Raw genomic sequence first — 114,661 nt, forward strand, 5'->3', positions numbered from 1 at the left:
TGCGTGCGGTGGCGTCGGCGGATGTGGGCCACATCGTCAACCCCGATGGCGTGAGCAACCAAATCGAAGGCGGTTTGATTCAGTCGCTGAGCTGGTCGCTCAAAGAAGAAGTCAAGTTCGACGACACCAAGGTGCTCTCGAGCGACTGGGCCAGCTACCCCATCCTGACCTTCTCGGAAGTGCCGCCCGTCGAGGTGGTGTTGATCGACCGCCCAGGCGCGCCGTTCTTAGGCACGGGCGAGGCTTCGCAAGGACCGACAGGTGCAGCCTTGGCCAATGCCGTGTTCGATGCCACAGGCGTGCGCTTTCGGCGCTTGCCGCTCACACCAGACCGGGTCAAAGCGGGTTTGTCAAAGGCTTGATGTCACGGGGGGCTTGAGCCTCCTGTGATGCTGCGTTGTCTCAAGGCTTGTCAGTGCGCAAGCCCGCGGCTTTGGCCACCGCACGCCACTGCACCAACTCGTGCGACAGCGTGCGGCCAAACTCTTCGGGGGAACCGCTGATGGCCTCTGCCCCTTCATGCATCAAACGCGTGCGCACAGGCTCATGTGCGGCCACTTCGTGGATGGTTTGGTTGAGCTTGTCCAACACTGCTTTGGGTGTTTTGGCAGGTGCCAGCACCCCCCACCAGGTTGAAATGTCAAAGTCTTTGTAGCCGGACTCGACCATGGTCGGTGTGTTGGGAAACAAAGGTGAGCGCTTGGCACTGGTCACCGCCAGCAACTCCACCCGTTGGTCACGCACATAGGGCAGGATGGTGGGCACCGTGGCAAAGAACAACTGCACGCGACCGGCCAGCAAGTCGATGGTGGCTGGCCCACTGCCTTTGTAGGGAATATGCGTCAAGTTCAAGCCACTGTGCTGGCGAAACAACTCACCGGACAAATGGTTGATGCTGCCATTGCCCGCCGAGCAAAAGTCCACGCCTTGGGGCATGGTGGCCACAGTGGTTTTCAACTGCGCCATAGTTTTGACCCCCAGCGACTTGCTGGTCACCACCAGCAAAGGGCCGCGACCGATCATGGCGATCGGCGCGAAGTCTTTCTCGATCTGGTAATTGCCCGAAGCCTCAGACGCGGCATTCGTGACAAAAGTCGAGGTAGCAAACAGCAAGGTGTAGCCATCGGCGGCGCTCTTGGCCACGGCATTGGCACCAAGCGCGCCACCGCCACCGCCTTTGTTGTCCACCACCACAGGCTGACCTAATTTTTCGGACAAGGACTTGGCCATGTCACGTGCAATGCTGTCGGTGCCCCCGCCAGGGGCAAAGGGGACCACCAAGGTGATGGCGCGCGAGGGATAGCTTTGCGCATGGAGGGCTGGCAGCATCAACAGCGCAAGCAAACCCACCCAACCAGAGCGACGAATAAAACAGTGCATGTGAGTGATCTGAGGTGTGTGTAAGCATGCAGTATTCCTTATGGTGTGAGTACCCTCTGTCACGCAGCCGACGAGAAGCTGAGTGCATCAAGCACATCATGTGATCAATCGCAAAGCGTTTTGGCATCAGCTCTTGGCTGTTCTCGGTCAGCGTGAATTCAGTTTGTTGGCCTATCCGATGCGCTCAACGAGGTACAAACTTTGAAGCATGTTTGGGAAATCAACTTTGATCCCGAAACCAATGTGGTGGATGTGTGTGTTCGCACGAGCTGAGAACGCCGCTGGCCATCTTGCGTGGTAATTCTGAGCAACTGATTGCAGCGCTGCCCAGAAGTTCAGAGGCTCAAGTACGTGCCTCTCGCATACGCGTCAAGTTGATGGCCTGGCAATCAGCATTGCGATAATAGGCATCTGTGCCATCGGTGGTGTTTTCTTTTGTTGACACGCTGCGTGGCTTGCCCACTTGAACCATCAATCCTTGAGTATTTTTTGCCAGTAGAACCCAAAACAATGCTGAGTCGTCACCGCCTCAGCGTGGCGCCCATGATGGATTGGACCGATCGGCATTGCCGCTACTTCCACCGTTTGCTGACCCAACACACCTTGCTGTACACCGAAATGGTGACCACGGGCGCGCTGCGCCACGGCGATGTGCAGCGTCATTTGCGCTTCAACGCCGAAGAGCATGCGGTGGCGCTGCAACTCGGTGGCAGTGATCCGGTTGATTTGGCCCATGCCGCCAAATTGGGCGAACAGTGGGGCTATGACGAAATCAACCTCAACTGTGGCTGCCCCAGCGACCGAGTGCAGCGTGGTGCCTTTGGCGCCTGTTTGATGAACGAACCCGCCTTGGTGGCCGATGGCGTGAAAGCCATGCTGGATGTGGTCAATGTGCCGGTGACGGTCAAACACCGCATCGGCATTGACAAAATAGAAAGCTATGACTTTGTGCGCGATTTTGTTGGGCAAGTCAGCAACGCGGGTTGTCGCGTGTTCATCGTTCACGCACGCAATGCGTGGTTGCAAGGCTTGAGCCCCAAAGAGAACCGTGAAATTCCGCCGCTGCGCTACGAGCTGGCGTATCAACTCAAACAAGACTTTCCTGCGCTGACGATTGCTGTCAATGGCGGCATCACCACCAATGCGCAAATTGCCGACCACCTGCAACATGCCGATGGCGTGATGGTGGGGCGCGAGGCCTACTACAACCCTTGGCTGCTCAGCAGCTGGGACGCTGAGTTTTTTGGTGCGGCTGCGACACCACTGAGCCGCGAAGCGGTGGAAGAAGCCATGGTGCGCTACATGGCGCGCGCGTACGCGGAGGATGGATGTCCCTGGTATGCCATTGCCCGTCACATGCTGGGGCTCTACCACGGCGAGCGAGGAGGGCGCTTGTGGCGTCAGGTCTGGAGCAATCACAAACTCAAACCTTTGCCACCCCATGAGGTCATGCAGCTGGCGCGTGAAGCGCTGGCACGTGGTGCAGAAAAGCCCGCCCATGCCGACTGAAGCACAACGTGCGCAGACCAAGCTGCGTATCGCCCTGGTGTTGGTGTGGCTCATGCCCTTGCTGTGGACGGTCAACTTGGTGGTGGCGCGCCAGGCCCCTGGGGTGGTGACCCCCCATGTGTTGGCGCTGGGACGGTGGACCTTGGCCGGTGTGATCTTGGCCTGGTGGTCGCGTCAAGAGCTGTGGCGCATGCGGCGTGAAGTGATCAAAGCCTGGCCGCAAAGCTTGGTGCTGGGGGCGTGTGGCATGTGGATTTGCGGTGCCTGGGTTTACATCGCGGCACAGAGCACGGGCGCGATGAACATTTCACTGATTTATGCCGCCTCGCCGGTGTTGATTGCCGTCGGCTCGGTGTTGTGGTTGGGCGAGCGGTTCTCTGTGTGGCAGGCGCTCGGGGTGGCGCTGTCTTTGTCAGGCGTGGTGCATGTGGTGGTGCGCGGCGAGTGGACCCACTTGGCCCAACTGCATTTTGTGGTGGGGGATCTGTGGGTCGTGTGTTCGGCGTTCGCTTGGGCCGCGTTTTCGTTGCTGCAAAAAAAGTGGCACAGCCCGCTGGGGTCGATGGCTCGTCTGGCCACCATGTGCGCAGGTGGCGTGGTGGTGATCTTGCCGTTTGCGGTGTATGAACTGTTTGCCACCGATGCCCCTGCCTTGGGCCAGCAGGCCTTGATGCAGATGCTGGCTACAGCCTTGATACCTGGCGTGGCCGCCTATTGGATTTATGGCTGGACCCTCAAGGTCTTGGGGGCCAGTCGGGTGGCTGTCATGCTTTATGCCGGTCCCTTGTATGCCGCTGTGGTGGCCTGGGGCGTGTTGGGTGAATCCTTGGGCTGGTACCACTTGGCAGGCGGGCTGTTGATCTTGTCCGGTGTGGGCCTGGTCATGGTCACCAAGTCATCAGAAAATAACCATTCCTCCGCGCTGCGTTAACGGCGTGGTCTGTGCCGCTTTAACTGGCGGCTTCCAGACCATTTTCGAAATGGGCTTTCATGTGCTGCACGCTGGCTGTCGCGTCGCGCGCCAGCAGCGCGTCCAACAAGGCTTGGTGTTCGCTCAATGACTCTTCAATGCGCCCACTTTTGAGCAGCGAGTTGTGGCGGTTGAGCTTCATCACCTTGCGCAAGTCGGCCACCATTTGGTCGCGCCAGCGGTTGTCGGCGATCTCTAACAAGCGCATGTGAAAACGCTCATTGACTTCAAAAAAACGTTCGGTGTCATGCACGCAAGCCACCAACTCTTGGTGCAAGGACTTCAAGTCCTGTAGTTGTGCGTCACTGGCGTTTTGGGCCACTACGCCAGCGGCATCTGATTCCAGCAAGGCCAGCAGGTGGTAGACGTCGCGCTGGTCTTTGTCGTTCACCTCGGTCACATAAGCGCCGCGGCGTACCTTCATCGTCACCAAGCCCTCAGCGGCCAACACCTTCAGGGCTTCGCGCATGGGGGTGCGGCTGATGCCGTATTCCTCGGCCAGGCGCATCTCGTCAATCCAGCTGCCGGGCGCGAGTTCGCTTGAAAAAATGCGCTGACGCAAGAGTTCAGCCACTTCTTCGTACAGGGCGCGTGGGGTGAGGGTGACGGCAGACATGGGGTGAAATTGTAAGCTCAGATAATATTTTGCATCAATAATTATGAATGATATGATGCCCCGGATTCGAAAAACCGGGGGTCAACCCTCCCTTCACGAGTGACTTGCCATGAGCCAAAAGCCGACCGAATTCAACGCCTCCAACCTCCAAGCCTGGGCCAAATCGGCCGCCAAATCGGCCCCAGGCGGTGATCTCAATGCCTTGAATTGGAAGACCCCAGACGGCATCAGCGTCAAGCCGCTGTACACCGCCGAAGACACCCAGCACCTGCCGTATGCCAACACCTTGCCCGGGTTTGAGCCGTTTTTGCGTGGCCCCCAAGCCACCATGTATGCCGTACGACCCTGGACGATTCGCCAATATGCAGGTTTTTCGACCGCCGAAGAGTCCAATGCGTTCTACCGCAAAGCGTTGGCCGCAGGCGGGCAGGGTGTGTCGGTGGCGTTTGACTTGGCGACCCACCGTGGCTACGACTCCGACCACCCCCGTGTGACCGGTGACGTGGGCAAAGCCGGGGTGGCGATTGACTCGGTCGAGGACATGAAGATCTTGTTCAACGAGATCCCCCTCGACAAAGTGTCGGTCTCGATGACCATGAACGGTGCCGTGCTGCCCGTGTTGGCCGGCTATGTGGTGGCCGCCGAAGAGCAGGGCGTGAGCCAAGACAAGCTGTCGGGCACGATTCAAAACGACATCCTCAAAGAGTTCATGGTGCGCAACACCTACATCTACCCGCCCGAGCCGTCGATGAAGATCATTGGCGACATCATTGGCTACACCGCGCAGCACATGCCCAAGTTCAACTCGATCTCGATCTCGGGTTACCACATGCAAGAGGCGGGGGCCAACCAGGCACTGGAGTTGGCCTTTACCCTGGCCGACGGCAAAGAGTATGTGAAGACGGCGATGGCTTCGGGCCTGGACGTGGATGCGTTTGCGCCGCGCCTGTCGTTCTTCTGGGCCGTGGGCATGAACTTCTATTTGGAGATTGCCAAAATGCGCGCCGCCCGCTTGCTGTGGTGCCGCATCATGAAGGGCTTTGACGCGCAAAACCCCAAGAGCTTGATGCTGCGCACCCATAGCCAAACCTCGGGCTGGTCGCTGACCGAGCAAGACCCCTACAACAACGTGGTGCGCACCACCATCGAGGCCATGGCCGCCGTGTTTGGTGGCACGCAAAGCTTGCACACCAACAGTTTTGACGAAGCCATTGCCTTGCCCACCGAGTTTTCGTCGCGCATTGCCCGCAACACCCAGTTGATCATTCAAGAAGAGACCCACATCACGAACGTGATCGACCCCTGGGCTGGCAGCTACATGATGGAATCGTTGACCCAAGAGATGGCCGACAAAGCCTGGGCCATCATCGAAGAAGTCGAAACCATGGGCGGCATGACCAAGGCGGTCGACAGCGGCTGGGCCAAGCTCAAGATCGAAGCAGCAGCGGCCGAAAAACAAGCCCGCATCGACTCGGGCAAAGACGTGATCGTGGGTGTCAACAAATACAAGCTGGCCAAAGAAGACCCGATCGACACCTTGGACATCGACAACGTGCGCGTGCGCGATGGCCAGATTGAACGCTTGAAGCACATCAAAGCCACGCGTGACAGTGCCGGGGTGCAAGCCGCGCTTGACGCGCTCACGGCTGCGGCTGAATCGGGCCAAGGCAACTTGCTGGACCTGACCATCCAAGCCATGCGCTTGCGTGCCACGGTGGGCGAGGTGAGCGATGCGCTAGAAAAAGTGTTTGGCCGCCACCGCGCCGACACGCAAAAGGTGACGGGTGTGTACGCTGCGGCCTATGACTCGGCCTCTACCGAAGGAGACACCATGGCCTATTGGAATGCGCTCAAGGCTGAGATTGCCGCGTTCGCTGACCAACAGGGCCGCCGTCCGCGCGTGATGATTGCCAAGCTGGGCCAAGACGGTCACGACCGTGGCGCCAAAGTGGTGGCCACCGCGTATGCCGATTTGGGCTTTGATGTGGACATGGGCCCGCTGTTTCAAACCCCTGAAGAGTGCGCCCGCCAAGCGATTGAAAACGATGTGCATGCCGTGGGCGTGTCCACCCTGGCGGCGGGCCACAAGACGCTGGTGCCCGCCATCATTGCCGAGCTCAAAAAACAAGGCGCCGACGACATCATCGTCTTCGTCGGTGGTGTGATTCCACGCCAAGACTACGAACTCTTGTACGAACAAGGCGTCAAAGGCATTTACGGCCCGGGTACGCCCATTCCGGTTAGTGCCAAAGACGTGTTGGAGCAAATCAAAAAGGCCTTGGGCTAACGCTGCGCCAACGGACACCAAGGCAAGGTATGACACCTGAGCAATTGCTTGACGGGCTGCTGCACGGCAACGCTGCGGTGCAGCGCCGCGCCATGGCCAAGGCCATCACGCTGCTCGAATCCACCCGCACCGACCACCGCGTGTTGGCCGACGCTTTGCTGACCGCCCTGCTGCCGCACACTGGCCAGTCGTTCAGGCTGGGCATCAGTGGGGTGCCGGGCGTGGGCAAGTCCACCTTCATCGAAGCCTTGGGTTTGTATTTGATTGCCCAGGGCCACCGTGTGGCCGTGCTGGCGGTGGACCCATCGTCCAGCGTGTCGGGGGGCTCTATCTTGGGTGACAAAACCCGCATGGAGCACTTGAGCGTGCACCCGCAGGCCTACATCCGCCCCAGCCCATCGAGCGGCACCTTGGGCGGCGTGGCTGAGAAAACCCGCGAGTCTATGTTGGTGTGCGAAGCCGCAGGCTATGACGTGGTGATTGTTGAGACCGTGGGTGTGGGCCAAAGCGAAACCGCCGTGGCCAACATGACCGACATGTTTTGTTTGCTGCAACTGCCCAATGCAGGCGACGATTTGCAAGCCATCAAAAAAGGCGTGATGGAGATCGCGGATTTGGTGGTCATCAACAAGGCTGACATAGACGCCATCGCCGCCACCCGTGCGCAATTGCAAATCACCAGTGCTTTGCAATTGCTGGGCATGCATGCCTCGTCGGGCCACCTACACGGCGACGACAGCGTGTGGCATCCCAAGGTGCTGCAAATCAGCGCCTTGCACAACCAGGGCGTGGATGCGTTCTGGGCTGCTGTCAGCGAATTCAAGGGCTTGCAAACACACAATGGCCGCTTTGAGACGCGCCGCCAGAGTCAAGCGCTGTCGTGGATGTGGGAGCGCATCGACGCCGGTTTGAAACAAACTTTTCGGTCGCAGCCGCGCGTGCAAGCGCTGCTGCCCGAACTCAGCCAACAAGTGGCGGCGGGGCAGTTGGCTGCTTCGACCGCTGCGAGACAACTGCTCAGCGCCTACCAAGCGCAGAGCTGAAACCCATCTTCCTTGAAAGCGAGTGCAACCATGCAAGACATCCTTGAACAACTGGAACAAAAGCGTGCTGCGGCGCGTTTGGGCGGCGGCCAAAAGCGCATCGATGCGCAACACGCCAAAGGCAAACTGACCGCACGTGAGCGCATTGAGGTGTTGCTTGACGAAGGCACCTTCGAAGAGTGGGACATGTTTGTTGAGCACCGCTGCACCGACTTTGGCATGGAAGGCAACAAAATTCCGGGCGATGGGGTGGTCACAGGCTACGGCATGATCAACGGCCGCTTGGTGTTTGTGTTCAGCCAAGACTTCACCGTGTATGGCGGCGCTTTGTCGGAAACCCACGCAGAAAAGATTTGCAAGATCATGGACCAAGCCATGAAAGTGGGCGCACCCGTGATTGGCTTGAACGATTCAGGTGGCGCCCGCATTCAAGAAGGTGTGGCCAGCTTGGGCGGTTATGCCGACGTGTTTCAGCGCAACGTGATGGCCAGCGGCGTGGTGCCGCAAATCAGCATGATCATGGGACCCTCTGCCGGTGGTGCGGTGTATTCGCCAGCGCTGACCGACTTCATCTTCATGGTCAAAGACACCTCGTACATGTTTGTCACGGGCCCCGAAGTGGTCAAGACCGTGACGCACGAAGAAGTGACCGCCGAAGAGCTGGGCGGCGCATTGACCCACACCACCAAGAGCGGTGTGGCCGATATGGCGTTTGAAAACGACGTCGAAGCTTTGCTGATGCTGCGCCGTCTCTACAACTACCTGCCGCTCAACAACAAAGAGAAAGCGCCGGTGCGCCACAACGGGGACCCGACCGACCGCATGGATGTGAGCTTGGACACCTTGGTGCCCGAGAACCCCAACAAGCCCTACGACATGAAAGAGCTGATTGTCAAAACCGTGGACGATGGCGACTTCTTCGAGCTGCAACCTGACTACGCGAAAAACATCTTGATCGGCTTTGCCCGCATGGCTGGTCAAACCGTCGGCATTGTGGCCAACCAACCTTTGGTGTTGGCTGGCTGCTTGGACATCAAGAGCTCCATCAAAGCCGCGCGCTTTGTGCGCTTTTGCGATGCCTTCAACATCCCCGTGATCACCTTTGTGGATGTACCCGGCTTCATGCCAGGCACCAGCCAGGAGTTTGGCGGCATCATCAAACACGGTGCCAAGTTGCTCTACGCCTATGCCGAGTGCACCGTGCCCAAGATCACCGTGATCACCCGCAAGGCCTATGGCGGTGCCTATGACGTGATGGCGTCCAAGCACCTGCGTGGTGACGTGAACTTTGCCTGGCCCAATGCCGAGATTGCGGTGATGGGGGCCAAGGGCGCGGTGGAGATCATCTTCCGCGAAGACAAGGGCGACCCGGAAAAGCTGGCTGCCAAAGAAGCCGAGTACAAGGTCCGTTTTGCCAACCCGTTTGTGGCGGGTGCGCGTGGCTTCATTGACGATGTGATTCAACCGCATGAAACCCGCAAGCGCATTTGCCGCTCGTTGGTGATGCTCAAAGACAAGCAGATCGACAACCCGTGGCGCAAGCACGGCAACATTCCGCTTTGAGTTGGCTTATGAGGAACACTGAGTTGAAACGTCGGTTAGGGAGGGCGAGTTGCCTGAGCGCTTTGCTCCGTGTCCCCCGGCCTTCGGCCTCCTCCTTTACCTGCGCAAAGCGCCCAGGCAACTCGCTTCGTGCGACAGAGTTTGCGGTCGCGGGTAGCCCGAGCACTTTGCTCCGTGTCCTCCGGCCTTGGGCCTCCTCCTTTACCTGCGCAAAGCGCCCAGGCAACTCGCTTCGTGCGACAGAGTTTGCGGTCGCGGGTAGCCTGAGCGCTTTGCTCCGTGTCCCCCGGCCTTCGGCCTCCTCCTTTACCTACGCAAAGCGCTCAGGCTACCCGCTTGATGCAGCGCTTTTTATTGCGGTAGGGGAGACGGGTAGCCCCTTGTCTGTGACGGACTTTGCTGGCGCGCAAGCGGGCAGTCCGAGCGCTGTGACGCACTTCGCAGACGCGCAAGCGGGTAGCCCGCATTCTGTGGAGCACTTCGCAGCCATGGGTGCGGTGTGTCCGCCGCAGCGAAGTGAAGGAGGAGCCCGAAGGGCGGGGGACATGAGCGGAGGCGGATACGCCGCGCCCGTGGCGAGCTCAGCAACTCACGGCATGCCCAAAGCGAGCACAGCAAAAAATTGAACTGATACCCGAATAAGGAATACACATGTTTACCAAAATTCTGATTGCCAACCGCGGCGAAATCGCTTGCCGTGTCATCGCCACCGCCCACAAAATGGGCATCAAAACCGTGGCCGTGTACTCCGAAGCCGATAAAGAAGCACGCCATGTGCAACTCGCCGATGAGGCGGTGTTACTGGGCCCCGCACCTTCGCGTGAGTCTTACCTTGTGGCCGAGAAAATCATTGCAGCGGCCAAAGCCACTGGCGCGCAGGCCATTCACCCTGGCTACGGTTTCTTGAGCGAGAACACCGATTTCGCCAAACGATGCGAAGAAGAGGGCATTGCCTTCATCGGTCCCAAGGCGCATTCCATTGCCGCCATGGGCGACAAGATCGCTTCCAAAAAGCTGGCGCTCGAAGCCAAGGTCAACACCATTCCCGGCTACAACGACGCCATCGACACCGCTGAGCAAGCGGTGGAGATTGCCAAAGGCATTGGCTACCCCGTGATGATCAAAGCCTCGGCAGGCGGCGGCGGCAAAGGCCTGCGCGTGGCCTTCAACGACAAAGAAGCCTTCGAAGGTTTCACCTCGTGTCGCAACGAAGCGCGCAACAGTTTTGGCGATGACCGCGTGTTCATTGAGAAGTACGTGCTCGAACCCCGCCACATCGAAATTCAGGTGCTGGGCGACAGCCACGGCAACGTGATTTATTTGAACGAGCGTGAGTGCTCCATCCAGCGTCGCCACCAAAAGGTGATCGAAGAAGCGCCGTCGCCTTTCATCAGCGACGCCACCCGCAAAGCCATGGGCGAACAAGCGGTGGCGTTGGCCAAGGCGGTGAAGTACCAATCGGCAGGCACGGTGGAGTTTGTGGTCGGCAAAGATCAAGACTTTTACTTTCTTGAAATGAACACCCGCCTGCAAGTGGAGCACCCGGTGACCGAAGCCATCACGGGCTTGGACTTGGTGGAACTGATGATTCGCGTGGCCGCAGGCGAGAAGCTGCCGCTCACGCAAGCCGATGTGAAGCGCAATGGCTGGGCCATCGAGTGCCGCATCAACGCCGAAGACCCGTTCCGCAACTTCTTGCCCTCGACCGGGCGCTTGGTGCGCTTTCAAACACCGGCACAAACCATGTTCCAGGGCAACACGGCCAACTTGTTTGGCGTGCGGGTGGACACTGGGGTGCAAGACGGTGGTGAGATTCCGATGTTCTACGACTCGATGATCGCCAAGCTCATCGTGCACGGCAAAGACCGTAACGAAGCGATTGCCAAGATGCGCGAAGCCTTGAACGGTTTTGTCATTCGTGGCATCAGCTCCAACATTCCGTTCCAAGCGGCTTTGCTGGCGCACCCCAAGTTTGTTTCGGGCGACTTCAACACGGGCTTCATTGCCGAGCAATACGCCCACGGGTTCCGCGCCGAAGACGTGCCGCACGACGCCCCCGACTTCTTGGTGGCGCTGGCCGCCTTTGTGCGCCGCAAGTCGCGCGAACGTGCCGCCAACCTGAGCGGTCAGTTGCCGGGCTATGACGTCAAAATTGGCCAGGACTACACCGTGGTGGTGCTGGGGGCGCAAGGCCACAACAGCTACAAGGCTGTGCATGTGGACGAGTTCCGTGGCCAAAGCGGTGTGGCCACCATCCAGGTGGGCACCAAGTCATATGCCATCGAAAGTCACTCGCGTTTGAACGATGTGCGCATTGAGGGCACGGTCAACGGTCAGCCCTTCACCGCGCAGGTGGAGCGGGGCACCTTGAAAAACCCACTGGTGCTGCAAGTGCAGCACAACGGGACCCGCATCGATGCCTTGGTGATGTCGCCGCGCATGGCCGAGTTGCACCAACTCATGCCGTACAAAGCACCGCCCGATTTGAGCCGCTATGTGTTGTCGCCCATGCCCGGCTTGCTGGTGGATGTGGCTGTCAAGCCCGGCCAAAAAGTGCAAGCCGGTGAACGCGTGGCCGTGATCGAAGCCATGAAGATGGAGAACGTGTTGTTCGCCACCCAAGATGGTGTGATCAAGAGCGTGGTGGCCAACAAAGGCGAGTCACTCACGGTGGATCAGATGATTGTGGAGTTTGAGTGATGTCTGAAACAACACGCCCCTTCAAAGTGCTGGGTATCCAGCAAATCGCCATCGGTGGCCCCGACAAAGGCCGCTTGCAAAAACTCTGGGTTGACATGTTTGGCTTGGAGGTGACGGGCACTTTCAAAAGCGAACGCGAAAACGTGGACGAAGACATTTGCGCCATGGGCGTGGGGCCTTTCAAGGTCGAAGTCGATTTGATGCAGCCTTTGGACCCAGACAAAAAGCCAGCGGTGCACACCACACCCTTGAACCATGTGGGCTTGTGGATCGACAAACTGCCCGAGGCCGTGGCCTGGCTCAGCGCCCAAGGCGTGCGTTTTGCGCCGGGCGGTATCCGCCAAGGTGCGGCGGGGTTTGACATCACCTTCCTTCACCCCAAGGCCAACGACGAGTTCCCCATTGGTGGTGAGGGCGTGTTGATTGAATTGGTGCAAGCGCCCCCTGAGGTGGTGAGCGCCTTCAGTAAACTGGCCGCTTCTTAAACCGAAGGGGCCTGCATGGCGGTGTTGACGTGTTTTGACGAGTATTCAGATTTTGTAAAACTCAGGCGTGACATCCACGCCCATCCCGAGTTGGGGTACGACGAAAACCGCACCAGCGCCATCGTGGCCGAGCGTTTGCGCAGCTGGGGGCTGGAGGTGCACACGGGCATCGCCCACACCGGGGTCGTGGGCGTCTTACACGGGCGCGAGGGGCCACACAGCATTGGCTTGCGCGCCGACTTGGACGCGCTGCCCCTGCAAGAAGACAACCACTTTCCCCACCGCTCGCAGCACGACGGGCGCATGCACGCCTGCGGTCACGACGGCCACACCACCATGCTGCTGGCGGCCGCCTGGCAGCTGTCGCAACGCCGTGACTTTGCCGGCACGGTGAACTTCATCTTTCAGCCTGCCGAAGAAATGGGCAAGGCGGGCGCCAAGAAGATGATCGATGAAGGCTTGTTTGAGCGCTTTCCTTGTGAGGCGGTGTTTGCCTTGCACAACTTCTCTTTGGGTGCCAAGGCTGGATCGTTTGCACTGAACCACGGCGCTTTGATGGCGTCGAGCAACACTTGGCGCGTCACGCTGCGCGGGCGTGGCACCCATGCCTCCATGCCGCACACCGGTACCGACCCGGTGGCAGCCACCATCAACTTGGCGCAGCAGTTGCAAACCTTGGTGCCCCGGGTGATCGACTCGCGTGAGCGGGTGCTGCTGGCGGTCACGCAAATTCAGGGCTCTGGCGCGCCCAATGTGATTCCTGATGTGGCCTGGGTGGGCGGCACGGTGCGCACGTTCTCCGTTGAAGCCTTGGATGTGCTGGAGGCCGCATTGCGCCGCACCGCAGAACACACAGCATTGGCCCATGGTTGCCAAGCCGAGGTGAGCTTTGTGCGGGCCTCGCCCCCCGTGGTGAACCATGCGTTTGAAGCCCAGTTTGCCGCCGAGGTGATGCGCGAGATCGTGGGTGTGCAGGACGTGAACGACGCCTTCGAGCCCGTGCTGACCGCCGAAGACTTTGCCCATATGCTGCGCGCCAAGCCCGGTTGCTATGCCTTCATTGGCAACGGCGATGGCGGCCACCGCATGCCCGACCATGGGCCCGGTGCCTGCGTGATCCACAACACCTCGTTTGACTTCAACGACGCCATCATTCCGGTGGGTGCAAGCTATTTTGTGCGCTTGGTGGAGCGTTGGCTGGCACGCCCCTGAATGGTTTGATGTCTCATCTGGCGAGGTGCGGGCCAACGCATTTGCGGCGACTGAGATTCGGTTTTTATTTGATGCAACAAGGATGTTTATGTCTTCTTCACACACACTGCGCCGCCTGACTCTGGCGCTGGCATTGGGCGCTTGCTCCCTGGGTTCCGCTTGGGCGCAACGCGTGGTGCATTTGGTGGTGCCCTTCGGACCCGGTGCGGTGCAAGACACCTTGGCACGCACCTTCAACAACGAGCTGGGCCAAGCCCTGGGTGCCACGGTGCTGGTGGAAAACCGCGCGGGTGCAGGCGGCACGGTGGGCACGGCGCAAGTGGCCCATGCAGCAGCGGATGGCAACACCTTGGTGCTGGCTGCTGCCAGCCACAACCTGGCTGGGCATTTGTATGCCAAGTTGCCCTATGACCCCGTGAAAGACTTTGTGGGCGTGGCCTTGTTGGGCTATTCGGGCTACGTGGTGGCTGCGCCTGCCAACATGGGCGTGAACAACATGGCCGAGTATGTGCGCGCCTTGAAGGCCAAGCCGGGTCAGTTCAACTACGCCTCGGCGGGCAACGGCAGCGCCACGCATTTGGGCATGGCCTCGTTCCTGGCCAAAGCAGGTGCCAGCATGCAGCACATTCCGATGAAGTCCACGGGCGACGCAGTCAACGAAGTGCTGGCCGGTCGCGTGCAAGGTGTGACGTCGGCCACCATCGGTGTGGCGGGGTTCCGCCAAGACCCGCGCATCAAGTTGCTGGCCTACACCGGCAGCCAGCGCTCCAAGTTCATGCCTGAGTTGCCTACGGTGGCCGAGGCGGGTTTGCCAGGATTCAAATTCGATTCCTGGTTTGGCTTGTTGGCCCCAGCAGCCACACCCAAAGCCGAGGTGGACCGCATCAACGCGGCCATGGCCAAGGTATTGGCTGACCCTGTGGTGCAAGAGCGCTTCACCAAGTTGGGGGTTGAGCCGGGAGCCATGTCGTCGGACGAGTTCCAGCGTGTGCTGCGTGCGGACTGGGACACGGCGGGTCAAATTGTGAAGGCCTCGGGCGCACGCATCGAGTGAAGCGAGCAGGCGGCAAGCGCCTGTTCCCATGTGTGAAACGACCCCAACAGGGGCCGTTCAACTTTGCGCGCGTGCTTTGGCTTTGGCCAAGGCGGCTTCGATGATGGCGCGCTTGCGGTCCACTTCAGGCGCGCTGCCAGCGCCCTCGGCACCGTGGGTGTGGGCAGGTAAGTCGGCTAATTTTTTGAGCGCTTTGGCTTGCAGCCGTTGCGCGTTTTCTTGTGTCTCGCGGGCACTGCGTTGCTGGTGCCAGTCGTAGCGCGCGCGTGCCTGAGTGGCTTGTTCGGGTGACCAAGCGGCCCATCCGGTGCGTTGCGGATCAACGGGTTCGAGTTGGATGCAGTCCACAGGGCACACGGGGATGCACAACTCGCAGCCCGTGCAATAGGCCTCAATCACGGTGTGCATGCGTTTGTTGGCGCCCAAGATGGCGTCTGTCGGGCAGGCGGCGATGCAAAGCGTGCAACCAATGCACCAGTCCTCGTCGATGACGGCCATTTGGCGTGGGCCTTCCACGCCGTGTTCAGCGTTCAATGGAAGCTCGGCTTGGCCCAGGATGGCGGCCAAGCGCTGCACACCTTCCTGGCCCCCAGGAGGGCACTGGTTCATGCGGGCCTCACCCTCGGCGATTGCTTGGGCGTAGCTTTTGCAGTCGGGGTAGCCGCAGCGCGTGCACTGTGTCTGTGGCAGGGCGTCGTTGAGACGTTGAATCAGACTCACTTTTTCGCGCGCACAGCTTTCTTGGCCGCAGGCTTGGCTGCAACAGAGGTTGGCGCCGAGCGGGCAGACACTTTTTTCACAGCCACTGGGGTAGCTTGGGCAGCCGCAGCGACTGCTTTTTTGGCCGCAGGGCGCGTGACTTTTGGCTTTGCGGCTGTGCTGGCTTTGACGGCTTTTTGAGCCACGGACGCTTTTTGATGTTCCAAGATGAAGCTCTTGACGTGTGGGTACACCACCTCGCGCCAGCGGCGTCCGCTGAAGATGCCGTAATGACCAGCACCTGGCACCTCCAAGTGGTGGTGCTCTTGGCGCACGATGCCCGTGCACAAGTCGTGCGCGGCCACGGTTTGACCCGAACCCGAGATGTCATCCAACTCACCTTCCACCGTGAGCAGCGCGGTGCCTCGGATGTCTTGTGGACGAACCAGCTCTAGCTGTCCCTTTTCAGATTTCACTTGCCAAGTGCCACGCACCAGCTTGAACTCTTGAAACACGGTGTTGATAGTTTCCAGGTAGTAATCGGCGTCCATGTCGAGCACGGCGTTGTACTCGTCGTAGAACTGGCGGTGCGACTCGGCGCTGGAGTTGTCGCCCTTGATCAGGTCTTTGAAGTAGTCGTAATGGCTCTTCAAATGGCGATCCGGGTTCATGGCTACAAAGCCGGTGTGCTGCAAAAAGCCTGGGTAGACGCGACGGCCAGCACCTGGAAAGTTATCAGGCACGCGGTAGATCACATTGTTTTCAAACCAGCTGAAGCTCTTGTTCATGGCCAGGTTGTTGACCGCCGTGGGGGATTTTGTAGCGTCAATAGGGCCGCCCATCATGGTCATGGTCAGCGGTGTTTTTTCACCACGGCTGGCCATCAAGGACACAGCTGCCAACACCGGCACGGTAGGTTGACACACACTCATGATGTGACAGTTGCCGTAATGGCCTTGCAAGTAGCGGATGAACTCTTGAACGTAATTGACGTAATCGTCGAGGTGGAACTCGCCGTCGCTCAGCGGCACCAGACGGGCGTTTTTCCAATCGGTGATGTAGACCTTGTGGTCTTTGAGCATGGTCTTGACGGTGTCGCGCAACAAGGTGGCGTAGTGACCCGACAAGGGCGCAACGATCAGCACCACAGGTTGGCCTTTGAGGCTGGTCAGGGTGTGTGCATCGTCGGTGTAGCGTTTGAAGCGGCGCAGTTCACAAAACGGCTTGTCCACTTCAATGCGTTCATGGATGGCCACGTCCACACCGTCCACCTTGACCGATTGGATGCCGAACTGGGGCTTTTCGTAGTCTTTGCCCAAGCGGTAGAGCAAGTCGTAACCCGCAGAAATGCGTTGACCCAGTTGGTTCTGACCCAATGGAGAGAGTGGGTTGCTGTAGAGCTTGGAGGCAGCCTGCGCAAAGTCTGCGAATGGCTCCATCAAGGTGCGCTGGGTTTCGAAGATTTGGTAAAGCATGGGGGGATCTCAAATATGTTGCAGTGCAATATAACAGCTGAAGATAGGGTGAAAATGGAGTCTGTCCTCCAATCGACAAAGCCTTTATTTTTGTCTTAAACAAGCCATGACAACACCTCACGCCACACCACAGATGCCCGTTCTTTTTGTCGGTCACGGAAGTCCCATGAATGTGATCGAAGACAGCCCGTTTCGCCGTGAGTGGCAGCGCATTGGCCCTCAGTTTGGCACCCGTTGGCCCAAGCCCAAACTGATACTTTGTATTTCAGCCCACTGGATCACCCAGGGTTGGTGGCTCACAGGCATGGCACACCCCAAAACCATTCACGACTTTGGTGGCTTTCCGCAAGAACTGTTTGAACAGCAATACCCCGCACCTGGCGCGCCAGAGTGGGCGGCGCACACTGCGCAATTGCTGCGTCAACCGGCCAGCGGTGAAGCTGTGGGTCTGGATTTGGACCAATGGGGTTTGGACCATGGTTGTTGGGGTGTTTTGAAGCCCATGTTTCCTGAGGCAGATATTCCTGTGGTTCAACTGAGCATCGACTACCACCGCCCCATGGCTGAGCACTATGCGTTGGGCCAACAATTGCGCAGCCTCAGGCATCAGGGTGTGTTGGTGATGGCCAGTGGCAACACGGTGCACAACCTGCGCACCATGCAGCGCTCAGCCGCCGACAACCAAGCCTACGATTGGGCGATTGCGTTTGACCAATGGGTGGCGGATCAAATCAGGGCCGGCCACAACGAGGCCTTAGTGGACTTTCAAGCGCAGGGGAACATCGCGCAGATGTCTCACCCCAGCTACGACCACTACTTGCCTTTGCTGTATGCCGCAGGCGCGGCAGAGCCAGGGGACAGCGTGGAATTTTTCAACGAGGGTTACCAGCTGGCATCGATCGCGATGCGCTCAGTCATTTGGGACTGAGCGCTTTGGCTTACATCACCTTGGCGATGCAGGCGCAAACGTAGTCGATGTTCTTGCTATTGAGCGCTGCCACGCACATGCGGCCGGTGTCGGTGCCGTAGACACCGAACTCGTTGCGCAGACGCACCATTTGGTCTTTGGACAGGCCTGAGTAGCTGAACATGCCGATTTGGGTGGTGATGAAGCTCATGTCTTGCTTCACACCAGCAGCTTTCAAACCGTCGACCAGCTTTTGGCGCATGGCTTTGATGCGCACGCGCATCTCACCCAGTTCTTTTTCCCACAAGGCTCGCAACTCGGGGTTGCCTAACACGGCCGCTACCACGGCACCGCCGTGGATGGGTGGGTTGGAGTAGTTGGTGCGAATGACGATTTTGAGTTGGCTCAACACGCGGCCTGCTTCTTCTTTGTCGGCGCACAGAACGCTCAAAGCGCCCACGCGTTCGCCGTACAAGCTGAAGCTTTTGGAGAATGAGGTGGAGACAAAAAAGCACAGACCTGCAGCGACAAATTTTTGAATCACTGCGCCGTCTTCGGCGATGCCGTGGCCAAAACCTTGATAGGCCATGTCGAGAAAGGCGGTCAGATTTTTGGCTTTGACCACGCTCACCACTTGGTCCCACTGGGCGGGGGTGATGTCGTAGCCGGTGGGGTTGTGGCAGCACGCGTGCAACACCACGATGGTGCCAGGCGCGGCGGCGTTGAGCGACGCCAGCATGCCCTCAAAGTTCACGCCGCGCTTGGCGGCGTCGTAGTAGGCATACGTCTCAACCTTGAAGCCCGCGTTGGTGAACAAGGCGCGGTGGTTTTCCCAGCTGGGGTCCGAAATCAACACGGTGGCGTTGGGGCTGAGGTGCTTCAAAAAGTCAGCGCCAATTTTCAAGCCACCGGTGCCGCCAATGCCTTGCACCGTGGCCACACGGCCAGACGTGACGGGCTCGGAGTCGGCGCCAAACACCAGGCCTTTGACGGCGCTGTCGTAGGCGGCAATGCCGTCGATGGGCAGGTAGCCACGCGCAGTGGGCTTGGCCATCATGGTTTTTTCGGCTTGTTGCACGCAGTCCAGCAGGGGCAGTTTGCCGTTGTCGTCAAAGTACACGCCCACGCCGAGGTTGACTTTGTTGGGGTTGGTGTCGGCGGCAAATTGCTCGTTCAAACCCAAGATAGGGTCGCGGGGTGCCATTTCGACAGCGGTAAACATTGACATCGTCAGTCCTTGATCACAGATAAACAGAAGGGGTTTGGGGCAGAACGCGCAGTCTGCGGTAGGCTAGTGCGCTTGGCCTGAATTTTAAGGGCCAGCTTGATTGTTTTTTTGCCAAGTTATGCCCACACCCTTTGAAGTTGTCTCTGATGCCACTGTTTTACCCGCCACGGGGCAGATGGTGCGCTACCCCGGCTCACCGTTTGAGCTGTACCAGCCGTACCCGCCTGCGGGCGATCAACCGACGGCGATCACCGAGTTGATCGATGGCATCAACGACGGCGAGGTGTTTCAAACCTTGCTCGGGGTGACGGGCTCGGGCAAGACCTACACCATGGCCAACGTGATCGCCCAATTGGGACGACCGGCCATTATTTTTGCGCCCAACAAAACCTTGGCAGCGCAGCTCTACAGCGAGTTTCGTGAGTTTTTTCCCAACAACGCGGTGGAGTATTTCGTCAGCTACTACGACTACTACCAGCCCGAGGCCTATGTGCCACAGCGTGATTTGTTCATTGAGAAAGACAGTGCCATCAACGAGCACATCGAACAAATGCGTTTGAGTTGCACCAAGAGCATCTTGGAGCGCCGTGATGTGATTGTGGTGGCCACGGTGTCGGCCATCTACGGTATTGGCGAGCCCGAGAGCTACCACCAGATGATCATGACGCTGCGTGCTGGTGACAAGGTGGGCCAACGCGATGCGATTGCTCAGTTGGTGCGCATGCAGTACGAGCGCAACGACCACGACTTCGCGCGTGGCAAGTTCCGTGTGCGGGGCGACACGATCGATGTGTTCCCCGCTGAACACTCGGAGTTGGCGATTCGCATTGAGTTGTTTGACGACGAGATCGAGAGCTTGCAGTTGTTTGATCCGCTGACCGGACGCATTCGGCAAAAAATCCCGCGTTTCACGATTTACCCATCGAGCCATTACGTGACCCCGCGTGACCGGGTGCTGGCAGCGGTCGAGACCATCAAGGTGGAGTTGGCGCAGCGCCTGAAAGAACTGGTCGGCATGAACAAGTTGGTGGAGGCGCAACGCCTGGAGCAACGCACCCGGTTTGACTTGGAAATGCTGTCTGAGGTAGGCCACTGCAAAGGCATTGAGAACTACACCCGTCATTTATCGGGCGCAGCCCCCGGTGCGCCACCCAGCACCTTGACCGATTACATGCCCAAAGACGCGCTGATGTTTTTGGACGAAAGCCACGTGATGATTGGTCAACTCGGGGGCATGTACAACGGCGACCGGGCACGCAAAACCACCTTGGTGGAGTACGGGTTTCGCTTGCCCAGCGCCTTGGACAACCGTCCCCTGAAGCTGGAAGAGTTTGAAAAACGCATGCGCCAAGTGGTGTTTGTGTCGGCCACACCTGCTGATTACGAGAAGACCCACGCAGGCCGTGTGGTGGAGCAACTGGTACGTCCGACGGGTTTGGTCGACCCCTTGGTCGAAGTGCGACCCGCCACGCACCAAGTGGACGATGTGCTGCAAGAAATTCGCATCCGCGTCGACTTGAAAGAGCGTGTCTTGATCACCACGCTGACCAAGCGAATGGCTGAGCAGCTCACCGATTACTTGACCGACAACGGCGTCAAAGTGCGCTACTTGCACAGCGACATTGACACGGTGGAACGCGTGGAAATTCTGCGAGATCTGCGTCTGGGCACTTTTGATGTGCTGGTGGGCATCAACTTGTTGCGTGAAGGCATTGACTTGCCCGAGGTGTCTTTGGTGGCGATTTTGGACGCCGACAAGGAGGGCTTTTTGCGCTCAGAGCGTAGCTTGATTCAGACCATTGGCCGGGCGGCTCGTAACCTGAGTGGCAAAGCCATTTTGTACGCTGACCGCATGACTGAGTCGATGAAAAAAGCGATTGGCGAAACCGAGCGTCGCCGAGTCAAGCAGATTGCGCACAACGAAGCCCATGGCATCACGCCACGCGGGGTGTTCAAGCAAGTACGCGATTTGATCGATGGCGTTTACAGCGAAAAAGCGGGCAAAGAGGCGCAGGCCCGAGAGATTCAAAAGGCGAAGGTCGAGGACATGAGCGAGCGCGATGTGGCCAAAGAGATCAAGCGATTGGAAAAGCTCATGATGGAGCACGCACGCAACTTGGAGTTCGAAAATGCGGCTCGTGTGCGCGACCAGTTGGCCTCGTTGCGCGAGCAGGCTTTTGGTGGTGCAGGTCACGACAATGTGGTGGTGTTGGCGCAAAAGGCCTGATGGCCGCGATGTTAGGGTTTACGCCTGACTTTTGTCGTCGACAGATCGGCAGGGGAGCAGAGTACCTGAGCAAATCAATGGGGTTTATGGTATAGTTGACTCTATTAGTCGACAAAGGCCTCACCCCTGAAAGGAGCTTGCCATGCGTCTCACCACCAAAGGTCGTTTTGCTGTGACCGCCATGATTGATTTGGCCTTGCGCCAAAACAACGGGCCCGTCACCTTGGCGGCCATCAGCCAGCGCCAACAAATTTCGCTGTCTTACCTGGAGCAGCTGTTTGGCAAGCTGCGTCGCCATGATCTGGTCGAGTCCACCCGCGGCCCTGGCGGTGGTTATTCGCTAGGTCGCAAGGCGGCGGACATCACCGTGGCCGACATCATCGTGTCGGTGGACGAGCCGATCGATGCCACCCACTGCGGCGGCAAAGAAAACTGCTTGGGCGAAACAGGCCGCTGCATGACCCACGAGTTGTGGGCATCGTTGAACCAGCGCATGGTCGAGTTTTTAGACTCCGTCACCTTGCAAAAACTGGTCGACGAACAATTGGCCAAGGGCGTGGAAATTGAAAACAAACCTGCGATCCGCCGTGCCATCTCCAGCATGCCTGTCGTGAAGCCTATCCGTGTGAACGCCCCCAATTCGGTGTTTGCCTTGGGCAACGCCTTCGCCAAAAGCTAACCCCTTTTTTTCAGAGCTCGTATCCACATGACGCCTCATTTCCCGATTTATCTCGACTACGCTTCAACCAACCCCGTTGACCCACGCGTGGTCGACGCAATGATTCCATGGTTGCGTGAGAGCTTTGGCAACCCCGCATCCCGCAGCCACGCTTGGGGCTGGGCGGCCGAAGAAGCTGTTGAAAAAGCCCGCGCTGATGTGGCTGCCTTGATTGGTGCTGACCCACGCGAAATTGTGTGGACGTCGGGTGCCACCGAGTCCAACAACCTGGCCTTGAAAGGTGCTGCACACTTTTACAAGTCCAAGGGCAAGCACTTGATCACCGTCAAGACCGAGCACAAGGCGGTGCTGGACACCATGCGCGAGTTGGAGCGTCAAGGCTTTGAGGTGAGCTACCTCGACGTGCAAGAAGACGGCATGTTGAACATGGACGTGCTCAAGGCGGCCATTCGCCCAGACACGATTTTGATCAGTGTCATGCACGTCAACAACGAAATCGGTGTGATCCAAGACATCACGGCGATTGGCCAGTTGTGTCGCGAAAAAGGCATCATCTTCCACGTTGATGCGGCGCAATCCACGGGCAAGGTAGAGATCGACATGCAGACCTTGCCGGTCGATTTGATGAGCTTGGCCTCACACAAAACTTATGGCCCCAAAGGCATTGGTGCCTTGTACGTGCGTCGTAAACCACGTGTGCGTTTGGAAGCCCAGATGCACGGGGGTGGTCATGAGCGCGGCATGCGCAGCGGCACCTTGCCCACGCACCAGTGTGTGGGTATGGGAGAAGCCTTCCGTTTGGCCAAACTTGAAATGGCGCAAGACGTGGCCAAGGCCCGTGCCTTGCAAAAACGCTTGCTCGACGGTTTGACTGACATGGAGCAAGTGTTTGTCAACGGCAACCTCGAACACCGCGTGCCCCACAACCTCAACATCAGCTTCAACTATGTGGAAGGTGAGTCACTCATCATGGGCATCAAAGGTTTGGCGGTCTCATCAGGCTCTGCCTGCACCTCGGCCAGCTTGGAACCCAGCTATGTGCTGCGTGCCTTGGGCCGCAGCGACGAGTTGGCCCACAGCAGTTTGCGCATGACGATTGGCCGCTTCTCCACCGAAGAAGAAATCGATTACGCCATTGCCACCATCCGTGAGAACGTGGGTAAGTTGCGCGACTTGAGCCCCTTGTGGGACATGTACAAAGACGGCATTGACATCAGCACCATCCAATGGGCTGCGCATTAAACAATAGACGGGAGTTACACCATGGCATACAGCGAAAAGGTCATTGACCACTATGAAAACCCCCGCAACGTGGGCTCGTTTGACAAGGGCGACGAATCTGTGGGCACCGGCATGGTCGGTGCACCAGCTTGCGGCGACGTGATGAAGTTGCAAATCAAGGTCAACCCGGTTACCGGTGTGATCGAAGATGCACGTTTCAAAACTTATGGCTGTGGCTCAGCCATTGCGTCTAGCTCGTTGGTGACTGAATGGGTCAAGGGCAAAACCCTGGACCAAGCGGCTGCTTTGAAAAACAGCGAGATCGCTGAAGAGCTCGCACTGCCGCCCGTGAAAATTCACTGCTCCATCTTGGCTGAAGACGCCATCAAGGCCGCCGTGGATGACTACAAAAAGAAACACGCCCACTGATTCACTGAGAACCAAGATGTCCGTCACTTTGACAGAAGCCGCTGCACGGCACGTCACTCGTTACTTGGCCAAACGTGGCAAAGGCGTTGGCGTCCGTTTAGGCGTCAAAACCACCGGTTGCTCTGGCTTGGCCTACAAGCTGGAGTACGTGGACGAATCCTCGCCGGAGGACGTGATTTTTGAAGACCACGGCGTCAAGGTGTTGGTCGATCCCAAAAGCTTGGCCTACATCGATGGCACGCAGTTGGACTTTGTGCGCGAAGGCTTGAACGAAGGTTTCAAGTTCATCAATCCGAATGAACGCGACCGCTGCGGCTGCGGTGAGTCGTTCCGGATCTGACGTGAGCGCCTCAGACCTGCCGCTGTCTGTGCAGCTGGCCGTCAACGACTTTGTGCTGTTTGATCTTCCGCAACGCTTTGCCCAAACCCGTGCAGAGCTCGACACCCGTTGGAAAGATTTACAGCGCGAAGCGCATCCCGATAAATTTTCTGCTCAGGGCACAGCGGCGCAACGCGTGGCCATGCAATGGTCGGTGCGCATCAATGAGGCGTACCAGCGCCTGAAAGATCCACTGCGCCGTGCTGCCTACTTGTGTGAGTTAGGCGGTGCGCCTATCCAAGCGGAAAACAATACCGCCATGCCCACCGCTTTTTTGATGCAGCAAATGAGCTGGCGTGAAGCTTTGGATGAGGCCACTGACCTGGCGACTTTGGAGACCCTGCACGACGAAGTCAAGCTTGCCCACCAAGAGGGCCTGAGCCGTTGTGAACACTGCATTGATGTGATCCATGATTTACCTCAGGCTGCACAAGAGGTGAGGGCGCTGATGTTCATTGAGCGCTTTGCCAAAGACATTGAACAGCGGCTCGATGCACTCGATGCCCGATAAGACAAACCAAGCCTAAAAGCGACAATACACACCATGGCTTTGTTACAAATTTCAGAACCCGGTCAGGCCCCCGATCCACACCAGCGGCGAATTGCGGTGGGCATTGACCTGGGCACCACTCACTCGTTGGTTGCCAGCGTGCGCCATGGCGTGGCCGAGTGCCTGCCCGACAGCGAGGGCGAGGTGATCTTGCCCTCCGCGGTGCGTTACCTAGAGGGCGATGGCCGTCAAATTGGCCGTGTGGCCTTGCTCGCGCAAGCCGATGACCCACAAAACACCTTGGTGTCGGTCAAACGATTCATGGGTCGGGGTGTGGCCGATATTGCCAACCGCGACAAACTGCCTTACCAATTTGTCGACAAGCCAGGCATGCTGGCTATTCATACCCGTGCCGGTGATAAATCCCCTGTCGAGGTGAGTGCTGAAATTCTGGCCACCTTGCGTTTCCGTGCTGAAGACACTTTCAACGACGACCTGTATGGTGCCGTGATCACCGTGCCTGCGTACTTTGACGATGCGCAGCGCCAAGCCACCAAAGACGCAGCGCAATTGGCAGGCTTGAATGTGCTGCGTTTGATCAATGAGCCCACAGCGGCCGCCATTGCTTATGGCTTGGACCAAGCCAGCGAAGGTGTGTATGCCGTGTACGACTTGGGCGGCGGCACGTTTGATATTTCGATTCTGCGTCTCACCCGTGGGGTGTTTGAGGTGCTCGCGACGGGCGGTGATTCCGCTTTGGGCGGGGATGACTATGACCGCGCCTTGGCTGACCATGTGCAAACAGCCACAGGCTGTCGTATTGACACACCCGCCGACAAAGCGCGTGTGATGGTGGCTGCACGCGCTTGCAAAGAGGCCTTGTCGTCCAGCATGTCCGTCACGTTTGCCGTGTCACTGTCTAGCGGTGATGTGACGCACACGGTGTCGCGTGCTGAATTCGAAGGAGCCACGGCTGCGCTCACACAACGTACCCTGGCGGCGGTGCGCAAAGCTTTGCGCGATGCCAAGCTCAGCAAAGACGATGTGCAAGGCGTGGTCATGGTGGGTGGTTCAACCCGGATGCCACAAATTCAGTCGGCGGTCGAGGCCTTGCTGGGGCGTGTGCCCTTGAACAACCTGAACCCAGATGAAGTTGTTGCCTTGGGTGCTGCCATTCAGGCGAACCAATTGGCTGGGAACAACCCGGACGGAGAGCTGTTGTTGCTGGATGTGATTCCCTTGTCCCTGGGAATCGAGACCATGGGTGGTTTGGTCGAGCGCATCGTGCCGCGCAACCAAACCATTCCTACCGCCATGGCGCAAGACTTCACCACGTACCAAGATGGTCAAACTGCGCTGGCCTTGCATGTGGTGCAAGGTGAGCGCGATCTGGTGACCGATTGCCGCAGTTTGGCCCGTTTTGAGTTGCGCGGAATCCCACCCATGGCCGCTGGCGCTGCACGCATCCGTGTGACCTTCACGGTCGATGCTGACGGTTTGCTCAGCGTGGCAGCCCGCGAACAAATGAGTGGCGTGGAGGCGAGTATCACCGTCAAGCCAAGCTATGGCTTGTCGGACGATCAAATTGCCCACATGCTGCAAGATAGTTTCAAAACGGCTGAACAAGACATCCAAGCACGTGCCTTGGTGGAAGCTCGGGTCGATGCCGATCGCATGTGGCTGGCTACCCAAAGTGCGTTGCAAGCCGATGGTGACTTGTTGTCATCAGAGTCACGCGCGAACATTGAAGCGTTGATGGCAGCGACCCTGGCGGCTAAACAGTTGCCGGACGCTGCCGCCATTGAAGCTGCCACTGAAGCACTGGCCAAGGGTACCGAGGCCTTTGCCGCACAACGTATGAACCGTGGAATCCAGCATGCCTTGGCTGGTCAAAACATCGAGACTTTGTAATGCCTGTTATCAAAATTTTGCCCCATGCCGAACTTTGCCCACAGGGTACCGAGATCCAGGTGGCTTCGGGCAGCACCATTTGCGAAGCCTTGTTGGAAAACGACATCCACATTGAACATGCCTGCGACATGAGCTGCGCCTGCACCACCTGCCACGTGGTGGTGCGTGAGGGGTTCAACTCGCTCAACGACTTGGAAGAGACCGAAGAAGACTTGCTTGATCGCGCCTGGGGCTTGGAGCCTAATTCGCGCTTGAGTTGTCAAGCCATCGTGGCGCAAAAAAATCTGGTGATTGAAATTCCAAAATACACCATCAACCACGCCAAAGAAAACCACTGACCATGCGTCAAATTTTTCTAGACACCGAAACCACCGGCCTGTCGGCAGAGGCTGGTGATCGAATCATTGAAATTGGTTGTGTCGAGCTCGTCAATCGCAAGCTTACAGGCAACAACTTGCATTTTTATTTGAACCCAGAGCGAGACAGCCACGAAGACGCACTCAAGGTGCACGGCATCAGCAATGAGTTCTTGCGCGACAAACCCAAATTTGTTGAAGTGGCTCAGCAGTTGGTCGATTACCTGCAAGACGCCGAAGTGCTGATTCACAACGCACCATTTGATGTGAGCTTCCTCAACAAAGAGCTGGGGCAAGTGGGACACAAACCGTTCACAAGCTATGTGAGCAGCATCACCGACACGTTGGTGATGGCCAAGGAAATGTTCCCAGGTAAACGTAACTCACTGGATTCATTGTGCGATCGCTTGGAAGTGGACAACTCTGGACGTACTTTGCACGGAGCCTTGCTCGATGCCGAACTGTTGGCCGACGTCTACATCAACATGACGCGTGGGCAAGATGCCTTGTTGATGGAGGCGGAGAGCACCGATGACCAAAGCCGTACCACCGAATATGTGGACCTGAGTGGCTTTGAGCTGCCCGTGATCACAGCGTCTGAACAAGAGCGCTTACAACATAGCGAGGTGCTCGTTCAATTGGATAAGTCGAGCGGTGGACAAACTGTTTGGCGAAAATTCGAAAATCTTGTGGCATAATATTGATCTTTCCAGAGATGGAATAGGGCGGTTAGCTCAGGGGTAGAGCACTGCATTCACACTGCAGGGGTCACAAGTTCGAAACTTGTACTGCCCACCAAAACACCCATGAAACAAAGCACCTAGAGGAAACTCTCGGTGCTTTTTTCTTTACATCACCTACTGTGCCAATTCGCGCAATTGGCAATCGGAGCAGAGATGAAAAAAATCGGAATGATCGGTATCGGCATGATGGGCCATGGCATTGCCTCCAACCTGCTCAAGCATGGTCAAAGCTTGTCTGTGCTGGAGCATCCGGGTAATCAGCCCCTTGATACGTTACGAGCTCATGGAGCTCAAACATTCAAAACGCCGAAAGAGTTGGCTGCACATTCCGATCTGGTGATCTTGTGTGTCACGGGCACGCCTCAAGTCGAGGCGGTGTTGATGGGTGAAGACGGTGTGTTGAAAGGGATGCAGCCTGGAACCATCGTCATTGATTGCTCTACGGCAGTACCGTCTTCTACTGAAAAAGTCGCTGAGTTGGTGATGGCCAGTGGCGGTAAATTTTTAGATGCACCCATGACCCGAACTCCCAAGGAGGCAGCGGAAGGTCGGTTGAACTTACTGGTGGGTGGGGATGTGGCCTTGTTTGAAGAGTGCAAGCACATCTTGTCGTGTTTTGCAGAGAATATTGTGCATGTGGGGGCCATCGGGGCAGGTCACCGTATGAAACTGTTGCACAACTATGTCTCGCTGGGCTCCGTGACCTTGCTGGCTGAAGCTGCCGCATGTGCTGAGCTTGCGGGTGTCAACGCACAAACATTTGTGGATGTGTTGGCGATGGGGGGAGGTTGGGGCGCCGCCTTGGAGCGCTTGAAACCATTTTTAGTTTCAGGAGATCCCTCGGGTTTGCGTTTTACTTTGGCGAATGCACTCAAGGATTTGAGTTACTACAACGCCATGGCGCAGGACACGCAAGCCGATCACACGGTGGCTGACGCCGTCAAGCGCACGCTGGAGATAGCTTGCACACAAGGCGATCCGCAATCGCTGATGCCGCAGATCATTCCCTTGTTCGTGCAACGAAAATCGAACGCATCTTGACGTAGGCCGTTATCGAGGGGTAGAGAATTCTTTGTGCGGTAGCGGCCAATTGATTGTGGGAATCTGGTTGAGTCCAGGTTCTGCGTACAGATTACCTTGAAACCAATGAACGCCCGCTGACTCCAGCCATTGCCAGTCTTCCTGGTTTTCGATACCTTCGGCGATTACCCGTATACCAAGGCAGATACAAAACTCGACGATGGCGCGTACGATAGCTTGGCGCGGGCCGTTTGCTGCGACGCCTTGAATAATTTTTTTGTCTATTTTCAATATGTCTGGCTGAAATTCCGCCAACAAAGATAGCCCCGCATAGCCTGCACCGAAATCATCAATAGCGATTTGGATGCCTGATGCGCGCAGTTGGCGCACCATATTTTGAAACAGCAGGGGATTGGCGATGGCCTCTTCCTCAGTCAGTTCCACGATCAACTGCTCGGGTTTGATGCCGCAGGTCCGTATTTGTTTGATCAAGAAACTTACCGCTTCAGGCGCATTCGTCAGCGATTTAGGTAAGAGGTTAACGGCGAGTCGGCAGCGGACCCCCAGTTGTGCCGCACGCTGGATGGCATCTGCTTTTGACTCAAGATCAAAGCGGTGAACATCTGCGGTTGATACACCATTGAGAAAGTCCATTGCCAGCTCTCCTGTGGGTCCTCTGATCAGAGCCTCAAAAGCAACCACCTCTCCAGAGCTCGTCTCTACGATGGGCTGAAAAGCAAACGATATGGGTATGGGTGTTGTGGATGTCGTACTCTGACTTTGAGTGATGGGGGGCGAGAAATCATGTGTACGCCAAGGAGGCGGGGTATGCGTTGGCGTTGACCTCCAACGGCCTTGAATAAATGCATCAAGAATTCGACTCGTGCGGTCATCAAAGTTTAAATACGCGGCGATCAGATCCGAAGGCACGGCTTTGACTGGCAGTCCATTTCCCGAATATTTTGAAGCCGGTACCCATTGCATGGACCATTGGTCGAACCGTCTCAGATGGATGGGGTGAACAGAGACGAGCACCACCTCTGTGTGTCTGTCATCACTTTGAATGCGGGCGAATAATCGTTCAACCTCACGGGTTGGTCCTTCTAGCACCTGCATAAAGTATTTGTCCGCGTACAACAAAATGCCTGTGATGTTTAAGCTCTTGTTATTGAGTTGGGAGGTTGAAACGATTTTCTCTAACTCAACGTCGCTGAGATCGGTGAGTGCATGACTGCGGTAAATGAGTTGAGACAGCATAGGAACAACCTGTGGTGAAAGTCGTGGACATCACCTAAGTTGATGTAATTACTTTGTGCGCAATGCTGATGTTGTTTTTTCCGCTATTTTTTGCTTCATACATGGCCATGTCGGCATTGCTCATCAGGTCAGCTTCGTTGTCACCGTGGTCTGGAAACAAGGCAATGCCAATGCTGGCACTTGTTGAGAGATGGGCCCCTTCGAAAAGGATAGGGCTACTGATGGCATGTCGAATTTTCTCTGCCACTTGGAGCACATCTGCTTCTGATTCGATGTTTGGCAGGATCACTACAAATTCATCTCCACCGATTCGACCCAGCGTATCTGACTTACGAATGCACGAACGCATTCTGGATGCAACTTCTTTCAGAGCAAAGTCTCCTGCGTTATGGCTGTGTGAGTCATTGATCGTTTTCAAATTATCCAGATCAATGAACATCACAGCGAACTTTGTTTTTTGTTGCTTGGCATTTTCTAAAGAAACAACCAGTCGATCCGCAATCAAAATGCGATTAGGGAGTTCTGTCAGAACATCATGATGTGCCATGAAACTGACCCGCGCATTTTTTCGATAAATATGCAAAAACAACAAAATGCCAACAATCAAGGTTACCAGTGTGAAACCCGTAGTGATTAAGACGCCACTCAAACTTTTATACCAGTTGGCCAAATACAGGTCTTTGGACATGATGCTGCCAACGACAAATGGATAACCCGAGACGGCACGAAAAGATACCATGCGCTCTGCGGGTTGATTTCTCGAATAAACCGACGGTGCGTCAGTCAGAATCACACCGCCCCGTTTGGTTGAATTTAACGATGACTGTATCAATTGGTTTGTGTTGATCGTGCCAATTGCATGGTTCACGAACGGCCAACGTGTCAGCAGCATATTGTCATCTCTGAACAGCGAAATCGATGAGCCTTCGCCCAGGTTGATGCCTACTTGCTCATAGAGCGATGAGAAAATTTCGACTGACACGCCAACAAGAACAAGCCCTAAAAATTGTCCATGGCTGTTATTGACTCTGCGGGCCAGATAGAACACCCATTTCCCATTGCCTTTGTTTTGGACGGGGGCACTGAAATAAGTTTTCTCGTAATTGTTTTTGCTTAGAAATATAAAGTAATCCCTGTCCGACAAATCAATATTTGGGGGCGGGTAAGCGCGTGAAAAATTGATGACTTTTCCATGGCTGTCTACAAATGTTGAGACATCGATGATGGCGTTAGATTTGGTTTTGGCGAGTAATAGTTCAAATTGTTCTTTTTTACTTGCAAACTCAACGAATGCTTTCTCGGATTCAATCTTGGAAAGCTCAACAATGTCGAGTACGCTTTCTAGCGCCGCGTTTGCTGAAAATATGGTTTGGGAAGCATGTTCAGACAAGATGAAAGTCAGATTCGCCAACTCATCTGATTTGTCTTTGATGGTGTTCTCGCGCAACAGATAAGTCGTCAAAAATGCATTGATCAAGAAAATAATTGCCAATGCAACGCCCGCAGTTACAACCAAACGCGAGGTTCGTTGTATGTTTGAACTTGATTCAAAACTCGGGTCTATCATGGGCGTTTTTTGCCTCGTACTTGGAGTAAGTATTAAAATAATTGTAGCTATAAATATAGTATATTTGTCAACAATATCATAAATATGATAGTTTAATTTTGTTGCTTTTGAGGCTTGATGGATCGGTTAAAAGTGTTCATTCTGAAATACATATTTGACACGTCTAGCAATAATTTCAAAAGGAGAAGGAAATGCTGACTACCGGACAGTTTCTTGTGCATCAAGCACGTTCTACTTGGCATGTATCACCAGATCAAACCGTTAAACAGGCCCTTGTTTTAATGGCTGAAAAAAACATAGGTGCGGTTTTGGTGCTTTCTCAAGGGGCGCTGGTGGGCATTTTTTCTGAGCGGGACTACGCGCGAAAAGTAACCTTGTTTGGTAAATCAAGCGATACAACACAGGTGCGAGATGTCATGACAGCTGATGTGATCACGATCGATGCATCACAAAAAATGGACAAATGCATGCAAATCATGACAGACCGTCACATTCGCCATTTGCCAGTTCTTAAAGATGGTCAACTGATCGGTGTGATCTCAATCGGTGATGTGGTCCGTGAAATGATGGCGCATCAAAAATATCTGATTGATCAGCTTGAGTCGTACATACGCGGCTGAACTAAAACGCATCTCAAGGAGGTTCTTTTGTCTCAACGTTTGAAGAATTCTGTAGCCATCGTCACAGGTGCAAGCCGAGGCATTGGTCGTTCAATTGCGCAAGCCTACGCTAGGGAGGGGGCATTGCTTTGTTTGGTGGCAAGAGACAAACTTTCCCTTGAGCAATTGGCAGACGAGTTGGCGTTGCCTGCAAACCGCATCATGACCCTGGCCTTGGACGTCACTGACCGAGCTGCATCGTTCAACGCGGTGCATCAGGTGGAGGCCAGATTCGGCCATGTTGATATCTTGGTCAACAACGCCGGTGTTTACAAATCCAAATCTTTTCTGAACTACACCCCCGACGACTTTCAAGACATGTTGGATGTCAATTTGTTTGGTGTGATTCACTTCACCCAAGCTTGCTTGCCGGGCATGCAGGCACGCCAGCACGGGCGCATCATCAACATGGCTTCAACCGCTGGCAAATGGGGGTCGCGCAATCAAAGCGCGTACAACATCAGCAAACACGCTGTGGTGGGTTTGACGCGGTGTGTTGCGCTGGAGGCCAGCTCTTACAACGTCACTGTCAACGCCATCTGTCCTGGTTTTGTCCAGACAGATATGTTGGAGGAACTCAAGGCGCAAGCCGCGCAAAGTGCGGGAGCTTCCGCTGAAGAGTTTGTCAAAGCCGCACTGGCGCGTGTGCCTTTGGGGCGAATGATGACGACGCAAGAGATTGCTGGCATGGCGGTTTATTTGGGATCGTCTGAATCCAGCGGCATGACGGGGCAGTCTATTCACATCGATGGGGGGATGGTGTTTTGAGTTCGATTGAATTCTTTCAAGCTCCATCAACAGTTTTTTTGCATCCATAAATTTACACCTTGACTTAAAATCGCCATTGCACGCAAGCCTTGTGTGCAATGGGAGCATGCGATGGGGATATCACACACGGATGAAGGATTGGTCACACGCGCGGAGTTGGATGCCCTCTTTAGCGAAGAAGAAACTGCATCTGATGTAGAGCTGATGTCTGCGCGTGCAGCCAGCCATTTGCCCTCGGCCGTCGACACGTGGTTCAAGTTTCGAAACTTGTTTCTCTTATCTGTGGTTTTCTCATACTGCATCAAGTTGCTTTTCTTCTCACACGTTGCAGTCTCAAACTATCAGTCTCACATGAGCGATGAGACATTCGTTCGGTACTTCCAGTATCGAGCGCTCTTTGTGATTGCCATCACCGTGTTCTATCTTTACAGCTATCTCAGAAATTGGTTTTTTGAAAAAGTGTCACTCGTCTTTGTTGGCGTTGGCGCAACGGCGCTGGCGATGGACTATTTCAATGCCTACGTTTATTTGAGCGAGAACCCGACGCAGTGGATGCGGGATTGATTGCGTTGCGCTTGGGCGCTATTTTTTGTTTGTTGATGAATGCGATGAACGCGCGCAGAGCACCCGCGATGCCTCGCTATCTGTGGTCTTGATAAAAAATTGGCAATTTCTTGCCAATCTAAATGAAAGTGGTTATCATTTGGGTGTCGGATTCACCAACGATGGACACAACACCCTATGTTTCAAGCACTGCTCATTTGTTTTCGTGAAGGTTTAGAAGCCTTCTTAGTGATTGCCATCGTCACGTTGTACTTGCGTAAAGCCAACAATTTGGCCCTGCTGGGGGCTGTGCGTTGGGGTATGGCCATTGCCGTCATCGGTTGTGCGGGGCTTGGCGTTGTGCTGTCCCGCATCGGGGCTATGTCATCTGCATGGGCTGGTGTGATGGCGTTGATCGCTGCCGTTGCTGTGACTTGGTGCGTGGTCCACATGACCCAGGCAGGCAAAGGCATGGGCCAGCAAATCACCCATCGATTGAACGAAGTGTCTGATTTGCAAGGCCCCACAGCCTGGTGGTCACTTTTCGGCTTTACGATCTTTATGGTCAGCCGTGAGGGCATTGAAACCGCCACCATGATTGCTTCTTTGGCGGCGAATGCCGATGCAGCGGACATGACAGTTGGGTCCGTGATTGGTGTGTTGCTTGCAGGGGTCGTTAGCTTGATGTGGGTCAAGTTTGGTCACAAGGTGAATTTGGGCCGGTTTTTTCGCGTGACCTCATGGTTCATGATGGTCTTTGCGATTCAGTTGGTGGTGTATGCCCTGCATGAATTCACGGAGGCAGGCATGGTGCCCGGTATTGACAATCCACTTTGGCACGCCATGACCGAAGACATTGCAGAAGGTTGGATTGCGCAAATTCTCTCCATTGCCTTGGTTGTGATTCCCACGACTTGGTTGATCGGCGCTCATTTAGCTGATCAACGCATGCTCAAGCATCGTTCGATGGTTTGAGCTAGGTTTTTTTAACTCCATTTTCTTTTTTTGAATAGGCCGTGTTTCACGGTGCAGGATGAAGCTCGCCCTTTTATTTGTGACGTGCATGGTTTGTCTCAGCTTGTCCGCTTGCGGTGGTGGCCAGAGTTCCAATGCGTCGATGAGTTCTGTCGCTTTGATAGGGCAAGAAATTTTTAAAGATGTTTCCTTGTCGGGCTCGGGGCAGATGTCGTGTGCCACTTGCCACGATCCTGATTTGGGTCACGCGTCGCCTTTCACCACGTCTGTGGCGTTCGGTGGTGTCAACTTGGACATGCCTGGCTTGAGATTGCCTCCTGCCATTCGTTACTTGCGTTTCAACACCGCTTTCTACATCGCGTCTGATGGCACACCAACGGGTGGTTTTTTTTGGGATGGACGGGCCAACTCTCTGGCCGAGCAGGCACGCGGCCCATTCTTGAATGACCATGAAATGGCCAACGCCAGCGTGAGTGATGTGGTACGGAAAATTGAAGCAGCGTCCTATGCTCCCAAGTTCAGGGCAGTATTCGGTGCGGATATCTTCAGCAACCCCGATGCCGCATTTGATCGTGTGGTGCAAGCGCTGGCGCGTTATCAGCAAGAAGACACAGATTTCGCGCCTTTTTCTAGCAAGTTTGATGCGGTCAATGCGGGTCGCGCATCTTTCACCGACCAAGAGTTGCGCGGTCTGGCCTGGTTTATCCGTTCAGACAAAGGCAATTGCGCCGCCTGCCATCCGAGCACTAAACCCGACAACGCACCAGCTGCTTTGTTCACAGATTTCAGTTACGACAGTTTGGGCGTTCCGCGCAACAGTGCGATTGTGAGCAACAACGATGTAGCGTTCTTTGACAAGGGCCTGTGCGGACCCGTGCGTACCAATCTGAGCACACGCACTGACTTGTGTGGTGCCTTCAAAGTGCCCAGCTTGCGTAATGTGGCTTTGCGAAAGCATTTCTTTCACAACGGCAAGTTCGACAACTTGCGTGAAGCGATTGAGTTTTACGTGACGCGTGATACCCAGCCACAACTTTGGTATCCCCAAGACCCTCAAGGCAACCTTGTCGTTTACAACGATTTGCCGAGCTTGCTGCGTGGCAATGTCAATGTGACAGAGGCGCCCTACAACCGCACGCGCGGCCAAACTGCCGCATTGAACACCCAAGAAATTGACGATTTGTTGGTCTTCTTGTCCACTTTGACCGATGGTTTTTTCTCTCCTTGAGACGCTTAAAGGCTTATCCATGTACTCCCTGACCTCGCGAATTTTCCCGATTTCTTGCATCGCCGCTGCCGCCTTGGCACTGTGCGGTCCAGCTCAGGCTCAGACCACCTCAGAACTGGTGCAAGAGCTGCGTCAATTGCGTGACGAGTTGCGTGCCGTTCGCGCTGAATTGGATGTAGTCAAGCGACAACAAAACTCCGCTTCTGTGCAAACAGCAGCTGTTGTCGTGCAAGCCCCTGGCGCACAAGTTGTGCCGATCTCTAGTGCAACCACCCAACCAATGACATCAACCACGATGGTGGCTGGCGATGCATCGCCCAGCGGGGTCAGCTTGTTTGGCTACGGCGAACTCAGCATGAGTCGCCCCCGTGGCAATGCTGCTGGTGCGGTCGCCACGGCAAGACGCGGTGTGTTGGGCTTTGCTTATCGCTTCAACGATCGCACCCGCATGGCGGCCGAATTGGAAATTGAAAATGCGGTGGTATCTGCCAGTGACCAAGGTGAAGTTGCGTTTGAGCAGCTCTACATTGAGCACGACATCGACGAACGTTTGAGTGCCAAGGTTGGCCTCTTTCTCTTGCCTGTTGGCTACATGAACGAAACGCATGAGCCCACACGTTATTACGGCGTCCACCGCAACTTGGTGGAGACAGCCATCATCCCCAGCACGTGGCGTGAGTTGGGCGTTGGCTTGCGTGGTACCCATGCCTCGGGGATCCGTTGGGATGCCGGTGTGGTCACCGGCTTTGACCTGACCAAGTGGTCTAGCGACAGCAGCGAAACCAAAGCTTCGCCTTTGGGGGCCATTCACCAAGAAGGTCAGCAGGCCAAAGCTGCTACCTTGGCCACTTATGGTGCGCTCAACTACGACGGTATTCCAGGCGTCAACTTCGGGGGTAGTTTGTACAACGGAGGTGCTGGGCAGAAGCAAGCAGACTTCGCCTCACCCAGCGCCAGTGTGACCTTGGCAGAAGTCCATGCGCGCTGGCAACCAGGCAAATGGGACGTGTCCACCCTGGCTGCTTCAGGGCGCTTTCATGATGTGGAGGCTTTCAACGCCACGGCCACAGGCATCAGCAACCCTGTGCCCAGTCAGTTCAGAGGCTGGTATGGACAAGCTGCCTACCGGCTCTGGAAGCAGGGTGACTACAGCCTTGTACCTTTTGTGCGTTACGAAAAACTCAACACAGCACTTGCTTATGCGGGCGTACCCACTGGTTTAGCGCCCAGCATTGACCCTGATACCCGCGTCTGGACCTTGGGTGCCAGCTATTACTTGCACCCTCAGGTAGTGCTCAAGATTGACACCCAGCGCTACCTTAACAACAGCGCGCTGGACAAACTCAATATGGGCGTGGGTTTCCACTTCTGACATGCGTCGTTCTCAGATTTCTCGACGCCAAGTGTTGCAACACGTTGCCAAGGCAAGCCTAGGAAGTTTGGGCTTGTCGGCAGCCTCTTCATTTGCGGCCGAATTCATGACCTTGGAGCAGGCGCGTTTGTTGGTCTTGCCGCAAGCTCACGTGTTCTCATTGCGACCGATTGCATTCAACGATGCGACGCTCAGTGCCATCGCTCAAGCCAGCCAGACCCGCATACCGCGCGGTTTCAATCCGCAGTGTTGGCAGGGTGTGGCTTCTGATGCCGTGTGTGGATGGGTCATGGCAGACCGAGTGATCGGCAAATACGACATCATCGATTACGTTGTCGGGTTCAACCTTGTGGGGGCAGTTAGCGGCATGGAAGTCACTGCCTACCGTGAGTCACATGGCGCCGAGATCCGCAATGCGGCATGGCGTCAGCAGTTTTCAGGTCGTAAAGGGCCAGCTCAATTGCGTTTTGGTGACGATATTCGCAACATCTCAGGCGCCACGCTGTCGTGCCAGCATGTGACCGAGGGCGTGCAGCGCTTGAGCGCATTGGCCGCTCTGTTGACAGCGACGAAAACCGGGGCTTGATGTGCTGTGGCAACGTGCGCGTCCACTGTTGGGTACCTTGGTGTCCATCTACGTCCGCACACCCGAAGTGACATCGCTCGTGGATGCCGATGTCCGTGTGGCCATGGAGGCCGCCTTTGACGTCATAGCGCACATTGGGCGAGTGATGAGCGCGCACCAACCAGAGTCTGACTTGGCGCGCTTGAGCCGAGCCACGCCGGCGTCGAATCTGACATTGGATCCGCATACAGTGGCCGTGCTGACCTGTGCACAACATTGGCAACGTGTCTCAGGCGGTGCATTCGATCCGTCAACGGCTGCTGTGCGTTTGTTGCAGAAGGGTTGGCGTCCTGGCTTGTCCATGACCACGCCTTCTTCAGGCGTTGGGTTGCAAGCATTGCGTGTGTTGTCTGCCACCTCCGTGCGTGTTGACCATGCGCTCTGTCTGGATCTGGGGGGAATTGCCAAAGGCTATGCCGTCGATCAGGCGGTGGCTGTTCTCACGCAACATGGCATCACCTCGGCGCTGGTCAATGCAGGTGGGGACATGCGTGCCATAGGCCCCCACGTATGGCGCTTAGACGTGCGCCATGCCGATCGGTCTGTGCGTGATCGCCAGATGTGTGGTTTACGCGGGTTGTGTCACGCGGCAGTGGCAACCTCTGTGGCGGGTGTGAATAACCCAGAGTTTGTGGCATCCATTGCGTCGATGCGCAGATCGACAGCCTGGCAGAGTGCCACCGTGCAGGCACACGACTGTTTGACGGCAGATGTGTTGACCAAGTGGGCCTTGCAATCTTCCCGTGTGTGCCCATCCTTGACAACCAATTTGCGCAAACACGGTGCGCGCATGTGGAGAAGCCTATGAAGCGTTCGAAACATATGTCTGGCTGGAGCCCTGCCACGTGGCGTTGGATGGTCGCGGCGGTTGTGCTGATGTGGGCAAGTGGTGTGCTTTTGTACCTATGGCCTGCAGAGTCCGTGATGGAGATGCGTGATTGGCAAGTGCATCTGCGTCATGCTTCGGTGGTGTTGCATGGTGTTTTAACCTGGTTGCTGTGCGTGTTGTGTGGTCGAGGCTTGTGGCCTCATTTACGCGTCATGTGGCAGCGCCGTGAGCAACGTGCGCACTGGATATGGGGTGTGCTCAGTTTTGTGGGACTGAGCTTTGTGGCCGGAGCCGGGGTGTTATTGCTCTATGGCAGCCCAAGTCTTCACGACACTGTGTCAGCGGCCCACTGGTGGGTGGGTGTTGCGTTGCCTTTGCTGATGTTGGCGCATGTGTGGCGTCGTTTCATCCCCACACGCGCCTGATGTTCAGTGCCCCGCACACCAGCGGTAAAAAGCTCTTTTCGCCACTTCTACAACGCACAGATACATCAGCACCATCGCTGCCAAGATGCCATAGAAAAATGCGGGCGGCGCCACAAATCCCAAATGTGTGCCCAGCGTTGTGAATGGCAAAGCAACGGCGATCAGAACTACTGCCAACGATGTCAGCGTCAGCAGCGGGTGTGCCCTGCTTTTGAAAGGGTTACCTCGGGTTCGGATCACAAAAATGACCAGCACTTGCGTGCACAGCGACTCCACAAACCAACCCGTTTGAAACAACGCTTCCTCCGCGTGCAACACTTCTAACAGCACATAAAACGTCAGAAAGTCAAAGGCTGAACTGATGGGGCCAATTACCAGCATGAAGTTGCGGATGAAATCCAAGTTCAACACACGGGGGCGGGCTGTTTCTTGTGCGTCGACCTGATCCAGGGGGATTGGAATTTCTGACACGTCGTACAAAATGTTGTTCAACAGAATCTGCGTTGGCAACATCGGCAAAAACGGCAAAAACAGAGCGGCGCCTGCCATGCTGAACATGTTGCCGAAATTCGAGCTGGTGCCCATCATGATGTATTTCATGATGTTGCCAAATGTGCGTCGCCCCTCTAGCACGCCGGCGTGCAACACATTCAGGTCTTGCTTGAGCAAGATCATGTCCGCTGCGGCCTTGGCCACATCAACCGCCGAATCCACAGACAAGCCCACATCCGCCGCATGCAGTGAGGGAGCGTCGTTGATACCGTCGCCCATGTAACCCACCACGTGTCCACTGGCTTTCAGCGCCAAAATCACCCGTTGCTTTTGCCCCGGATTCACGCGACAAAATAAATTGGCTGTTAGCACCCGACGCTGTAGCGTGGGATTGTCGAGCTGTTCAATTTCTTTGCCTGTCAGCACGCCGATGACTGGCAGACCCAATTGCGCGCACACATGTCGTGTCACCAAGTCGCTATCGCCGGTGACCACCTTGATGGCAACGCCCACACGCTGCAGCTCCGCCAAAGCATGGGCTGCGCTCGCTTTGGGTGGGTCAAGGAATGCGGCAAACCCTGCCAGCACCAAGTCTGATTCGTCGTTCACCACCGCATGGGCGTGATCGCGAGGGACTTCACGCCAAGCAATCCCCAGCACACGCAGCCCCTCTGCTTCCAGCGCGTGATAGCGAGCTTGAATTTCTTGCATGGCTGCATCACGCATGGGTTGACGTGTTTGTGTGACAGGGTCCTCAAACTGGGTGCACACGCGCACCATGTCTTCTGCCGCGCCTTTGACCACCAACCAGCGTTTGCTGCCATCGTCAATCAACACAGATACACAGCGACGCTCAAAGTCGAAAGGAATTTCATCCACCTTGTGCCAAGGCGTGACATCTATGTGATCACACGCCAGGATCGCTTCATCTAAGGGGCTCTTGAGACCTGTTTCAAAAAAGCTGTTCAAGTAGGCCAAGGTCAAGACATGCTGGCTGTCATCGCCTTGCACGTTGATGTGGCGTTCCAGACGAATTTTGGCTTCGGTCAACGTACCAGTTTTGTCTGTACACAGCACATCCATCGAGCCCAAGTCCTGTATAGCAGTTTGTCGCTTCACAATCATTTGCAGCTTGGCCAGACGGATGGCACCACGCGACAAAGTGACCGACACGACCATCGGCAATAACTCTGGCGTCAGCCCGACAGCCAATGCCACTGCAAACAAAAAAGACTCCAGCCACGGTTTGTGAAACCAAGCATTGACGAGCAAAACAAACAACACCATCACCACCGTCAGCCACATGATCAGCATGCCAAAGCGTCGCGTGCCATGTTCAAACGAAGAGGCTTGCGCAGGTTTTTGGATACTGTCTGAAATTTCCCCCATGGCCGTTGCGGCCCCAGTTCTCATCACCCTGACTTTGGCGCTTCCACCGACGACCGAGGTCCCCATGAACACCGCATGGGTGGCCTCTTGCAGATCACCCGCCGGGGTGCTCAGCAAGCCAGCATGTTTCTCAACTGGAAATGCCTCACCCGTGAGCAGCGATTGGTTGACAAAAAAATCACGGGCTTCCAATACCAACGCGTCCGCTGGAATGAGATCTCCCGCATGCAAGGTACACAGGTCTCCTGGCACCACTTCTCGCACAGGGATATCGACTTCTTGTCCATCACGCCATACCTTGGCACGCACAGACACCGATTGCCGCAATTTGTCAGCCGCAGCATTGGCACGAAACTCCTGCACAAAATCCAAGGTCACACTCAACATCACAATCACACTGATGATGGCAAAGTTCGTGACCTCTCCGGTCATGGCCGATACCGAACTCGCCAACAGCAAAACCACAACCAACGGATTTTTAAATCGAGACAAGAACTGACGCAGCAAGGTGTGGTGATCATCGGGATGAAAAACATTGGGACCAAACTTCGCCAACTGCGCTGCGCTTTGTGCATTCGTCAGTCCTTGTGCGGGTGTGTCTGTTTCAGCCGTGCTCTGGATGGCAGACCACCATGGGTCTGATGCCTGCTGTGTGTGTCGAGCATTTCTGGCGTGTGTCATGGCTTGAGCTTAACCAGTACGACCTTGCTGATGCACTTCAAAATTTTTCATCTGTGTCGAAATCAGCCTGATTTTTCTCATACAATGCTGTCTTGCATTTCATACTGCACGCGGGAATAGCTCAGTTGGTAGAGCGCAACCTTGCCAAGGTTGAGGTCGCGAGTTCGAGCCTCGTTTCCCGCTCCAATACAAAAGCCCCTGAAACTTGAAGTTTCAGGGGCTTTTTTCATGGCTTTTTTACTTGGGCAGTTTGCCGCCGCTCTTCATGCATTCATCCATGGTTTTGAACTCTGTGAATTTCTTTGTGCGTTCGTAATGTGGGCTGCTCTTGTCGTGACAGAGCCCTGATTCAGACTTCTTCACGGGATCGGCAGCAGCGCTTGGTGCACCGGCAGGTGCTTTGCCTCCACTCTTCATGCACTCGTCCATCGATGCGAAGGCTGTGAACTTTTTGGTGTTGCCATATGACGGACTGGATTTGTCATGACAAATTCCGGCGTCTGATTTTTTCACAGCAGCTTCAGTTGGGGCCGCTTCTTTTTTGTCGGCCGCGTAGGTCGTTGCCATGCATGTGCCCAGCAGCAATGCGGCAAACAGTCGAGAAATTTGGTGATTCATGAGGATTTCCTTTTTGTGCTTAAGCAGTAGTGATGGGTGCTTACTTTACCGAGCTCTGTGTAGGTCTTCTATCATTGCTAACGATTGGTAGTTAAGCATTCTTTTCTAAAACACCAAGAGGTGCTGTTGCCTGTCAGAGGTAAAATCAAAGCTTAGCTTGACAAGCCAACCAAGACACCGCCCGAGTGGTGAAATAGGTAGACACAAGAGACTTAAAATCTCTCGCTTTCCGCAAGGGGCGTACCGGTTCGATTCCGGTCTCGGGCACCATTCAATAGGCACCAAAGAAGGAGTTTCGTCATGGCACGTTACAACGCCGCGTATGAAATTCATGTGCACGGTCAGGTACCTTTGCGTGCCGATGTTGGGTTTGATCAGTTGCAAGACGCGTTGCGCCCGCTATGGAAATACGCTGGGGCTTTGTCACTCGAAGACGGCGCTGTCAGTGCCTACCCTGAAGAGCCAGGCATTCGCTTTGACGCACATGAGCATTGGCTACAGATGTGTTGGACCGTGCCTGGTGATGACGACTTTCGTCAAAGTTTGGACGAAATGTGCATGAGCTTGAACGAGCTCACGTCTGCAGGAGCCGCCATTGAAGTGACCTTCTACGACAACCAGTTTGACGACGACGAAGGCCCTTCAGGAGAAGACGCCAAAGATGACTTCGTCATGCTGTTTGTTGGGCCCACCCCGGCTGACATCATGCAAGCCCAGCGTGACATGTTGGTCAACGATGTGATTCACCTGATGGAGCGTCACTTTGATGGCTCTGAATTGGGCGGTGTGGTGCAGGAGATCGACAAGTTGTTCTCCGAGCGCTTTGACAACTTGGTCAACTCGCTGGATCTGGGCAAACCGCCCCGCGGCAATGGCGGCGGGCATGGTGGCTCAGGCCATGGTGGACGTAAGCCGCGTCATCTTCACTGAAACACAAGCACCCACACAAAAAAACGGCCTCTGATCAGAGGCCGTTTTGATTTGGGCGAAAAATTCTTTACCCAGCCGTCACGCCAATGCCTTTGAACTCGCCGGTGGCAATGCGTTTTTCCCATTCAGCAGGGCCCGTGATGTGCGCGCTGGTGCCCCCTGCATCCACCGCCACAGTGACAGGCATATCCACCACATCAAACTCGTAAATCGCTTCCATGCCGAGGTCGGCAAAGCCCACCACTTCAGCGTGTTTGATGGCCTTGGATACCAAGTAGGCAGCGCCGCCTACGGCCATCAAGTAAGCCGACTTGTGCTTCTTGATGGCTTCAATGGCAGTGGGGCCACGCTCAGCCTTGCCCACCATCGAGATCAGGCCGGTTTGCGCCAGCATCATCTCGGTGAACTTGTCCATGCGGGTGGCTGTGGTGGGGCCTGCGGGGCCCACCGCTTCATCGCCGACTGGATCCACCGGGCCCACGTAATAGATCACGCGGTTGGTGAAGTCCACAGGCAGCTTCTCGCCTTTGGCCAACATGTCTTGAATACGCTTGTGAGCCGCGTCGCGACCGGTCAACATCTTGCCGTTGAGCAGCAAGGTCTGGCCGGGTTTCCAGCTGGCCACTTCGTCTTTGGTCAAGGTGTTGAGGTCCACACGCTTGCTCTTTTGTGTGTCGGGTGTCCAGTTCACGTTGGGCCACAGATCCAGCGAGGGCGGGGTGAGGTACACCGGGCCCGATCCATCCATCACAAAGTGTGCGTGGCGCGTGGCGGCACAGTTGGGAATCATGGCAATCGGCTTGCTGGCCGCGTGGGTGGGATACATCTTGATCTTCACATCCAGCACGGTGGTCAAGCCACCCAAGCCTTGCGCACCAATGCCCAGTGCGTTGACCTTGTGGTAGAGCTCCAAGCGCAATTCGTCGACTTGGCTGAGCTTGTCGCCTTTGCTGGACCTCTCCAACAACTGGTACATGTCCAGGTCGTCCATCAGGCTTTCTTTGGCCATCAGCACCGCTTTTTCAGCGGTGCCGCCAATGCCAATGCCCAGCATGCCGGGTGGGCACCAACCCGCGCCCATGGTCGGCACGGTTTTGAGCACCCAGTCGACCACGCTGTCGCTGGGATTGAGCATGTACATCTTGGATTTGTTTTCGCTGCCGCCACCCTTGGCCGCCACGGTCACGTCGACCTTGTTGCCGGGGACCAGCTCGGTGAAGATCACGGCCGGTGTGTTGTCTTTGGTGTTCTTGCGGGCGAACTGAGGGTCGGCCACGACCGACGCACGCAGCATGTTGTCGGGGTGGTTGTAGCCACGACGCACGCCTTCGTTGATGGCGTCGTCCACGCTGCCGCTGAAACCTTCCCAGCGCACATCCATGCCGATCTTCAAGAACACGTTGACGATGCCAGTGTCTTGGCAAATCGGGCGATGACCGGTGGCGCTCATCTTGCTGTTGGTCAAGATTTGGGCGATTGCGTCCTTGGCTGCCGGGCTTTGTTCGCGCTCGTAGGCGCGGGCCAAGTGCGCAATGTAATCAGCGGGGTGGTAGTAGCTGATGTATTGCAGTGCCGCAGCAACCGACTCAATCAGGTCTTCTTGGCGAATCGTGGTCATGGTTTAAAAAATCCTCAAGGCTTCTTATTTGACGGTCAAGACCCAAGCGGCCAACTTGTGGGCTTCGGCATCGTTGACTTGCGTGTTCGCAGGCATGGGCACGGGGCCCCACGTGCCTGCACCGCCTTTTTGAATTTTGCTGGCCAGTTTGTCGACAGCTGATTTATCGCCGGCATATTTCGCGGCCACGTCTTTGTAGGACGGGCCGACCAGTTTGCGGTCGAGTGCATGGCAGGCCATGCAATTTTTAGAGGTGGCCAGGGCCTGGTCTGCCAGCACCGGTGCTGACAAAGTGGTGGCACAGAGAAGGCCAAACAAAACGCGTTTCATAAAGTGTCCTTTGAGGTCAAGGGAGGTCGATTCAGTAGTCGTCCAACACCGCGCCTTTGCTGGCGCTGGAAGCGTTGAAGGCAAACTTGGCTTGCACGCCACGGGTGTAGCGCGGTGCGGGGGCTTTCCAGCCGACTTTGCGTTGGGCCAGGGTGGCGTCGTCGATGTTGAGTTGCAGCAGCAGTTGGCGTGCGTCGATGGTGATGGAGTCACCCTCGTGCACAAATGCGATGTTGCCGCCGGCAGCGGCCTCAGGCGCCACGTGGCCCACCACCATGCCCCAGGTACCGCCCGAGAAACGGCCATCGGTGATCAGGCCCACGCTCTCACCCAGACCTGCGCCAATCAAGGCGCCAGTTGGGGCCAGCATTTCAGGCATGCCTGGGCCGCCTTTGGGGCCGAGGTAGCGCAAGACCATCACGTCACCAGCTTTGATCTTGCCGTCCAAGATGGCTTTGAGGGCCGACTGTTCGTCGTCAAACACGCGGGCTGGGCCGGTGATGACGGGGTTCTTCAGGCCGGTGATTTTTGCCACGGCACCTTCGGGCGACAAGTTGCCTTTGAGCACGGCCAAGTGGCCTTCGGCGTACATCGGGTTGGTGATGGGGCGGATCACGTCTTGGTCAGCGCGCGGCACATCGGGAATGTCTTGCAGGGTTTCTGCAATGGTTTTGCCGGTGATGGTGATGCAGTCGCCGTGCAGCAGACCTGCAGCCAACAAGGTCTTCATGACCTGGGGAATGCCACCGGCGTTGTGCAGGTCAACGGCCAGGTACTTACCGCTGGGCTTCAAGTCGCAGATGACGGGCACTTTGCGGCGCACGCGCTCAAAGTCGTCGATGGTCCAATCCACGCCAGCGGCGTGTGCAATCGCCAAGAAGTGCAGCACGGCGTTGGTGGAGCCACCGGTGGCCATGATCACAGCGACGGCGTTTTCCAAGGACTTCTTGGTGACGATGTCACGAGGCTTGAGGTCTTTTTTGACGGCTTCGATCAGCACCTTGGCCGATTCTTGGGCCGAGTTCATCTTTTCGTCATGGGGGTTGGCCATGGTCGACGAGTAGGGCAGGGACATGCCCAGCGCTTCGAAGGCGGAAGACATGGTGTTGGCGGTGTACATGCCACCGCATGAACCGGTGCCGGGAATGGCGCGCATTTCGATTTGGTGCAGGTCTTCGTCGCTCAACTTGCCTGCGGCGTTTTCGCCCACGGCTTCAAACACGCTCACGATGTTGAGGTCCTGGCCTTTGTAGCGTCCTGGCAAGATAGTGCCGCCGTACACATAGATGGCGGGCACGTTGGCGCGCAACATGCCCATCATGCCGCCGGGCATGTTCTTGTCGCAACCACCCACCACCAGCACGCCGTCCATCCACTGGCCCTGCACGCAGGTTTCGATGCAGTCCGAAATCACTTCGCGGCTCACCAGCGAGTACTTCATGCCTTCGGTGCCCATGGCCATGCCATCCGAGATGGTGGGGGTACCAAAAATTTGCGCATTGCCACCAGCGGCTTCGATCGCAGCCACGGCTGCATCGGCCAGCTTTTGCAAACCGCTGTTGCAGGGCGTGATGGTGCTGTGACCGTTGGCCACGCCAATCATGGGTTTGCCAAAGTCGCTCTCTTGGTAGCCCATGCCGTAGTACATGGAGCGGTTGGGAGCGCGCGATTTGCCCTCGGTGATGTTGGCCGAGCGACGGTTGATTTTGATGGTTTTGGTGTCCATGGTGGCTCTGTGTAGGTCGTGAGACAGCAAGTTTACCCGCCACCAGAAGGGCACTCGGGGCAGGCACAATCACGCCATGCTGATGCACCCTTCGATCGATCCTGTTGCTTTGCAACTCGGCCCCATGGCCATTCACTGGTATGGACTGACTTACTTGGCCGCATTTGGCTTGTTCATGTGGCTGGCACGTTTGCGACTCCAACACGCACCTTATGCGCAGTTGGTGGCGCAAGGCGTCTGGTCCCAGCAAGACATTGAAGACTTGTTGTTTTACGGCGTAGTCGGCGTGATCTTGGGTGGGCGCGTCGGGTACTGCCTGTTCTACAAACCGGGCTACTACGCCGAACATCCGCTGGAGGTGTTGGCCTTGTGGCAAGGTGGCATGAGCTTTCACGGCGGCATGTTGGGTGTTATCTCGGCCATGGCTGTCTTTGCCTGGCAGCGCCAACGTCCTTGGCTGCTGGTGACTGACTTCATCGCACCTTGCGTGCCAACGGGACTGGCGGCCGGGCGTGTGGGCAACTTCATCAACGGCGAGCTGTGGGGCAGGGCCGCAGACCCTGCGCTGCCGTGGGCCATGGTGTTTCCACAAAGCGGCAGTTGGATGCCGCGCCATCCCTCGCAGGTGTATCAATTTTTAGGCGAAGGCTTGCTGCTGTTTGCGCTCATCTGGCTCTATGCCCGCAAGCCACGCCCAGTGGGGGCAGTCTCTGGTGCCTTCTTGCTGGGCTATGGCAGCTTTCGATTCATGGCCGAGTACTTCCGTGAGCCCGACGCCCACCTCGGGCTCTTGGCGCTCAACATGAGCATGGGCCAATGGCTGTGCGTGCCCATGGTGGTGGTGGGCGCTTGGCTGTGGGCGCATGCGCTAAAAGTTTCTAAGGCTTAAGGGAAAGTCCCCGCTTTTTAGGTATTTTTAGTACGCTCTTTGACTTCATAATTACGTGTAATTACAAGATTGTTCAAGAGGCTATTTCTCATGCGCGTGGTACATCACTCTTTGCACAACGATGTGGCTTCCCAGCTGCGCGCGCGCATTTTTGATGGCCAATTGCCCCCTGGCAGCTTTTTGGATGAGGTGGCTTTGTGTGCCCAGATGTCTATTTCCCGCACCCCTTTGCGTGAGGCGCTGAAAGTACTGACAGCCGAGGGCTTGATCCGTCATGAGCCACGACGTGGTTGCTTTGTGAACGAAGTCACCGAACAAGACCTGGACGATATCTTTCCCGTGATTGCTTTGCTCGAAGGGCGTTGCGCTTTTGACGCAGCGCGACATGCCAGTGACGCCGATTTGCAAGCGCTAGAAGTTTGGCACCAACGCTTGCAAACGCATGCACAAGCGGGCCATATCAATGCTTACTACGAAGCGAATTTCGCCATCCATGAAGCCATCATTCAACTTGCTGACAACAAGTGGTTGGCACAAGCCATTGCCGATTTGCGCAAAATTTTGAAACTGGCCCGCTTGCAACAGTTGCACGCGCCGGGCCGTTTGGCGCAAAGCCTGTCAGAACACCAGGCGGTCTTCGCTGCCATCCAGGCGCGAGACCCCGAGGCGGCAGAGCGCGCCATGCGCAACCATTTGCTACAGCAACGCGAAGCCCTGCGTGACTTGGCGCGCAGTCAGCGGCGGGTATTGACGGCATGAATCGACACAGCAAAGGACCGCTATGAGTGCAACGACTTGGTTGAACAGCAAATTGAACCTGCTGCGCAACGCCGCACCCGCGAGTGAAGCACCGCAAGTGCAAGATCGCTCGACCCGCGAACGTTTGGATGCCACCTTGCGCCACAACAAAGAGGCGTTGTCCCCACGTTCATTGCGTCGCACCTTGACCTTGCTGCAAGCGGTGGTTGACCCACGCGTGAGCGAAGTCGAAGGCGGCCGACGTGCCAAAGCGTTGGCCGAGTGGTACGCCGGCGCGGCTGAAAACGAGCGCCATGACCTGTGGCTGCTGATCAGCGAACAGTTTGGTCCAGATGCCACCAAGGTGCGCGCTGCCCGTGACGACTACGACGCAGCCTTGGGCACCGCCGACGAAGGCACGGCAGAAATCCGCCTACGCCGCGCCTTGGTGTCGCCGCGCACGCGCTTGCTGCAACGCTTTGCGGCTTACCCAGGTGGCATGCGCTTCTTGGTCGATTTGCGTGCGGAGCTGCTACCCAATCTAAAAGGCAACAAGCGGCTGTTGGCGCTGGATGCCGAACTGGAAAACCTGTTTTCTACCTGGTTTGATGTGGCATTTCTAGAGCTGCGCACCATCAGCTGGGATTCGCCTGCCTCGTTGATTGAAAAGCTCATCAAGTACGAAGCGGTACACGACATTCGCAGCTGGGCCGACCTGAAAAACCGTTTGGACAGCGACCGCCGTTGCTATGGTTTTTTCCACCCTAGCTTGCCCAATGAGCCCCTGATCTTTGTGGAAGTCGCTTTGCTCAACGAGATGGCCGACAGCATCATGCCCTTGCTCGACGAGGGCGCAGCCCCCGAGGATTTACAAAAGTCTAGCGTGGCCATTTTTTACTCCATCAGCAACACACAAGGCGGCTTGCGCGGTGTGAGCTTTGGCGACTCATTGATCAAGCGTGTGGTGGAAACCTTGCGCGCTGAATTTCCCAAACTCAAAACATTTGCGACCTTGTCGCCCATTCCTGGTTTGCGCTCTTGGTTGACCAAGAACCTCGAAGACATATTGACCCAACTCAACGACAAAGAGTTGTCTGCCTTGGGCCGAGAGATCAGCTTCGAGCCGCCCACGGCCACCCACGTGCTCGCTGCCATAGAGCAGCCTGTGGTGTTGGCAGCCCTGTCGGCCAAATCACCCTTGCGTTTGCTTCTCACCCGATGTGCCGCCCATTACCTCGGGCGTGGAAAACAGGGCGACCAAATGCTCGACCCGGTGGCCCGTTTTCATCTGGGCAATGGTGCGCGTATTGAGCGCATCAATTGGTTTGCCGACCCGTCATCCAAAGGCATCAAGCAGTCACACGGGTTGATGGTCAACTACCTTTACGATCTCAAACGCATCGACAAACACCGCCAACTCTTGGCCAAAGGGCAAGCCCCAGCGTCCGGTGAGGTCGAGGGCTTTTACTTTTCATGACGCAGACATCACAACACAGGAGACATCCATGAAAGAACGACAAATGAACGATGACCAACACCTCTTGGCTTCTCGCCGTGATGTGCTGCGTTGGGGCAGTGCAGGCCTCGCCGCTTACAGCTTTGGCGTTCAAGCCGACCCCAACTGGCCCAGCAAGCCCGTGACCATGGTGGTGCCGTTCCCAGCGGGTGGGGGCACTGACGCCTTTGCGCGTCCCTTCTCGGCTCAGTTTGCCAAGCAGTCAGGCAAGACCTTGGTGATCGACAACCGGGGTGGCGCGGGCGGCAACTTGGGCGCAGGCATTGCTGCCAAAGCTGCGCCTGATGGCTACACCTTGTTCATGGGCGCGGTACACCATTCCATTGCACCCGCCATGTACCCCAAACTCGAATACGACTTGGAGCGCGACTTTGTGCCCCTGGCCTTGATGGCCGTGGTACCCCAGGTGCTGGTGGTCAACCCGAAAAAAGTGCCTGGCGACTTCAAAGCCTTCATGGCACAGCTGCGCAGCAACCCCGGGCGCTTGAACTTTGGTTCGGCAGGTGGCGGCACCTCGCACCACTTGGCCGGTGAGCTCTTCAAGCTGCAAACCAAAACCTTCATCACCCACATTCCTTACCGGGGTGCGGGCCCTGCCTTGCAAGACCTGATTGCTGGCAATGTGGACATGATGTTTGATGGCCTGGGCTCTTCCGCCCAACACATCAAAGGTGGGCGCATCAAAGCGCTCATGGTGTCGGGCAACAAACGCAACGGGGCCTTTCCCGATGTGCCATGCGCCGCTGAGCTGGGTTTGCCTGACTACACCGTGACCACTTGGTACGGCCTGTGGGCACCCAAAGGCATACCCGCCGAAGTGCAAGCCCGCGCGATTGAAGAAGTGCGCAAGGCCTCAATGGCTGAGGACATCAAAGTGGCATGGGCCCAGAACGGCGCTGAATTTCCCAACATCACAGGCCCGCAATTTGGCACCTTTGTGAGCAACGAAATCAAACGCTGGGCTGCCGTGGTGAAAGCCTCTGGCGCCAAGCTCGACTGACCCTGACTGAACCTTTGACACTCCGGAACACCCGATGAACCACAACCTGTTCGCGGCCCTGCGCGCCGCATTTCCTTCTGACTTGAACGCCACCGCGGTCGAAACCGAAGATGGCCTGTGTTACAGCTGGCGCGACCTGGACCGCGCCAGCGCCATGATGGCCAATTTGCTGACTTCACTCAAACTGCCGCGTGGCGCGCGTGTGGCTGTACAGGTCGAAAAGTCGGTCGAAGCCATGATGCTCTACCTCGCCACCTTGCGCGCAGGGCTGGTCTTCTTGCCGCTCAACACGGCCTACCAAAGTGCCGAGATCGAGTACTTCGTGGGCAACGCCGAACCCTCGGTGGTGGTGTGCAGTGGCGCCAACTTTGGCTGGGTCAGCAAAATTGCCTTCAAAGCGGGCACGGCCCATGTGTTCACCTTGAACGACGACCGCACCGGCACCTTGCTGGAGCGTGCGGCGCATTGCTCAGACCAACACGCCGTGGTGCAAAACAAGGCCGATGATTTGGCCGCCATTTTGTACACCAGCGGCACCACCGGGCGCAGCAAAGGCGCCATGCTGTCGCACCACAACTTGCTCAGCAATGCACAAACCCTCAAAACCTATTGGGGTTGGAAAAAAGGCGATGTGTTAATTCATGCCTTGCCCATCTTCCACGTGCACGGTTTGTTCGTGGCCATCCACGGTGCGTTGCTGAATGGCAGCAAGATGTTCTGGATGTCCAAGTTCGACCCCAAGCTGGTGATCGCCAAAATGCCTGAAGCCACGGTGTTCATGGGCGTGCCCACGCTGTATGTGCGCATGCTCGCCGAGCCTTCGCTCACCCAAGCCCAGGCTTCGCACATGCGCTTGTTCGTGGCGGGCTCGGCGCCCTTGTTGATTGAAACTTTCCATGAGTGGCAGCAACGCACGGGTCACACGATTTTGGAGCGCTATGGCATGAGCGAAACCGCCATGCTCACCTCCAACCCTTACCAAGCCGATGCGCGCTATCCCGGTCAAACCGAGCGTCGTGGTGGCACGGTGGGCTTCCCCTTGCCGGGCGTGAGCTTGCGGGTGCAAGACGACCAAGGCCACAACTTGCCCGTGGGCGAGATTGGGGGCATCCAGGTCAAAGGCCCCAACGTGTTTGCGGGCTACTGGCGCATGCCTGAAAAAACCAAAGAAGAGTTCACCGCCGATGGCTACTTCAAAACCGGTGACGTGGGCAAGGTGGACGAGCGGGGTTATGTGGTGATCGTGGGGCGCAGCAAAGACCTGATCATCAGTGGCGGCTACAACGTGTACCCGGCCGAGATAGAGGGCTACATCAACGACATGCTGGGCGTGGCCGAGAGCGCGTTGGTGGGGGTGCCGCATCCCGACTTCGGCGAGGTGGGTGTGGCGGTGGTGATTGCCAAGCCCGGCGCGAAGGTGTCTGCCGACGCGGTGATTGCGGGCTTGAAGTCGCAGTTGGCGAATTTCAAAATTCCGAAGAAGTGTTTTGTGGTGGAGGCTTTGCCTCGCAACACCATGGGCAAGGTACAGAAGAATTTGTTGCGGGATCAGTACAAGGCGTTGTTCTGATTTTTTCCGCTCTCGTGTTCTATGGTGCTTCGCCAAGTCGATCAGCCAGTACCCGCTGCGGCTCCTCGCTGCGCTCTTGATGTCGCCGCATCAGGCACTGACTGCTCGCCTTGGCTACGGGGGGTGGTTGGTGTGCTGCTGTTTGGCTTCAGTCGCTACGCCAAGGCGATCAGCCAGTACCCGCTGCGGCTCCTCGCTGCGCTCTTGATGTCGCCACATCGGGCACTGACTGCTCGCCTTGGCTTCGAGGGTAGGTTGGCGTGCTGTGGTGGCGTGCGAAGAGCGAGTGGCAGAGGGCTTCACATGGCGACATTAAGAGCGAAGCGAGGAGCCATGTGAAGCCCTCTGCCACTCGCTCCCCACAGGAAGTAAAAAAGCGAGCAGCAGTGAGAGGCCCACCACAACTCGCTTTGCCAGAAAGAAAAAACTAAACCGATGCCGCGTTCACCCGTTGCGTGATGTGCGCCAACGCCTCTTCCACTTGGTCGATCAAGATCAAGCACAAGTCGCCTTTTTTCAAGCGCTCCATCGCCCGGTCAATCGCCAAGAACTCGCCGTGAATCTCGTCAATGTGCGTCGTGCGCTTGGCACCTTCCAAGCCCTGACGCAGCAAGCCCAACACCTCGCCATCGACACGGCCACGCTGACACGCGTCTTGGTACAGCACCACGTCGTCAAACACCTCGCCAATGATGCGGGTCTGCTCGCGAATGTCATCGTCGCGGCGGTCACCCGCGCCGCTGATCACCACGCTGCGGCGCTGGGCGGGCAGGTTGGTCACGGCTTGCACCAGCGCCTTGATGGCGTCTGGGTTGTGGCCGTAGTCGGCAATCACGGTGGCGCCTTTGTAATCAAACACGTTGAAGCGTCCAGGCACAGCGTGGCTGTCGCTCACAAAGGTAGCCAGGCCTTTGCAGATGGTTTGCCACGGCACGCCCACGGCCCACGCCGCTGCGATAGAGGCCATGGCGTTTTCAATCTGAAAGCCAATCGCACCGCTGCGCGTGACGGGAATTTCTGACAGAGGAATGCGCACCGAGTGGTTACCTTGCATGCACACAATCTGGTCGTCTTCCACAAACAACACGCGCTTGCCTTGGGCGCGGTGAGTGGCGATGACAGGGTGGTGCGAGTCCAAGCCAAAGAAGGTCACCTGGCCTGGGCAGTTGCCCGCCATGGCTGCCACGATGGGATCGGTGGCGTTGAGCACGGCCACGCCAGAGGTGGCCACGTTTTGCACGATCACGCGCTTCAAGACCGCCAGGTCTTCCACGGTGGAGATGTAGTTCAGGCCCAGGTGGTCGCCCATGCCAATGTTGGTCACCACGGCCACTTGGCAGCGGTCAAAGGCCAAGCCTTCACGCAGCATGCCGCCACGCGCAGTCTCTAGCACTGCCGCGTCCACGTCGGGGTGCATCAGCACATTGCGTGCGCTGCGCGGACCACTGCAGTCGCCGCTGTCGGTTTGACGGCCGTTCACATACACGCCGTCGGTGTTGGTCATGCCCACACGCAAACCGTGCGCACGCAGCAGGTGTGCGGTCAGGCGCACGGTGGTGGTTTTGCCATTGGTGCCGGTCACGGCAATGACCGGAATGCGGCCATCGTCGCCATCTGGAAACATGGTGGAGATGACGGCTTCGCCCACGTCACGGCCTTTGCCAAATGAGGGGTTGAGGTGCATGCGCAAACCCGGCGCGGCGTTTACTTCGACTACACCACCGCTTTGCTCTTCGAGGGGACGCAACACCGATTCGCACACCACGTCCACACCGCAAATGTCCAGCCCCACCATTTGGGCTGCGGCCACAGCGCGCAGGGCAACTTCGGGGTGCACATCGTCGGTCACATCGGTGGCGGTGCCGCCGGTGGACAGGTTGGCGTTGTTGCGCAAGATCACGCGCGCGCCTTTGGCCGGTACCGAGTCGGCGTCGTAGCCTTGCTCTTTCATGCGCGCCAAGGCGATGTCGTCAAAGCGAATTTTGGTCAGCGAAGTGGCGTGACCTTCGCCACGGCGGGGGTCGGCATTGACCAACTCCACCAACTCGCGCACAGTGTTTTTGCCATTGCCCACCACCAGCGGCGGTTCGCGGCGCGCGGCAGCGACCAGTTTGTTGCCGACCACCAGCAAGCGGTAGTCGCTGCCGGGCAAGAAGCGCTCCACCAGCACCTCTTCGCGGAACGAGGCAGCGGTGTTGTAGGCCTCCATTACACCTTCGCGGGTGGTGATGTTGACAGCCACGCCTTTGCCCTGGTTGCCATCGCGCGGTTTGACCACCACGGGCAGGCCAATTTCCTGGGCTGCTGCCCAGGCATCTTCAGCGTTTTTGACGGGACGCCCAAGAGGCACGGGCACACCTGCGGCGTGCAACAGTTTTTTGGTCAGTTCTTTGTCTTGCGCGATCGATTCGGCAATGGCGCTGGTGGCGTCAATTTCTGCGGCCTGAATGCGGCGCTGTTTGCTGCCCCAGCCCAGTTGCACCAAGCTGCCTTCGGTCAAGCGGCGAAACGGAATACCGCGCGTCAAGGCCGCGTCTACGATGGATCCCGTCGAAGGGCCAAGGCGGATGCCCTCGTCCAAGCCATGCAGTTGGTCGATGGCGGCTTCCACATCAAACGGCGTGTTGTTCAAGGCCGCCATGCACAGGTCGCGGGCCAGCTTCATGGCCAGACAACCCACCTCTTCTTGCGTGTACTCCACCACCACCTGGAACAAGCCTGCTTCGGGGGTGGAGGTGGTACGGCTGAAGGTGACAGGGCAACCGGCTTCGATTTGCAAATGCAGCGTGGCGGCTTCGAGCGCGTGCGCCATGCTGAGCTTGACTTTGCGGTCGGTGGGACGCAGGCTGCCAACGCCCGGAAACAGATGGCGCAATTGGTTTTCAAAGTCAGGGTGCTGGCTCAGATCGGCTTGATCGCCGTCGCAGCGCACCATGGCTTCCACCGCCGTGTGACGGGTCCAGAGGTTAGGGCCGCGCAGGGCGCGGATACGAGAAACTTCCATCAGCCATTCATCCTTGCAACGTCTTTGGCGACTTGGTGGGCAGCTTGCCCAAAATTTTTCAATCCTGCACGAATCAGCAGCGGGGCAATGTCCAGCGACCAAGCGGTCGCCACGGCGGCCAGCAGCGTGGTGATGTGCAAGCCATCTTTGAGCAAGCGTGCGATCAACTCCAAGTCGAGGTGGAACAACAAGGTTTCTTGGTCGCCGCGCGCCAAGGCCACATGGCCTTCTTTGCAGTACACGGCGCGTCCACCTTGCTGGCGATGCGCCACCAAGATCGGGTTGTCGCTGTCCTTGCTGTAAAAAATCACTTCGCCGTCGCTCAGCTCGGCCAAGCCAGCCACCGCTGCATCGTCGGCATTGAGCACGGCTGCACCGGTGGGCAGCACCAGGTCGACCTGCGTGCGAACGACGGTGCGCATTTGCTCCGGCGTTTGGATGTCGTGCAATTGAATCAGCACGTCATCGGTGGCGGGCATGTCGGTCACCACGCCCACTTGGCAGCGGTCGTAGGCCAGGCCTTCGTTGAGGATGTGCAGGGGCGAGCTTTCAAACACCGCAGCGTCCAGCGCACGGTTGATCAACAAGCGCTCGGCCACGTCAAAGCTGCGCCCGTCTTGGGTGCCCACATGGTGTTGGTCCATGTACAAACCGTCTTGACAGGCCAAGCCGGTGCGTTTGCCTGAGAGGTGCAACAACCAGGCCACCAGCTGTGAGAGTTGGGTGGTTTGGTGTGTCCCCACAATCCCCACCACAGGAATGCGGCCCGATTCGTTGGGACCAAACAAATGCTCGACGATGGCTTTGCCCACCGGTCGAGGTTGACCGCTGGCGGGTTTGATGTGCATCAGCAAGCCGGGGCCTGCGTTGACCTCGATGATGGCGCCACCGGTTTGCTCCAGAGGGCGCGTGATGTCTTGTGTGACGATGTCGATGCCGGCAATGTCGAGCCCAATCACACGCGCAGCCAAAGTGGCCACAGCGGCCACGTCGGGGTGCACCTGGTCGGTCACGTCAATGTTCAAGTTGCCGTTGCGTTGCACCACCACGCTTTTGCCTTTTTCCGGCACGCTCTCGGGCTCGAAGCCTTGACGCTGGATTTCAAGCAGCGACATCTCGCCGCGTGGGCTGCGCAGACGAATGGTGTCCAGTGGGTAACCTTCTGACTCACCACGGCGCGGGTCGATGTTGACCTGCGATTCAATCAGTTGCTCAACGGTGGAGATGCCGTCGCCAATGACGCAGGCGGTTTCGCCACGCGTGGCTGCCACCACGCGGTCACCCACCACCAACACGCGGTGTTCGTCGCCGCGCACATAGCGCTCCACCAACACGCTACTGCCTTCTTTCTCGGCAGCGGTCCAGGCGGCGCGCACGCCGACTTCGGTGTTCACGTCCAGCGACACGCCCCAGCCACGGTTACCGTCCAAGGGCTTGACCACCACGGGCAGACCAATGTCTTGGGCTGCTGCCCAGGCCTCGTCGGCACTCTCCACCTGTTGGCCCTCGGGCACCGGAATGCCGCATTGCGTCAACAAGCGTTTGGTCAGGTCTTTGTCGCTGGAAATACTCTCGGCAATTGCGCTGGTGCGGTCGGTTTCCGCTGTCCAGATGCGGCGTTGGCGTGCGCCATAGCCCAGTTGCACCAAGTTACCTTCGGTCAAACGAATGAAGGGCGTTTTACGCTCCACGGCGGCGTCCACAATGCAAGCGGTGCTGGGGCCCAAGCAGTGCTTGTCGGCAATTTGCTTCAAGCGGTTGATGGTGGCCGTCATGTCGTGTGGCAGGTTGTTGGCTGCCGCCATGACGATTTCACGGGCAGCCAAAAAGCTTTGACGGCCCAGCTCTTCATGCTCGGTACGAAACACCACTTTATAAACACCGCGCTTGCTGATCTCGCGGGCTTTGCCAAACTCGGCGCGTGCGCCGGCCAACAACTGCAATTCGATGGAGACGTGCTCCATGATGTGGCCCATCCAGGTGCCACCCACCAAGCGGGTCAAAAAGCCGCCACGATGACCCACACCGCAGTGGTGCTCCACCAGTCCAGGCAGCCAAGCGTTGAGTCGGTCGTTGAAACCGTCGATTTTGTTGGAAGGGTGGTCTTCCATCTCGCCCAGGTCGATCAGGGCTTCAATGATGGGACGGTAGGTCCAGATGTTGGGCCCGCGCAAATAGTTCATGCGCAAAATTTGGATGTCTTTGAAGGCCATGGTGTCAGCGCAAGGTGTGGGGGACAAGACAGGCAGCGTTCGCCAAAGAGGCGGCGATACAATGATTTGCAATCGTGCTCGGGTGCAACAAAGTCTTGGCTCCTGCTTCTATTTTTTACCGTACGTCGGTGAACATTCATCGAATCGGTACGGAAACTATCCAGAATGAATTCTTTTCTATCGGCTTTCGCCAACGTCGTCTTGCCGGAAGGTTGGAAAACTCCAGCCTTGGCGCAGCTGACTCCTCAAGAAAACGTTTTAGCGTGGTTAGAGGTTGACTTAGACAGCCACTTGCATTTCGCGCGCGGGCTGCTGATTGTGACAGACCAGCGGGTGCTTTCAGCCAATTCCTCGGCTGGTTCCGAGCTGCAATGGTCGTCCTGGCCCATCGTGGCGGGCTTGGTGATGACACACACCGACCATGCCGGTGTGGGCACCTTGAGTTTGCTCAACAGCGCGCAACGCATGGCGAGCTGGCGCTTCACCTTGACCCACAACGTGACGGCGATGCGTCTGCAAGAAACATTCGCAGCGCGTGTCGAGGTGTTGACCCACGGCGCCAGCTTGCAAACGCAAACCGAGGCGCGTTGCCCGCAATGCAAATTGATCCTCGAACACGCGGGCGATGAATGTCCTGTGTGTCACCGCGAGCAGCATGCACCGCTTTCCACTTGGGGCTTGTTTCGATTGTGGCGGTTTGCCCGTCCTTACCAATGGCGTTTGTTGGCTGGTTTTTTGTTGACCTTAGCCTCCACGGCAGCCACCTTGGTGCCGCCCTACATGACCATGCCTTTGATGGACGAGGTGTTGATTCCTTTCCAAAACGGCCAACCCATCGACACCGCCTTGGTCACGCTGTACCTGGGGGGTTTGTTGGGTGCTGCCATGCTGGCGTGGTGCCTGGGCTGGGCCAAGACCTACATCTTGGCCTTGGTGTCCGAACGCATCGGCGCGGACCTGCGCACCACAGCGTATGAGCACCTCATGCGCTTGTCGCTCGAATACTTTGGCGGGCGCCGCACCGGCGACTTGATGAACCGCATTGGCGCCGAGACCGACCGCATCTGCGTGTTCCTGTCACTGCACCTGCTCGACTTCGCCACCGATGTGCTGATGATTGTGATGACCTCTGCCATTCTGATCAGCATCGATGCGCACTTGGCCGCTGCCACTTTGCTACCCCTGCCGTTCATCGTGTGGTTGATTCACACCGTGCGCGACAAGCTGCGCACTGGCTTTGAAAAAATCGACCGTGTCTGGTCGGAATTGACCAACGTGTTGGCCGACACCATTCCCGGCATTCGCGTGGTCAAGGCTTTTGCGCAAGAAAAGCGTGAAGCCAACCGTTTTCGGGACGCTAACAAACACAACCTGGCAGTGAACGACCGCATCAACTTTGTGTGGTCGCTGTTCTCGCCCACCGTCACGCTGATGACCGAGGTGGGCCTGCTGGTGGTGTGGGGCTTTGGCATTTGGTTGGTGTCACAACATCAAATCACCGTGGGCGTTTTGACTGCCTTCTTGGCCTACATCGGACGCTTTTACACGCGGCTCGATTCAATGAGTCGCATCGTCTCGCACACCCAAAAAGCGGCAGCGGGTGCCAAACGTATTTTTGAAATTTTGGACCACGTCTCCAGCGTGCCCGAAGCCACGCAACCGCAAAAGTTACCCACGCCGCTGCAAGGGCGCATTGACATTCAAGACGCTGGCTTTCGCTATGGCAACCGCGCGGTCATTCGCAACCTCAACCTGAGCATTCGCCCTGGCGAGATGATTGGTTTGGTGGGCCAAAGCGGCTCAGGCAAGAGCACCTTGGTGAACCTGATTTGCCGCTTCTACGATTTGAGCGAAGGTGCCATCAAGGTGGACGGCATCGACATCCGCAACATTGCCTTGTCGGACTACCGCAGCCACATTGGCCTGGTGCTGCAAGAGCCGTTCTTGTTCTTTGGCACCATCGCCGACAACATTGCCTACGGTGTGCCTGAAGCCACGCGTGAGGACATCGTGGCCGCAGCCCGTGCCGCCCATGCGCACGAGTTCATCTTGCGCTTGCCCCAGGGCTACGACTCGCTGGTGGGTGAACGGGGTCAGGGCTTGTCCGGCGGCGAACGCCAACGCATTTCGATTGCACGTGCCTTGCTGATCAATCCGCGCATCTTGATCTTGGACGAAGCCACCGCCTCGGTCGACACCGAGACGGAGCAAGAAATTCAAAAGGCCCTGGACAACTTGGTGCAAGGCCGCACCACCATTGCCATTGCCCACCGTTTGTCGACCTTGCACAAAGCCGACCGTCTGGTGGTGATGGAGCAGGGCGTGATGGTGGAAGAGGGCGACCACGACACCCTCATGGCCCGCCAAGGTGCCTACTGGCGCTTGTACGAGGCCCAAGCCAAAAATGCCGAAGCGGTGCAAGTCAAGCTGGACAGTTCACGTGACGAGGAGATGGCATGAGTGCCCCGTTTCAACTCAACCTGGACCCCTTTGGCAAACTCATCGTGCGTCTGGCTGATGGCACGCAGCATGTGGGTGCGGTGGTGGTGCGGGCATTTCCAATTGCGGCGCCTCAGCGCAGCATTTCCATCTTGAGCCCTGAGGGCAAAGAGTTGGTTTGGATCGATGACTTGGCCCAAGTGCCCGAACATGAACGCAGCTTGGTCGAACAGGCCTTGCAAGGGCGTGAGTTCATGCCCGAGATCACGCGCCTGGATGGTGTGAACAGTTTTTCCACGCCCAGCATTTGGCGGGTGCAAACCAACCGAGGTGCCACAGAGTTGGTGCTCAAAGGTGAAGAAGACATTCGCCGCCTGAGCCCCACCACTTTGATCGTGGCCGACGCGCACGGCGTGCAGTTCTTGATCCGCGACTTGCCCTCGCTCGACCGCCACACCCGCAAGCTGCTGGACCGGTTCTTGTAAAGCCTCAGCGGCCCTGACAGGCCACAAAGAGGTCCCGCTCGGCCTGGTACACGCTGGTTTGCACGGCCATGGCACCTAAGACAGAGTGAAACAAATGGTCGTGCGACAGCGCACGGTCACGCTGGTTCTTCAGACACGCGGTGCTCACACCGCTCCAGCGCTCAAAGCCGGGTGACAGCCAACTGATCATGGCCACATGTTTTTGCACATCAGGTGCCATGCCATAGGGCAGTCCATGCAAGTAGAGGTTGTTCTCGCCCAACGACTCACCGTGGTCTGACACGTACAGCATGGCGGGCGAGCTGCTTGTTTCTTGGGTCTTCAGCCACCCAATGAGTCGCGACAAAAAGTAATCGGTGAACACGATGGTGTTGTCATACGCATTGACCACTTGCTGGCGGTCACATTGCGACAGCGAATTTTCTTTGCACTCAGGCTGGAATTTTTTAAATTCAACCGGCGTGCGTTTGTAGTATGCGGGTCCGTGGCTGCCCATCTGGTGCATCACCACCACCGTGCCGCGTGCGCGTTTTTCAGCCGGAAGTTTGGCTAACTCGGCGTCAATGCGCTTGAGCATCACGGTGTCACGGCATTCGCCGTCTTCACACTCGCCAGCGATGTTGAGCGAAGAGGTGTTGACGTTGGGCACACGGTCACACTGGTCTTTGCACCCCGATTGGTTGTCCATCCACAGCACCGCATAGCCCGCGCGTTGCAACACATCGAGCAGGTTTTCCGATTCGTTTTTGCGTTTGGCAAACCCTTCTCGCCCAAGATGCGAGAACATGCACGGCACCGACTCGGCGGTGCTGGTGCCACAGGAGGTGACCTGGCGAAAGCTCACCACGTTCTCTTTGGCCAGCAGGGGGTTGGTCAGGCGTTCATAACCGTTGAGCGAGAAGTTTTTGCTGCGTGCCGTTTCGCCCAGAACCAGCACCAACAGCGGCGGATGTGCAGTGTCCGCACTTTTGGCTGTGTGTGCCGCGATGCGCGCATCTTCGCCCAAGGCTTGCATGGGGCCGCTGCGTTGTTCGGACGGAATCACCGTCAAATCAAGAATGGCATACACACTGTTGAGCGGGTTGATTTGGTAGCGCAACTGGGTGTGGTTGCGCATCAGCGAGGCAAAGTCTTGAAACACCAACTGGGTGGCACCCAGCATGACCAATAGCGCAGCCACACACAGTCCCGCATTGCGCAGCAGTTGTTGGCCCCAGCGCACGGGGGCCCAGGTTTGACGCCACAGCCACCACAGGGGCAGGCCTGCCACCCAGGCCACGGTCAGACCCAAGCCCACACTCAGCTGGTCGCGCGCTTCACGGCTGTCGGTTTGCAACACATTGATCAGCATGGGCGTGTCCACCACAATGCCATAGCTCAGCATGTAGTGGGTGGCAAACCCGGCACACAACAGCAAGAAGCTGATGGCCGGCTTCAAGGTCCAGCGCCATGCCAGGAGTGACAGCAAGGCGGTCAACGCGCTGGCAATGATCAACGCGAACGCCCCCCCAAAAGCGACTCCCCGCCAGCCTGTCAGGTCTGGCAAGGCCCACAAGGTTTGCCACAAGGCGATGTTGCCCACCACAGCCAGCCACAGGCTGCTCAGCAATACCAGACTCAAGGCTGAACGTGGTGCACGCTCAGGAGGATTTAAAAACATCATGCGCATGGGTCAGGTGGGCCAAGTGCTGTTGTGCTCGGGAACCATGGCCCGCCATCCCAGGCCATGGTCGATCTGTTGGCGCAAGGCATCTGCGGCTTCGGGCTCGCCGTGCACCACGTAGACCTGATCGGGCTTTTTTTTCATGCGACGCAACCAGCCCATCAACTGGCTGGCATCGGCATGGGCCGAGGACGATTCAAGTTGCACCACCTCGGCCTGAACGCTCACTTCTTGGCCGTGGATGCGCAGTGTGGCGCCGCCATTGGCCAAGGTTGCACCACGCGTGCCTGGGGCTTGGTAACCCGTGAGCACCACCATGTTGCGGTGATCCGGCAGGTAGTGCGCCAAGTGGTGCAACACCCGTCCTCCCGTGGCCATGCCACTGGCCGACAAAATCACCATAGGTCCATGGCGTTTGGACAAGGCTTTCGATTGCTCGGGCGTCTCCACCATGGTGGCCACATGCTTCATGGCTTTGAGGGCTTGTGCATCGAGCCGGTGGGCGCCGGGGTGGCGTTGCATCAACTCGGTGGTGTGCACAGCCATCGGGCTGTCCAAAAAGACGGGCAGGCTGTGCGGGATATCGCCGCGCTGTTTGAGCAAGGCGATGGCGTGTAGCAAAGCCTGGGCGCGTCCTACCGCAAACACCGGCACCACGGCCACGCCGCCGCGCGCTGACACTTTCTTGAGCGCCGGGCCCAACTCCGCCAAGACGTTTTCGTGCGGGTGTTCGCGGTTGCCGTAGGTCGACTCGATCAACACCGTGTCCGCATTGGGCGGTGCATCGGGCGGGTTCATCAGCAAGTCGTCGGGACGACCCAAATCACCACTGAAGAGAATGCGCCGTCCAGCCACTTCAAGCAGCACACTGGCCGCCCCCAAGATATGCCCTGCCGATGAGAACGTGGCCTTCCAGCCCGGGATGGGCGAGAAGGTGTGGCCCAGGGTTTCGGTATGCAACAAGTCCAGGCTCATCAAGGCGTCGTGCTTGGTATAGAGCGGCAAAGCGGGCTGGTGCTTGGACAGGTTGTGGCGGTTCAAAAACGCCGCGTCTTCTTCTTGCAGGTGGCCACTGTCGGGCAACAAGATCGCGCACAAATCGCAGGTGGCGGCCGTGGCATGCACGCGCCCCCGAAAGCCTTGACGTGCCAGCAAGGGTAAATAACCACTGTGGTCCAAATGGGCATGCGTCAGGATGACCGCCTGTATGTCCAGGGGCGCCACCGGCAGGGGAGACCAGTTGCGCAAACGCAGCTGCTTGTAGCCTTGGAACAAACCGCAATCGACCAGCAGGCGCTGACCTGCATGTTCAACCAAATACTTGGAGCCGGTAACCGTGCCGGTTCCGCCCAGGAAGGTGATGTTGACACTCATGCGTGAAGTATCTCCTGAATGTGTGGCGATACCTCACGCAGTATGAGCGCGCTGCGAGGCCTTGAACTCAGCTGAAAAAGCGTTTGAGTTTGTCAGCCCAGCCGCCTTCGGCGGGCGAGTGTTTGGAGCCCCCTTTTTTCAGGGACTCATCCAGCTCTTTGAGCAGCTTGCGCTGGTGCTCTGTCAGCTTGACGGGCGTCTCCACTGTGATGTGGCAGTACAAGTCGCCGGGGAAGCTGGAGCGCAAACCCTTGAGGCCTTTGCCACGCAGGCGGAACTGCTTGTCGTTTTGCGTGCCTTCAGGAATGTCAATCGCGGCTTCACCTGCCAGTGTGGGCACGGTGATTTCGCCACCCAGCGCTGCCGTGGTGAAACTGATGGGCACCGAGCAGTGCAGGTCATCGCCATCGCGCTCGAAGATGTCGTGCTTCTTGATGCGAATCTCGATGAACAAGTCGCCTGCCGGGCCACCGTTGGTGCCTGGCTCGCCGTTGCCGGTGCTGCGGATGCGCATGCCGTCGTCGATGCCGGCTGGGATTTTGACTTCGAGTGTTTTCTGGCGCTTGATCTTGCCTTGCCCATGGCAGCTGGTGCAGGGGTCAGGAATGATCTTGCCGGTGCCGCGGCAATGCGGACAGGTTTGTTGCACGCTGAAAAACCCTTGGCGCATTTGCACCTGACCGCTGCCGTGGCAGGTGCTACAGGTCTTGGGCGAGGTGCCGGGTTTGGCGCCCGTGCCGTGGCAGGTGTCGCACTCGTCCCAGCTCGGAATGCGCAGTTGCGCGTCTTTGCCGTGAGCAGCCTCTTCCAACGTGATTTCGAGGGCATAGCTCAGGTCGTTGCCACGGTAGACCTGACGGCCTCCTGCACCGCGACGGGCTTGTCCAAAAATATCGCCAAAGATGTCGCCAAAGGCTTCCCCGAAGCCGCCACCAAAGTCAGCACCACCGGGGCCGCCGCGCATGTTGGGGTCCACGCCAGCGTGCCCGTACTGGTCGTAGGCGGCACGCTTTTGCGGGTCCGACATCATCTCGTAGGCCTCTTTGACCTCTTTGAATTGGGCTTCGGCTTCTTTGGCTTTGTCCCCCTGGTTGCGGTCAGGGTGGTACTTCATCGCCAGTTTGCGATAGGCCTTTTTGATCTCTTCTTCGCTGGCGTTTTTAGGGACGCCGAGAACTTCATAAAAATCGCGTTTGGACATGGTGCAGCGCTGTGGGGTGAGGGGCTGTATCTAACGACTTCGCCGCGTGTCCACCTGAGGCAGGTGAAACGCGGCGAAATTCGTCTCAAAGAAAGAGCGAGGGCTTAACCCTTTTTGACTTCTTTCACTTCAGCGTCGACCACGTTGTCGTCGGCTGGTTTGGCTTGCTCGGGCGCACCTGTGGCACCGCCGGCTGCAGCTTGGTTGGCTTGCATGTCGGCATAGACTTTTTCACCCAACTTTTGGGCGGCGGTCATCAGCGCTTCGGTCTTGGCATCGATCTCGGCTTTGTCTTCGCCCTTGAGGGCTTCTTCGACCTCTTTGATCGCGGCTTCGATTTTCTCTTTCTCGCCGGCGTCGAGCTTGTCACCGTGCTCACCCAAGCTCTTCTTGACACTGTGCACCGCGGCATCGGCCTGGTTGCGCGACTGCACGATTTCAAGTTTCTTCTTGTCTTCGGCAGCGTTCAACTCGGCGTCTTTCACCATCTGCTGAATCTCGGCTTCTGACAAACCCGAGTTGGCCTTGATGGTGATCTTGTTTTCTTTGCCCGTAGCTTTGTCTTTGGCGCCCACGTGCAAGATGCCGTTGGCGTCAATGTCAAACGACACTTCAATTTGTGGCGTGCCACGGGCTGCGGGTGCAATGCCTTCGAGGTTGAACTCACCCAGCAACTTGTTGCCCGTAGCCATCTCACGCTCGCCTTGGTAGACCTTGATGGTCACCGCTGGCTGGTTGTCGTCGGCGGTCGAGAAGGTCTGCGCAAACTTGGTGGGAATGGTGGTGTTCTTGGTGATCATCTTGGTCATCACACCGCCAAGGGTTTCGATGCCCAAAGACAAAGGTGTCACGTCCAACAACAACACATCGGTGCGGTCACCCGACAACACCTGGCCTTGGATGGCGGCACCCACAGCCACGGCTTCGTCAGGGTTGACGTCACGGCGTGGCTCTTTGCCGAAGAACTCTTTGACCTTGTCTTGCACCTTGGGCATGCGGCTCATACCGCCGACCAAGATCACGTCGTCGATGTCGCTCACCGACACACCCGCGTCCTTGATGGCCATGCGGCAAGGGGCAATGGTGCGCTCGATCAACTCGTCCACCAACTGCTCCAGCTTGGCGCGGTTGAGTTTGATGTTCAGGTGCTTGGGGCCCGAGGCATCGGCGGTGATGTAGGGCAGGTTGATGTCGGTGGAGGCCGAGCTGGACAACTCGATCTTGGCTTTTTCAGCCGCTTCTTTGAGGCGCTGCAAGGCCAACACGTCTTTGGACAGATCGACACCGGATTCCTTTTTGAACTCGGTGATGATGAAGTCGATGATGCGTTGGTCAAAGTCTTCGCCGCCCAAGAAGGTGTCGCCGTTGGTGGACAGCACTTCGAATTGCTTCTCGCCATCAACGTCAGCGATCTCGATGATCGACACGTCAAACGTGCCGCCGCCCAAGTCGTACACCGCAATCTTACGGTCGCCTTTTTCGGTTTTGTCCAAACCAAAAGCCAAGGCCGCAGCCGTGGGTTCGTTGATGATGCGCTTGACATCCAAGCCTGCGATGCGGCCTGCGTCTTTGGTGGCTTGGCGCTGTGCGTCGTTGAAGTAAGCGGGCACGGTGATGACGGCCTCGGTCACTTCTTCGCCGAGGTAGTCTTCGGCGGTTTTCTTCATCTTGCGCAAAATTTCAGCGCTGATTTGAGGTGGCGCCAACTTGTTGCCGCGCACTTCCACCCAAGCGTCGCCGTTGTCGGCTTTGCTGATGGTGTAGGGCATCAAGTCGATGTCTTTTTGAACTTCTTTTTCAGCGAACTTGCGGCCGATCAAACGCTTGACGGCGTACAGCGTGTTGCGTGGGTTGGTCACGGCTTGGCGCTTGGCGGATGCGCCCACCAAGATCTCGCCGTCTTCTTGATACGCAATGATCGACGGCGTGGTGCGTGCACCCTCGGCGTTTTCAATCACCTTGGTGGTGTTGCCTTCCATGATGGCCACGCACGAATTGGTGGTGCCCAAGTCAATACCGATGATTCTTCCCATGTTCTTACTCCAGTGATTTTTAAAATTCAGATGAACGGTAGATGTGGATCACCCTGCCGTTTTCAAGTGTTTATTTCGGTGCCGAGACCGTGACCAAGGCTGGGCGCAGCACGCGCTCGGCAATCAGGTAACCCTTTTGCAGCACAGCCACGATGGTGTTGGCCTCTTGTTCGGCGGGCACCACGCTGATGGCTTGGTGCTGGGCCGGGTCAAACTTGGTACCCGCTGCGGGGTTGATGGCGACCACCTTGTTGCGCTCCAGCGCACTGGTGAGTTGACGCAGCGTGGCTTCGGCACCCTCGCGAATTTGCTCAGGCGTGGCGGTTTGCACGGCCAGGCCAGCTTCCAAGCTGTCGACCACGGGCAGCAGGCTGTCGGCAAAGCTCTCTAACGCGAACTTGCGGGCTTTAGAAACTTCGTCGTCGGCACGGCGGCGGGCGTTTTGCACCTCGGCCTGACCACGCACGTACTGGTCTTGCAGTTCAGCGGTTTTAGCTTGCAGGATGGCAATTTCAGCCTGGGCTGCTGTCAAAGGGTCCAGGGGGGCAGCATTGTCGGCGGTGGTGGTTTCGGTGCCTGGCGTCGCAGGCTGCTCGGCGTCAGGGGCCGCTGGATGGGGGTTTTGTGTGGGGTCAGACATGCTTCTTGTGCGTTGAGTGAGGCTTTGTTTGTGTGAGATTCAGCAAAGCTGAGGGCAGCCAACCCTATTTCAAGAGGGGTTTTGAAAAAATACCGAACAAAACAAAGCGGGGCTGTGAGCCCCGCCAGGTTGCGTAAGAACTCGCGCAGCGTGGGTTTATGCCAAGCCGAGCAACTCCACGTCGAACTTCAGCGTGGCATTGGGGGGAATCACACCACCCGCGCCACGTGCACCGTAGCCCAGTCCTGGGGGAATGATCAAGGTGCGTTGGCCGCCGATCTTCATGCCTTGCACGCCTTCGTCCCAGCCTTTGATGACCATGCCCGCGCCCAGCGGAAAGTCAAATGGGTCGTTGCGGTCACGGCTGGAGTCGAACTTGGCACCTTGCTCGCCGTTTTCATACAGCCAGCCGGTGTAATGCACGGTCACGTGCTGGCCAGCGGCTGCGGTGTCGCCTTCACCCACCACGTGGTCGGTGTATTGCAGGCCGGAAGGGGTGGTGTTCATGGCAAATCCTTGAGGGTCAGAAATCGAAGCCCTAGAGTGTAGCGGCCCCGTGTTGCGCCCCAGCTTGCCCTGGGTGCGCGCCCTCAGGTGGGGGCGAGGTAGATCTTTTGTAGCAGTCGGGTCAGGGTTTTGATTTCGCTCGGGCTCAGGGCCGCCGCAGCACTCAGGTCTGAGTCCAGCGCCGTGGCTTCGGCCTCTTGCATCAGGGCCGCGCCTTTGGCGGTGAGCGACAAGCCCATGGCCCGCCCATCGGTCGGGTGGGGGCTGCGGCTGATGAGCTGGCGCTTTTCGATGTCTTTGAGCAGCCCCACCAAATTGGGCGGCAAGATGTTGAGCGCGCTGCACAACTGGCGTGAGGTGATGCCGGGGTTGTGCCCAATCAAGGACAGCACCGAAAAATCCACCGGACGCAGGTCATAGGCCGCCATGCGCTCCATGAAGCGGCTGATGATGGTCAGCGCGGCCCGCCGGGTGTTGTAGCCCAGCAGGGTTTCCAGGTAGCGGGTGTCGAGTTCGTCGCTCATGCGCTCATGTCACGCACGGATGCACTGCGTGCGCACCATCTGCGCGCGCATGCCAAATTCGGGTAGCACCCAGGCGCGCAAGGCGGCGGCGGGTGCGTGCCAGCGGGTGGCGGTGTCGTTTGTTGCCGGGAGTGCTTGTACGGCGACGTCAATTTGCGTCCAGCTCCAAGCCAGCAAGGCCAGGGTGGCCAGGCGCAGGTAGTCGCCTGCCACCCAGCTCAGGCGCACCGCGCCGTCGGGCGCTTGTGCCGTGGCCAGGGCTTGGGCGGTGAGCGCGCGCAGCTGGGCAAATAAGTCCAGCACTTGGGCCTCATGCACGTGACTGGCAGACAGGCCAAGGGCCAACTCGTCCAGGGTGGCGTGCAAGGCGGCACCGCCGTCGGCCACGACCTTGCGCATCAGCAGGTCGATGGCTTGAATTTCGTTGGTGCCCTCGTAAATCATGGCAATGCGGGCGTCGCGCACGTTTTGCTCAACACCCCATTCGCTCACATAACCGTGGCCGCCAAACACCTGTAGGCAGTCGCTGGCACCATGAAAACCTTGCTCGGTGCAGGCGGCTTTCAAAATCGGGGTGGTCAGTGCGCACCAGCGCTGCGCCGATTCACGCTGCGCGGCGTCGGGGTGGTGTTTGGCCATGTCCAGCGCCAAGCCGGTTTTGTAGGCCAGCACGCGCGCGCCATCGACCCAGGCGCGTTGGGTGTCCAAGATGCGGCGCACGGCGGGGTGCTCAATGATCAAATCGGTGACCTCGCCCTTGACCCCAACCGGTTTGGGCGCGCGCATCTGGCGGCGCTCGTGGGCGTAGGCATCGGCTTTTTGCCAAGCGGCGTCGAGCAGGCCCACGCCTTGCAAGGCCACGTGCAGACGGGCGGCGTTCATCATCACGAACATGGCGTTGAGGCCACGCCCAAGCTCACCGACCAGCCAACCGGTGGCCTCGTCAAAGCGCATCACGCAGGTGGGGCTGCCGTGGATGCCCATTTTTTCTTCAATGCGTTCGCAGTGCACCGCGCTGCGGCTGCCGTCGGCGTAGAACTTGGGCACCAAAAACAACGACAGGCCCTTGGGGCCGGGCGGCGCATCGGGCAGACGCGCCAGCACCAGGTGCACGATGTTGTCGGTCAGGTCGTGCTCGCCGCCTGAAATGAAAATCTTGGTGCCCCGAATTTGGTAGCTGCCATCGGCTTGGGGCACGGCACGGGTGGTGGCCAGGCCCAAGTCGCTGCCGGCATGGGGTTCGGTCAGGCACATGGTGGCCAGCCACTCGCCCGTGCCCACCTTGCTGGCGTATTGCGCTTGCAGGGCCTCGCTGGCGTGGTGTTTGATGCACTCATAGGCGCCGTGCAACAAACCCGGTGCCATGGTCCAGCCATGGTTGGCGGCAGACAGCCATTCGTACAGCACGCTCTCCAGCACCGCAGGCAAGGCTTGGCCGCCGTCTTCGGTGGCGGTGGTCAGCGAGGCCCAGCCGGCTTGCCAAAACGCTTGGTAGGCGTCTTTGAAGCCGGGCGGTAGGGTGACGGCACCTTGGTGCCACTGCGCGCCCACTTCGTCGCCACAGCGGTTCAAGGGCGCAATTTCAGCGGCCACAAACTTGCCTGCTTCTTCCAACACTTGGGCCATCAGCTCGGCATCGACTTCTTGAAACACAGGCAACTCGGCCAGGCGCTCAGGCGCGCGCAGCACCTGGTTCAAGATGAATTGGATGTCGTCGAGGCGGGGTTGGTAGTCGCTCATAGGGCTCAGGCTTTGGCGCGTGCAGCGCCCAGGTAGGTGTCGATCACGCGGGCGTCTTGCGCCAAGTCAGCGGCGTTGCCATGCAGGCTCACGTCGCCCATCTCCAGCACATAGCCATGGTCGGCCACGGCCAGCGCGGCGCGGGCGTTTTGCTCCACCAACACAATGGTCACGCCGGTCTGGCGCAGCGTCTCGATGATGGCGAAGATTTCTTTGACGATCAGCGGTGCCAGCCCCAGGCTGGGCTCATCGAGCATCAGCACTTCGGGGCGCGACATGAGCGAGCGGCCCACCGCCAGCATTTGGCGCTCGCCACCCGACAGCGTGCCCGCCAACTGGGTGCTGCGTTCTTTCAAGCGTGGGAACAGGTCAAACACATCGGCCATGCGCTCACGCCATTGGCGGTTGCCCAAGCGCATTTGCCGAAAACCGCCCAGCTCCAGGTTGTCCAGCACCGTCATGCTGCCAAACAGCTCGCGTTTTTCAGGCACCAGGGCCAGGCCCAGCAGCACGCGTTCTTCCAGCGTCAAGGCGCTGATGTCTTCGCCGTTGTAGAGCACTTGGCCACGCGTGGGCAGCAAGCCCATCAAGCTGTTGAGCAAGGTCGATTTGCCAGCGCCGTTGGGGCCGATCACGGTGATGACCTGGCCTTTGTCGGCATGCAGGTCGATGCCGTGCAGCACTTCGGCTTTGCCGTAGCCAGCGCGCAAGGCGCGCACTTCAAGCAAGGGGTGTGTCATGGCGGGGCCTGCTCAGTGTTCTGTGCCCAGGTACGCAGCGCGCACCACCGGGCTTTGTTGAATCTCTTCGGGGGTGCCTTCGGTCAGCAAGGTGCCGAACTCCATCACCACCAGGTGGTCACACACTTGCATGACCAAGTCCATGTCGTGCTCCACCAGCAAGATGCTCACGCCTTCGTCGCGCAGTTGGCGCAGCACATCGGCCAGCCCTTGTTTTTCTTTGTGGCGCAAACCGGCAGCGGGTTCGTCCAGCAACAGCAGGGCAGGGTCGGCGCACAGGGCGCGGGCAATTTCCATTAGGCGTTGTGGGCCCATGGCCAGGTTGCCTGCCAACTCGTGCATCAAGTGGCCAATGCCAATGCGTTCGAGCTGGCGTTGGGCTTCTTTGAACAGCTGTTGTTCTTCGCGTGCGTTGGTACCCAGCATGCCTGCCAGCACGCCCTGGTGGCCACGGCTGTAGGCGCCCAGTGCCACGTTTTCCAGCACGGTCATGTCGGGAATCATCTTCACGTGTTGGAAGGTGCGCGCCATGCCACGGCGCGCAATCTCGCGCGAGGGCAGGCCGCTGATGGTCTCGCCCCGAAAGCGCACCACGCCCGAGGTGAGCGACAACACGCCGGTGATCAGGTTGAAGGTGGTGGACTTGCCCGCGCCATTGGGGCCAATCAAGCCCACGATTTGCCCGGCCTTGATTTGGAAGCGTATGTTGTTGACCGCCACCAAGCCGCCAAATTGTTTGCGGATGTCTTGCACATCGAGCACCAATTCGCCGCGCGCGGGTTTGCTGCGTTCACTCAAATGCGCGGCCTCGCTCCAGTTGACTTCGCGGTCGCGGCGTGGCACCCAGCGCGCCACCAGTGACCACAGGCCGTCGGGCAGGTACTTGAGCACCATCACCAACGCAATGCCAAACACAATCACTTCGTAGCTGCCGCTGGTGCCAATCAACTTGGGCAACAGCACCTGGAGTTGGTCGTCGAGCAGCTTGATCAGGCCCGCGCCCACGACTGCGCCCCAGATGTGGCCCACGCCACCGACCACGGCCATGAACAGGTACTCGATGCCCATCTTCAAACCAAAGGCCGACGGGTTGACGGTGCGCTGAAAGTGCGCCATCAGCCAACCCGCCACCGAGGCCAGCAAGGCCGCCATCACGAAGGTGATGACTTTGTAGCGGAAGGTGTTGATGCCCATGGCTTCGGCCATTTGCGTGCCGGTCTTGAGCGAGCGAATCACGCGCCCCGCGCGTGAGTCGAGCAAGCGGTCAAAGCCCATGGCGGAGGCGATCAGCAGCAACCAGGTGAGCACAAAGAAGGGGCGACCCTGGCCAATGTCAAAGCTGCCGATGGACAGGCTCTTGAGGCCCAGCAAACCGTCGTACTTGCCCAGTGCATCGAGGTTGCCCATCAGGTAGTACAGCGACAGACCCCAAGCGATGGTGGCCAGTGGCAGGTAGTGGCCCGACATGCGCAAGGTGATGAGGGCCACCACCAGCGCACTGATGCCCGTGAGCGCCAAGCCGACGAACAAGGTCAGCCAGGGCGAGATGTCCAGGTTGAGGGTCAGCCACGCCGTGGTGTAGGCCCCAATGCCGACAAACGCAGCCTGACCAAACGAGGTCAAGCCCGCCACGCCGGTGAGCAAGACCAGCCCCAGGCAGGTCAGCGCATACAGGCCGATGTAGTTGAGCTGGAAGATCCAGAAGTCAGGCATGGGCAGCACGGCCACCACAGGCACCAAGGCAAACAAAGCCGGCCATTTGAAACGCAGCAGAGACATCTCAATGGTCCTCATCAGAGTGGCCGCTTTGCAGCGAACGCCACAGCAGCACAGGAAGAATCAGGGTGAACACAATCACCTCTTTGAAAGCGCTGGCCCAAAACGAACCAAACGACTCGACGACGCCCACAAACAAGGCCCCCAGCATGGCACCGGGGTAGCTGGATAAACCGGCCACCACGGCGGCCACAAAACCTTTGAGGCCAATCAGAAAACCCGAGTCATAAAACACGGTGGTGGTGGGGCCAATCAAGAGGCCCGAGACGGCCCCAATCAAGGCCGCCATCATGAAGGTGAGCTGGCCCGAGGTGTGGGTGGAAATACCCATCAAGCGCGCACCGGTGCGGTTGACTGCGGTGGCGCGCAAGGCTTTGCCAAACAGGCTGCGTTCAAAGAACAACCACAACAAGGTGATGAGGGCTGCCGCGACGGCAAAGATGATCAAGGTCTGGCCCGACACACGCACGGGGCCGAGCTCAAAGTTGTCACCCCAGAACGCTGGGTTGCGGTAACCCTCGGCACCAAAGAACAGCAAACCAAAACCGGTCATGGCAAAGTGCACGCCGACCGAGACGATCAGCAGCACCAAAGGGGTGGCGTCTTCCAGCGACTGGTAGGCCACGCGATACACCAGAGGGCCAAAGGTGGTGACGATGGCCACGCTCAACACTGCTTGCACGGCGAGGGGGAGTTGTTGCGGTGCGGCCCAGATGGTGAGGCCAGAAATCAGCACGGGCGCGACCAAGGTTTTGAGCGCCGCACGCACGGCGCTGCCCCAACGGCCGTCGTGCCGCCAGCGGGCCAGCAGCTCCATCAAACTGGCGCAAGCGGCCAAGATGAGTAGCAACCACACGGTGCCGGGCACTTTGCCGGTTTGCAAAATGGCCAGCGTCAACGCACCATAGGCGACGAACTCGCCTTGCGGAATAAAGATCACGCGGGTGACGGTGAACACCAGCACGGTGGCCAGGCCCAACAGGCCATACACCGCGCCGTTGGTGACGCCGTCAAGCAGCAAGATGCTGGCAATTGAAAAATCCATGGGCAAAGGCCTCAGTGCAATCAGAAACGAAACAGGGTGGCGCAGCGCTTGGTGAAGAGGCACTGCGCCACAGGGGCGGACTTATTCGACCTTGAATTGGCCGTCCACGACCTTGAGCATCACACCGGTTTCCATGGTGTAGCCCCAGTGGTCAGCGGGTGTCCAGTTCATCACGCCGTGGGCGAAGATGGTGCGACCCATGGTCTCTAAGCTGTCACGCAAAGCGGCGCGGAACTCAGGCGTGCCGGGCTTGGCTTTTTTCAGCGCCAGGGGCACTGCTTTTTCCAGCGCGATTTGGGCGTCATACGAGTGACCGGCAAACTGGTTGCGGGTGTTGGGGCCCATGGCTTTTTCGTACTGCTGCACAAAGGCGATGGACACTTTCTTGGAGGGGTGGCTCTCAGGCAATTGCTCGGCGATCACGGCGGGGCCAGACACCACAAACGTGCCTTCCACGGTTTTGCCACCAACGCGCATCAGGTCTTGGGTGGCTGCGGCGTGGGTTTGGTAAATCTTGCCTTTGTAGCCGCGCTCAGCCAAACCCATTTGGGGCATGGCGGCACCGCTGCCAGAGGCCACCACCAGCACCGCATCGGGGTTGGCAGCGTTGATCTTCAAGGCTTGCGGGGTCACGCTGGTGTCGGTGCGGGCAAAGCGTTCGGTGGCGACGATTTTGATGCCGGCTTTGTCGAGCTGGGGGGTGATTTCTTTGAGCCACTGTTCGCCATAAGCGTCGGTGTAGCCCAAGAAACCGATGGTCTTGACGCCTTGCTTTTTCATGTGCTCGACCACGGCGTGGCCCATCACGGTGTTGGACTGGGGCAAGCGGAACAGCCACTTGTCTTTGCCTGCGGGCACACCCACGGGCGAGCCAGCCATTTGCACGGTGCCTGCTTCGCTGGCGATGTCGGTCATGGCAGCGGCCACGGCGGTGATGCACGAGCCGATGATGAGGTCCACCTTGTCTTCGGTCACAAAGCGACGGGCATTGGCCGCGCCTTTGCCGGGGTCGGTGGCGTCATCGAGCACGATGAGGTTGACTTTTTCACCCGCAATGGTTTTGGGGAACAGCTTGAATTGGTTTTGCATTGGAATGCCCAGACCCGAGCCAGGGCCGGTCAGCGACAGGCTGACGCCGATGTTGATGTCGGCCAATGCCGCCGTGCTGATGAGCGTGGCAATGGCGGTGGTGATGAGGCTGGTTTTGAGTTTCATGGTTGTCTCCTAGTGGGATGAAATTGCAGGTGAAAAATTAACGCGGTGACATGCGCAAAGCGCCGTCCAAGCGAATCACTTCGCCGTTGAGGTGGCCGTTGGTCACGATATGGCAGGCGAGTTGGGCAAACTCTTCGGGTTTACCCAAGCGGGATGGAAAGGGAATGGAGGCCGCCAGCGATTGCTGCACAGCCTCGGGCAAGGTCTTCATCAGCGGTGTGGCAAACAAGCCCGGGGCCACGGTGCACACGCGGATGCCGTGTTGTGCCAGGTCGCGCGCCATGGGCAAGGTCATGCTGACCAAGCCGCCTTTGCTGGCGCTGTAGGCCTGTTGACCGACTTGGCCGTCGAAGGCGGCCACCGAGGCGGTGAACATCATCACGCCACGTTCACCATCTTCACCGGGCGAGAGCTTGGCGCAGGCGGCGGCAAACAAGCGGCTGATGTTGTAGGCACCAATCAGGTTGACATTGACCACGCGGGCAAAGTCTTCCAGTGGGGCGGCGTTGCCGTCTTTGCCGACCACGCGTTTGGCGGTGCCGATGCCAGCGATGTTCATCAAGATGCGGGCGGACCCGAGGGCCGCCGTGGCGGCATCGAGCGCGGCTTGCACGCTCTCGGTTTGGGTGATGTCGCAATGGCAGGCAATGGCGGTGCCCGCGCCATGCTCGGCATTGAGTTGGTCAGCCACTTGCTGCGCCAACGCGGCGTTGACGTCGAGCACGGCCACCTTGGCGCCCAGGCGGGCCAGCTCGCGGGCGGTGGCTTCACCCAGGCCTGAGGCGGCGCCGGTGACGAGGGCGGTTTGTCCTTGAATGTGCATGGCAGTCTTTCGGTGTGTTCAGTGCGCGTGATGGGCCAGCGCCTCAGGTTTGCGCTTGGGGCAACAAGGTGTGTGGGGCCGTGCCGTCGTGCAGGGCTTGCACCAAGGCGTCGCGGTGTTTGAGCACGGCGCGTTGGTTGATCGAGCCCTTGTCGGTGACTTCCCCTTTGTCGATGGACGGCGGCTCACTCAGCAACACGGCACGGGCCACGCGCGAGGCGCTGCCGGTGGCATGGCTAGCCAGTTCGTTGAGCACGCTTTGGAAATGCGCCAACACCGGGGCGCTGGCCAGCACCTCGGCCAACGAGGCGTGTGCGTCCAGGCCACTCAATGTACGCACCGCCGCGGTTGGGAAAATCATGGCACCGACTTCGCGGCGGTTGAGCCCGGTGATGACCACGTCTTGGATGTAAGGCGCACCAGCCGCAATGATCTTGCCCCGCAAGGGGCCCACGCTGACAAAGGTACCTGTCGAGAGCTTGAAGTCTTCGGCGATGCGGCCGTCAAAGCGCAGACCTTGATGCACGTCGCTGGGGTCGATCCAGGTGACGGCGTCGCCGGTGCAAAAGAAACCTTCGTCGTCAAAGTGTTCGCGGGTTTCTTCAGGCGCGCGCCAGTAGCCGGGCGTGATGTTGGGGCCTTTGTAGCGCACCTCCACCTTGTCGCTGTTGGGCACGAGCTTGAGTTCCAGGCCCGGGGTGGGAACCCCTAAGTCGCCTGACTTGACGCGCGGGCTGGTGACGAAGATGGCAAACGGGCCGGACTCGGTCATGCCGAGGCCCGTGCTCATCACAATGCGTTCGCCAATTTCGCGCTCTTGGCTCTCGAACAGGCTGTCCCAAATGGGTTGTGCCAGCGCGGCACCGGCGTAGAAAAACATCTGCACGCGTGACAGCAAGTTTTTGCGCAAGGCGTCGTCGGTTTTCATGGCGTTGGCAATCGCTTCAAAGCCGGTTGGCACGTTGAAGTAGACCGTGGGGGCGATCTCGCGCAGGTTGCGCAAGGTCTCGGCCATCAGGGCCGGGGTGGGCTTACCGTCGTCGATGTAGAGCGTGCCGCCGTTATAGATCACCATGCCAAAGTTGTGGTTGCCACCAAAGGTGTGGTTCCACGGCAGCCAGTCCACCAGCACCGGGGGCGAGGCCGCGAGCACCGGCATGGATTGGCCCATTTGCTGTTGGTTGGCGCACCACATGCGCTGGGTGTTGATCACCGCCTTGGGCAGCTTGGTGGAGCCCGAGGTGAACAAGAACTTGACGATGGTGTCCGGCCCGGTGGCGGCCATGGCCGCGTCCACCGCAGGGGTGTCGGGTGTGTTGAGCAAATCGGCAAAGGGGGTGCTGGCGCGACCGTCCATGCTGCCTTGGTGCAGCACCACTTCCACGTCAGCTGCCACGGCGGTTTGGATGGCTTTGCCATAACGCTTGGCGTCTGATGCAAACACCAAGCCCGGCGTGAGGGTGGTGAGGATGTGGCGCAGCTTGTCGTAGTCTTGGCTGATGGTGGAGTAAGCCGGCGAGGCCGGGCAATACGGCACACCGGCCAACATGCAGCCCAGCGCCAACAGGGCGTGCTGTAAATCGTTCTCCGACAAGATGACCACCGGACGTTCCGCGTTGAGCCCACGGTTGATCAGGCTTTGCGCAATGCGGCGGGCGCTGGTCAGGGCTTGGGCAAAGCTGATGTGCTGCCAGTCGCCCGTGCTGCCGTCGGCATTTTTGTGGCGGCGGGCAAACAGGGTGCGTTCGGGTGCGTGCTCGGCCCAATGCACCAAGCGGTCGGTCATCCGCATGGCGTAAGGCGTCAAGTCTTGGTCGGCCCGCATGTAGCGCGTGCCTGCTGTGCCTTCGCGCATCTGGACGCGCGTCACCCCAAACTTCATCTCGCGAAACTTTGTTGTCATCGGTGTCTCCAGTGTGTGTGCCGGGGGCGGGCTGCTTGAGGCCGCGCCGTTCTTATGCGCCGTTCTTGTGCAGGGCCTTAGCTTTTTTGCACCTTGCCCGCGCGGCCTTCCAGGAAGTCGCGCACACGTTGCTTGGCTTCAGGGGCGGACTGGGCGATGGAGGCCATCAGGGCCTCGGTCAAAAAGCCTTGGTCGGCCGGCTGCTCGGCAATGCGGGGCAGGGCGTGCATCAGGGCGTAGTTGGTCAACGGGGCGTTGGTGGCAATGCGCTGGGCCAACTCCAACGCTTTGTCAAACGCGTTGCCGGTGGGCACCAGGTATTGGGCGAGGCCAATGCGCTCACCATCGACGGCGTTGTAGACACGGCCCGTCATCATCATGTCGGTCATGCGGGCCACGCCAATCAGGCGCGGGATGCGCACCGAGCCACCGCCACCCACAAAAATACCGCGCGAGCCTTCGGGCAGGGCGTAGAAGGTGGACTCGTCAGCCACCCGGATGTGGCAGGCACTGGCCAGCTCCAAGCCGCCGCCCACCACCGCACCGTGCAAGGCCGCCACCACGGGCACCGGGCCGTATTGCAGACGCTCCAGCGCCACGTGCCACGAGCGTGAGTGGTGCATGCCTTGGCCGGCGTCGCGTTCTTTGATTTCGCTCAAGTCCAGCCCTGCGCAGAAGTGTTCGCCATCGCCGTCGATCACGGCGGCACCCGCGTGCTCGGGCAGGTTTTCGAAGATTTTGCGGATCGACGCCACCAGGCTGTCGCTCAGGGCATTGCGCTTGGTGGGGCGCGTGAGACGGATCACGGCGATGTTGTCGCGCATCTCGAAATGGATGTCTGGCGTGCTCAGGTTCATGGTGAAAGACTTTCGTGACAGGGGGCGGGTTTGTTGGGTTGCATTTCTGCTGCGTTTGAATTATGGTTATGAAAAATAACTAAATAATCCGGACTTACCCTAGTCCATCACCGCTCAACTTTCACAGGAGATTGCCTCGCATGGACTACAAAAACCTCATCGCCATTGACATCCACACCCATGCCGAGGTGAGCTGTCGCAACCCGTTTGACAACTATGGCGAGGAGTACGACCGCGCTGCCGACAAGTTCTTTGGCAGCAACCGCCGTCCCACCATTGATGAGACGGTGGCCTACTACCGTGAAAAGAAGATCGGCTTGGTGATGTTCACGGTCGACAGCGAGTCGCAACTGGGGCGTCGCCGCATCCCGAACGAAGAGATTGCCGACGCCGCCAAGGCCAACAGCGACATGATGATTGCATTTGCCAGCATCGACCCGCACAAGGGCAAGATGGGCGCACGTGAAGCGGAGCGCTTGATCCAGGAGGACGGCATCAAGGGCTTCAAGTTTCACCCCACGGTGCAGGGCTACCACCCCTACGACAAGATGGCATGGCCGATTTACGAGGTGATCAACCACTACAAGCTGCCGGCAATTTTTCACACCGGCCACAGCGGCATTGGCAGTGGCATGCGCTGCGGTGGGGGCTTGCGCTTGGCCTACAGCAACCCGATGCACTTGGACGATGTGGCCATCGATTGGCCCGACATGCAAATCGTCATGGCCCACCCGAGCTTTCCGTGGCAAGACGAGGCACTGAGCGTGGCCACCCACAAGCCCAATGTGTGGATCGATTTGTCGGGCTGGAGCCCCAAGTACTTTCCAAAGCAACTGGTGCAGTACGCCAACACCTTGCTCAAGGACCGTGTGTTGTTCGGCAGCGATTACCCGTTGATCACACCCGAGCGCTGGATGAAAGACTTTGAAGTGGCCGGTTTCAAGCCCGAGGTGATGCCTGGCATCTTGAAAGACAACGCGGTGCGTCTGTTGGGCCTGGACAAAGCCGCTTGATGCGCACGAGCTGCTGGGGCTGATCCAGCACAATTGGGGCATGCTGAACATTTTGACCATCACGGCCCCGATTTATCTCTCCATTGGCACCGGTTACGTCGCCACCCGCAGCGGCTTTTTCAGCAAACCCGACATGCATGTGTTTGGTCGCTTTGTGCTGAACTTTGCCTTGCCAGCCATGCTGTTCAACGCCTTGTCGCAGCGCGACTTTCAAGACGTGTTGCACCCCAGTTATTTGCTGGCCTACACCGTGGGTTCGTTGCTGGCTTATGCCATCGGGTTTGCCACGTGGCGCTATGGTCGTCGCCAAGACCTGACGATGAGTGCCCTGGTGGGCATGGGCGTGAGTTGTTCCAACAGCGGCTATGTGGGCTACCCGATCTTGTTGCAGATTTTGGGGCCGGTGGCGGGCGTGGGCATGGCCCTGACGGTGTTGATCGAGAACTTGGTCATCATTCCCCTGGGGCTTGCCTTGGCCGACAGCGGGGAGTCTGAGCACGCGTCATGGCAGCACACAGTGCTGGAGAGTTTCAAGCGCTTGCTGAAAATCCCCATGCTGTGGGCCATCGTGGGAGGCTTTGTGTTTTCAATGATGGATTGGCACTTGCCAGCCGTGATCTTCAAGACCGTCAATTTGTTTGCGGTGGCGTGTGCAGGCATTGCCTTGTTTGTCAACGGCGGTTCGTTGGTGGGCATGCAGGTCCAGGGACAGATGAAGGCGGTGAGCTGGATCGCAGCTTCCAAGTTGTTGTTGCACCCTTTGTTGGTGGGGCTCATGTTGTGGGTGGTCGGACCGATGGATGCCACCTTGCAAATATCGGGTGTGCTGCTGGCCAGCATGCCGATGATGGGCATTTTTCCCATCTTGGCGCAACGCCATGGCAAAGAGAGCTTTTGCGCCGCCGCTTTGTTGGTGACGACGGCGGCCTCGTTCTTCACCATCAGCGCCTTGCTGTGGGGCATGAGCCAAGTGCCGGGTTGGTATTTGGGTGCTGGCTAAAGATGTCACAGGTTTTGCATGACACGCCGCTTCACGATTGAAGAGTCCGAGGTTGAGCTGACGGCTGTGCGCGCCCAGGGGGCAGGCGGTCAAAACGTCAACAAGGTGTCAAGCGCCATACACCTGCGCTTTGACATTGGTGCCTCGTCCTTGCCCGACGGCGTGAAAGCGCGCTTGCTGGCTTTGCGTGACAGCCGCATCACGCGCGACGGTGTGCTGGTGATCAAAGCGCAAGAGCACCGCAGCCAAGACATGAACCGCGTGGAGGCCTTGGCGCGTTTGATCGAGCTGGTCAACAGCGTGGCCGTGCCACCCAAGGTACGCCGAGCCACCCAACCCACCTATGGCTCCAAGCAACGCCGCCTGGAGTCTAAGAAGAAAACCTCAGGCACCAAGGCTTTGCGGGCCCGGGTGCCTGTGTGAGCGTTACAGCGACCAGCTTTGCGCCATGGATGATCGTGCCAAGGTGGCCGCAGAGGCTTGGGCCAGCACGGGGTAGTTGTCACGCCAAGCGAGCTCAGGGTAGCGCAGGTCCAGGTACCACAGCGCACAGCCGATGGTGAGCAGGCCGAGGTGGAAGTCTTTGGCGAACAGTTCAGGGTGTTGGTTGAGATGGGCCAGCGAGGTGTGGATGGCGTCGATCTTGCCTTGCACCCACGCTGGCCAGCGCAGGGCTTCGGGGCGCACATGGTTTTCGTAGCGCGCCAGCAAGGCCGCGTCCAAGATGCCATCGCCCAGCGATTGCAGTGTCAACGCCTCCCAACGCGCCGACCCCTCGGCAGGCAATAAGCGCCCATGACCCAGGGCATTGAGGTATTCACAAATGACCCGACTGTCGTAGAGCACCTGGCCATCGTCGGTGATGAAGGTGGGCACTTTACCCAGCGGATTGTTGGCCACGATGCTGGCATCGCGCGTGACCGGATGGGCACTGGCGGGCAGCAGTTCAATCAGGTCGGCAAGGCCCAATTCGTGGGCTGTCACCATGCATTTGCGCACGTAGGGGGAGGTGGGGGAGAAGTAAATTTTCATGACCAAGTATTTCCCAACAGGCTGGTAAAACCTGTCGCCAATCAGACGCCGTGGCGGGGTGTGCTGTTCGCATAATGGGCCCTAGACCTCAGAGCCGTTGTGCACGCAGGTCTGAATCACAACAGGAGACAGCGTATGCATGCATTCGGTTTTTTCAGACGTGCAGCTTGGTTGCTGGTGATGGTTTTTCCGCTGCTCGCGGGGGCCCAAGCCTGGCCTGGCAAACCCATCAAATGGATCATTCCTTACCCGCCTGGGGGCATCACCGACAGCGCCACGCGCATGGTGGTGCAAAAAGTGCAAGAGCAGACAGGTTGGAACATCGTGGTGGAAAACAAACCCGGTGCCAATTCGATCCTGGGCGCCGAACTGGCTGCTCGCGCGGCGCCCGATGGCTACACCTTTCTCACCGTGATTGGGGCGCATGCCGCCAACGCCACGCTGTACGCTGGGCGTTTGCCCTATGACGTGGTGAAGAGTTTTGCCCCAGTGTCCTTGGTGGGGGTGGCACCTTTGTTGATGACGGTGAACAACAATTTGCCGGTCAAGGATGTGAAAGAACTGATCGCGTACACCAAGGCCAATCCGGGCAAGGTGTCATTTGGCTCTTCGGGTGTTGGAGCAGCGGCGCATTTGACACAAGAGTTGTTCAAGCAAGTCTCGGGTGCGGACATGGTGCACGTGCCCTACAAAGGTACAGCGCCTGCGTTGAATGACTTGATGGGTGGCAGCTTGCAGATCTTGACCGACACACCGAGCGCGTTGATGCCCCATGTGCGCAGCGGCAAGATCAAGGCGCTGGCCGTGTTCTCGAACAAACGCGTGCCTGGTGTGACCGAGGTGCCCACCATTGCCGAGGCTGGTGGCCCCGCGATAGAAGGCTCCACGTGGGTGCTGTTTCTCGCCCCGGCAGCAACGCCACGCGAGATCGTGAACCGCATGTCGGCAGAGACTGCCAAGGCCATCAACACCCCCGAGATGAAGGCCCGTTTTGAGAGCTTGGGCATTGAGCCAGGTGGCACCACGCCCGAACAGGCAGCCAAATTTTTAGACGATGAAATTGCCAAATGGGCCAAGGTGATTGCCGCCGCCGGTGTGAAGGCTGAATAAAGGGAGTGGGTGTGAATTTGTTCAATCTTGAAGGTCAAGTGGCCATCATCACCGGGTCGTCACGCGGCATTGGGCGCGCCATCGCCGAGCGTTTGGCGCAGCATGGTGCGCGGGTGGTGATTTCGTCGCGCAAAGCTGCTGCGTGTGCCGAGGTGGCCGATGCCATCAACGCGCGATATGGGGCCGGTCGTGCCACGGCGGTGCCCGCCAACATCTCGTCCAAAGATGATTTAAGTCACTTGGTGTCAGAAACCAACCGACAGTTCGGACGCATTGATGTGTTGGTGTGCAATGCCGCCAGCAATCCCTATTACGGGCCGCAAGCGGGCATTGCCGATGAACAGTTCCGCAAGATTTTGGACAACAACATCGTCTCCAACCACTGGTTGATTGCCCTGGTGGCACCGCAGATGGTGGCGCAACGTTCGGGCTCCATCATCATCGTCTCGTCGATTGGCGGCTTGCGTGGCTCGCCCGTGATTGGGGCCTATTGCATCAGCAAGGCGGCCGACATGCAGTTGGCACGCAACTTGGCTGTGGAGTATGGGCCGCACAACGTACGGGTCAATTGCATTGCACCTGGCTTGATCAAAACCGACTTTGCCCGTGCTTTGTGGGAAGACCCTGCGGCGCTGACAGAGCGCATGGCCACCACACCGCTGCGCCGCATTGGAGAGCCCGATGAGATTGCCGGTGCCGCTGTGTTTTTGGCCTCGCGAGCTGGCTCGTATGTGACCGGTCAGAGTTTGGTGGTGGACGGTGGGGTGACGATTTAGGCCTTGCGCAAAAAGCAGGCCTTGAGCATGAAGTTGCCTGCGTCCATCTTGCAGTCCACCTCGTGGTCACCGCCGACCAGGCGAATGCTTTTGACTTTGGTGCCCATCTTCAAGGTGGTGGAGGAGCCTTTGACTTTGAGGTCTTTGATCAGCACTACCGCATCGCCGTCGTTCAATACATTGCCGTTGGCGTCTTTGACCACGGCATCGTCTTCATCGACCTGATGGGCTGTTGCCGCCAGCATCGGCCACTCGTGGCCGCAGTCGGCACAGACATAGTTGTCTGCATCGGGATAGGTGTTTTCAAGCAAGCATTGGGGGCAAGCGGGCAGGGCGTTCATAGGTTGGTGTCGCGAGGGCAAAGCGGCAAGTGTAGGCGGCGTGTGTGAACTGGCATGCCAAAATCAAGGCCATGTTTTTTGGACATCGTTGTTTGATGTCACCCGTTTGAAAGTACCCCAGCATGACGCAAGCCACCCCACCCGCATTGCCAGACCATTTGTCGATTGACCCGCGCAGCCCGCATCACGTTGCGACTGTGTTTGAGCATGACATTGGCATTCGATTCAATGACAAAGACCGTTCCGATGTAGAGGAGTACTGCATCAGCGAAGGCTGGATCAAAGTGCCTGCGGGCAAGACACTGGACCGCAAGGGCAAGCCACTCCTGATCAAACTCAAAGGCCGTGTCGAAGCGTTTTACCGTTGAGCCGTCGCTCTGCGAGTTTCATATCAACTGACAACTTGGCACGGCAGATGCGTGGGTTAGCGTTGCTTGAGTTTTCGAGTCACCACAATGCAAATTTGCAGTGCCGTCAAAACCAGCACGGTGCCTAGCCAATCGCCCACCATCATCACCAAGGCACTGTCAATGAAGTCGCTGGTTTTGCCGATCCAAAAATACCAAAGCTGGTGGATGACAGCACTGATGATGGCGAATAAAACTGAAATTTTGAAGAGCCCAATATTTTTAATATTGACCAGGTTCTCTTCCAGGTTGAACCAGTGGATAGCCACCAGCCTTGCGATATAGGGCGCCAACCCAGCCAGCGATCCCGATAACACCATCGACACATAACTTCCGTCGAAGTACATCAAATACGTGATCAAGGTAGACGCTAAGGCGATGCCGATGGCGCCATCGCCTAAAAATAACAAAACGAATGCCAAGCGCAATCCGCTAGGCAAAAATACCCAATCAACGCGATGAGAAAAGTTCAGCGAACCGAACAAAAAAATGTTCAGTTGGTACAGCAAGTAATAACTGATCGCTGTACCTGAGATGATGGAAAGTCGCAATGGGTGAGACACGGAATTTATTGAAATTAGATGTTTTTTTCATAGTAGTTCATCCAGGTAGTTGACTCGTATGCTGGGACATTTGTAGGTTCACTGACGTTATATACGCGCTTGGCTTGCATATAAATCAACGATGTATGAAGATATTTATGTGCGATCTCGAACATAAATATGGCGTGCAAGCCGCCTGTTGCGTTCAGGGTTGAACGCAACAATCCCGCAAAGGGGCGCTATCAAAAAAAGGGGAGGGTGACGGACCTTGACCCCAGCACTGGCTCCACGGTTAGGGCTGCTTGGTTCCCCACCTGACCCGGTTGGCCGCTTCCCCATGTGGGAAGGCCCGTCAGACGCAATTGTAGTCATAAGCCACCAGAGCGACCCTTTAGAATCGCCCGCTTATGTCTTATCTCGTGCTCGCCCGCAAGTACCGTCCCAGAACCTTCACCGAGATGGTGGGGCAAGAGCACGTGGTGCAAGCATTGACCAATGCCCTGACCACTCAGCGTCTGCACCATGCTTACCTCTTCACAGGCACGCGCGGTGTGGGCAAGACCACGGTGTCGCGGGTTTTGGCCAAGTCGCTCAATTGCCAAGGGGCGGACGGCACAGGTGGCATCACGGCTGAGCCGTGTGGCGTGTGCCAAGCCTGTATCGACATCGATGCGGGCCGCTTTGTGGACTACACCGAGCTGGATGCAGCCTCGAACCGCGGTGTGGACGAGGTCCAGTCACTGCTCGAACAGGCGGTGTACAAGCCCGTGCAAGGGCGCTTCAAGGTCTTCATGATCGACGAGGTGCACATGCTCACCAACACCGCGTTCAACGCGATGTTGAAAACGCTCGAAGAGCCGCCCGAGTATTTGAAGTTTGTGCTGGCCACAACCGATCCGCAAAAAGTGCCAGTCACGGTGTTGTCGCGTTGTTTGCAGTTCAACCTGCGGCCGATGGCACCCGAGACGGTGCTGGAGCATTTGGGCCATGTGCTAGCGCAAGAACACATTGCCTCAGAACCCCAAGCCTTGCGTTTGCTGGCGCGCGCCGCACGCGGCTCGATGCGCGATGCACTGAGCTTGACCGACCAGGCCATTGCCTATGGCGGTGGCCAATTGCAAGAGGCGGCGGTGCGCCAGATGTTGGGCAGTGCCGACCGTACCCATGTGTTTCGTTTGGTCGAGGCCTTGGCCTTGGGCGACGGCCAATCGGTGGTCGAGACTTCGGAGGCTTTGCGTGTCCATGGCTTGAGTGCTGCGGCCACGCTGGAAGACATGACCCAAGTGTTGCAACGCATGGCCGTGTTGCAAGCGGTGCCCAGCATGGCCGAATCAGATCCAGATCCAGAGGCGCAAGACTTAGCCCGTCTGGCCCAGCTGATGCCTGCCGACGAAACCCAGCTGCTGTACAGCCTGTGCCTGCATGGTCGCCAAGAGTTGGGCTTGGCCCCTGACGAATACGCCGCCATGACCATGGTGTTGCTGCGGCTGCTGGCGTTCAAGCCTGCTCCCGACACACACGCAAGCGCATTGGCTGAAAAAAAAACTCCAATTGAGCCCCGTGTCGCACTGACACCCCCGCCTGCAAGAGTCGCTGCGGTTGCCGTGGCGCCTGTTGCTGTCCCTGTGCCAGCCCTCGTTACCTTGGCTAAACCGACTGAATCTGTCGGGTCGGGGGCGACCCAGCCTTCAGGCCAACAACTGCCCGTGCGCGAGCTGCCGCAGCGCACCGCCCACGTGCCTGCATCCTCTGCGGCCGTGCCACCTGCCATGACCCAGTCACACGACACGGGCTTGGTGGCTGTGCCCGTGCGTCAGCAACCCGAACCCAGCCTCGGCCTAGACCGATCTGCCTCGCCACAGACGGAGGCAGTTCAGGTCATTCCCACGCCCGAGGGCGAGTTTTGGCATGCCTTGGTGACGCAAATGGCAGCCGCCGAGACCATCAACGCCTTGGTGCGTGAGCTGGCCTTGCAGTCTCAATTGGTGGCACGCGACACCGATACCTGGATGCTGCGCGTGGAGCGCGAATCGCTCAACAGCACCACCAGCCGTGAACGTTTGCAGCAGGCGCTGGCCGCCGCCGGTCATGCCGTGCGCTTGACGGTAGAGGTGGGCCGTGTGCAAGACAGCCCGGCCAAACGCAATGCAGCCGCTGCCGCTGAGCGTCAGTTGGCGGCTGAAGCCACCATCCTCAACGACCCCTATGTGCAAGGCTTGATGCGAGACTACGGCGCGCGAATCGTTCCGGGCAGCATTCAACCTGCGTGAGTATTTCTGTTTTATTTGAAGGAAAAACATGTTCAACAAAGGACAACTCTCTGGTTTGATGAAGCAAGCCCAAGCCATGCAAGACAACCTCAAAAAGGCCCAAGAAGAATTAGCCCACATTGAGGTCACCGGTGAATCGGGCTCGGGTTTGGTCAAAGTGCTGATGACTTGCAAGCACGACATCAAACGCGTGACGATTGACCCCAGCTTGCTGGCTGACGACAAAGACATGCTGGAAGACTTGGTGGCTGCGGCTTTCAACGATGCCGTGCGCAAGGCAGCTGAAACCAGTGATGCCAAGATGAGCAAACTCACCGCTGGTTTGCCGCCCGGTTTGAAGATGCCGTTTTAATGGCCGACCTGTCTGTGCTGGAGGGCCTGATACAGGCCTTGCGACGCTTGCCGGGTGTGGGCGTCAAATCGGCCTCGCGCATGGCCTATCACTTGTTGCAGCACGACCGCGAAGGGGCCGAACTGCTGTCACAAGCGCTGCACCAAGCCGCGGCTGCGGTTCAGCATTGCGAGCGTTGTTACACCTTCACCACCCAGCCGGTGTGTGAGACCTGTTTGGACGAGTCGCGTGACACCACGCGTTTGTGTGTGGTCGAAACCCCGGCGGACCAATCGGCGGTGGAGCGTACGGCCGCTTACAAGGGCTTGTACTTTGTGTTGATGGGGCGCATCAGCCCACTCGACGGCATTGGGCCCAAAGACATTGGCTTGCAAAAACTCATGGAGCGCGCCAGTGATGGTGTGGTGACGGAGGTGATTTTGGCCACCAACTTCACGGCTGAAGGCGAGGCGACAGCCCACGTGCTGGGCGAAGCCTTGAAGCGCCGAAGCGTGCAGGTGACCCGCTTGGCACGTGGTGTGCCGGTGGGCAGTGAGTTGGAATATGTGGACTTGGGCACCATCGCCCATGCCTTGGTGGACCGGCGCAGCGCTTGAGCTCAACCGCGAACCCGCCCATGCACGGCGGGTTTATTTTTTGGCCAAGCGGGTGTCGTTCGATGGTTTCTTCTTGTTCGCCACCGTGACTTTGTCGTAGGACTTGGCCGCCACTTTGGTGCCGCCCGCTTTCGGGGGCACAAACAGCACCACTTGCTGGCCTGCTTTGAAGCTGGCGCTGGCAGACACTTTGTTCCATTCGGCCACTTGCTCGGGTTTGACGTTGTGGCGCTTGGCCAAGCTAGCCACGGTGTCTTGTTTGCTTGCTTTCACGGTGATGCGCTTGAGCATTTGCTCGGGCGACAGGTCCAAGCGGCCGTTGTCTGCCACACCCGCAGTCACGTCTTCGCCCATTTGCGCTGAGCGTGGCACCAACAGCGCCGAGCCCGCCTTGATCATCATGTGTGGGGGGATGTTGTTGAGGGCCCGAAAGTCACCTTCACTCATACCCACACGTTTCGCCGCATCTGCGACTTTCATGGTGCTGGGGGCGATCCAGGCCGTCCAGGTGGCCATGCGCCCCATGGCCGAAGATTCGTAATTGCGCTGAAACACTTCTGCGTTGTCCCATGGCAGCAAGATCGACGGAATGCCCGCTGCCAGCAACACAGGACGGTGCGCCGAGGGGTTGAGTGCCTTGAAGTCTTCCACAGAAATTTCGGCCAACTTGGCTGCCACGCTCACATCCATGTCGCGTGGCAGTGGCACGCTTTGAAAATAAGGGTGGTTGGGAATGTTGGGCAGCACCACGTTGAATACGGTGGGGCTCCCCACGATGTTTTTCATGGCTTGCAACTTGGGCACATACATGCGTGTTTCCATCGGCATGTTCAAGTCGGCATAGCCCGTGGGCAGGCCTGCGCGTTGGTTGCGCGCAATCGCTTTGCCCACATTGCCTTCGCCCCAGTTGTACGCGGCCAAGGCCAAATGCCAATCGCCAAACATGCCATACAAACGTTGCAGGTAGTCCAGCGCGGCGCGGGTGGAGGCTTGCACATCGCGGCGGTCGTCGCGAAAGGCGTTTTGCTTGAGGTCAAAACTTTTGCCGGTGGCTGGCATGAACTGCCACATGCCGCTGGCCCGCGCACTCGAGACAGCCTGCGGATTGAAGGCGCTTTCGATGAATGGCAACAGGGCCAGCTCGGTGGGCATCTGACGCCGCTCCAACTCCTCAACGATGTGGAACAAATACTTGCTGGAGCGCTCGGTCATGCGCTGGATGTAGTCAGGCTTGTTGGCATACCACTGGGTGCGGTCTTGCACCAGCTCGGTGTCCAGGTCGGGCATGCTGTAGCCCTTGCGAATGCGCTCCCACAAATCGTTGGGCAGGGCCAAATGGGCAACGCCTTGGCGTGGCACAGAGCCTTTGCCCACGGGGCTAAGACCAGATTTTTTGGCCACCTCTGCGATCGGGTCAGCGGCTTTGTCTGCGGTGTCGTTGGGCAAATTGGCGCAGCCACTGAGCAGGGCCAGCACCAGGCTCACAACAGAAAATGCAAATTTCATTTGAAGTCGTTCTTCCATTGGCGCAGGGTTGCAAACACGGTCACATCGTCTGTGGGTGTGGCTTGTGCGAACCCTGCATGATGTGCGACCGCTTGTCGTACATCAGGATGTCTGGTCCGTAAAAACGGGTTGATCTGTAACTCGGTGCCAAGCAGCGCAGGCAGGGTTGGCAGCCCCTGCGCACGAAGTGCTTGGCAATGCGCCGTGTAGGTTTGCAACGCGCTGTTGCGAGGTTCGACCACGGCTGCGAATCGCAGGTTGGACAGAGTGTACTCGTGGGCGCAACACACACGGGTGTTGTTGGGTAAAGCTGCGAGCGCATCCAGCGATGCCAGCATTTGCGCGGGCGTACCTTCAAACACCCGACCACAACCGCCTGAAAACAAGGTGTCGCCACAAAACAAAACTGGACTCTCGGGTGTATCCGCAACGAAGTAAGCCACATGGCCTGCCGTGTGGCCTGGAACGTCTAGCACGCGCACCTGTTGTCCCAGCAGCGTGAATTGGTCACCCTCCATCACTGCCGTGAACGGCCCGGGAATGTCTTCACGCGCGGGGCCAAACACCCGCGCACCCGTGGCACGGCGCAAAACATCTACACCACCCACATGGTCTGCATGGTGATGGGTGACTAGAATCGTCGCCAATGTCAGTCCATCGCGTGCCAGTGCCTCCAAAACGGGTTGCGCGTCACCCGGGTCGACCACCACGGCCTGTGAATCTTGTTGCCACAACCACAGGTAGTTGTCGGCGAAAGCGGGCAGAGAAATCAGCTTCATGACACAAGAACCTCTCAAAACCGATAGTTTGCACGATTGGCTGCGCACCCCAGCGGGTCAATACGCGTTGACCTGGGAGCAGGCGCAGTGTGACCAGGCTGTGGCCGATGTGTTTGGCTTTCATGCCTTGCAGTTGGGTTTGCCCGAGTTGAATGCCTTGCAAAACAACCGCATCCCTTACCGCTGGTTAGGTTGTGACACCGTGCCTGAGGCATACACCCAGGGCGATGGTCTGCTGCTGACTGAATCGCACGCGCTGCCTTTTGCGGATGGCAGCCTGGATTTGGTGGTGTTGCCTCACACCCTGGAGCTCAGCCCAGACCCGCACGCCACCTTGCGCGAGGTGGAACGTGTGCTGGTGCCCGAGGGGCGGGTGGTGGTGCTGGGCTTCAATCCCACCAGCCTGTGGGGTGTGCCACAAAGTTGGCGCAAAGGCGCAGGTGACGTGGGGCAACCCATCGGACATTGGCGTTTGCGCGATTGGTTGCAACTGCTCAGCTTTGAGGTGGCATCTAACAGCTTGGGCTGTTACCGACCCGCCTTGCGCTCCGAGCGCTGGCTGCAGCGCATGGCATGGATGGACAAAGCCGGGCCCCGTTGGTGGCCCATTTTTGGCGCGGTCTACTGCATGGTGGCCATCAAACGCGTGCGTGGCATGCGCCTGCTGGAACCGGCCTGGACACGTCCATCGGCACGCCAAGCCCGTGCCATCACGACAGCTTCAAAAGGAATGGAATGAACAAGATTGAGATTTACACCGACGGCGCTTGTAAAGGTAACCCGGGGCCGGGTGGTTGGGGGGCTTTGCTGCGCTCTCCCACCGGCCAAGAAAAAGAAATATGTGGTGGCGAACTCAACACCACCAACAACCGCATGGAGTTGACCGCTGTGATCGAAGCCTTGCGTGCCCTCAAGCGTCCCTGCCAAGTGGCCTTGTACTTGGACAGTGAGTACGTGCGCAAAGGCATCACCGAGTGGATCCATGGCTGGAAAGCCCGTGGCTGGCGTACCGCCGCCAAGCAGCCGGTGAAAAACGCCGACCTGTGGCAGCAATTGGATGGACTCACACACGACGGTGTCCACCACATCACCTGGCATTGGGTGAAGGGCCACGCGGGCCATGTCGACAACGAGCGCGCCGACGGACTGGCCAATCGGGGTGTGGACATGGTGTTGTCCAATAAGTGACAGAAATTGTGAAGTCTGGGTAAATATTCCCGCTCAGACTGAGGGGTAGGGGCCAACCCAAGATATTCTTTGCATGCTAACTGTTACATTGCGATTTGTTGTTTTTACCGTCACCCCAACTACCTGTCTGCCATGCCCTACAGCCCCAAAACATCCATCAAAAAAAGTCTGCTTTGGCTAGTTCTTGTGTTGATCCTCGCGGGAGGGGCAGCCAAAATTTTCTGGCCAGTTGAGAAAGCCGAAGTCAAAGCCCAGGTGCAGACAGTGACCACCTTTGTGGTGGAACAACGCGACTTTCCCGTGGTGGTTGAATCCACAGGCAGCACGGTGGCTGCCAACGTCGTGGATGTGCGTCCTCAAGTGACCAATGTGGTGGCCAAGGTGCACATCAAAGACGGGCAACGAGTCAAGGCCGGTGACATCTTGTTCACGCTTGATGACCGTGCCGACCGTGCCAACTACGAAAAGGCCAAGGCGGCCGCAGACGATGCCCAGCGTCAGTACGACCGGGCACTCGAATTGCTGCGCCAAAACTTTATTTCCCAGGGCTCGGTCGATACGGCACGTGCCAACGCGCAGGCCACCTTGGCGGCTGCCAAGGCCGCTGAAGCTGCGCTGAGTTACGACACCATCCGCTCACCCATCACTGGGCGTGCGGGCATCATCAACGTCTTCCCCGGCGCCTTGGTGCAGCCGGGCAACACGGTGTCGACCACCACCACAGCCACGGCCACCACCACCCAAGGTGCGATGGTGACCATCACCCAACTCGATCCCATCAATGTGCAGTTCACGGTACCCGAGAGTGCCTTGGGGCCTTTGTTTGCGTTGCAACAAGCGGGTCAAACGCCCATGGTGTCGTTGCAAGCCACGGGCGGTCAAAAGCGCCAAGGCAAGGTGTATGTGATTGACAACCAAGTGGATGCGGCCATCGGCGCGGTCAAGGTCAAAGCTGAAGTTGTCAATACCGACCATTCCTTGATCCCTGGGCAGTTTGTGCGCGTGCAACTCAATGCGGGCAACATCAAAGATGCGTTGGTGGTGCCGTCGCAAGCCGTGGTGGCCAACACCCGTGGTGAGCAAGTGTTTGTGGTGGACGCAGAAAACACCGTCGAACTCAAACCCATCAAGGTGCTCACGCAAGGTCGAGGTTTTGCAGTGATCACCGGCTTGAATGTGGGCGACAAAGTGGTGGTGGAAGGCAAACAAAACTTGCGTCCCAAGGGCAAAGTGCGCGATGCCGCTGCGGCCAAAACGGAAGGCAAACCCGACGACAAAGCACCCGCCAAGCCTGATGCCAAAACCGACGTGAAAGCCGAAGCCCAAAAATGACGATTTCAGAACTCTGTATTCGTCGTCCGGTGATGACGATCTTGCTGTCGATTGCGACAGTGGTGGCGGGTGTCATTGCGTACACCAAAATTCCAGTGGCCGCGTTGCCCAGTTTCAACAGCCCGGTGATTCAGGTTTCGGCCACCTTGCTGGGGGCCAGTCCTGAAAACATGGCCTCTTCGGTGGCGCTGCCCTTGGAGAAAGAGTTCTCCACCATCGACGGCATTTCGGTCATCAGCTCGACCAACTTTTTGAGCTCCACCGTCATCACCCTGGAGTTCAACAACGAGCGCGACATCGACAAAGCCGCCGTGGACGTGCAGGCTGCCTTGCTGCGCGCGCAGCGCCGTTTGCCGATTGAGATGACGATTCCGCCGTCTTACCGCAAGGTCAACCCCGCCGATGCACCGGTGTTGCTGATGTCCTTGAGCTCGCCGTCGATGGACTTGTTTGAAGTCAGCGACTACGCCGAGAACCTGATTTCTCCCAACCTGTCCACCATCGATGGGGTGGCGCAGGTGTTGGTCTATGGCCAAAAGCGTTACGCCGTGCGCGTGCGTGCCAACCCCGCCAAGTTGGCCATGAACAACTTGACCATGGACGATGTGGCGCAAGCCATCAACAAGTCCAACTCCAACGCGCCTGTGGGGGTGTTGGACGGGCCACGTCAAGCGTTGACGATTTACGCCAACCCTCAGTTGGTCCATGCCAAAGACTTTGCCAATTTGATGATTGCGCAGCGCAACGGTTTGCCGATTCGCCTGTCCGATGTGGCCGTGGTCAGCGAAAGCTATGAGCAGGTCAAAACCAGTGGCTCCTACATGGGCGAGCGCTCGGTCATCATTGCCGTATTGCGTCAACCCAGCGCCAACACCGTCAAAGTGGTTGACGGCATTCGCCGCATGATCCCGAATTTTGAAAAACAAATGCCCGGGTCGATGCAGATCAACTTGCTCAACGACCGGTCGTCGTCCATTCGTGAGTCCATCCATGACGTCAACTACACCCTGGCCTTGACCGTGGCTCTGGTGGTGTTGGTGATTTTCTTGTTCTTGAAGCATGCCGCTGCCACCGTGATTCCCGCGCTGAGCTTGCCGGTGTCGCTGATCGGTGCTTTCTTTATCTTGTACTGGTTGGGCTATAGCCTAGACAACGTGTCGCTGCTGGGCATCACGCTGGCCGTGGGTCTGGTGGTGGACGACTCCATCGTGGTGCTAGAGAACATCGTGCGTTATGTGGAAGAGGGCATGCACCCACTCAAAGCCGCACTCAAGGGCAGCAAAGAGGTGGGCTTCACCATCATCTCGATCTCGATTTCGCTGGTCGCTGTGTTCATCCCGATCTTCTTCATGCCGGGCCCCATTGGCTTGCTGTTCCGCGAGTTTGCGGTGGTGGTGTCGCTCTCGATCTTGGTGTCTGCCGTGGTGTCTCTCACCTTGGTGCCCATGCTGTGCAGCCGCTTCTTGCCCAAGCACGGCGAAGAGCCCAAAGACTACTGGATCACGGTCAAGTTCGACCAGTTGTTCCACTGGGTGCTCAAGGGGTACGAGTCCAGTTTGGACTGGTGCTTGGCCCATCAGCGCTCGGTGTTGGCGGTGGCCATTGGCACGTTCGCCGTCACCATTGCGATGTACATCTGGGTGCCCAAGGGCTTCTTCCCGGAAGAAGACATTGGCCAAATCCTGATCACCACCGAGGCTTCTGAAGACATCTCTTTCTCGGCCATGTTGAAGTTGCAAGACCAGGCTGCAGACATGGTGCGCAACGACCCCAACGTGTTGAGCATGGTGTCGTTTGTCGGAGGTGGCGCCAACACCGGCAACTTGCCCAACAACGGCCGCATGTTCATCAACCTCAAGCCCAAGAGCGAACGCGCCCCAATGCAAAAAGTGCTGGAAGGCTTGCGTGGCAAGTTCCGCTCTATCCCTGGCATGAACGTGTACATGCGCCCGATTCAAAACTTGCAGTTGGGCGGCAAAGTCAGCAAAAGCCGCTACCAGTTCATTTTGCAAAGCGTAGGCTTTGACGGTGTGAACGAATGGTCCGAGAAAATGCTACGCGAGATGCGGGCCGACCCCATCTTCCGCGACGTCACCAGCGACTCGCAGCTCAAGGGCTTGAACGTGCTGATCGACATCGACCGTGAAAAAGCGGCCAGCGCCGGCGTGACGATGGCCGACATCCGCACCGCCTTGTACTCGTCCTACGGCGAGAAACAAATCTCCACCATCTACACCCCGGTCAACACCTACCAGGTGATTCTGGAGTCGGTCGAGGAAAGCCGCCAATTTGAAAATGGCTTGAACGACATTTACCTGCGCGGCCGCGCCACCGACCGTTTGGTGCCTCTGTCAAGCTTGGCTAGTTTCAAGCGCTTCATCGGGCCCACGGCGGTGAACCACCAAGGTCAAATTCCTTCGGTGACTATCTCGTTCAACCTGGCACCTGATGTTCCTTTGGGCGACGCCACGAAAAAGATCGATGCCTTCGTCAAAACCATCAACTTGCCTCCCACCATCATCACCAGCTATGGCGGCGATGCGGCGGTGTTCCAAAGCGGGCAGTCCGGTCAAATCATCTTGCTGGTCAGCGCGGTGTTTGTGATCTATGTGCTGTTGGGCGTTTTGTACGAAAGCTACATCCACCCACTGACCATTTTGGCGGGCCTGCCTTCTGCGGCCATTGGTGCCTTGGTGTTCTTGCGCCTCTTCAACATGGAGCTGACCATCATTGCCACCATCGGCATCTTGCTGTTGATCGGTATCGTGAAGAAGAACGCGATTTTGATGATCGACTTCGCGCTGGAGGCGCAGCGTCAGCACCAGATGACGCCGCGTGACGCCATCCGCTCGGCTTGCTTGACCCGGTTCCGCCCGATTCTGATGACCACCCTGGCCGCCATGATGGGCGCTTTGCCCATCGCCCTGGGGCTAGGTGCAGGTGCCGAGTTGCGCATGCCCTTGGGCATTGTGGTGGTGGGTGGCTTGGCGTTCTCGCAGGTCCTCACGCTCTACATCACGCCGGTGATCTACATCTACCTGGAGCGCTACAGCGGCACGGGCCCGATGGAGATTGCGCCTGAGATGATGCCTTGAGGCATCGGTCAGACCACCCCTTCAAACACCATCACATCCACCTCGTCGCCCACGGCGACGTTGCCTTGCGCATGGTGCAACACGATCAAGCCATTGCCTTGCACCATCGAGCTCAGCACGCCTGAGCCCTGGTTGCCCGTGGTGCGCACCTGCAAGCTGCCGTCCGCAGCGGTGCTCACCGTGCCGCGCTGGTACTCGGTGCGGCCGGGTTTTTTGCGCAAAGCCTCCAGGCTCTTGGCGCGCAGCAGCGGGGGCGTGGGGGCGGTGCTGCCCATCATGCGCAGCAGGGCCGGGCGCACAAAGGCCAAGAAGGTCACCATCACGGCCACCGGGTTGCCTGGCAGACCAAACAACACCGAGTTCCCCAAGCGCCCCACGGCCATGGGGCGGCCCGGGCGCATGGCGATTTTCCAAAACGCCACGTCGCCGAGTTTTTTCATCATGGCCTTGGTGAAGTCGGCTTCGCCCACGCTCACGCCGCCGCTGGTGATGATGGCGTCGGCCTGTGCGGTGGCTTGGGAGAAAGCGGCTTCCAGCAACACCGGGTCGTCTCGCACCACGCCCAGGTCCACCACCTCGCAGCCCATGCGCGTGAGCAGGCCAAACACTGTGAAGCGGTTGCTGTCGTACACCGCGCCTTCGCGAGGCGCTTCACCCAAGCTCAAAATTTCATCGCCGGTCGAGAAGTAGGCCACCCGCAAACGGCGGTGTACCCGCACCGTGGGCTGCCCCAAGCTCGCGACCAGCCCCAGGGCCGCAGGTGTCAGATGGGCGCCTGCGGGCAAAGCCGCGTGGCCTTGTTTCAGGTCTTCGCCTTGCAAGCGACGGTTGTCGCCCCGCTGAAACACGCCCGCAGGCACGGTGACGGTGGTGGCGTCTGGCCCGGTGTCAACTTGGCAAAGCTCAAGCGGCGCCACCGTGTCCAAGCCCTCGGGCAAGATGGCCCCGGTCATGATCTTCAAGCACTCGCCCGTTTGCACGCGGCCTTGCCAGGCTTTGCCCGCCAGGGCGGTGCCGACCACACGCAGGTGCAACGCTTGGGTGGGCGAGAGTTGGCTGCCATCGAAGGCAAAACCGTCCATGGCCGAGTTGTTGTGAGGCGGCACATGGATGGGCGAGATCACATCTTGGGCCAGCACCCGGCCCAGCGCGTCAAACAGCGCAATGTCTTGCGCTTCATTCGCAGAAAGCGGCTGCGCCAACTGGGCCAAAAACTCGCCCACCTGGGTCACGGTCAGGGCTTGCGGGTCGTAGCCCTGCAAGGCGGCAGCAATGTCGGCGAGGCTTTTCATGGGGCGGCGTTTTCCAGCGCTTGCAACTCCTGCAAGGTGTTGACGTTGCAAAAGGCCAAGTGATCATCGGTGGGTGCATCAAAGGGCACCACCACCGTGTGGTGCTGGGCGGTCCAGGCGTCGATCTTGCGCCCACCGCTGTGGGTGAAGCGCACCAGGCTCTCCAGCAGCTCGCGGCGCAGCAGGCAAAACACCGGTTGCGTGCGCACCTGCACCTCGCCTTGTGCGTTGGTTTCGAGGGCGGCAGCCATGGCAATGTCGGCGTTGTTCGCCGCCAATGCGTCGCCCAAGCGTTCGGCCAGATCGAGCGGAAAGCGCGGGCTGTCGCAGGGCACGGTCAGCAGGTAAGGCGTTTCGCAATGCTCCAGGCCTACCAGAAAGCCCGACAAGGGGCCCGCAAAGTCAGCCGAAGCATCGGGCCAGACCGACACCCCCAAAGACTCGTAAGCCGACAAATTGCGGTTGGCGTTGACCATGACCTCGGCCACTTGGGGGGCGAGGCGCATCAGGGTGTGCAACGCGAGGGGCATGCCGTTGAAGTTTTGCAAGCCCTTGTCCACGCCGCCCATGCGGCTGCCGCGTCCTCCGGCCAAGATGATGCCGGTGATGTCTTGGTGCAGGATGGGGTCTGTCATGGCTTATCCACCGATGTAGCTCATCTCAACCCGGCGTACCGCAGGGCTGGCGTCAGTGGGCAAGCTGGCGCGCAGCTCGGAGTAACGGTCATCGCGACCTTGCCAGATGTGGCCAATGGCCGAGGCCAGATCGGCGTCGGTGCTGTGAGCTTGGCGCAGCAACTGGCGCAGGTCGTAGCCCTGGCTGGCGAACAAACACAGGTAGAGCTTGCCTTCGGTGGACAAGCGGGCGCGGTTGCAATCGCGGCAAAACGCCTGGGTCACGCTGCTGATCACGCCCACTTCGCCCAGGCTTGGGTCAAAGCGGCCCGACGCATCGGCGTAGCCCCAGCGCTGTGCGGTTTCGCCAGCGGCGCTGGGTTCCAGGGGCACCAGTGGGTAGCTTTGTTGGATCAAGCGGATCACCTCGGCAGAAGGCAGCACGTCGTCCATGCACCAGCCGTTGGTGGCACCCACATCCATGTATTCGATGAAGCGCAGTGTGATGCCGCTGCCTCGGAAGTGGCGGGCCATGGGCACGATTTGGTTCACGTTGGTGCTGCGCTTGACCACCATGTTGACCTTGAGGCCGCTGCTGCGGCCTTGCGCGTCCAGGCCCAGCCCCGCTGCTTGTGCGGCGGCAATGCCGTCCAGCACGTCCGAGACCGGAAAGTCCACGTCGTTCATGGCGCGAAACACCGCGTCGTCCAGGCCGTCCAGGCTGACGGTCACGCGGTTCAAGCCCGCCTCTTTGAGGGCTTGCGCCTTGCGTGCGAGCAGCGAACCGTTGGTGGTGAGCGTCAGGTCGAGTGGCGAGCCATCGGGCGTGCGCAGCGCGGCCAGTTGAGCCACCAGCACCTCCAGGTTTTTGCGCAGCAGGGGCTCACCGCCGGTGAGGCGAATTTTGCGCACGCCGTGGCTGACAAATACTTGCGCTAGGCGGGTGATCTCTTCAAAGCTCAACAAGTCGCTGTGCGGCAGATAGGCATAGTCTTTGTTGAACACTTCTTTGGGCATGCAGTAGTTGCAGCGGAAGTTGCAGCGGTCGGTCACGCTGATGCGCAAATCATGCAAAGGACGACCCAGTGCATCGCTGAGCCCACCGCTGGCCAGAATAGGCTGCGTCGGGACCACCGCAGAAAGGGCTTGGAGGCGTTGGTCAACCAACGGAATGACGCGTTCAGACATTTCCCGATTTTGCCTCAGCACCCGATCCCCCCATGCCTTGATGTAGATCAGGGCGCAACGCATGGGCCGCGCGCATAGTTGGGCTGTTGTTACTCGAAAGGAGCACTTTGATGAAAATGCTGACTGATCTTTTTTCTACCGACTACGGGCTGATGAGTTTGGCCGTGATTGGGTTCGTTTTGGTCATGGCGGTGTACTTTCTGCGCGTGTTTTTGGGGTTGATGGACGAGACGGGCAAAAGCACCCACGAGTGAGCAGGGCCGCTGCTGAGGCCTTGCAGTGCATGGCCCACCCAGGGATCACTTAACATCGCATTCACCCATGCCGTGGCATGCACTGAATGCCCGATGGTTGTGATGTCCCCTTTGCCTGAAGAAACCCCCAGCGTCGCCGCACCCACCTTGGGCTTGCGTGTTCAGCCACCTGACAACGACAGCCTCACCCCCGCGCAGCAAGCCTTCAACCAATTGCTGGCGCGCATCGAGGCGGCGTCAGTCCAGATGGCGCGCTTGCAAGCATGGTCTGACCGTCACCGCTATGCACACATGCAGGTGTTGTATGAGGCGGCGAATCAAACCGCTCATCTTCATAAAAGCCTGTTGCTGTTGTTGCATGAACGTGTGCAAACGGCCGACTTGACGGCCCAGCAGCAACGCATGGCGCGCCAGCAAATGCGGCGCTTGATCACCCAATTGAGCCCATCCAGCGACCCGCAAGTTCAAGCACTGCATGAGCTCTACCACGAAGAGGACGCTGCACACGACGCGGCACAAGACAGCATGTTGGCAGCACAGCGTCTGCGCGAAAAGATCGAGGACGCCATGGGTCAGCCGCTGCACAACCCCAGCCTTTACCAAAGCCCCGATGAGGTGCTGGCCGCAGGCATGCGCCAGTGGCAACAACAGCACGACGCCGACGCGGCCCGCAAGGCGGCCAAGCGTGCGGCACGCAAAGCCCAGCGTCGGCCCACCCCACACCCACAGCATGTGCCGCAGCAAAGCGATGCCAAAAGTGCGATTCGTACCGTGTACCGACAACTCGCCAGCCTGTTGCATCCCGATCGTGAAATGGACCCGCAAGCGCAACAGCGCAAGACCCGCTTGATGGGCGAGGTCAATGCCGCCTACGAGCGCCAAGACCTCACCACCTTGCTGCACCTGCAATTGCAAGTGGCGCAGGTGGACCCGCAGCACATGGCGCGCATGTCGCATGACAAATTGGCCGCCATGTCTGTGTTGCTCAAAGAGCAGTTGGCCGCCTTGCAAGACGATGTGTGGCAGTTGCAGTCACGTCTCAGCCAGGAGCTCTGTGTAGCGCTGGATGTGCAGTCCAGCGAGGACACCTGGACACAGGCCTTGCAACGCATCCAGGCCGACCGGCGCTACGCGCTGGAGCGCCTACAGGCGGACTTGCGACGCATCCAGCACGACAGCGAACTCAAGCGCTGGCTCAAAGAGCAGGCGCTGCAAGCCAAAGAGCAAGCCAAGGCAGCAGCCCTGGACGGGCTGCTTTGAGGTGCTTCTTAGCCACTTAAGTGGCTTGCGCTGTCAGCCCATGGCAGCGCGATGTTGAGCTGCTTGGCGATAGGGCTGAGCTCGGCGCAAAGCGCTGACGACAAGGCAATGCCTTCTTGCAACTGCTGGCGCGCCATGCGGTCCCCACGTTCACCCGGCAGCAACACCTCGTGCGCTGGATCGCTGGCAGGCAGCGACTTGATGGCGCGTAACGTGTTCGCCAGGTCTTGCGCGTATCTGTCACGTTGGCAAATCTGAAAAGTATCCAGTGCGATGATGAGCGCGTTTTGCTTGTGTTGGCGAGCTCCGCTGTCAGACGACAACAGACCGGTCAAGATGGGGTTGCCCACCAACACACTGGTGAGCATTTCCACCATCAGCGCCAACCCAGAACCTTTGGGGCCACCCATTGGCAGCGGGGTGCTGGCCAGTGCCGCGTCGGTGGTGGGGTGGCCTTGGGCATCCAGGGCCCAACCCTCGGGCAAGGTCTGGCGCAGTTTCTTGGCTTGCATCAAGCGCCCCAGCGACACCACGCCGGTGGCCATGTCAAACACGATGGGCTGGTCGCCTGGGCCCGGCACAGCAATCGACAACGGCGCGGTCGATACACCTGCTGCTGCTGCCCCGTGGTAAGCCATGCTGGGGATGGAGGCCGCCATGGAGATGGCGGCCATGCCTTGGCGCGCCATGCGCTGCGTGATGAAGCCATGTGCACCCGTGTGCGTGGTGGCACGCACCAACACGCCCGCCATGCCGGTTTGCCGGGCGCGTGCCACCAGTTTGTCGGCGGCATGGCACATGGCCACCGCGCCCGGCGCTTGGTCGGCTTCGAGCACCATCAAGGCGGGCAAGTCGAGCTGCCAGTGCATCTGGGGTTGGGGGTTGATGACTTGTTGCGAAATGAACTTCAGGTACATCGGAATGCGGCTCACCCCGTGGGTGTCGATGCCACGCAAATCGGCCCACACCATGGCCTGTGCCACCTGCTGTGCGTGTGCGTCAGACAAGCCTTGTCGTTTGAAAATATCTGCGGCAAACGCTTGTAAGTCGGCGTGGGACACGCGATGGAAATCTGTCATTGCCGTTCAATCTTTCGCACATCAATCAACTGCTGCCATTTGCGCAAGTCCTGCTCGACAAACTGGCGAAACTCTTCGGGGCTGCTGTGTTGGGGCTCCCCGCCAAGCTCCACCAGACGTTTGGCGACATCGGCTTGTTGCACGATTTTTTTGAGCTCTTGGTTGATCAACCGGACGGTGGCATCAGGAGTGCCTGCTGTCGCACCCAAGCCAATGAATGAGTAAACCTGGTAGCCCGGCAGCGCTTCGCTGATGGTGGGCAAGGTGGCCCATGATTTGGAGCGCTCTTTGCCGCTGGATGCCAAGGCTTGCAGCTTGCCCGACTTGATGAAGGGCAGTGACAAGGTGGGCGCTTCAAACAGCAAGTCAATGCGACCGGCCAACAGCTCGTTGAGCGCAGCGCTGCCTCCTTTGGTGGGAATATGCACCATCTCAGTTCCCGCCATGACGTTGAACAACTCTGAGGAGAGGTGGCCGATGGAGCCAATGCCGGAACTCGAATAGTTGAGCTTGCCCGGGTTGGCCTTGGCATAGGCAATCAACTCGGGCACCGATTTGAAGGGGGCCTGGCTGGAGGTGTTCAAGATGAACGGATACGAAGTGACCATGCCCACCATGGTGATGTCTTTCACCGGGTCAAACGACAGCTGTTTGGCCAATGCGGCACCCGCCGGGTAGGCCCCCGTGACCAGCAGCAAGGTGTAGCCATCGGGCTTGGCTTTGGCCACCAAGGATGCGCCTACCAGCCCGCCCGCACCCGGACGGTTGTCCACCACCACGGGAACACCCAAAGACTCGCCCAGCTTGTTGCCAATCAGGCGCGCCATGATGTCGGCCGAGCCGCCGGGCGCGAACGGGCACACCAGCGTGATGCTGTGTGCCGGGTAGGTTTGGGCCCAACTGCTGCCCATGGCCCACAGGCAAAGGCATAACAAAATTTGTTTCAATCGGCAGGTCATCACACAACGCTCCTCTTCACATCAATTCAAAGGGCCCAGAAACACTTCACCGTCGTAGCCAGCCTGATCTTCAGTCAGCGAGGCAGGCCACTGTGCGGGATCGACCGGCGGCGCGGCACGCAAATGCGCGGGGCAAGGGCGGCCATCCCAGCCAATTTGCTCCATCGCGGCATACAGCTGCAACAAATTGCCATCGGGGTCGGTGGCGTACACATGGTGTCCGATGCCGGGCGACAGCTCGGCTGGCAGCACCTTCCAAGAGACGCCTTGCTGTGTCAAAAACTGGTGCGCATCCACGAGCTGCTGGTAGCTGCCGAGCTGGATGCCGCAAGACATCAGGCTGGAGTGCGCAGGTAGCCCCAGGTCTGCGCGCAAAGCCTTGGGGTACAGGGCCAGCGAATGGTGCTCGGTGTTGGCTCGCAAAAACACGCAACGGTGGCTCTCGACCATCACCTCTTCGGTGACCCGCAGGCCCAGCGCATGTTGGTAGAAGTGCAGGGCTTGCGCCATGTCATCCACAAACAGGCGGATGGGCCCGACACGCGTGACTTTGAAGGGGCGTGCCAGCAACACGCCACCCACGTCATAGGTCTCTGGCCACACCGGCGAGCGTCGCCAGCCCATGATCTGCTCTAAGCCCGAACCCAGCACCCGGTTGATCTCGGCAAACTCAGACGGCTGCGGCAGCTCAGGAGGCTGCATGTGTTTGACCTCATGCGTGAGCGCCGATTTGGAGTGACCATTCCAGCCGATTTGTTCAATGCCGTAGTACAACTCGTTGATGTGACCCGACGGGTCGGGTGGGTAGAAGTGCCAGTTCGACCCTGGCAAATCACGCCCTGAACGCAGCACCTGAAGCTGCTGCTCTTTGAACCACTGGTAGCCTTCGACCACCTCGCGCAGGGTGCTGACCTGCCAGGTAATTTGATTGACCGTCAATTCCGGGTGGTGTCCGTAGTGTGGGTTGGCTTGGTGCACGGCACGCTGTGGGAACAACACGAATGAGTGATGGTCCGTGCCGTGACGCATGAAGATGCCTTGTGTCGGGCCAACTGAAGCCACCACCTCCGGTGGCAGTCGCGCAGCGAAGTCGATGCGGTCTGAAATTTCAAAGCCCAACAGTCGGTTGTAAAAATCAAGCGACTGTTCGGGGTCGAACACATTCACGCCGAAGTGCCCCAGTCGGCGGATGCGAAAAGGTTGGCGCATTTGTACGCCATCGACATCGAATGTGGAAGGTGTGCTCATGGGTGGGGCGTGTGGGTCAAAGGGAAATATTTGTTGAGCCAACTCGTCAACACCGCATGCACCACCGGGTTGTGTTCTCCCAGCATGAAGTGGTCTACCTCGGCCATCAAATGCAACTCGGTAGGTTGACCGGCTTGCTGAAACACATCGATCGACTGTTGTGTCGGTGTCACCGTGTCGTTGGCTGGGTGCAGCAACAGCAAGGGGCGTGGGGCGATCTGGTGCACCACATCGATGGCTCGAAAGTTGTACATGCTGTCCACCACTTCGAAGGGGAAATCCATGATGGAGCCACCCGAGAGGTTGGTGCGCATGCCGTCTCGCACAGGGACGATGTCAAAGCGTGGTACACGGATAGAGCGTCCATTGGCCAGTTCGCGACGACCTTCGGCCAACATGTCACTGAATTTCTTCCAGGCTGCATCGCTGGCGTGTTGCAAGCGGAATTTCTTTTCACCATCGCCCCATCCACCCACCGAGATACACGCGGCGACGCGCGCGTCCACGCCGGCGGTATACAGCGAGACCGCTGCACCAAAGCTAAAGCCCATCACCGCCATGCGTTGGGGATCGACATCGTCGCGGGTCAGCAAATAGTCGATCGCGTGTTGCGTGTCACGCACCTGTTCGAGGCAGATCACACGGCCTCTTTCGCCCTCGCTGTCACCGCAGCCGCGCATGTCAAACGCCAGGGTCACGTAGCCCAGGCGCGCGAAAATCTCAGCCGCAATTTTGGAGATGCCTCCGTTTTTGTTGCTGCCAAAGCCGTGTAGTACCACCACGGCGGCACGTTTCTCTTGTGGCTTCAAATCCTCGGGAATGTGCAGATGCGCCGCGAGTGCCAAGCCGTCAGACGGAAAAGAAATGTCGAGTTTCAAAATTCAAGTCTCCCAATGGGCGTGTTGTTGGTGAGGCATTCTGCCTAGCCCTGTCGCGGGCACATGACGCACAGTTGACTGGCATGGCGCAGCGCAAGCCATGGCACCATGCGTGGCCAGTGGTTTAATTCACACGCCCGACAACAAAAGGAGACAAGCATGGACAAACGCAGTCTGATCAAGGCCATGGTGGCCGCCCCCATCGTGATGGGACTCAACCCCGCGAGCGCGCAAAACAAGCCGTTCAAAATTGGTTTGCTCACACCCATGACCGGCCCCTTTGCCTCCACCGGCAAACAAATGCTGGCCGGTGTGAAGCTCTACATGGCCCAACAGGGTGTGAACATTGCAGGCCGTCAGGTCGAGCTGATTGTGAAAGACGACACCGGCATGCCCGACGTCACCAAGCGTCTGGCGCAAGAGCTGGTGGTCAACGACAAGGTCGATGTGCTGGCTGGTTTTGGCTTGACCCCGCTGGCGCTGGCCACGGGCCCCATTGCCACCCAGTCCAAAACCCCCATGGTCAACATGTTGGCCGCCACCTCGTCGGTGATCGATGCCTCGCCTTACATGGTGCGCGTGTCCATGACCTTGCCCCAAATCACCGTGGCCGTGGCCGAGTGGGCCTCCAAAAACAACATCCGCAAGGTGGTGACCTTGGTGTCCGACTACGGCCCAGGCATCGATGCCGAGCGCACCTTTGTCGACCGCTTCTTGCTCAACGGGGGTCAGGTGCTGGAGTCTTTGCGCGTGCCCATGCGCAGCCCCGATTTCTCGCCGTTCTTGCAAAAAGTGCGCGACCTCTCGCCCGACGCCGTGTTTGTGTTTGTGCCCTCGGGCATTGGCACCCAGGTGATGAAACAGTTCAACGAGCGCGGCTTGGCCCGTGCCGGCATCCGCTTGATTGGCACCGGCGATGTGGTGGACGACGACATCCTCAACAGCATGGGCGACGCCACCTTGGGCATCGTCACGTCTTACCCGTATTCGACCGACCACCCCTCGGCGCTGAACAAGAAATTTGTGGCTGAGTTCAAGAAGGCCAACCAAAACATGCGCCCCAACGCGGTGGCCGTGTTTGGCTACGACGGCACACGCTTGATTTATGAAGCCCTCAAAAAGACGGCAGGCAAGGGCGGTGGCGACGCCTTGTTGGCAGCCATGAAGGGCCAGATCTTTGAAAGCCCACGGGGCCAGATTTACATCGACGCCAACACCCGTGACATTGTGCAAAGCGTGTACGTGCGCAAGGTTGAAAAAGTCAATGGCGAGCTCTACAACGTGGAGTTTCAAGAACAAAAAGACGTGCGTGATCCTCCGCGCGCCCGTTGAACCAGGACATCACCATGAGCAAACCTTTTTTCCGCGCCGACCAGGTCGGCAGTTTGTTGCGTCCACCTGAACTGATCGCCGCGCGCGAACAGTTTCAGAACGGCCAGATCGACAAAGCCGCATTGCGCCATGCCGAAGACGCCGCCATTGCCGAGGTGGTCAAGCGCCAAGAGGCCTGTGGCTTTAGCGTGGTGGTCGATGGTGAATACCGCCGTGAAAACTGGTGGATTGACTTTGTGCAAGGCCTCTCGGGGGTGGAGATTCAAGACGGCAACCCGGCCCAGGCCTTCGTGGCCTCGAACACGGACCACGATGACCACGACCACGACCACGACCATGGCTGGAAGTACGTGCCCAAAAACGTGGTGACCACCGGGCGTCTTGGGGCCAATGCGCCCATCACCGCGCCCGACTTCAGCTACTTGCAGGGCGTGACGGGGCGCACGGCCAAGATCACCTTGCCGTCGCCCACGCGTTTGCATTTCCATGGCGGACGTGGGGCGGTGTCGTCCACGGCCTATCCCGACATCGAAGAGTTCTTTGCCGATGTGGTCAAGGTCTACCGCGCCGAAATTGCCGCGCTCGAAGCCGCAGGCTGTCGCTACATCCAGATCGACGATCCGTTGATGACCTACTTCATCAGCGACCGCATGCGTGCCGAGGTGGTGGCTTCAGGGGACGACCCGCAAGCGCGCTTGCAGCGCTATGTTGACTTGACCAACGCCTGCATTGCCAAGCGCCGTCCTGACACCACCATTGGCATCCATGTGTGCCGTGGCAACTCGCGCAGTGGCTGGATTTCAGAGGGTGGCTACGAACGCATTGCCGACACCGTGTTGGGCGGGCTGAAGGTGGACCACTTTTTGTTGGAGTACGACGACGAGCGCTCGGGCGACTTTGCGCCGCTGCGTCATGTGCCGCGTGGCGTGAAGGTGGTGTTGGGCCTGGTGACCACCAAGTTTGGCCGCCTGGAAAATGCCGACGACTTGGTGCGTCGCATCGACGACGCCAGCCGCTTGGTGCCCCTGGAGGACTTGGGCCTGAGTCCGCAGTGCGGCTTTGCCAGCACGGTGGACGGCAACATCATTACCCACGATGACCAATGGCGAAAACTCGAACGCGTGGTGGAGGTGGCGCGTCGCGTCTGGGGTGATGTGAAGGCTTGAACCCCAAGGCCTCCGGACCTTTCGGGTTAACCCTTGTCACCCTTGTATCACGCGCCCAGGTGTGGTGCAGGGGTCGCTCCTACACTCGCAGCTTTGCAGCAGACGGAGCACCCCCCTGATGTCCATGGTTCAGTTGGCGCTGAAGCGCCCTTACACGTTCCTCGTGATGGCCATCTTGATTGTGTTGGCCACGCCGTTCGCGCTCAAAAACATGGCGACGGACATCTTTCCGGAAATCAACATTCCGGTCATCAGCGTCATCTGGAACTACAACGGTTTGCCTGCCCAAGAAATGGGCCAACGCATTGCCGCGCAAACCGAACGCGGCTTGACCACGGTTGTCAGCGACATCGAGCACATCGAATCCACGTCCCTGGCGGGCGTGACGGTGGTAAAGGTATTTTTCCAGCCCGGCGTGAACATCCAAACCGCGATCGCCCAAGTGGTGGCTTCTGTGCAAACCCAGGTGCGTCAGTTGCCACCGGGCATCACGCCGCCGTTGGTCATCAAATATTCGGCGTCGAGCATTCCGGTCATGCAGCTGGCGCTCTCCAGCCCCACGCTGCCCGAGAACGTGTTGTTTGATGCCGCAGTCAATGGCTTGCGCCCACAGCTCATCACCATTCCTGGGGTGGCGTCGCCCTTTCCTTATGGCGGAAAAATCCGCGCCATCTCGGTGGACTTGGACACCCAGGCCTTGCAAGCGCGCGGGCTCACGCCGGCTGACGTGGTCAACGCGGTCAACACACAGAATTTGATCTTGCCCTCAGGCACGGTGAAGATGGGCGACACCGAGTACACGGTGCGATTGAATGGCTCACCCGGTGTCTTGTCGGGCCTCAACGATTTGCCAGTGCGCACCAGCGGCAACATCACCACCTACTTGAAAGACGTGGCCTATGTGCGCGACGGCTTCCAACCACAGACCAACGTGGTACGCCAAGACGGTGTGCGCGGGGTGTTGTTGTCGGTGCTGAAAAACGGCGGCGCATCCACCTTGGACATCGTGTCTAACGTCAAGGCCTTGCTGCCACGAGCCGTGCAGGTGCTGCCCGAAGATGTGAAGGTCACGCCTTTGTTTGACCAGTCGGTGTTTGTGCTGGCCGCCATTGAAGGTGTGGTGGTGGAGGCCTTGATTGCGGCGGGCTTGACCGCCTTGATGGTGCTGGTGTTTCTGGGCAACTGGCGTAGCACGGTGATCATTGCGTTGACCATTCCGCTGTCCATCTTGACGTCGATCTTGGTGTTGTTTGCGCTGGGCGAGACCCTCAACCTCATGACGCTGGGCGGCTTGGCCTTGTCAGTGGGTATCTTGGTGGACCAAGCCATTGTGACGATTGAAAACATCGAGCGGCACATCCACTTGGGCAAAGACTTGAACCATGCCATCGAGGTGGGTGCGGGCGAAATTGGCCCCGCCGCGTTTGTCGCCACCTTGTGTATTTGCATTGTGTTTGTGCCCATGTTCTTTTTGTCGGGCGTGGCGCGTTTTTTGTTTGTGCCACTGGCCGAGGCGGTGGTGTTTGCCATGATCGCGTCGTACTTCTTGTCGCGTACTTTGGTGCCCACCTTGGTGATGATGCTCATGGGCGGCGTGCACGAGGCCGCGGCCAACGACAAGCCCAGCTTGCTGCAACGCGTCTACCGAAGTTTCGACACACAGTTTGAACGGGTGCGTCGGGCCTACACCTTGTCGGTGTCGGCAGCGTTGTCGCACCGCGGTCAGTTCATGGGGTTCTTCATGGGCTTTTGCCTGTTGTCGTGCTTGCTCTACCCGGTGCTGGGACGCGACTTTTTCCCCAACGTGGATGCCGGACAAATTCGCCTGCACATGCGCGCGCCCACAGGCACCCGCATTGAAGAGACGGCACGCATTGCCGATGCGGTGGAGACGGTCATTCGCGAGTTGGTGCCGCCCGATCAGTTGGAAACCATTCTGGACAACATCGGTTTGCCCAACAGCGGCATCAACCTGTCGTACAGCAACGCTGGCACGATTGGCACGATGGACGGCGAAATTTTGATGTCCTTGAAAAAAGGACACCAACCCACCGACGAATTTGTCACCTTGCTGCGCAACGAGTTGCCCAAGCGTTTTCCGAATGTGGAATTCTTTTTCCAAGCGGCTGATATCTCCACCCAGATTTTGAATTTTGGTTTGCCTGCGGCCATTGACGTGCAGTTCACCGGCAGCGATGTGCAGGGCAACGCCGCTTTGGCAGCCGAGTTGACCAAGGCCATTCGCAACATCCCTGGCGCGGTGGACGCCCATGTGCACCAGCGCTTGGACGGCCCGGTGGTGGACCTGAAGATGGACCGCACCCGCTTGCAGCAATTTGGCATGGGTGCGGCCAACGTCGGGCAAAACGTGTTGATTGCTTTGTCGGGCAGCTCACAAACCGCGCCTGCTTTTTGGCTCAACCCGCAAAACGGCGTGGTCTACAACGTGGTGGTGCAGTCGCCCCAGTACAAGGTGGACTCCATCGATGCCTTGCTGGGCATCACCGTGGGTACCACACCCAACGCCAACAGCGGTGTCAACGGCTCCTTGCCATCCACCACCCCCACGCAATTGCTCGGCAACTTGGTGGATGTGGGCGTGGGACGCCAATTGCCGGTGGTCTCGCGCTACAACATCCAGTCGGCCATTGATGTGTATGCGAGCGTGCAAGGCACCGACTTGGCCAGTGTGGCCTCGCAGGTGCAAGCCTTGGTCGACGAGATCACACCCAAGCTCAAGCGCGGCAACCAAGTGACCATCCGGGGCCAGGTGCAAACCATGCAGTCGTCGTTCATCGGTTTGGGGGTGGGCTTGGCCATGGCGATTGTGTTGGTCTACCTGTTGATCGTGGTGACCTTCCAGTCGTGGATCGATGCCGCCATCATCATCACCGCCTTGCCCGCAGCGCTGGCAGGCATCGCGTGGATGTTGTTTGTCACGGGCACCACCTTGAGCGTGCCCGCCCTGACCGGGGCCATCATGACCATGGGCGTGGCCACGGCCAACAGTATTTTGGTGGTGGCGTTTGCACGCCAGCGTCGCGAGGAGGGGGTGCCACCGTTGTCGGCTGCACTCGAAGCCGGTTCGACCCGCATCCGCCCGGTTCTGATGACGGCTTTGGCCATGATCATCGGCATGATTCCGATGGCCTTGGGCATTGGCGAAGGGGCCGAACAAAACGCGCCACTGGGCCGCTCGGTGATTGGTGGCTTGTTGTTTGCCACGGTTTCTACCTTGTATTTCGTGCCGGTGATCTATGCCCATATTCACCAGTGGTTGATCCATCGCGCATCGCGTCAAGAACAGGGGTTGTCACACACCCCGCAGGAGAGCTGAGTCATGTCAGAAGAACGTCATTCCCCGTTGGCCATTCACCCAATTCCTGAAGAGGAATCGGCTGAGTTGTTGCGACGCCGACAAATCATTCGCCGCAGCAAGCAGGTGGCGGTGGTGGCCTTGGTCGTGTTGGCTGTGGGTGCCGGGCGCACCGTGGTCAGTCGTTTCTACAACGGCAAAGAACTGCAAGCCGGTGTGACAGAGCGCAACCAGAACTATGTCAAAACCACCTTGGTTCAAGTCAGCCAAGCCGGTCAAACCATTGCCTTGCCTGGGTCGTTGCAGGGCTATGTGCAGTCGCCCATTTACGCCCGCGCTGCGGGCTATGTGAAACGCTGGCACAAAGACATTGGTAGCCGCGTCACCAAGGGCGAAGTCTTGGCCGAGCTGGAAACCCCAGAGATTGACGAGTTGTATGCCCAAGCGCAGGCCGACCGTCAGCAAGCCGCCGCCAGCTTGGATGTGGCCAAGAGCACCGAGGTGCGCTGGGTGGCCTTGCGCGCCAAAGACGCCGTGTCGCAACAAGAGGTGGACGAGCGGCGCAGTGCCAGCACCCAAGCCCAAGCCCGCTTGGCCTCGACCGAGGCCAACGTGCAGCGGCTCAACCAGTTGCTCAACTTCAAGCGTTTGGTGGCACCCTTCGACGGCGTGATCACCCGGCGCAACGTGGATACCGGCGACTTGGTGGATGCCGGTGCGTCCGGTGGCGTGGCACGGGCCTTGTTTGTGGTGACCCAAACCGATCCGTTGCGCTTGTATGTGAACGTGCCGCAAACCTATGCCCAACAAGTCAAGACGGGGCAAACCGTGGCGGTCACGCAGGCTGAGTTGCGAGGGCAAAAATTTGAAGGCAAGGTGGCACGTACCGCAGCGTCGATTGACGCGCTCTCGCGCTCCATGCAGGTTGAGATCGCCTTGCCCAACAAAGAGGGCGTGTTGTTGCCAGGCGCGTTTGTGCAGGTGGATTTGCCCCTGGCCGCCAAACCCGGCATTGCGATTCCGAACAACGCCTTGATCATCCGTGGTGATGGCATCAAGGTGGCTGTCATCGACGCCGAGCGCCGCGTGCGCATGCAAGCGGTCACGCTGGGGCGCAACTTTGGCGAGCGGGTTGAGATTCTGTCGGGCTTGGAACAGGGCGCACGCTTGGTGCTCAACCCGCCAGATTCTTTGGGCGAGTCAGATGTGGTGGCTTTCAATGCCGAGCAAGACGACAAGGCGGCTGCCGAAGCCGCCGCCAAGGCCAGCGCCAAGAAAGGCACACCGTGACAGCGCGCCGTTCATGCTCTGCCGTGTGCTTGCTGGTGGCCAGCGCTTGGCTGGCTGGTTGCGCCACCGCGCCTGCTTACGTCAAGCCTGAGGTGGCCATGCCCGCGAGCTGGAGTGGTGAAGGGCCTTGGCGTGCGGCGCAACCCGCTGACACCCAGGCCAAAGGCCCTTGGTGGGAACGCTTTGGCGATGCCGAACTCAACGCTTTGGCGCAACAGGCCATGACCGGTAACCAAACCTTGGCCGGCGCGTATGCACGCCTGACGCAGGCGCGTGCCACCTTGGGCATCAATGCTGCGAGCACCATGCCCCAGGCGAGCATGGGTGTGCGTGCACAGCGTTTGGAAATTTCTGCCAATCGACCGTTGACCAATTACAACGCGCCGAACTACCAGACACTCCAAAACGATTATTCACCCACGCTGGCCGTGAGCTACGAAATTGATTTGGCCGGACGCGTCAAAAGCTTGGTGGCTGGGGCCACGGCTTCGGCACAGCAAGCCCGTGCTGACCTGGAAAACACCCGCTTGATCTTGGTGGCCGATTTGGCGGTGAACTATTTCAGCTTGCGCGCCCTCGACACCGAACTGGATGTGTTGACACGCTCCATTGGCTTGCAGCGGTCTTCGTTGGACTTGGCCAACCACCGCCACGACCTGGGCGTGGCTTCAGGGCTGGATGTGGCACAGCAACAAGCCTTGCTCGACACCACCTTGACCCAGGTGGACATTCTCAAACGCCAGCGTGCCTTGTTGGAGCACGCCATTGCCACACTGGTGGGAACACCTGCACCGCAATTTGCCTTGCCTGTCAAAGCCACGCCGATGACGCCGCCTGCCATTCCTGTGGGCATTCCTTCGGATGTGCTGCAACGTCGCCCCGATGTGGCTGCTGCTGAACGCGCCATGGCCGCTGCGAACGCGCAAATTGGCGTGGCCACGGCAGCCTTCTACCCGAGCCTGATCTTTGGTGCCAACGGCGGTTTCGACAGCCGTGTGTTTAATGACGTCTTCAACGGACCCAGCGCTTTGTGGTCGGTGGGCGTGTCGGCCACGCAGACTTTGTTTGATGGGGGACGCATTCAATCCAATGTGGACTTCAGCCGCGCAGGCTTTGAGCTGGCGGTGGCCAACTACCGCCGCGTGGTGCTGACTGCGATGCAAGAGGTGGAAGACGGCATCAGCAGCGTGAGCGCGATTGACCGTGCGTTCAATCAGGCGCAAAAAGCGATTGAAAGCAACCGACGCGTGTTGCAAATTGCACAAGACCGCTACCAAGGCGGCATTGCCAACTCACAAGATGTGATCATTGCCCAGCAGTCCCAGCTCAACAGCGAGCGCTTGGCTGCTCAATTGCTGGGGCAGCGCTTGTTGACCTCGGTGTTTTTGATCAAGGCCTTGGGTGGGGACTGGCAGACGGCCAGTGCAGCTGCCGTGCCCTGACAGCGGGGCTAGGTGTTACTGTGAAAGTCGATCCCAGGCTTCTTTTTTCCTGAGCTTGCGCACCGCAGAGATGGCCGGTAGTTGACTTGGGCGTGGGCGTGATTTGCCGGTTTCCCAGTGGTACACCGACTGGGCTGATACACCCAGAAGCTTGGCCATTTCATGGGCGGTCAATCCGAGCTTTTTGCGCAGCGAGGCAAACCCACCGGCTCTGAAGCGCAAGGCAACCACCGGCGTGTCTTGTGTTGGCGCAGACTTGCCTTTGGGTTGCTGTTGTTTGAGCAGGCGAGAGACAGCCGACTCCAGACTGGCAATGCGCCGTTTCAACGCTGCGATTTCAGCGCGGTATTGGGCCGAGGCTTTTTTGGCTTGCTTGGAATCTGCGCGTGTTTCTTTGCGTGCAATGCGCGCTATTTCATTTTTAAGCTGTTCGGCAAAAGTAGGCATAAAGTGACCTTGGCGTTAATAGTTGGCGGATCATACTGAACGACCAGGATGGTTGGGAGCTTATTCGCGGCCCGCCAGTACGCGGTTTTGAGCCCACCACAACGCCGAAATGCCAACCACACTGAGTGCTGTCATCAACACCAAACCTTGCTGGTAGCCCGTGGTCGCAGACCACAACAGCCCCATGATCCAGGGTGCGCTGGCGCGGGCCAGTGCCAAAGGAATGCCCAGTGCGCCATTCAAACTCCCCATGTGTTCATGGCTGATGTATTGCGCAATGGCCGTGCCTTTGATGATGGTCAACATGCCATTGCCCAGGCCATACAGCAACACAAACATCAAGGCCCACACCAGGTGCTGGCTGCCCATGAGCAGGGCGACAAATCCCAGTGGAATCAGGCACGGCATCCAGCGATTGGTTTGATGCACATCGAGATTTTTTTCTAGTCCATATAGGCCCAGACGTCCTACCACTTGCAAGACCCCAATCAGGGCCGGCACGGCCAACACCCAGTGCTGTGGCATGCCTGCTTCGCGCAGCAAACTCACCATGTGTGCGGGCAGGGCGCTGGTGGTCATCATCATCAACACAATGAACACTCCCAGCAGCCAGAAAGCCGGCTCTTTCAGGTGAACATGCAGCCCTTTGGGGGCTTGTCCTTCGTGCACGCGCAGGTGTTGTGGTTGGGGCGCATCTTTCAATAAACGGTAATGCAGCGGTGCGCACACCAGCAAGTGCATGGCAGCCAGCCAGCACATGGTGTCGCGCCAACCGACGACATCCATCATCCAGGCAATCAAAGGAATGAACACGGTGCTGGCCAAGCCCCCCATGAAGGTGACCCAAATAATGGCGCGTCGAAAATCGTTGGGAAAGCGTCGCGTGATCACGGTGAAGGCCGGGGGGTAAAGCGTGGCCGACAAGCCCACCCCCATGGTGATCCAGACGGCATAAAACTGCGCCGCAGTGCTGACTTGGCTGTGCGCCCAAAATGCCAAGCCCAGCAGCACCGAGCCACCGGTCATGACCCGCTGTTCATGGCCTTG

The 114,661-nt window shown here is 58.3% G+C and carries 101 protein-coding genes, 3 tRNA genes and 1 other RNA gene (2 of these 105 only partly in view); 61 read left to right on the forward strand and 44 right to left on the reverse strand.

Annotated features, from left to right (window positions below; translation table 11 throughout):
* On the forward strand, positions 1 to 362 hold the 3' portion of the coding sequence (locus B9Z39_RS01650; RefSeq protein ID WP_108300482.1) for a molybdopterin cofactor-binding domain-containing protein. The gene continues 1,879 nt to the left of window position 1, outside the view; 362 of the gene's 2,241 nt are visible here — the last part of the coding sequence; its start codon lies beyond the left edge, outside the window; the stop codon is at positions 360 to 362.
* Positions 363 to 402: 40 nt separating this feature from the next.
* Here B9Z39_RS01650 and B9Z39_RS01655 read toward each other — a convergent pair whose 3' ends face one another.
* Complete coding sequence (locus B9Z39_RS01655; RefSeq protein WP_108300483.1) at positions 403 to 1,380, reverse strand: tripartite tricarboxylate transporter substrate binding protein; 978 nt, start codon at positions 1,378 to 1,380, stop codon at positions 403 to 405.
* 510 nt (positions 1,381 to 1,890) lie between these two features.
* Between B9Z39_RS01655 and dusA the strand changes: the two genes are divergently transcribed.
* Positions 1,891 to 2,889, forward strand: coding sequence for a tRNA dihydrouridine(20/20a) synthase DusA (gene dusA, locus B9Z39_RS01660; RefSeq protein ID WP_108300484.1), 999 nt, complete (start codon positions 1,891 to 1,893; stop codon positions 2,887 to 2,889).
* Positions 2,879 to 3,820, forward strand: coding sequence for a DMT family transporter (locus B9Z39_RS01665; RefSeq protein WP_108300624.1), 942 nt, complete (start codon positions 2,879 to 2,881; stop codon positions 3,818 to 3,820). Before dusA ends, B9Z39_RS01665 begins: the two co-directional genes overlap by 11 nt.
* 19 nt (positions 3,821 to 3,839) lie before the next feature.
* On the opposite strand, the gene B9Z39_RS01670 is transcribed toward B9Z39_RS01665, so the two are convergent.
* Entirely contained in the window at positions 3,840 to 4,475 is a 636-nt protein-coding gene (locus B9Z39_RS01670; RefSeq protein ID WP_100146088.1) for a GntR family transcriptional regulator, read from the reverse strand.
* Between the two features lie 109 nt (positions 4,476 to 4,584).
* Between B9Z39_RS01670 and scpA the strand changes: the two genes are divergently transcribed.
* The 7 genes from scpA (at position 4,585) to B9Z39_RS01705 (ending at position 14,819) form a co-directional block, all read left to right on the forward strand.
* Entirely contained in the window at positions 4,585 to 6,762 is a 2,178-nt protein-coding gene (gene scpA / locus B9Z39_RS01675; protein ID WP_100146086.1) for a methylmalonyl-CoA mutase, read from the forward strand.
* Between the two features lie 29 nt (positions 6,763 to 6,791).
* On the forward strand, positions 6,792 to 7,805 hold the full coding sequence (gene meaB / locus B9Z39_RS01680) for a methylmalonyl Co-A mutase-associated GTPase MeaB (protein ID WP_108300485.1): 1,014 nt from the start codon (positions 6,792 to 6,794) through the stop codon (positions 7,803 to 7,805).
* A gap of 30 nt (positions 7,806 to 7,835) precedes the next feature.
* Complete coding sequence (locus B9Z39_RS01685; RefSeq protein WP_108300486.1) at positions 7,836 to 9,368, forward strand: acyl-CoA carboxylase subunit beta; 1,533 nt, start codon at positions 7,836 to 7,838, stop codon at positions 9,366 to 9,368.
* Positions 9,369 to 10,019: 651 nt separating this feature from the next.
* Complete coding sequence (locus B9Z39_RS01690) at positions 10,020 to 12,068, forward strand: acetyl/propionyl/methylcrotonyl-CoA carboxylase subunit alpha (RefSeq protein ID WP_108300487.1); 2,049 nt, start codon at positions 10,020 to 10,022, stop codon at positions 12,066 to 12,068.
* Positions 12,068 to 12,553 (forward strand): VOC family protein, encoded by a 486-nt coding sequence (locus B9Z39_RS01695; RefSeq protein WP_100146076.1) that lies wholly within the window; start codon positions 12,068 to 12,070, stop codon positions 12,551 to 12,553. The genes B9Z39_RS01690 and B9Z39_RS01695 overlap by 1 nt, the downstream gene beginning before the upstream one ends.
* Before the next feature lie 15 nt (positions 12,554 to 12,568).
* Positions 12,569 to 13,765, forward strand: a complete 1,197-nt coding sequence (locus tag B9Z39_RS01700; RefSeq protein WP_108300488.1) for a M20 aminoacylase family protein — start codon at positions 12,569 to 12,571, stop codon at positions 13,763 to 13,765.
* Between the two features lie 88 nt (positions 13,766 to 13,853).
* Positions 13,854 to 14,819: a tripartite tricarboxylate transporter substrate binding protein gene (locus B9Z39_RS01705; RefSeq protein WP_108300489.1), complete on the forward strand. Its 966-nt coding sequence runs from the start codon at positions 13,854 to 13,856 to the stop codon at positions 14,817 to 14,819.
* A 57-nt stretch (positions 14,820 to 14,876) separates the two neighbouring features.
* Here B9Z39_RS01705 and rsxB read toward each other — a convergent pair whose 3' ends face one another.
* Positions 14,877 to 15,539 (reverse strand): electron transport complex subunit RsxB, encoded by a 663-nt coding sequence (rsxB, locus tag B9Z39_RS01710; protein ID WP_108300490.1) that lies wholly within the window; start codon positions 15,537 to 15,539, stop codon positions 14,877 to 14,879.
* Complete coding sequence (locus B9Z39_RS01715) at positions 15,536 to 16,993, reverse strand: polyhydroxyalkanoate depolymerase (protein ID WP_108300491.1); 1,458 nt, start codon at positions 16,991 to 16,993, stop codon at positions 15,536 to 15,538. Before B9Z39_RS01715 ends, rsxB begins: the two co-directional genes overlap by 4 nt.
* Positions 16,994 to 17,099: 106 nt before the next feature.
* On the opposite strand from B9Z39_RS01715, the gene ygiD reads away from it, so the two are divergent.
* Positions 17,100 to 17,921: a 4,5-DOPA dioxygenase extradiol gene (gene ygiD / locus B9Z39_RS01720; RefSeq protein ID WP_108300492.1), complete on the forward strand. Its 822-nt coding sequence runs from the start codon at positions 17,100 to 17,102 to the stop codon at positions 17,919 to 17,921.
* A gap of 10 nt (positions 17,922 to 17,931) precedes the next feature.
* Here ygiD and B9Z39_RS01725 read toward each other — a convergent pair whose 3' ends face one another.
* Positions 17,932 to 19,128 (reverse strand): amino acid aminotransferase, encoded by a 1,197-nt coding sequence (locus B9Z39_RS01725; RefSeq protein ID WP_108300493.1) that lies wholly within the window; start codon positions 19,126 to 19,128, stop codon positions 17,932 to 17,934.
* A gap of 118 nt (positions 19,129 to 19,246) precedes the next feature.
* Here B9Z39_RS01725 and uvrB point away from each other — a divergent pair, with 118 nt between their 5' ends.
* The 11 genes from uvrB (at position 19,247) to B9Z39_RS01780 (ending at position 28,604) form a co-directional block, all read left to right on the forward strand.
* Positions 19,247 to 21,355 (forward strand): excinuclease ABC subunit UvrB, encoded by a 2,109-nt coding sequence (gene uvrB, locus B9Z39_RS01730; RefSeq protein WP_100146062.1) that lies wholly within the window; start codon positions 19,247 to 19,249, stop codon positions 21,353 to 21,355.
* Positions 21,356 to 21,497: 142 nt separating this feature from the next.
* Positions 21,498 to 22,034: a Fe-S cluster assembly transcriptional regulator IscR gene (gene iscR, locus B9Z39_RS01735; RefSeq protein WP_100146060.1), complete on the forward strand. Its 537-nt coding sequence runs from the start codon at positions 21,498 to 21,500 to the stop codon at positions 22,032 to 22,034.
* 21 nt (positions 22,035 to 22,055) lie between these two features.
* Positions 22,056 to 23,276 (forward strand): IscS subfamily cysteine desulfurase, encoded by a 1,221-nt coding sequence (locus B9Z39_RS01740; protein WP_100146058.1) that lies wholly within the window; start codon positions 22,056 to 22,058, stop codon positions 23,274 to 23,276.
* Positions 23,277 to 23,297: 21 nt separating this feature from the next.
* Complete coding sequence (iscU, locus tag B9Z39_RS01745) at positions 23,298 to 23,684, forward strand: Fe-S cluster assembly scaffold IscU (protein ID WP_100146056.1); 387 nt, start codon at positions 23,298 to 23,300, stop codon at positions 23,682 to 23,684.
* Between the two features lie 16 nt (positions 23,685 to 23,700).
* Positions 23,701 to 24,024, forward strand: coding sequence for an iron-sulfur cluster assembly protein IscA (gene iscA, locus B9Z39_RS01750; RefSeq protein WP_100146054.1), 324 nt, complete (start codon positions 23,701 to 23,703; stop codon positions 24,022 to 24,024).
* A 28-nt stretch (positions 24,025 to 24,052) separates the two neighbouring features.
* The gene (gene hscB, locus B9Z39_RS01755; RefSeq protein ID WP_108300625.1) at positions 24,053 to 24,574 is read left to right on the forward strand and encodes a Fe-S protein assembly co-chaperone HscB; all 522 of its coding nucleotides are present in this window, start codon (positions 24,053 to 24,055) and stop codon (positions 24,572 to 24,574) included.
* Between the two features lie 33 nt (positions 24,575 to 24,607).
* A complete protein-coding gene (gene hscA, locus B9Z39_RS01760; RefSeq protein WP_108300494.1) occupies positions 24,608 to 26,464 on the forward strand; it encodes a Fe-S protein assembly chaperone HscA in 1,857 nt (618 codons plus the stop codon).
* Positions 26,464 to 26,802, forward strand: a complete 339-nt coding sequence (gene fdx / locus B9Z39_RS01765) for an ISC system 2Fe-2S type ferredoxin (protein WP_108300495.1) — start codon at positions 26,464 to 26,466, stop codon at positions 26,800 to 26,802. Before hscA ends, fdx begins: the two co-directional genes overlap by 1 nt.
* Positions 26,803 to 26,804: 2 nt before the next feature.
* A complete protein-coding gene (dnaQ, locus tag B9Z39_RS01770) occupies positions 26,805 to 27,518 on the forward strand; it encodes a DNA polymerase III subunit epsilon (protein ID WP_100146048.1) in 714 nt (237 codons plus the stop codon).
* A 25-nt stretch (positions 27,519 to 27,543) separates the two neighbouring features.
* Positions 27,544 to 27,618: transfer RNA gene (locus tag B9Z39_RS01775), tRNA-Val, on the forward strand.
* 98 nt (positions 27,619 to 27,716) lie between these two features.
* Complete coding sequence (locus B9Z39_RS01780; RefSeq protein ID WP_108300496.1) at positions 27,717 to 28,604, forward strand: NAD(P)-dependent oxidoreductase; 888 nt, start codon at positions 27,717 to 27,719, stop codon at positions 28,602 to 28,604.
* Between the two features lie 9 nt (positions 28,605 to 28,613).
* Here B9Z39_RS01780 and B9Z39_RS01785 read toward each other — a convergent pair whose 3' ends face one another.
* Both B9Z39_RS01785 and B9Z39_RS01790 read right to left on the reverse strand, forming a co-directional pair.
* The gene (locus B9Z39_RS01785) at positions 28,614 to 29,840 is read right to left on the reverse strand and encodes a diguanylate phosphodiesterase (RefSeq protein ID WP_108300497.1); all 1,227 of its coding nucleotides are present in this window, start codon (positions 29,838 to 29,840) and stop codon (positions 28,614 to 28,616) included.
* A 34-nt stretch (positions 29,841 to 29,874) separates the two neighbouring features.
* Positions 29,875 to 31,407 carry a sensor domain-containing diguanylate cyclase gene (locus B9Z39_RS01790; RefSeq protein ID WP_233248894.1) on the reverse strand — a complete coding sequence of 511 codons (1,533 nt, stop codon included), beginning with the start codon at positions 31,405 to 31,407 and terminating at the stop codon, positions 29,875 to 29,877.
* Positions 31,408 to 31,598: 191 nt separating this feature from the next.
* On the opposite strand from B9Z39_RS01790, the gene B9Z39_RS01795 reads away from it, so the two are divergent.
* The 9 genes from B9Z39_RS01795 (at position 31,599) to B9Z39_RS01835 (ending at position 38,831) form a co-directional block, all read left to right on the forward strand.
* A complete protein-coding gene (locus tag B9Z39_RS01795; protein ID WP_108300498.1) occupies positions 31,599 to 32,027 on the forward strand; it encodes a CBS domain-containing protein in 429 nt (142 codons plus the stop codon).
* A 27-nt stretch (positions 32,028 to 32,054) separates the two neighbouring features.
* Entirely contained in the window at positions 32,055 to 32,834 is a 780-nt protein-coding gene (locus B9Z39_RS01800; protein WP_100146042.1) for an SDR family NAD(P)-dependent oxidoreductase, read from the forward strand.
* 111 nt (positions 32,835 to 32,945) lie between these two features.
* Positions 32,946 to 33,398, forward strand: coding sequence for a hypothetical protein (locus B9Z39_RS01805; RefSeq protein ID WP_108300499.1), 453 nt, complete (start codon positions 32,946 to 32,948; stop codon positions 33,396 to 33,398).
* Between the two features lie 177 nt (positions 33,399 to 33,575).
* Positions 33,576 to 34,352, forward strand: coding sequence for an FTR1 family protein (locus B9Z39_RS01810; protein ID WP_100146038.1), 777 nt, complete (start codon positions 33,576 to 33,578; stop codon positions 34,350 to 34,352).
* 142 nt (positions 34,353 to 34,494) lie between these two features.
* Positions 34,495 to 35,580 carry a cytochrome-c peroxidase gene (locus tag B9Z39_RS01815; RefSeq protein WP_233248895.1) on the forward strand — a complete coding sequence of 362 codons (1,086 nt, stop codon included), beginning with the start codon at positions 34,495 to 34,497 and terminating at the stop codon, positions 35,578 to 35,580.
* Positions 35,581 to 35,599: 19 nt separating this feature from the next.
* Positions 35,600 to 36,952, forward strand: coding sequence for a hypothetical protein (locus B9Z39_RS01820; RefSeq protein WP_108300501.1), 1,353 nt, complete (start codon positions 35,600 to 35,602; stop codon positions 36,950 to 36,952).
* 1 nt (position 36,953) lies between these two features.
* The gene (locus tag B9Z39_RS01825) at positions 36,954 to 37,538 is read left to right on the forward strand and encodes an FMN-binding protein (RefSeq protein WP_108300502.1); all 585 of its coding nucleotides are present in this window, start codon (positions 36,954 to 36,956) and stop codon (positions 37,536 to 37,538) included.
* 1 nt (position 37,539) lies between these two features.
* Positions 37,540 to 38,385, forward strand: coding sequence for an FAD:protein FMN transferase (locus tag B9Z39_RS01830; RefSeq protein ID WP_108300503.1), 846 nt, complete (start codon positions 37,540 to 37,542; stop codon positions 38,383 to 38,385).
* The gene (locus B9Z39_RS01835) at positions 38,382 to 38,831 is read left to right on the forward strand and encodes a hypothetical protein (RefSeq protein WP_108300504.1); all 450 of its coding nucleotides are present in this window, start codon (positions 38,382 to 38,384) and stop codon (positions 38,829 to 38,831) included. Before B9Z39_RS01830 ends, B9Z39_RS01835 begins: the two co-directional genes overlap by 4 nt.
* Before the next feature lie 3 nt (positions 38,832 to 38,834).
* Here B9Z39_RS01835 and mgtA read toward each other — a convergent pair whose 3' ends face one another.
* On the reverse strand, positions 38,835 to 41,393 hold the full coding sequence (gene mgtA / locus B9Z39_RS01840) for a magnesium-translocating P-type ATPase (RefSeq protein ID WP_108300505.1): 2,559 nt from the start codon (positions 41,391 to 41,393) through the stop codon (positions 38,835 to 38,837).
* A gap of 110 nt (positions 41,394 to 41,503) precedes the next feature.
* Between mgtA and B9Z39_RS01845 the strand changes: the two genes are divergently transcribed.
* Positions 41,504 to 41,579 (forward strand) — tRNA-Gly (locus tag B9Z39_RS01845).
* A 51-nt stretch (positions 41,580 to 41,630) separates the two neighbouring features.
* On the opposite strand, the gene B9Z39_RS17050 is transcribed toward B9Z39_RS01845, so the two are convergent.
* On the reverse strand, positions 41,631 to 42,011 hold the full coding sequence (locus B9Z39_RS17050) for a hypothetical protein (RefSeq protein WP_199172944.1): 381 nt from the start codon (positions 42,009 to 42,011) through the stop codon (positions 41,631 to 41,633).
* Between the two features lie 179 nt (positions 42,012 to 42,190).
* Here B9Z39_RS17050 and B9Z39_RS01855 point away from each other — a divergent pair.
* Positions 42,191 to 42,281, forward strand: a tRNA-Leu gene (locus tag B9Z39_RS01855).
* A 30-nt stretch (positions 42,282 to 42,311) separates the two neighbouring features.
* Positions 42,312 to 42,941, forward strand: a complete 630-nt coding sequence (locus B9Z39_RS01860) for a DUF6806 family protein (RefSeq protein WP_108300506.1) — start codon at positions 42,312 to 42,314, stop codon at positions 42,939 to 42,941.
* 67 nt (positions 42,942 to 43,008) lie between these two features.
* On the opposite strand, the gene B9Z39_RS01865 is transcribed toward B9Z39_RS01860, so the two are convergent.
* From B9Z39_RS01865 to ilvD, 3 genes are read right to left on the reverse strand one after another with little or no spacing between them, the layout of a single operon-like run.
* Positions 43,009 to 44,559, reverse strand: coding sequence for a fumarate hydratase (locus tag B9Z39_RS01865; RefSeq protein WP_100146024.1), 1,551 nt, complete (start codon positions 44,557 to 44,559; stop codon positions 43,009 to 43,011).
* A gap of 24 nt (positions 44,560 to 44,583) precedes the next feature.
* Positions 44,584 to 44,889, reverse strand: coding sequence for a c-type cytochrome (locus tag B9Z39_RS01870; RefSeq protein WP_100146022.1), 306 nt, complete (start codon positions 44,887 to 44,889; stop codon positions 44,584 to 44,586).
* A gap of 31 nt (positions 44,890 to 44,920) precedes the next feature.
* Positions 44,921 to 46,615: a dihydroxy-acid dehydratase gene (ilvD, locus tag B9Z39_RS01875; RefSeq protein WP_108300507.1), complete on the reverse strand. Its 1,695-nt coding sequence runs from the start codon at positions 46,613 to 46,615 to the stop codon at positions 44,921 to 44,923.
* Between the two features lie 76 nt (positions 46,616 to 46,691).
* On the opposite strand from ilvD, the gene lgt reads away from it, so the two are divergent.
* The 5 genes from lgt to B9Z39_RS01900 all read left to right on the forward strand — a co-directional run bounded on the left by lgt (position 46,692) and on the right by B9Z39_RS01900 (position 52,328).
* The gene (lgt, locus tag B9Z39_RS01880; protein ID WP_108300508.1) at positions 46,692 to 47,504 is read left to right on the forward strand and encodes a prolipoprotein diacylglyceryl transferase; all 813 of its coding nucleotides are present in this window, start codon (positions 46,692 to 46,694) and stop codon (positions 47,502 to 47,504) included.
* A gap of 90 nt (positions 47,505 to 47,594) precedes the next feature.
* Positions 47,595 to 48,263, forward strand: coding sequence for a GntR family transcriptional regulator (locus B9Z39_RS01885; RefSeq protein WP_100146016.1), 669 nt, complete (start codon positions 47,595 to 47,597; stop codon positions 48,261 to 48,263).
* 22 nt (positions 48,264 to 48,285) lie between these two features.
* Positions 48,286 to 49,719 carry a malonyl-CoA decarboxylase gene (locus tag B9Z39_RS01890; protein WP_108300509.1) on the forward strand — a complete coding sequence of 478 codons (1,434 nt, stop codon included), beginning with the start codon at positions 48,286 to 48,288 and terminating at the stop codon, positions 49,717 to 49,719.
* A gap of 28 nt (positions 49,720 to 49,747) precedes the next feature.
* Positions 49,748 to 50,758 (forward strand): tripartite tricarboxylate transporter substrate binding protein, encoded by a 1,011-nt coding sequence (locus tag B9Z39_RS01895; protein ID WP_108300510.1) that lies wholly within the window; start codon positions 49,748 to 49,750, stop codon positions 50,756 to 50,758.
* Positions 50,759 to 50,792: 34 nt separating this feature from the next.
* Positions 50,793 to 52,328, forward strand: a complete 1,536-nt coding sequence (locus B9Z39_RS01900; protein WP_108300511.1) for a malonyl-CoA synthase — start codon at positions 50,793 to 50,795, stop codon at positions 52,326 to 52,328.
* 427 nt (positions 52,329 to 52,755) lie between these two features.
* Here the strand turns inward: B9Z39_RS01900 and cphA (B9Z39_RS01905) are convergent, their stop codons facing one another.
* Both cphA (B9Z39_RS01905) and cphA (B9Z39_RS01910) read right to left on the reverse strand, forming a co-directional pair.
* A complete protein-coding gene (gene cphA / locus B9Z39_RS01905) occupies positions 52,756 to 55,332 on the reverse strand; it encodes a cyanophycin synthetase (RefSeq protein WP_108300512.1) in 2,577 nt (858 codons plus the stop codon).
* Positions 55,332 to 57,545 carry a cyanophycin synthetase gene (gene cphA, locus B9Z39_RS01910; protein WP_108300513.1) on the reverse strand — a complete coding sequence of 738 codons (2,214 nt, stop codon included), beginning with the start codon at positions 57,543 to 57,545 and terminating at the stop codon, positions 55,332 to 55,334. Before cphA (B9Z39_RS01910) ends, cphA (B9Z39_RS01905) begins: the two co-directional genes overlap by 1 nt.
* A gap of 165 nt (positions 57,546 to 57,710) precedes the next feature.
* Between cphA (B9Z39_RS01910) and B9Z39_RS01915 the strand changes: the two genes are divergently transcribed.
* Both B9Z39_RS01915 and B9Z39_RS01920 read left to right on the forward strand, forming a co-directional pair.
* Positions 57,711 to 60,005, forward strand: coding sequence for an ABC transporter ATP-binding protein (locus B9Z39_RS01915; protein ID WP_108300514.1), 2,295 nt, complete (start codon positions 57,711 to 57,713; stop codon positions 60,003 to 60,005).
* Positions 60,002 to 60,469, forward strand: coding sequence for a DUF1854 domain-containing protein (locus tag B9Z39_RS01920; RefSeq protein WP_108300515.1), 468 nt, complete (start codon positions 60,002 to 60,004; stop codon positions 60,467 to 60,469). The genes B9Z39_RS01915 and B9Z39_RS01920 overlap by 4 nt, the downstream gene beginning before the upstream one ends.
* 4 nt (positions 60,470 to 60,473) lie before the next feature.
* Here the strand turns inward: B9Z39_RS01920 and B9Z39_RS01925 are convergent, their stop codons facing one another.
* The 15 genes from B9Z39_RS01925 to B9Z39_RS01995 all read right to left on the reverse strand — a co-directional run bounded on the left by B9Z39_RS01925 (position 60,474) and on the right by B9Z39_RS01995 (position 78,510).
* On the reverse strand, positions 60,474 to 62,132 hold the full coding sequence (locus tag B9Z39_RS01925) for a phosphoethanolamine transferase (RefSeq protein WP_158269439.1): 1,659 nt from the start codon (positions 62,130 to 62,132) through the stop codon (positions 60,474 to 60,476).
* Between the two features lie 9 nt (positions 62,133 to 62,141).
* Complete coding sequence (locus tag B9Z39_RS01930; RefSeq protein ID WP_108300516.1) at positions 62,142 to 63,506, reverse strand: MBL fold metallo-hydrolase RNA specificity domain-containing protein; 1,365 nt, start codon at positions 63,504 to 63,506, stop codon at positions 62,142 to 62,144.
* Between the two features lie 67 nt (positions 63,507 to 63,573).
* The gene (gene dnaJ, locus B9Z39_RS01935; protein WP_100145996.1) at positions 63,574 to 64,707 is read right to left on the reverse strand and encodes a molecular chaperone DnaJ; all 1,134 of its coding nucleotides are present in this window, start codon (positions 64,705 to 64,707) and stop codon (positions 63,574 to 63,576) included.
* A gap of 104 nt (positions 64,708 to 64,811) precedes the next feature.
* Complete coding sequence (gene dnaK, locus B9Z39_RS01940) at positions 64,812 to 66,740, reverse strand: molecular chaperone DnaK (RefSeq protein ID WP_108300517.1); 1,929 nt, start codon at positions 66,738 to 66,740, stop codon at positions 64,812 to 64,814.
* Positions 66,741 to 66,810: 70 nt separating this feature from the next.
* The gene (grpE, locus tag B9Z39_RS01945) at positions 66,811 to 67,380 is read right to left on the reverse strand and encodes a nucleotide exchange factor GrpE (protein WP_108300518.1); all 570 of its coding nucleotides are present in this window, start codon (positions 67,378 to 67,380) and stop codon (positions 66,811 to 66,813) included.
* Positions 67,381 to 67,536: 156 nt separating this feature from the next.
* Positions 67,537 to 67,887, reverse strand: a complete 351-nt coding sequence (locus tag B9Z39_RS01950) for an FKBP-type peptidyl-prolyl cis-trans isomerase (protein WP_100145990.1) — start codon at positions 67,885 to 67,887, stop codon at positions 67,537 to 67,539.
* An 83-nt stretch (positions 67,888 to 67,970) separates the two neighbouring features.
* Positions 67,971 to 68,411, reverse strand: coding sequence for a MarR family winged helix-turn-helix transcriptional regulator (locus B9Z39_RS01955; protein ID WP_108300519.1), 441 nt, complete (start codon positions 68,409 to 68,411; stop codon positions 67,971 to 67,973).
* Between the two features lie 9 nt (positions 68,412 to 68,420).
* Positions 68,421 to 70,151 (reverse strand): acyl-CoA dehydrogenase family protein, encoded by a 1,731-nt coding sequence (locus tag B9Z39_RS01960; protein WP_108300520.1) that lies wholly within the window; start codon positions 70,149 to 70,151, stop codon positions 68,421 to 68,423.
* 5 nt (positions 70,152 to 70,156) lie between these two features.
* Positions 70,157 to 70,891 carry an ABC transporter ATP-binding protein gene (locus tag B9Z39_RS01965; RefSeq protein ID WP_100145984.1) on the reverse strand — a complete coding sequence of 245 codons (735 nt, stop codon included), beginning with the start codon at positions 70,889 to 70,891 and terminating at the stop codon, positions 70,157 to 70,159.
* A 12-nt stretch (positions 70,892 to 70,903) separates the two neighbouring features.
* On the reverse strand, positions 70,904 to 72,670 hold the full coding sequence (locus tag B9Z39_RS01970) for an ATP-binding cassette domain-containing protein (RefSeq protein ID WP_108300521.1): 1,767 nt from the start codon (positions 72,668 to 72,670) through the stop codon (positions 70,904 to 70,906).
* 1 nt (position 72,671) lies between these two features.
* The gene (locus B9Z39_RS01975; protein WP_108300522.1) at positions 72,672 to 73,712 is read right to left on the reverse strand and encodes a branched-chain amino acid ABC transporter permease; all 1,041 of its coding nucleotides are present in this window, start codon (positions 73,710 to 73,712) and stop codon (positions 72,672 to 72,674) included.
* 81 nt (positions 73,713 to 73,793) lie between these two features.
* Positions 73,794 to 74,927: an ABC transporter substrate-binding protein gene (locus tag B9Z39_RS01980; protein ID WP_100145978.1), complete on the reverse strand. Its 1,134-nt coding sequence runs from the start codon at positions 74,925 to 74,927 to the stop codon at positions 73,794 to 73,796.
* A gap of 37 nt (positions 74,928 to 74,964) precedes the next feature.
* Positions 74,965 to 75,750 carry an SDR family NAD(P)-dependent oxidoreductase gene (locus B9Z39_RS01985; protein ID WP_108300523.1) on the reverse strand — a complete coding sequence of 262 codons (786 nt, stop codon included), beginning with the start codon at positions 75,748 to 75,750 and terminating at the stop codon, positions 74,965 to 74,967.
* A gap of 43 nt (positions 75,751 to 75,793) precedes the next feature.
* On the reverse strand, positions 75,794 to 77,653 hold the full coding sequence (locus B9Z39_RS01990) for a feruloyl-CoA synthase (protein ID WP_108300524.1): 1,860 nt from the start codon (positions 77,651 to 77,653) through the stop codon (positions 75,794 to 75,796).
* A gap of 77 nt (positions 77,654 to 77,730) precedes the next feature.
* Entirely contained in the window at positions 77,731 to 78,510 is a 780-nt protein-coding gene (locus tag B9Z39_RS01995; RefSeq protein WP_199172943.1) for a crotonase/enoyl-CoA hydratase family protein, read from the reverse strand.
* Between the two features lie 140 nt (positions 78,511 to 78,650).
* On the opposite strand from B9Z39_RS01995, the gene B9Z39_RS02000 reads away from it, so the two are divergent.
* Genes B9Z39_RS02000 through arfB form a run of 3 tightly spaced genes read left to right on the forward strand, consistent with a single transcriptional unit; the run spans position 78,651 to position 80,946 of the window.
* The gene (locus tag B9Z39_RS02000; RefSeq protein ID WP_100145972.1) at positions 78,651 to 79,523 is read left to right on the forward strand and encodes an amidohydrolase family protein; all 873 of its coding nucleotides are present in this window, start codon (positions 78,651 to 78,653) and stop codon (positions 79,521 to 79,523) included.
* 40 nt (positions 79,524 to 79,563) lie between these two features.
* A complete protein-coding gene (locus B9Z39_RS02005; protein ID WP_108300525.1) occupies positions 79,564 to 80,523 on the forward strand; it encodes an AEC family transporter in 960 nt (319 codons plus the stop codon).
* 18 nt (positions 80,524 to 80,541) lie between these two features.
* On the forward strand, positions 80,542 to 80,946 hold the full coding sequence (gene arfB, locus B9Z39_RS02010; RefSeq protein ID WP_108300526.1) for an alternative ribosome rescue aminoacyl-tRNA hydrolase ArfB: 405 nt from the start codon (positions 80,542 to 80,544) through the stop codon (positions 80,944 to 80,946).
* 3 nt (positions 80,947 to 80,949) lie between these two features.
* On the opposite strand, the gene B9Z39_RS02015 is transcribed toward arfB, so the two are convergent.
* Positions 80,950 to 81,555 (reverse strand): glutathione S-transferase, encoded by a 606-nt coding sequence (locus B9Z39_RS02015; RefSeq protein WP_108300527.1) that lies wholly within the window; start codon positions 81,553 to 81,555, stop codon positions 80,950 to 80,952.
* A gap of 135 nt (positions 81,556 to 81,690) precedes the next feature.
* Here B9Z39_RS02015 and B9Z39_RS02020 point away from each other — a divergent pair, with 135 nt between their 5' ends.
* The gene (locus B9Z39_RS02020) at positions 81,691 to 82,665 is read left to right on the forward strand and encodes a tripartite tricarboxylate transporter substrate binding protein (RefSeq protein ID WP_233202541.1); all 975 of its coding nucleotides are present in this window, start codon (positions 81,691 to 81,693) and stop codon (positions 82,663 to 82,665) included.
* 11 nt (positions 82,666 to 82,676) lie between these two features.
* The gene (locus tag B9Z39_RS02025; RefSeq protein WP_108300627.1) at positions 82,677 to 83,441 is read left to right on the forward strand and encodes an SDR family oxidoreductase; all 765 of its coding nucleotides are present in this window, start codon (positions 82,677 to 82,679) and stop codon (positions 83,439 to 83,441) included.
* On the opposite strand, the gene B9Z39_RS02030 is transcribed toward B9Z39_RS02025, so the two are convergent.
* Positions 83,438 to 83,782: a zinc ribbon domain-containing protein YjdM gene (locus B9Z39_RS02030; protein WP_100145966.1), complete on the reverse strand. Its 345-nt coding sequence runs from the start codon at positions 83,780 to 83,782 to the stop codon at positions 83,438 to 83,440. The two genes, B9Z39_RS02025 and B9Z39_RS02030, sit on opposite strands and share 4 nt — an antisense overlap.
* A gap of 122 nt (positions 83,783 to 83,904) precedes the next feature.
* Here B9Z39_RS02030 and B9Z39_RS02035 point away from each other — a divergent pair, with 122 nt between their 5' ends.
* Positions 83,905 to 84,150, forward strand: a complete 246-nt coding sequence (locus tag B9Z39_RS02035) for a DUF3297 family protein (protein WP_108300528.1) — start codon at positions 83,905 to 83,907, stop codon at positions 84,148 to 84,150.
* A gap of 56 nt (positions 84,151 to 84,206) precedes the next feature.
* Here B9Z39_RS02035 and B9Z39_RS02040 read toward each other — a convergent pair whose 3' ends face one another.
* Both B9Z39_RS02040 and ffs read right to left on the reverse strand, forming a co-directional pair.
* Entirely contained in the window at positions 84,207 to 84,611 is a 405-nt protein-coding gene (locus tag B9Z39_RS02040) for a hypothetical protein (protein ID WP_146183257.1), read from the reverse strand.
* Positions 84,612 to 84,988: 377 nt separating this feature from the next.
* An RNA gene (ffs, locus tag B9Z39_RS02045) (signal recognition particle sRNA small type) lies at positions 84,989 to 85,085 on the reverse strand.
* A 53-nt stretch (positions 85,086 to 85,138) separates the two neighbouring features.
* On the opposite strand from ffs, the gene dnaX reads away from it, so the two are divergent.
* Genes dnaX through recR form a run of 3 tightly spaced genes read left to right on the forward strand, consistent with a single transcriptional unit; the run spans position 85,139 to position 87,949 of the window.
* Complete coding sequence (gene dnaX / locus B9Z39_RS02050; protein WP_100145960.1) at positions 85,139 to 87,001, forward strand: DNA polymerase III subunit gamma/tau; 1,863 nt, start codon at positions 85,139 to 85,141, stop codon at positions 86,999 to 87,001.
* Positions 87,002 to 87,029: 28 nt separating this feature from the next.
* Positions 87,030 to 87,353, forward strand: a complete 324-nt coding sequence (locus B9Z39_RS02055) for a YbaB/EbfC family nucleoid-associated protein (RefSeq protein ID WP_100145958.1) — start codon at positions 87,030 to 87,032, stop codon at positions 87,351 to 87,353.
* Entirely contained in the window at positions 87,353 to 87,949 is a 597-nt protein-coding gene (gene recR / locus B9Z39_RS02060; protein WP_100145956.1) for a recombination mediator RecR, read from the forward strand. Before B9Z39_RS02055 ends, recR begins: the two co-directional genes overlap by 1 nt.
* Positions 87,950 to 87,982: 33 nt before the next feature.
* On the opposite strand, the gene B9Z39_RS02065 is transcribed toward recR, so the two are convergent.
* Positions 87,983 to 89,455 (reverse strand): transglycosylase SLT domain-containing protein, encoded by a 1,473-nt coding sequence (locus B9Z39_RS02065; RefSeq protein WP_100145954.1) that lies wholly within the window; start codon positions 89,453 to 89,455, stop codon positions 87,983 to 87,985.
* Positions 89,452 to 90,234 (reverse strand): hydroxyacylglutathione hydrolase, encoded by a 783-nt coding sequence (gloB, locus tag B9Z39_RS02070; RefSeq protein WP_108300530.1) that lies wholly within the window; start codon positions 90,232 to 90,234, stop codon positions 89,452 to 89,454. Before gloB ends, B9Z39_RS02065 begins: the two co-directional genes overlap by 4 nt.
* On the opposite strand from gloB, the gene B9Z39_RS02075 reads away from it, so the two are divergent.
* The 4 genes from B9Z39_RS02075 to B9Z39_RS02090 all read left to right on the forward strand — a co-directional run bounded on the left by B9Z39_RS02075 (position 90,233) and on the right by B9Z39_RS02090 (position 95,849).
* Positions 90,233 to 90,973: a class I SAM-dependent methyltransferase gene (locus B9Z39_RS02075; protein WP_233248896.1), complete on the forward strand. Its 741-nt coding sequence runs from the start codon at positions 90,233 to 90,235 to the stop codon at positions 90,971 to 90,973. The two genes, gloB and B9Z39_RS02075, sit on opposite strands and share 2 nt — an antisense overlap.
* Positions 90,970 to 91,422: a ribonuclease HI gene (rnhA, locus tag B9Z39_RS02080; RefSeq protein ID WP_100145950.1), complete on the forward strand. Its 453-nt coding sequence runs from the start codon at positions 90,970 to 90,972 to the stop codon at positions 91,420 to 91,422. The genes B9Z39_RS02075 and rnhA overlap by 4 nt, the downstream gene beginning before the upstream one ends.
* 132 nt (positions 91,423 to 91,554) lie before the next feature.
* Positions 91,555 to 92,754, forward strand: coding sequence for an efflux RND transporter periplasmic adaptor subunit (locus tag B9Z39_RS02085; RefSeq protein WP_108300531.1), 1,200 nt, complete (start codon positions 91,555 to 91,557; stop codon positions 92,752 to 92,754).
* Positions 92,751 to 95,849: an efflux RND transporter permease subunit gene (locus B9Z39_RS02090; protein ID WP_108300532.1), complete on the forward strand. Its 3,099-nt coding sequence runs from the start codon at positions 92,751 to 92,753 to the stop codon at positions 95,847 to 95,849. Before B9Z39_RS02085 ends, B9Z39_RS02090 begins: the two co-directional genes overlap by 4 nt.
* A gap of 8 nt (positions 95,850 to 95,857) precedes the next feature.
* Here B9Z39_RS02090 and glp read toward each other — a convergent pair whose 3' ends face one another.
* From glp to moaA, 3 genes are read right to left on the reverse strand one after another with little or no spacing between them, the layout of a single operon-like run.
* Positions 95,858 to 97,141, reverse strand: coding sequence for a gephyrin-like molybdotransferase Glp (glp, locus tag B9Z39_RS02095; RefSeq protein WP_108300533.1), 1,284 nt, complete (start codon positions 97,139 to 97,141; stop codon positions 95,858 to 95,860).
* Positions 97,138 to 97,776: a molybdenum cofactor guanylyltransferase MobA gene (gene mobA, locus B9Z39_RS02100; RefSeq protein WP_108300534.1), complete on the reverse strand. Its 639-nt coding sequence runs from the start codon at positions 97,774 to 97,776 to the stop codon at positions 97,138 to 97,140. Before mobA ends, glp begins: the two co-directional genes overlap by 4 nt.
* Before the next feature lie 3 nt (positions 97,777 to 97,779).
* Entirely contained in the window at positions 97,780 to 98,943 is a 1,164-nt protein-coding gene (gene moaA / locus B9Z39_RS02105) for a GTP 3',8-cyclase MoaA (RefSeq protein ID WP_108300535.1), read from the reverse strand.
* 110 nt (positions 98,944 to 99,053) lie between these two features.
* On the opposite strand from moaA, the gene B9Z39_RS02110 reads away from it, so the two are divergent.
* Positions 99,054 to 99,197 carry a DUF3149 domain-containing protein gene (locus tag B9Z39_RS02110; RefSeq protein WP_199172942.1) on the forward strand — a complete coding sequence of 48 codons (144 nt, stop codon included), beginning with the start codon at positions 99,054 to 99,056 and terminating at the stop codon, positions 99,195 to 99,197.
* A gap of 102 nt (positions 99,198 to 99,299) precedes the next feature.
* Positions 99,300 to 100,457, forward strand: coding sequence for a J domain-containing protein (locus tag B9Z39_RS02115; protein ID WP_108300629.1), 1,158 nt, complete (start codon positions 99,300 to 99,302; stop codon positions 100,455 to 100,457).
* 8 nt (positions 100,458 to 100,465) lie between these two features.
* Here the strand turns inward: B9Z39_RS02115 and B9Z39_RS02120 are convergent, their stop codons facing one another.
* From B9Z39_RS02120 to B9Z39_RS02135, 4 genes are read right to left on the reverse strand one after another with little or no spacing between them, the layout of a single operon-like run.
* Positions 100,466 to 101,536 (reverse strand): Ldh family oxidoreductase, encoded by a 1,071-nt coding sequence (locus tag B9Z39_RS02120; RefSeq protein WP_108300536.1) that lies wholly within the window; start codon positions 101,534 to 101,536, stop codon positions 100,466 to 100,468.
* Positions 101,533 to 102,495: a tripartite tricarboxylate transporter substrate binding protein gene (locus B9Z39_RS02125; RefSeq protein ID WP_108300537.1), complete on the reverse strand. Its 963-nt coding sequence runs from the start codon at positions 102,493 to 102,495 to the stop codon at positions 101,533 to 101,535. The genes B9Z39_RS02120 and B9Z39_RS02125 overlap by 4 nt, the downstream gene beginning before the upstream one ends.
* 21 nt (positions 102,496 to 102,516) lie before the next feature.
* The gene (locus B9Z39_RS02130; protein WP_108300538.1) at positions 102,517 to 103,743 is read right to left on the reverse strand and encodes a VOC family protein; all 1,227 of its coding nucleotides are present in this window, start codon (positions 103,741 to 103,743) and stop codon (positions 102,517 to 102,519) included.
* Entirely contained in the window at positions 103,740 to 104,621 is an 882-nt protein-coding gene (locus tag B9Z39_RS02135) for an alpha/beta hydrolase (RefSeq protein ID WP_158269440.1), read from the reverse strand. The genes B9Z39_RS02130 and B9Z39_RS02135 overlap by 4 nt, the downstream gene beginning before the upstream one ends.
* A 159-nt stretch (positions 104,622 to 104,780) precedes the next feature.
* On the opposite strand from B9Z39_RS02135, the gene B9Z39_RS02140 reads away from it, so the two are divergent.
* The 5 genes from B9Z39_RS02140 to B9Z39_RS02160 all read left to right on the forward strand — a co-directional run bounded on the left by B9Z39_RS02140 (position 104,781) and on the right by B9Z39_RS02160 (position 113,167).
* On the forward strand, positions 104,781 to 105,953 hold the full coding sequence (locus B9Z39_RS02140) for an ABC transporter substrate-binding protein (RefSeq protein ID WP_108300540.1): 1,173 nt from the start codon (positions 104,781 to 104,783) through the stop codon (positions 105,951 to 105,953).
* A 14-nt stretch (positions 105,954 to 105,967) separates the two neighbouring features.
* A complete protein-coding gene (locus tag B9Z39_RS02145; RefSeq protein WP_108300541.1) occupies positions 105,968 to 107,119 on the forward strand; it encodes a 5-methyltetrahydropteroyltriglutamate--homocysteine S-methyltransferase in 1,152 nt (383 codons plus the stop codon).
* Positions 107,120 to 107,237: 118 nt separating this feature from the next.
* The gene (locus tag B9Z39_RS02150) at positions 107,238 to 110,456 is read left to right on the forward strand and encodes an efflux RND transporter permease subunit (RefSeq protein ID WP_108300542.1); all 3,219 of its coding nucleotides are present in this window, start codon (positions 107,238 to 107,240) and stop codon (positions 110,454 to 110,456) included.
* A 3-nt stretch (positions 110,457 to 110,459) separates the two neighbouring features.
* A complete protein-coding gene (locus tag B9Z39_RS02155; protein ID WP_108300543.1) occupies positions 110,460 to 111,725 on the forward strand; it encodes an efflux RND transporter periplasmic adaptor subunit in 1,266 nt (421 codons plus the stop codon).
* Positions 111,722 to 113,167 carry an efflux transporter outer membrane subunit gene (locus B9Z39_RS02160; protein WP_199221157.1) on the forward strand — a complete coding sequence of 482 codons (1,446 nt, stop codon included), beginning with the start codon at positions 111,722 to 111,724 and terminating at the stop codon, positions 113,165 to 113,167. The genes B9Z39_RS02155 and B9Z39_RS02160 overlap by 4 nt, the downstream gene beginning before the upstream one ends.
* A gap of 15 nt (positions 113,168 to 113,182) precedes the next feature.
* On the opposite strand, the gene B9Z39_RS02165 is transcribed toward B9Z39_RS02160, so the two are convergent.
* On the reverse strand, positions 113,183 to 113,614 hold the full coding sequence (locus tag B9Z39_RS02165; protein WP_108300545.1) for a DNA-binding transcriptional regulator: 432 nt from the start codon (positions 113,612 to 113,614) through the stop codon (positions 113,183 to 113,185).
* Between the two features lie 60 nt (positions 113,615 to 113,674).
* Positions 113,675 to 114,661 carry the 3' portion of an MFS transporter gene (locus B9Z39_RS02170; protein WP_108300546.1) on the reverse strand. 219 nt of this gene lie beyond the right edge of the window, so only the last 987 of its 1,206 coding nucleotides appear in the window; the start codon falls outside the window, past its right edge — the gene reads right to left on this strand; the stop codon is at positions 113,675 to 113,677.

Origin of the sequence: Limnohabitans sp. JirII-29 (assembly GCF_003063395.1) — a bacterium.
Lineage (GTDB): Bacteria > Pseudomonadota > Gammaproteobacteria > Burkholderiales > Burkholderiaceae_C > Limnohabitans.

Coding starts and splice junctions, on each gene's coding strand:
- B9Z39_RS01655 (WP_108300483.1), bottom strand. CDS start 1,380: ATGCACTGTTTTATTCGTCGCTCTGGTTGGGTGGGTTTGCTTGCGCTG.
- dusA (WP_108300484.1), top strand. CDS start 1,891: ATGCTGAGTCGTCACCGCCTCAGCGTGGCGCCCATGATGGATTGGACC.
- B9Z39_RS01665 (WP_108300624.1), top strand. CDS start 2,879: ATGCCGACTGAAGCACAACGTGCGCAGACCAAGCTGCGTATCGCCCTG.
- B9Z39_RS01670 (WP_100146088.1), bottom strand. CDS start 4,475: ATGTCTGCCGTCACCCTCACCCCACGCGCCCTGTACGAAGAAGTGGCT.
- scpA (WP_100146086.1), top strand. CDS start 4,585: ATGAGCCAAAAGCCGACCGAATTCAACGCCTCCAACCTCCAAGCCTGG.
- meaB (WP_108300485.1), top strand. CDS start 6,792: ATGACACCTGAGCAATTGCTTGACGGGCTGCTGCACGGCAACGCTGCG.
- B9Z39_RS01685 (WP_108300486.1), top strand. CDS start 7,836: ATGCAAGACATCCTTGAACAACTGGAACAAAAGCGTGCTGCGGCGCGT.
- B9Z39_RS01690 (WP_108300487.1), top strand. CDS start 10,020: ATGTTTACCAAAATTCTGATTGCCAACCGCGGCGAAATCGCTTGCCGT.
- B9Z39_RS01695 (WP_100146076.1), top strand. CDS start 12,068: ATGTCTGAAACAACACGCCCCTTCAAAGTGCTGGGTATCCAGCAAATC.
- B9Z39_RS01700 (WP_108300488.1), top strand. CDS start 12,569: ATGGCGGTGTTGACGTGTTTTGACGAGTATTCAGATTTTGTAAAACTC.
- B9Z39_RS01705 (WP_108300489.1), top strand. CDS start 13,854: ATGTCTTCTTCACACACACTGCGCCGCCTGACTCTGGCGCTGGCATTG.
- B9Z39_RS01715 (WP_108300491.1), bottom strand. CDS start 16,993: ATGCTTTACCAAATCTTCGAAACCCAGCGCACCTTGATGGAGCCATTC.
- ygiD (WP_108300492.1), top strand. CDS start 17,100: ATGACAACACCTCACGCCACACCACAGATGCCCGTTCTTTTTGTCGGT.
- B9Z39_RS01725 (WP_108300493.1), bottom strand. CDS start 19,128: ATGTCAATGTTTACCGCTGTCGAAATGGCACCCCGCGACCCTATCTTG.
- uvrB (WP_100146062.1), top strand. CDS start 19,247: ATGCCCACACCCTTTGAAGTTGTCTCTGATGCCACTGTTTTACCCGCC.
- iscR (WP_100146060.1), top strand. CDS start 21,498: ATGCGTCTCACCACCAAAGGTCGTTTTGCTGTGACCGCCATGATTGAT.
- iscU (WP_100146056.1), top strand. CDS start 23,298: ATGGCATACAGCGAAAAGGTCATTGACCACTATGAAAACCCCCGCAAC.
- iscA (WP_100146054.1), top strand. CDS start 23,701: ATGTCCGTCACTTTGACAGAAGCCGCTGCACGGCACGTCACTCGTTAC.
- hscA (WP_108300494.1), top strand. CDS start 24,608: ATGGCTTTGTTACAAATTTCAGAACCCGGTCAGGCCCCCGATCCACAC.
- fdx (WP_108300495.1), top strand. CDS start 26,464: ATGCCTGTTATCAAAATTTTGCCCCATGCCGAACTTTGCCCACAGGGT.
- dnaQ (WP_100146048.1), top strand. CDS start 26,805: ATGCGTCAAATTTTTCTAGACACCGAAACCACCGGCCTGTCGGCAGAG.
- B9Z39_RS01780 (WP_108300496.1), top strand. CDS start 27,717: ATGAAAAAAATCGGAATGATCGGTATCGGCATGATGGGCCATGGCATT.
- B9Z39_RS01785 (WP_108300497.1), bottom strand. CDS start 29,840: ATGCTGTCTCAACTCATTTACCGCAGTCATGCACTCACCGATCTCAGC.
- B9Z39_RS01790 (WP_233248894.1), bottom strand. CDS start 31,407: ATGATAGACCCGAGTTTTGAATCAAGTTCAAACATACAACGAACCTCG.
- B9Z39_RS01795 (WP_108300498.1), top strand. CDS start 31,599: ATGCTGACTACCGGACAGTTTCTTGTGCATCAAGCACGTTCTACTTGG.
- B9Z39_RS01805 (WP_108300499.1), top strand. CDS start 32,946: ATGGGGATATCACACACGGATGAAGGATTGGTCACACGCGCGGAGTTG.
- B9Z39_RS01810 (WP_100146038.1), top strand. CDS start 33,576: ATGTTTCAAGCACTGCTCATTTGTTTTCGTGAAGGTTTAGAAGCCTTC.
- B9Z39_RS01815 (WP_233248895.1), top strand. CDS start 34,495: ATGAGTTCTGTCGCTTTGATAGGGCAAGAAATTTTTAAAGATGTTTCC.
- B9Z39_RS01820 (WP_108300501.1), top strand. CDS start 35,600: ATGTACTCCCTGACCTCGCGAATTTTCCCGATTTCTTGCATCGCCGCT.
- B9Z39_RS01825 (WP_108300502.1), top strand. CDS start 36,954: ATGCGTCGTTCTCAGATTTCTCGACGCCAAGTGTTGCAACACGTTGCC.
- B9Z39_RS01835 (WP_108300504.1), top strand. CDS start 38,382: ATGAAGCGTTCGAAACATATGTCTGGCTGGAGCCCTGCCACGTGGCGT.
- mgtA (WP_108300505.1), bottom strand. CDS start 41,393: ATGACACACGCCAGAAATGCTCGACACACACAGCAGGCATCAGACCCA.
- B9Z39_RS17050 (WP_199172944.1), bottom strand. CDS start 42,011: ATGAATCACCAAATTTCTCGACTGTTTGCCGCATTGCTGCTGGGCACA.
- B9Z39_RS01860 (WP_108300506.1), top strand. CDS start 42,312: ATGGCACGTTACAACGCCGCGTATGAAATTCATGTGCACGGTCAGGTA.
- B9Z39_RS01865 (WP_100146024.1), bottom strand. CDS start 44,559: ATGACCACGATTCGCCAAGAAGACCTGATTGAGTCGGTTGCTGCGGCA.
- B9Z39_RS01870 (WP_100146022.1), bottom strand. CDS start 44,889: ATGAAACGCGTTTTGTTTGGCCTTCTCTGTGCCACCACTTTGTCAGCA.
- ilvD (WP_108300507.1), bottom strand. CDS start 46,615: ATGGACACCAAAACCATCAAAATCAACCGTCGCTCGGCCAACATCACC.
- lgt (WP_108300508.1), top strand. CDS start 46,692: ATGCTGATGCACCCTTCGATCGATCCTGTTGCTTTGCAACTCGGCCCC.
- B9Z39_RS01885 (WP_100146016.1), top strand. CDS start 47,595: ATGCGCGTGGTACATCACTCTTTGCACAACGATGTGGCTTCCCAGCTG.
- B9Z39_RS01890 (WP_108300509.1), top strand. CDS start 48,286: ATGAGTGCAACGACTTGGTTGAACAGCAAATTGAACCTGCTGCGCAAC.
- B9Z39_RS01895 (WP_108300510.1), top strand. CDS start 49,748: ATGAAAGAACGACAAATGAACGATGACCAACACCTCTTGGCTTCTCGC.
- B9Z39_RS01900 (WP_108300511.1), top strand. CDS start 50,793: ATGAACCACAACCTGTTCGCGGCCCTGCGCGCCGCATTTCCTTCTGAC.
- cphA (WP_108300512.1), bottom strand. CDS start 55,332: ATGGAAGTTTCTCGTATCCGCGCCCTGCGCGGCCCTAACCTCTGGACC.
- cphA (WP_108300513.1), bottom strand. CDS start 57,545: ATGGCCTTCAAAGACATCCAAATTTTGCGCATGAACTATTTGCGCGGG.
- B9Z39_RS01915 (WP_108300514.1), top strand. CDS start 57,711: ATGAATTCTTTTCTATCGGCTTTCGCCAACGTCGTCTTGCCGGAAGGT.
- B9Z39_RS01920 (WP_108300515.1), top strand. CDS start 60,002: ATGAGTGCCCCGTTTCAACTCAACCTGGACCCCTTTGGCAAACTCATC.
- B9Z39_RS01925 (WP_158269439.1), bottom strand. CDS start 62,132: ATGATGTTTTTAAATCCTCCTGAGCGTGCACCACGTTCAGCCTTGAGT.
- B9Z39_RS01930 (WP_108300516.1), bottom strand. CDS start 63,506: ATGAGTGTCAACATCACCTTCCTGGGCGGAACCGGCACGGTTACCGGC.
- dnaJ (WP_100145996.1), bottom strand. CDS start 64,707: ATGTCCAAACGCGATTTTTATGAAGTTCTCGGCGTCCCTAAAAACGCC.
- dnaK (WP_108300517.1), bottom strand. CDS start 66,740: ATGGGAAGAATCATCGGTATTGACTTGGGCACCACCAATTCGTGCGTG.
- grpE (WP_108300518.1), bottom strand. CDS start 67,380: ATGTCTGACCCCACACAAAACCCCCATCCAGCGGCCCCTGACGCCGAG.
- B9Z39_RS01950 (WP_100145990.1), bottom strand. CDS start 67,887: ATGAACACCACCCCTTCCGGCCTGCAATACACCGACCACGTGGTGGGT.
- B9Z39_RS01955 (WP_108300519.1), bottom strand. CDS start 68,411: ATGAGCGACGAACTCGACACCCGCTACCTGGAAACCCTGCTGGGCTAC.
- B9Z39_RS01960 (WP_108300520.1), bottom strand. CDS start 70,151: ATGAGCGACTACCAACCCCGCCTCGACGACATCCAATTCATCTTGAAC.
- B9Z39_RS01965 (WP_100145984.1), bottom strand. CDS start 70,891: ATGACACACCCCTTGCTTGAAGTGCGCGCCTTGCGCGCTGGCTACGGC.
- B9Z39_RS01970 (WP_108300521.1), bottom strand. CDS start 72,670: ATGTCTCTGCTGCGTTTCAAATGGCCGGCTTTGTTTGCCTTGGTGCCT.
- B9Z39_RS01975 (WP_108300522.1), bottom strand. CDS start 73,712: ATGGATTTTTCAATTGCCAGCATCTTGCTGCTTGACGGCGTCACCAAC.
- B9Z39_RS01980 (WP_100145978.1), bottom strand. CDS start 74,927: ATGAAACTCAAAACCAGCCTCATCACCACCGCCATTGCCACGCTCATC.
- B9Z39_RS01985 (WP_108300523.1), bottom strand. CDS start 75,750: ATGCACATTCAAGGACAAACCGCCCTCGTCACCGGCGCCGCCTCAGGC.
- B9Z39_RS01990 (WP_108300524.1), bottom strand. CDS start 77,653: ATGACAACAAAGTTTCGCGAGATGAAGTTTGGGGTGACGCGCGTCCAG.
- B9Z39_RS01995 (WP_199172943.1), bottom strand. CDS start 78,510: ATGAACCTGAGCACGCCAGACATCCATTTCGAGATGCGCGACAACATC.
- B9Z39_RS02000 (WP_100145972.1), top strand. CDS start 78,651: ATGGACTACAAAAACCTCATCGCCATTGACATCCACACCCATGCCGAG.
- B9Z39_RS02005 (WP_108300525.1), top strand. CDS start 79,564: ATGCTGAACATTTTGACCATCACGGCCCCGATTTATCTCTCCATTGGC.
- arfB (WP_108300526.1), top strand. CDS start 80,542: ATGACACGCCGCTTCACGATTGAAGAGTCCGAGGTTGAGCTGACGGCT.
- B9Z39_RS02015 (WP_108300527.1), bottom strand. CDS start 81,555: ATGAAAATTTACTTCTCCCCCACCTCCCCCTACGTGCGCAAATGCATG.
- B9Z39_RS02020 (WP_233202541.1), top strand. CDS start 81,691: ATGCATGCATTCGGTTTTTTCAGACGTGCAGCTTGGTTGCTGGTGATG.
- B9Z39_RS02030 (WP_100145966.1), bottom strand. CDS start 83,782: ATGAACGCCCTGCCCGCTTGCCCCCAATGCTTGCTTGAAAACACCTAT.
- B9Z39_RS02035 (WP_108300528.1), top strand. CDS start 83,905: ATGACGCAAGCCACCCCACCCGCATTGCCAGACCATTTGTCGATTGAC.
- dnaX (WP_100145960.1), top strand. CDS start 85,139: ATGTCTTATCTCGTGCTCGCCCGCAAGTACCGTCCCAGAACCTTCACC.
- B9Z39_RS02055 (WP_100145958.1), top strand. CDS start 87,030: ATGTTCAACAAAGGACAACTCTCTGGTTTGATGAAGCAAGCCCAAGCC.
- recR (WP_100145956.1), top strand. CDS start 87,353: ATGGCCGACCTGTCTGTGCTGGAGGGCCTGATACAGGCCTTGCGACGC.
- B9Z39_RS02065 (WP_100145954.1), bottom strand. CDS start 89,455: ATGAAATTTGCATTTTCTGTTGTGAGCCTGGTGCTGGCCCTGCTCAGT.
- B9Z39_RS02075 (WP_233248896.1), top strand. CDS start 90,233: ATGACACAAGAACCTCTCAAAACCGATAGTTTGCACGATTGGCTGCGC.
- gloB (WP_108300530.1), bottom strand. CDS start 90,234: ATGAAGCTGATTTCTCTGCCCGCTTTCGCCGACAACTACCTGTGGTTG.
- rnhA (WP_100145950.1), top strand. CDS start 90,970: ATGAACAAGATTGAGATTTACACCGACGGCGCTTGTAAAGGTAACCCG.
- B9Z39_RS02085 (WP_108300531.1), top strand. CDS start 91,555: ATGCCCTACAGCCCCAAAACATCCATCAAAAAAAGTCTGCTTTGGCTA.
- B9Z39_RS02090 (WP_108300532.1), top strand. CDS start 92,751: ATGACGATTTCAGAACTCTGTATTCGTCGTCCGGTGATGACGATCTTG.
- glp (WP_108300533.1), bottom strand. CDS start 97,141: ATGAAAAGCCTCGCCGACATTGCTGCCGCCTTGCAGGGCTACGACCCG.
- mobA (WP_108300534.1), bottom strand. CDS start 97,776: ATGACAGACCCCATCCTGCACCAAGACATCACCGGCATCATCTTGGCC.
- moaA (WP_108300535.1), bottom strand. CDS start 98,943: ATGTCTGAACGCGTCATTCCGTTGGTTGACCAACGCCTCCAAGCCCTT.
- B9Z39_RS02110 (WP_199172942.1), top strand. CDS start 99,054: ATGAAAATGCTGACTGATCTTTTTTCTACCGACTACGGGCTGATGAGT.
- B9Z39_RS02115 (WP_108300629.1), top strand. CDS start 99,300: ATGTCCCCTTTGCCTGAAGAAACCCCCAGCGTCGCCGCACCCACCTTG.
- B9Z39_RS02120 (WP_108300536.1), bottom strand. CDS start 101,536: ATGACAGATTTCCATCGCGTGTCCCACGCCGACTTACAAGCGTTTGCC.
- B9Z39_RS02125 (WP_108300537.1), bottom strand. CDS start 102,495: ATGACCTGCCGATTGAAACAAATTTTGTTATGCCTTTGCCTGTGGGCC.
- B9Z39_RS02130 (WP_108300538.1), bottom strand. CDS start 103,743: ATGAGCACACCTTCCACATTCGATGTCGATGGCGTACAAATGCGCCAA.
- B9Z39_RS02140 (WP_108300540.1), top strand. CDS start 104,781: ATGGACAAACGCAGTCTGATCAAGGCCATGGTGGCCGCCCCCATCGTG.
- B9Z39_RS02145 (WP_108300541.1), top strand. CDS start 105,968: ATGAGCAAACCTTTTTTCCGCGCCGACCAGGTCGGCAGTTTGTTGCGT.
- B9Z39_RS02150 (WP_108300542.1), top strand. CDS start 107,238: ATGTCCATGGTTCAGTTGGCGCTGAAGCGCCCTTACACGTTCCTCGTG.
- B9Z39_RS02155 (WP_108300543.1), top strand. CDS start 110,460: ATGTCAGAAGAACGTCATTCCCCGTTGGCCATTCACCCAATTCCTGAA.
- B9Z39_RS02165 (WP_108300545.1), bottom strand. CDS start 113,614: ATGCCTACTTTTGCCGAACAGCTTAAAAATGAAATAGCGCGCATTGCA.